Source organism: Novipirellula aureliae (assembly GCF_007860185.1).
GTDB classification, from domain to species: Bacteria; Planctomycetota; Planctomycetia; order Pirellulales; family Pirellulaceae; genus Novipirellula_A; species Novipirellula_A aureliae.
Map to the genome: position 1 here is coordinate 173014 of NZ_SJPY01000002.1, position 115343 is coordinate 288356.

A 115343-nucleotide genomic window follows, 5' to 3' on the forward strand; every position below is an offset into this window, starting at 1 on the left:
AGACTTGTTCAGCTTCGAAGGTACCAGCGGTACGATGGTTTGGTTGGATATCGACCGAACCGAAGCGGGGCTCGATACGGTTTTAGAGCTACTTGACGGAAATGGTCGAGTCTTGGCATTGAGTCAAGATTCGCGAACCGAATCCAACCTAGGTCAGCTGACGTTCGTCAATAGCGCATTGATGCGAGATGGCCATGCATTGCCAATGCAATTGGACCACGACCCACTTGTCAACGCGACTTACGAGTATTTGGATCTATACAGCACCAATGACGGTGATGCAGGAATGCGTGTGGTTTTGCCAGGTGTTTCGGGAACGCGTAACACGTACTACGTCCGCGTGCGTAGCAGCAACTCGGCCGCCGACTACACGACCCTTGCTGCAATTGACAACAGCCGTTCGATGGGCGGTTCGACCACCGGCGGTTACGAACTAAGCATTCGGCTGAAGGAAGTCGCTGATTTTGCCGGCTCGGTCGTCCGCTATGCCGACCTTCGCTATGCGAACCAAGCCATTGTCGCGGTCGGGTTACCCGCTCATTCACCGTTGGCGGGCGAATTGTTCAACGCTGGCGGGACGCTTGACCTGGGCAGTTTAGGGAATCTCGACCGTGGGGCTATTTCGATCGCCGGGACTGCCGATGGAAGCCCTGACAACTACGACTTCAGCGTCATACGCGACTCGATCCAACAAATTCAAGGGTCGGCGGATGCAGTGAATGATTCGATGTCGTTCGTGTTCGATGTCGATTGGGCTGACGGCTTGACTCGCCCAAACACCAATCTCTACCTCTACGATGGCGATCAATTGATTGCGATCGGTACCGACAGCAATATCTTAGACGACCAGACAACTCCGTTTGTCCCTGGGCAAACGACATCGGAAACCGATCTTTCGCGTGGCTCACTTGGCAATCGTGATGCTTATATCGGACCATTGGAATTGAGTGTCGGCGGTGACTACCAAGTCGTGGTGGGAACGAACGGGCAAATGCCAAGTGACATGACCCAATTTACCGATATTGATTCTGCCAACCCGGGTGCTCGGCTTGAACCGCTCGATCCAACGATTCGCATTATTGATGACCGTTTTGACGGCGCTAGCGGCTCGACCGTTCCGTCGTTCTCGACAGGTCCGGTTGCGACCCAAGTCGGATTCGAGGATGACGGCAGCAACATCTTGCCGTGGCAATTCGGCGACGTTCCGCTGCTCGTTCTTGGCAACTCGCCTACGTCTGGGAACGCATCCGCTTTGTCAATTTACAATCCGTTCACCGGACGGCACGATGCGATTATCGAAGAGGCAACGAGTGCTCCCATCGGTGCAGCCGCTCAGTCTCTTCGCGGGGATGCGATCGCCATTCGCACCCAGAACTCAGGCGCTTTGAACGACGCAAACACGTCGACCACCTACAGCATCACCGCCGATGGCCAATTCGCCGCTCTGGGGTCAACTGGGATTGGAACGTATGAGTACTTCCGGACCGGTGGTGCTAACCCAGCCGATACCAATCGGCTTGATAACGAAGGCATGGAGTTCAGCGCCCTAGCGTTCTACAACGACACGAACTCGCAAACACGCTACTTGTACGGCCTAGCCAATCGCGGCGATTTTGAGGGCAGTACGGTCGCGGCTAACGCGAACAATGCCGATATCATCGGACCAAGTGCAGGTCCGCAAAACGCGAACAACCTGATCTACCGTCTCGACCCAGATACCGGCGCGGCGATCAGCCGCCGGAACCTCGACATGCCCGGCGGTTTCGAATCCGCCAACCCGCTTGATCCAAGAATCCAAAACAATTCGGGCGGTAGCTATCCCGAGGAAACTCCATGGGCCGGAACCAACGTCGTGGCCCAAATTCAAATTCCAACCGAATCACCCGCTACCGGTTTTAATACGGGTGATGTCGTGGAATTGGTTGCCGATATTGACGGTGGCACCTTCTTGTGGGCATTCACCGAGACGGGCGCGGTTTGGCAAGTGACTTTCAGCGAAGGCGGAAATAACAATTACGCGGCTGGTGACATTCGCGGCGAAGCAGTGCTTGTCGTTGACCCAACGGTTACCGCGGCGACCGCGGGTATCGATTTCATTACCGATGCCGATGGAAACCAGCTGGTCTTCGATCGAGTGACCACAGGCCCGGCGAATTTCCAAGATGTGAATGATACGATTGGTATCTCGCAGCTTTACTATGGCATCGGCCGGGTAACGACGCCAGGTGTGCCCGTGGCTCTAGACGCCCCGGCAAGGTTCTATGCGTTTGATATGGTCAATCGCACAGCAGAACCGATCTTCGCATTTGGTGGAGAATACGTTGCCGTCGACCAGAACTCGTCGGGAGGAACTTATACATCGCTGTTCTTTAGCCCACTCGATCAAACATTATGGCATTTAAGCGATACCCTGAATACCGAATCAGGCCACGGTTTCAATGCGCTCCAAGATCGTGCTGCCGTCAACGGCGGCGGATCGCTCCGGTTTGGTTTCGACCAACTCAATGATGATTACAGCCATTTGAGCGATGGTGTCTTCGACGGCAGTCCGGATGCAGCCGATCTACAGGACTTTAGCGGGTACAACTTCCTGGGCGGTGCCCACGGCAGCGTTCAAAGCAATACCCTCGACCTATCCGGCATGTCCGCCGCCGATTTGCCGATGTTGTATTTCACTTATCTACTCGATAGCGAAAATGTCAATGCGGACTCCAACGTGCAAGGCGGCTCCAATCGTGCCGGCCTAGACGATGTGATGCGTGATTCGCTGCGGGTGATGGTGGCCGGCGACGATGGCCAATGGCAATTGGTCGCTACAAATAACATGGATGATTCGATTGATGGACGCATTTGGGATGATGAACGCGGTGCGGTTCACGAATACGATCCGGAAGGTAGCCAAGGTTACACCAATGTCTTCGAGCAGAGATTCGTACAGGAGTTGTTCGATGATGACGAGTTCCGGCAAGCCCGAATCGACCTAGGACCTTGGGCAGGTCAAGAAAACGTGAGGATTCGCTTTGAATTCACGACGGCCGGGGAAGCGCGCCCAGACCAAAGCGAAATCCAGGCGATACGCGGTGATTTGATCGTCGACGGTCAAACCATCCAAGTGTCCGGAGCGATGCCAGATCGCTTGGCAACGAACCAGGGGGATGTGTTGCCAGTCCTCACAAAATCGTTCGAGTTCGATCACGGTTTGGTTTTGCAAATGCCGTCGGGCGCTCAGGTCACCAGCCAATTACCGCTTCGTCGCCCCGATGGCACGACGATTTTGACATTCGTACCTGGAATCGCAACAGGACCGGGTCAAGTTGGCGTCCAACCAACCGATACCCCTGCGGATGTCGCTCAAAATGTCGGTAATTACCTTGACTTCTTCGACGGTGATGTCACGACGTCGGCCGCACTGAGCGACAATCGGTTGGGATGGGTCGGATTTGTGGGTGAGACCCAAGTCGGTGACTACACGTTGGATGGCGCAGATCAATTGATCCTCAGCCAACCGGGCGTTGAGGACGACGCGATCCCGATTGACGTCGATATTTCGATGACCGATATCCAAGTCCGCGACGCAATTCAAGTCGCACTCGCTAGCGAAATCCATTACCTCGATGGGGCCCCAACCTTGGCGGCCTTCCCGGTGGTCGGACTCACGAACGCAGTACGTCTCTATGATTTGGCGATCGCCCAATCGGGAACCGGTACGATCAACGCGGTTGCCGGAAATGACTCGTTGGCAACGGCACAGAATCTTGACGGTGAGGAATGGTCACTCGGTTTTGACACCAATATTGACAATAGCACCGCACGTCCCCATCTATCGATTTCGGCCCTCGGAGACAATACGTTCGACTACTACTCGTTCACGGTCGATCAAGCCGGTGCAACGGCTGGCTTCGATATTGACGCCAGCAGTTTTGACACCGAGTTGTTCTTGTATGATTCGTCTGGGAACCTATTGGCTGCGAACGACGATGATTACAATGTCTCGCCCGGTGATAACGGCACGACCTCGATTCGTGATTCCTACATCGAGTACACGTTCGCTACCCCAGGCGTCTACACGATTGCGGTTGGCCAGTTTAGCTCCTACGACTTCCTTGGCGGCCTCGCGGGAAATCCCGTTCCTTTCGGCGGCGTCTACCAACTTAATATTTCACTCGATGGAAGGCCGGTAGAATCCGATTTGTCGCAAACGCCGCTGACGTTAATCAATGGTGAAAACACGGGCATCTCGAACATGCCAGGGTCGCAGTTCGGAGTCTATTCGGACAACTCGCTCGATGGCCTGATTCGTGCTGGCGAACGTTCGCGCGGCCTCGGAGGGGACAACGGAGTCTACATCGACGATATCGTGATCGGTCTTGCCGAACGAGGTGAAATGTTCTCCGGTACGACTGGCGGTAAAGACTTAGCGGACAACCCCTACCATGAAGCCTTGTACTACAATCCGCTTACCGGCTTGGTTGCTCCGGTCCAAGACGAGATTGTCTCGGGATCGTACCAACTAGAGATCCGTAGTGGCCAAGAATACTTGGGTGCTAACAATAGTGGAAAAGATAATCGCATCGGAATTAACGATCGGCTTGCCGATGCCTTCAACATCGTGGTCGTCAGTAGTGGCGATCAATTGGTTGACGGCGATACGTTTGAACTTTCCAACGGTAGTGAAACGATTCGATTCGAGTTCAATGACACCACCGATACGGCAACGAGCTCTCTTGACGACAATTCGAACTTCGAGATTTCCTATCGCCCGAGCGACACAGCCGGTCAAGTCGCTCAAACCATTCGTTCGGCGATCAATAACACATCCGTCCATTCAGTACTTGGTGCCGAGGCAACCAGCCTTGGTGGTCAATTGATTGACGCGACGGACACGACAATCGTGATTCACGGCTATCTAGCGGCTAACACGTTGGGCAGCACCGACTTTACTTCGCCACAAAGTGGCAACACCCACCTCTTCGGTACTCCGACCGGTCAAGACGTCGTGCTCGGATATGACAACGGTGATCAAAACCTGCACCGCGATCAAGGTCAATTCATTGTCGACTCCAATACGATTAGCTTCTCACAAGGCACAGCAATCGACATTATCGCCGGCACCTCGGAGCCTGACCCCAAGGTTCCCGATGAGGGCAACCGTCCGAAACCGGGTGCCGTGCAGAACCTCCCGGTTCTAAACAACCAACAACTCGTCCCCGGTGCTGTCGTTCAAAACAATCTGCTCATCAGTAACGGTAACGGCATCAACCTTGAAGGCGATGGAACGACCGATGGTGCAGCAAGTGCGTATAGCCGCATCGTCAACAACACCATCTACAATTCGGGATCCGCTATTCGAGTTGCCAATGGTGCATCACCTACGATCTTAAACAATGTGCTGATCGACAATAGCGTCGGCCTCGTCGGTGTGGACGAAGGTTTAACCGTCATCCGCAAGACCACATTATCTGGCAATGGTTCCACGGACAACGGGATTGGAACGGGAACCGAAGCGATCGTGAACCCTGGCGGTTCATTGTTCGTCAACCCCGACGATACGAACTTCGATCTCGGCGCTGGACGACCAAACTTCTACCCAGCTGCGGGCAGTGTGATTGTTGACAATAGCATCGCAAGCCAAGGTGACCGTGGATCGCTGGTCTCGGTGAAGAATGCAGTGGGGATTTCGCAAAGCCCAATCATCGTAACCGACCGTGACCTGTCGGGACAACTGCGAAAGAGCAGTTCCGGTTCCTCGGGCCAGGGCACCAACACAGCCATCGACATCGGTGCTTTGGATCGATCCGATTCAACGGGACCAAAGGCAACACTGATATCGCCGAGCGACAATGACACGCTCGGAATCGACGTCGATCCAACGACCACATCGCTGCAACTTAGCAGTGGAATTTATCACTTCTTTGAAATCCTGATCAGCGACACCAATGGTGTCGGCCCGGACAATTCAACGATCACGGCAGATCAAATCAGCTTGGTCGAAAACGGTGTCGAATTACTTCCTGGAACGGATTACACGATCGGGTTTAGCGCCGGCAATCGTACGCTACGGTTAACACCTGCGGGTGGCGTTTGGCGTCCCGATGCCGTCTACGAGATCTTGTTAAAGAACCAAGATGAGATTTTGGGCGATGGTTCGACCGTTCGCGGAATTTCGGACTTGGCTGACCAATTGCTCCAGCCTAACCGAGCGACGGGTGAAACTCGCTTTACCATCGTCATGCCTGAGGTCAAACTCGATTATGGCGATGCACCGGCTAGCTACGGAACCCTTCTAGACCATTCTGGAGCCCGTCACACGATCAGCACCTCCCGTCTGCCGAAACTGGGAAATTACGTCGATGTCGATTTAAACGGCAATCCATCACCCGGGTCCGACGACACACCTGCAAACCTAACCGTTACCGCAACCGGTGCGGCCTTGGTCGTCAACGCGATCGCTGGGACGCATTCGGTGGAAGTCTCGCTTTCGTCGATGCCGGTCGGCGGCGAGACGTTGGTAGTGACGGTCGATGGTCAAGCGACGACGCTCGAACTACTGACCGACGATCAAGTTCGCAGTTCAAATAATATCGCGGTGCCGTTCTTGCCGAGTGATACGCTTGAACAAATCACAGCTCAGATTGCCACGACGATTCACACTCGTGTCTCCGCATCAGGCGATTCGATCGTCGTCGCCGTCGATCCACTCGATGCGACCAAGCTCACGCTGCTCGCGATCGATGACGAAGATGGCTTGTCCGTTGGAACGTTTGCCGGAACCTCAGGCGATTTGTTTGTCTTCACCCAACCCGGCGAAGGGCCTGGCGTTGTGACTGCCGACCAAGTGCTCGGTTACCTCAATCCGCTCGACCCCGCAGGCACCAATGTTGCGATTAGCGTTGGTGGCACCGGACGGCTCGATGGATGGATCGATTTCGACGGTAGCGGAACGTTTGAACTAGGCGAAAAGGTCTTCGATAGCACGCCTGTTACCAACGGCATCAATATGCTGAACATCTCTGTTCCGGCAACCGCGACAGCAGGTAACACGTGGATGCGTCTGAGAATTAGCGAGGAAGGCAACTTGACTCCGACCGGAATTGCCGTTGGCGGTGAAGTCGAAGATTACCAAGTTAGCATCTTGCCAATTGCCTTGCCCGTTCCTAACGACGACACATTCACGGTCGCCGAAGACGACATACTTTCAGCCGTCACCGGAAGCGTTCAAGGGACCCTGTTCGACAATGATATTCTCGGCACACAAGAATTCCCCGTTCGTTACATCGTTGGCGATTCACCGCTGCACGGATCGTTGACGGTTATCGATGCCACCACCGGCGAGTTTAGCTACGAGCCGAACGAGGATTTCTATGGCGAAGATACATTCACCTACCGTTTGAGCACGCAAGACAACACGCTAGGCACCGCCACGCAGTTCGCAACCGTTACCATTAACGTAACGCCCGTGAACGATGCCCCTGGTGCCGTCGATCAATCGTTTACGATGATCGAAGATGCTGCGGATGTGCTGCGGATCCCGGCCTCCGCACTACTTACCGGTGCGACCGGCCACGCGACGCCAGTGATCACGACAGCTCCGCAAGACGAATCCGATCAAGTGCTTCGGGTCATCTCGATCACGGGCGGCAGCACGACGGGCGATACCACAACCGGTACCACAATCCATGCTGGCAACGCGGCGACGACCGCGATCACGGTGGAAGGCGGGACCTTAACGGCTACCTTCGACGGAAGTGGCACATTGACCGAAGTCCAATACCGTCCCAAATTGGACTTCAACAGCGACAACTTAAGACTTGCCGACGACTCGCTCCGTTTAGACAGTTTCCTCTTCACGGTCGAAGACGACGGCGTTTTGATCTTGGATGATGGGTCCGTTGACCCCGCACCCAAGACGCCTTTGACGGCGTTCGCAACCGCGACCATCCAAGTCACACCGCAAAATGATGCTCCCGTGGGCGTCAGCGACGTAGTCAATGCTATTGAAGATCAACCGATCACGATTTTTGCTAGCGATTTGTTAGCGAACGATTTGCGTGGTCCCGCTTCCGCCGCGGACGAAAACAACGCGGTGAATGGGAACGATGGCGTGAATACGCTGATCGAACCCATCGCTCTGGTCGATCCGACGCTTGGCACAATCTCGTTGACCGCAACCGGCGACATCTTGTTTACTCCCGCTGCCGATGTGTACGGAAACGTTTCGTTTACCTACACGATTGTTGACCAAGGGGTAGATGAGGCCGTCGATGGTACGCGGACCAGCAATCCACTGACAACATTGGTCACGTCGACGATCTATGTCGAACCGGTCAACGACGCTCCGGTTGCACACGATCGGACGCTGACGTTTAAGGAAGCGGCTGAACCAGCCGGCCCATCGCGTTTGACATTCTTCCCCGCTGACATTCTCGCGGCGAAAGATGGGCAAACCCCCAATACCGGCAGCAATTCAACAGCAATCGCTCCGTATGACGAATCGAACCAATCACTGCGACTCGTTGCCTTCACAGCGGCATCTGGGACACTTGATGTGAACGATATTGTTGGCGGCACAGGTAGCGGAACCCTGACGACGGCAGAAGGGGGAACCCTTGAATTCTTCTTTGAAGATGGTTTATTCATCCGTGGAACCTATCAACCGGCCGCGGATTACAATGAGCGAGCTCCATTCGCCGCAAACGATTTCTTTGCCTACACCATTGCAGACGACGGACAAACCGTCTTCCCCGATGGCTCGCCATCGATTGACCTGCCCGATGAACGTTCGGTCGATTCGGGGATCGTCACGATAACGGTTACCGAGACCAATGATGCACCGGTATTCGAAACGATGCCATCGCTAGATATTCTTGAACGTGACGATTCGCTACCCACAACCGTTCCCAATTTCATCCTCTCGCAATCACCGGGTCCCGTTACGGCTGAGGATGAGACGGAGTTTCAACAGTTGACGTTTGTTATCCTTGAAGACCAATCAACCGTTCCTGCAGGATTGATGCTCGAAGTGCCAAAGGTTCTTGCCGACGGCAGCTTGGAAGTCTCACCCGCACCCGATCAATTTGGGACCGCGACCTATGTGCTTCGCGCAACGGATAGCGAACCGGGCAATCCGAACTTTAACGATCCCCGTTTCACTGAGCGGACTTTTACGATCAACGTCCGACCGGTCAATGATGCTCCTCGTTTTAACGATTCGCTGCTTGGCACTGGTGACCAGGTCGACCCGGTGGCCCCGAATACGATCGTCGACGACGCCTACTCGGTTGGAGCCGATGGGAACATCACCTACACGCTTCGCGAAGACAACACGCAAGCACTCGGCGATACTTCCGTTCCCTTCTATATTCCGATCAATGCGTCAACAACTAGCTCGGGTTACAACCGAATTGGTTTGATGGACGTGTTCCTACCAGGACCAAGTAACGAGACAGCAGCGACGCTTGGTGGTTCGCAGGTCTTGGAAATCTTTAGCATTCCACAAACCACACGTCTCGGCGGAACCTTGACAAGCGTCTTGGACAACGGTGTCTTGGTGGGCGTGAATTATGTTCCACCGGTGAACTACAACCGCGACATCGGTGCGGCCGATTCCTTTGAATACATCGTTCGTGACGATAGTACGACGGGTGGAGAAACATGGTCGATCGACAATGATGGACTCGTTCCTGACCTATTGACGAGCACGAACGAGGTTCGGTTCTTGCTCAATGCGGTAAACGACCGACCCGAATTCGGAACTTCGACAAACAACATCGAGATTGCCGAAGACAGCAATCGGGTGACACTCAGCAACTTTGCGATTGGAATCAATGCGGGACCACCGGCAACGGCGACCGATGAATACAATCAATTGTCAACCTTTCGTGTGACATCGCTCGACTTCGCACCGGAGGACGCAGCAACGTACTTTAGCGAGTTCCCGACGATTTCCTCTGATGGAACATTGCGTTTCAAACCAGCCGCAAATGCGTTCGGTTCGTTTGATTTCGAAATCATCTTAACCGACGAAGGACCCGACAATGCGACTCGAGGCGATTTGACGTCTTCCCTGCCAACGACTTTGACGATCGATGTGCAGCCAAAGAACGATCCACCGCAAATTGACCCGTCGGTGGATCCACTCGAATTCATGATGCTCGAAGACGGCTCCGTTGTGATTCCTGTTAACGGTGATAGCACCAACCCAGGACTACTCGATGTCTTCTTGGTTGGACCTGGAAATGAGGGAGATGACGTCACCCCAGGCGGCAATCAAACCCTAGAATTGGCGACACCGATTCCGGCAACGTCGGCATCGGGCGGTACCATCACCGCAATCCGAGACACCAGCGGCAATATCACTGCACTCAGGTACCAACCCAAAATTGACTTCGTCGGCGATGACTCGTTCATCTATACCGTCGTTGATGACGGTGTGACCGTGAATGTTGGCACCGGTGGCTCGGTCATCGATGACCCTCGCGTCAACGCGAACACCGTCTCCTTTAGAGTGCTTCCCGTCAACGACGCTCCGATCTTCAGTGGTGGCACAGACGTGATCTCCGACGAAGATGCCGATTCTGGTTTGGGCCGTGGTGTTGTACGTATTCCTGATTGGGCAACCAACGTTCAAGCGGGCCCCAGCACCGCCGTTGACGAAATCGATGGCCTCGGTTCGGTCACGGCGCAAAATCCTCGTTTCGAAATCGTGCAGACGAGTGGCGATACGAATCTGTTCACGACCGCCCCAACCGCACCCGTTAGCGGTTCGTCGGCAACGCTGTCATATGTGTTGGCACCCGATGCGAACGGAACCGCAACATTCACAGCAACGTTGATCGATGACGGACCGAACGATGCGTCGAACGGTGACGAGTCGGTAGGTGAAACGAAAACGTTCACGATTACCGTTCGTGCCGTCAACGATCCCCCAACGTTCATCGCCGGTGGCGATGTATTGGTCGACGAAGACAGCGGACCTTACAATGCTCCGTGGGCAACACAGATTTCACCCGGCCCTGTGGACGAGCAAGACCAGACGGTCTCCTTCTCGGTCCTCCTCCCAGCTGGATCGGAAACGTTGTTTGCCTCAGCCCCCACCATTAATGAGCAAGGACAACTGCAATTCACGCCTGCTCCCGATGCGGCCGGCTCGGTCAACTTGACCGTCGTCGCCACCGATTCGATAGGTGCCTCTTCAGGTCAGTCTCCGCTACAGATCACGATACGGCAAGTCAACGACGCACCGACCCCGGTTGAGGATGTGCTCGATCCATCCGATGAAGACTCGACCATTACGATCCCAGTTAGCCAGCTACTTGCGAACGATTTTGATCCCGATAGTGCTACGAATCCGAACGAGAAGATTACCCTGGTCATGGATCCACAGTCCTTCTCGACTCGTGGAGCCGAAGTGCTATTTGACGAAGTAAATCAAACGATTTCGTACAATCCGACCATGGCCGATCAGCTCCAAGTTTTGGCGCCGGGTGAGACTCTGACCGATCGATTCTTCTATTCGATCCGCGATGAGTCAGGAGTCGAAAGTGCCCAGGTCCCCGTCAGTATCCTGATCTCGGGCGTCAACGACGCACCTCGACTTGTCGAGGACAATCCGACACTCAATTCGAGTGGTGATACGGTTATCGCACCGCTCAATAATGATACCGATATCGATGGCGATATCATTCCTTCGACATTGCGAATTGAGCTGCAACCTGCCTTCGGTAGTATCAACGTCAGTGCCGATGGAGTCATTACGTACACGCCATTCCCAAGCTTTAGCGGTCAAGATTCGTTCTCCTATACCGTAGCGGATAACCTCGGACTGCGAAGCGAACCCGCCTTGGTGATTATCGACGCCAACGCCAAGCCGGTCGCTCGAGATGATTCGGCAGGCACCTTCCGCGATACAGCAATCGACATCGATGCCGCGATAAACGATTCGGATTCTGAAAACGATTTGAACTTGAACAGTATTCAAATCGTCGACGGGCCAAGTCGTGGCCAAGCGGTTGCACTCGCCGATGGTTTCGTGCGTTACATTCCGTCGACCGGATTTGTGGGAACCGATTCGTTTACCTATACCATCTCGGATAACAATGGCCGTGTAAGTGACCCAGCAACGGTCCAGGTTCGAGTCGTATCGAGCGAACTCCAGAATCCGAACCGATTCGCGGATGTCGATAACGATGGCAATGTTTCGGCTATCGATGCTTTGTTAATTATCAATCTGCTAACGGAACCGGGTACGTCAGCCAGTATCCCGGTTGAGCCGAATGATCGTGGCCCCAACTTCTACGACACCAACGGTGACCGAGTCATCACGGCGAGTGATGCGTTGTTTGTCATCAATGAGCTAAACGCTCGTGGAACCACACCGCTCGGTGAACAAATCCAAGGCGAGTCGATTGAAAATCAAGCTTCTGCGGTCGTGCAAAGTGACGTGATTGGCTACACGACAACGGAAACGGTGGCCGTGATCGCTGATCCTCATTCAGATTTTGCTTTAGCACCGCGAGCGGATAAACTGGTATCCGATGCAAACGACGATGCATCGGCGATGTTTGCCGAAACAATCGATTGGTCAGACGACGACATCATCGACTTGGTCGCTTCCGAGCGAACGGAAAGCGAGTCATCCGATCCAACCTTGTCCGCCATCGACTTGGCCTTGAGCGACTTCGAGGAGTTGAACGAAGGCTGATCCGCCGATTTGTCGCAATGGCTGGAGGATTGATCTTTGCATGGCCCGTGCGTCCAAAGTGCAAAGGTCGCCTCTGGCAGTAGGATGTTGCCCGCCTCGCCTTGGTCGAGCCTTGAGACTTGAGACTTGAGACTTGAGACTTGAGACTTGAGACTTGAGACTTGAGACTTGAGACTTGAGACTTGAGACTTGAGACTTGAGACTTGAGCCTGTTTCGGGCCGAATGGTTGTCGGGGCGGGGAACAAGGCTAACACCGTTAACCCAAAATTCCCACAGCCCGTCAACGTTAGTCAAGTAGAAATAACCATGTCTAGCCCGGATGATTCATTAGCCGTTTTGGCGATAGCGGCCTGCTGATTTAATCGGTTTGACTCGACTTATTGTTTAACGCCAAACCATAGGCGATCGCTTATGGAAAAGCTGACGCCTTCGGCTAAGCGTTAAACGATTAAATCAGCAGGCCGATAGCCACGGCTGCGTGATTTGTCGTGTGAACCGTGGCTAACGGCCTGCTGATTTAATCGGTTTGACTCGACTTATTGTTTAACGCCAAGCCATAGGCGACCGCTTATGGAAAAGCTGACGCCTTCGGCTAAGCGTTAAACGATTAAATCAGCAGCCCGCTATCGCCAAAACGGCTAATACGCAGACTGTTTTTCGAGCAATGAACGTAAACGCTTGAAGGCGTAGACTTAGCAAAACAATTTCCAAGCCCATGAATCATCCGGGCTAGCGATTAGCCCCGGATCGCGGGAGCGCATCCGGGGGTCTGAGGAAGCAAATCAACCTTTCGCCGTCCGTAGTCCGACGGTGCTCGCTCCGCTCGACCGTCGGCTAATGGCCGAAATCCCTCCGGGGTGTTTATCGTCTGCCGTTGTTGCGATTTCAGCCAAGCTGGTCGATTCGGGGAAATTGTACTTGTCAGACACCGGTCGGACTCTTGCATCGGCTTGAAATAGTAGCGATCATCTAGGTAGTTATCGATGCTTACCGTGAAACCGCTCGATCACGATCGAGTCGGTATCCCCGCGAATGACCAACTAGGAGTGATGAACATGAAACCTGCAACCGAGGTGCTAGCCCGTTTGGTTTGCTTACCTGGGCTTTTGTGCAGTGTCCTGTTGCCCGCCTCGTTCGGGTACTGTCAAGATGCGCTTGCCACAGCAAATCGTAACGAGCTATCCGCTTCGCTACGTCAAGACCGAAGCGAGACGTATTTTCAATATTCCATTTGGGGCGCCTTCGTCAACAAGGTGTTTGAAGGCGATTTGTCGGTCGCCGAGATGAAAAAACGCGGCGATGTCGGACTCGGTTCCTACACGCTGCTCGAAGGCGAATTGGTCATGCTAGACGGTATTCCCTACCGCATCGAAGAAACGGGAGTGGTCAGCGTTCCAAAGGACGAAGACAAAATCGTCTATGCAAATGCGGCATTCTTTGATGAGGATGCGAGCTTCGAGATTCCAGAAATCAATAACTACGAGATGTTGCGGCAAATCATTCGCGACCGCTTACCATCTCTCAACTATTTTTATGCCTTCAAAATCACGGGCACCTTCGAGTCAATGAAGTGTGGTGGGCTCTCAAGACAAGAACCTCCTTTTAAAGATGGACTTGATATCCTAATTCCCAACCGCCCTGTTTTTGAACGTCAGAATTTCAAGGGCACGCTGATCGGTTTCTATTGCCCTGGTTTCATCGGAGACATCAATGTCGAGGGCTTTCATTTTCACTTCATTTCCGACGACAAGCAATTTGGCGGACATGCGATGGAATTTAAAGCCAAAGACCTTCATGTCGCGATCGATAAAATGAAGCAGTATACCTTCGTTCTGCCGGAATCCGAGAAGTTTGAAGCGGTCGAATTCGACAAACAATTCCAATACCAGCAGAAGTAAAGTGTCATCGCTGGGCGGTTAAAGAGAAACGTTTGGATGCATCATGTGACGAGGCTCTATTAACGCTCTATTAACGGCGCCGCATCATTATTTAACAATCGTCTTTCGCGATCGCCTTCTAAACAAGCATAACGCGGTCGCTCCCGTCATGGCAGCTAGGCTGCTCGGTTCGGGAACGGCGGAAACCGATCCGACCACAAACCGGAACGTGCCAGTGTCGGTCACGCTTCCGCCGCCAGCGTCTGCGGTTAGATTTCCCACAGCCGTGAGCTCGAGATCGTAAACGCCTTGCGCAGTAAATCCAAAGTTATAGTGATCGTGACCTCCAACTCCCATCGCCAATACATCGGAAGAATCAATTCCACCATACGTCTGCCAGTAGATCGATGGCTGCCCCAAGTTCCCACTCTGCCACAGTGCAAATTCACCAGGGCCGTTGAAGGAGCTTAAGCTCAAGGAAAGGGTAGAAAAGTCGGCGCTGTCGAGTTCCTCTGAAGCGAGGCCTAGGAAAGGCAACCCTGCAGCATTGGCGACGGTGCCGCTTTGCGGCAATATCCAAACGGGATCACCAGTCGTCGTTCCGAGAAAAGAAACGTCGGCAGTCGTGGTACTGTGGGCATTCATACCAACATTAATGTAGGCTTCATCCGGCGCGTATTCGACCTCATCGGCCAACGGCATTCCGTCCAATATCGCACCCGATCCAAAGTGATAATGCAGTTCGAGTTCGCCCTCTTCGTAGGCGAGTCCAATATCGGCGTGACCGCTGACATACTCGACGACCGCTGCTCGTGCAACGGCGGGTAAGAACAGGAAAGCCACCGAGGCGATTAGGCTTTGAGTCATCTTTTTCATTGTAAAATCTCCAAAAGGTTTGAAAGGTAAAAAGGGGTTTATCGTTTAACCGCGTGGGCAACGCCTCACGTGGTTTGTGGTCGCATACGCGTGGCCCGATAGGCACGCGGTTTTGCGTTTCAAGAACAATCAAGGCAGCTCGACGGTCTCGCTGCCACGACTACTCGCGAGCGCCCAATACAACTCACGATCGATCGAATCCGTTAGAAAGCGAACACTTCCATCGGCCATCGAAACGTGAATACCGCCCAGGTGATGGCTGCTCGGTGTGACCAAGTTCATGCCGTCATCTTCGCCGCCATAGACATGACAATTGCGTCCATTGATCGGTATCACGGGCATGATGTGATTGGCCATAAAGGTCCAACCACTCATCCAAGCGTGACCGTGACTACGACTGTAGCGAACCTCCGATGCCGATACGCTGCCACAATACCGCACCCAACGATCAAGCGGTCGTCCCGTCGCTCCGCCACCGCAAAACGATTGCATCGACAATGGAGTTGACGGCGAGACGTACTCACCACCGAACGCATCGGAAGTCTCGAAAACCTGGGCGATCACCCGCTCCCCCACTGCGATCGTGTTCGAAAGACCATCGCGAATATCGGCAAAACGAATCTGAGGTTGTTGCCAAGTGTCCGAAGAACTTGGGTTGTATAAACCAATCACCCCGTTTTGCTTTTTCAGTGGGATCAGATTTCTCGGACCGGTTGACGACTTAGGCCAACCGATGTTCCCGGCATAGCTGCCAGGAGCCGTTTGGATACCAAGCGTGTCCTGGATCTCCGCGTTCGGATCACTAGGGCACAAGAAGGTAGGCACGATCGCAGCCAAAACGGTTGCATCCGCTAGCGATGGTGAAAGCGTGTACTCGCCATACTCCGAATCAAATTGATAGTCGATTTTGTCCGACAAGGGGCGATCGAAATGAATTTGCTCATAAAGAGCCGCCTGTTCGATCTGAGGCAAAATCCGCGACAACCAACTGTGAAAACCACTTCCCGCACCACCGTCGTATTGGTCGGCCCCAGTCATGCTGACAGGCATACTCTGGTGCATCCCATGGTAATTATGAAGTGCAAGCGTGATTTGCTTCAGATGGTTCTGGCATTGCAAGCGTCGTGCCGCTTCGCGTGCCGATTGAACCGCAGGAAGCAGAATCGCCACCAGCACGCCAATAATTGCGATCACGACAAGCAACTCCACCAAGGTGAAGGCGGTGCGTCGAGGCTGTCTAAACAAGTCCGCTTTCATAGCGTTTCCTGTAGTCAAAAGGGAATTCTTCCGTCTGCGGATGCGAAGCCTAGAAAGTCCCACTGCGCGAACACAATCGATCGGTTTTGGTCGGACCTAAGAATCGAGTGCATCACGCGCAGCAGGATCTATCGACTTGCGCCTGCGAACGATACGGCGATCCGCATCGCTGACATTTTCCGAAGTGAATCGATCTCAAAAGGGGCGTAAAAAGAGATGGCCGTACGGCAGCACCGATGCAGGAACCAAGAGGCTACGGCAGCGATGCAAATGCGAACGAACCTAGCGAATGGCCGGAGGACCACGAGGATGAGCCGATGCACTCAGTCGAGGTAGAAACGGCTCCTGATGCCTTGCTAAAACAAAATGACAGACCGCTTGTGAGACGGACATCACATCAAGCTGCCAAGGCACACCACACGAACTGGCAAGCGAGTGACATATCGCACACGCTTCCGAATCGTGTCCATGCCCATGTTCGTGAGCAGGTGATGATGAGACCGATACGATTGCTACCGGTTGGTCACCATCGTGCGAAGCCACCCCGCCATTTTCCGTAGGGGCATTTTCCGTAGGGCCACTTTCCACATGGCCATTTTCCACATGGCCGCAGCAATGCGAGCAATGATCGTGACGGGTCGAACCAGGGGAAGTGGCGAGTGAAACCGCTGCGTCAACGTGCGTACAACCACAAGTCGCGACATGCAGCCAAGCAGGTGAATGCCCAAGCGCAATCACACAGCAAAGCAGGCTGGCCAATAAAGGTCGGACGGGTGAAGTCATGATTGACGTTAGAAAGAAGTAATGTGCAAAACGGTCCGACCAAAGACAATTGCTAAGCCTTACGATGACTCACACGAACCGGTTCGTCAAGACCGAACCATTTTTTTGTGAAAGAAGCTCTTGTCCCCTCAAGAGTTGAGCGACATTGCGGCCAAGCCGCTATCAGGATTTCAACGCCTACTGCGAATGGTAAGCCGAGGTCGAACCTTCGATCACTTTCGCAATCTCCCCGCCTTCTCCCCGCCTTCTCCCCGCCTTCTCCCCGCCTTCTCCCCGCCTTCTCCGCTCTCTACCATTTTAGAGTCCCCTATCGATAGGTTAACCTTAGCGCATGACAATACAGCCCAGTCGACGCCGATTTGATACTTACCGCGAAAAAGTCCGCCAGCGTAATGCGGGCTCGATTCCTCGCGATACCCGTTCGTACCATTCCTCCCGCGGCCCAAGTGCCAAGAAACTGGGGACCCGTGAGCGTGGTTTCTGGGAACTTTTTCGCGCATTCTTTCGATTAACGTCAAATTTCCGGAGGACGCTCCTTACCTCCATGGTCCTCTTGACACTTGGTATCGGGCTACGACTGATCCCCCCCGTCGGCACGAAGTTGGCAATCGACTCGGCATTGAGTGACCCACCCAAGCCACTGCCAAGCTGGTTGACCGGTCTAGGACTGCCGAGCGAACCGTTTTCGCTGCTGATCGCCATCGCCATCGGGGTCACGGTTGTCACATTGGCTGGGACGATGATCAGTTTGACGAGCCGATGGCTGGCGACCAAAACGGTCAATCGAGCTCAGGTGGGAATCCGTCGCCGAGTGTTCGAGCATGCCGTTAGGCTTCCTCTACAAAACGTTTACGACATGAAGAGTGGCGGAGTCGCCAGTTTGATCCGCGAGGATGCTGGCGGTGTCGCCGATTTGATCTTTAGCATGATTTACAATCCGTGGCGGGCGATTGTTCAGTTCGTCGGCAGCCTCGTGATCCTCATGCTAGTCGATTGGCGTTTGATGGTCGGCGGTCTATTGCTGATGCCGGTCGTCTGGGCAACGCATCGGACCTGGATCAATCGAATTCGCCCTCTGTACAAAGATATCCGCAATCAACGCCAGCGAATTGATGCGGGAGCCACCGAAACCTTTAGCGGGATTCGCGTTGTTCGAACCTTCGCGCGTAGCCGCAGCGAATCGTCGCGGTTTGTTCGCGAGGGCAGCTACCTCGTCCGTCAACAACTCTTTACATGGTGGTGGACGCGAATTATCGAAACCATTTGGGAGGTGCTGATCCCATTGGCGTCAACCGTACTCCTGCTGTACGGCGGCTACCAGATTATCCACGAGCAATTGACTCTGGGGGATCTGATGATGTTTCTGGTCTACCTGACGATGCTACTCGATCCGTTGGCAACCCTAGCGGGCAGCGCCGTTGGATTTCAAAACAACTTAGCAGGTCTCGACCGCGTGCTCGACGTTTTAGAGGTCGACGAAGAGTTGCCGAGTCGGTCAGGTGCGGTAACACTCAACCGATCCAAGGTTGCCGGGTCGATGTCAATCGAGAATGTCTCGTTTTCCTACCCCAGTTCCGACACGTTGGTGCTACAAAACATCAACCTGGAAATCAACGCGGGTGAAACCATCGCGTTGGTTGGCCGCAGCGGTGCTGGCAAAACGACGCTGACTAATTTAGTCGCTCGCTTTTACGACCCCGACAGTGGCTCGATTCGCATCGACGGACGTGATCTACGCGATATCAAACTGCAAAGTTACCGCAAATTGCTCGGGATCGTCGAACAGGACGTGTTCATGTTTGACGGCAGCATCCGAGACAACATCGCCTATGCGCGGCGAAACGCAACCGAGGACCAAGTGGTTGCGGCTGCGGAAGCGGCTGCGGCACACGAATTCATCACGAAACTTCCCGATGGCTATGATTCGATCATCGGTGAACGCGGCGTCAAATTGTCAGGCGGGCAACGGCAACGGTTGGCAATCGCTCGCGCTATCTTAGCCGACCCACGAATACTGATTCTCGATGAAGCCACCAGCAACCTCGATAGTGAAAGCGAACGGCTAATCCAAAACTCGTTGGCCGAACTACTCAAAGATCGCACGGCCTTCGTCATCGCTCATCGGCTTAGCACGATCATCGGGGCTGACAAGATCGTGGTTCTCGAAGATGGTCAAATCCGTGAAGTGGGAACGCATGAAGAGTTGCTTGACCGAGGTGGCCACTATCGCGACATGATCCACCTGCAAATGCACGAAACCGCCAGCCGACAAACCCACACTGCGTCCTAGCACCAGGACGAATGGGAATACTCGAAGTTCAAAAAGAACAAGTTGACGTCGCTGCCGCGACCTGACCCAGCCTGGGGTGCTCAAAATCTGGGGTTGATGCGATCGTAGCTTGCGTGGTTTTTATACCTCTCCCAGCGAAGCCGGGGGAGGTCGAGTGACGCCCTTAAGGCGTTCGCGAGGGAGGGGGGCCGGTGCGGCACTTGTACAAAGCACATCGCGTAAGCCCCCTCCCGAACGAGGCTTACGGGCTGTCGATTTAATCGGCTTGACTCGACTTATTGTTTAACGCCAAGCCATAGGCGACCGCTTACGGAAAAGCTGACGCCTTCGGCTAAGCGTTAAACGACTAAATCGACAGCCCGCTTACGCCCGTTCGACCTCCCCCAAGCTTCGCTTGAGGGAGGTTGTAGGTTGTTCGCCATGTTGCCCTGAAAAGCGGCACGACCTCTGCGCTTCGGAGAGGTCGTTAATCTGTTCAGCTAAACGGAAAAGTTGCACGAATCCTAAATCAGGGGGAGAGCTAACAGTGGAACAAAAAGGATGCTCACGGCGACCGTGTCAAATCCGATTTTGAGCAGCTCAGACCATGCCTACGTCGGTTACCACGCCTCTACTTCGTCAGCGCATCAAGCTCTTTGCCGAGTTCTTCGACGCGAATGTTGTGACGAACGACGCGGCCTTTTTGGTCGACCAACATCATGGTTGGTAGGGTTTGAACCCCAAATGCCTTCGCCAATTCGCTCGACTCCAAACCGCCTTCATCAAACAACTGAATCCACGGTAGCGACGTCTGAAGCAAGAATTGAACCGCCATTTCTCGCGTTCCATCGACGTTGATGCCGACTAACTGCAGCCCAGCTTTGCTGTAACGTGCTTGCAAACTGCGGAGCAACTTCATGTCCTGCTTGCAAGGTTCACACCAAGTGGCCCAGTAGTGAATGACAACCGGACGACCTCGGTATTGAGACAATCGAAATGGTCTCCCTTCGATGGACAGGCCTTGGAAATCGATCACTTCGCCAACGGATTCTAAACGGCGAATTGCACCAATCGCCTTTTCCGATGCATCCGTTCCACGAAAATCTTTGGCGATCTTCTTGTAATAGCCCAGCGCTTCCTTCTCCTTGTCTTCAAACTCTTTGCTCAACGCAAGTTGCAGCATCGCTTGTGAAGCTTCGGGCATCGTTGGATGGCGATCGACAAAATCGGTGAGCGAATCGAGGTACCATTCTTGTACTTTCGCGAAATCCGCGTCAGGCGTTTGACGAATCGCATATTCGGTCCCAATCAAAACATAATCGGCATAAGAGCGTAACGATTCGTTTTCATCACCAAGCGAGCGAGTGATGGCCGATAGCCGTTTGAGTCCCTCTGGGTAGGCTCCGGTTTGCGAAGCAGCACTGACGGTATCGATCAATTGACGCGTCCACGCATCCCGTTCCGTCGGCGTTTCCGTCGCTTTGATTAGCCTGGCAACGACTTGAGCACGAGCTTCATGCAGGGGACCGGATTCTCTAGGATCGCTGGCCGAGCTGAGTTTGCGGTCAATCTCCTCCAATTCCGTAACAAGTTGTTGGGTCTGAGGAGCCATACCGCCACCCGATATGGTTTCACCTGAAATACCGCCAGGAGTGAAAAAGTTGCCTGCCGATTGTGCTACCGCTTCGCCTTCACCTGCAGCACTGGGCAGATCAACCAATTTCCACGAATCGTCAACCTTGATAATCGTTCCGACCAACAATTGGCCGTTGCTGCCATCGTCGTCAAACATCGCAACCGCGTTCTCGTAGACGGTCACATCTTGAGTCACACCGTCGATTCCCGCTGGAACGACACCTGGCGTCGCAGCCGCAAACTGAACCCATTTTGCCGACGGACCGACGGCCTTTTGACGCCGTGCAAAACTAGCAAAATCGTCCGCAGCCCGTTTTGATTTGGTCGCTAATCGACGAACAATGTCCTCACTCAATCCGAGCGATTCGAGTTCCGATTCGGTGATCAGCAATCGTGCAAAACGATCGGCATCCGCTTCACGCATCGCCGAAACCACTTCCGCGGTGACCTCTTCTGGCGAGATTTGGATCCAGCTGTCGATTCTTCCATCCTCGTTTTTGTCCAAACCCCAACGGGTTCCGGCAGTGCCCAGCCAACGATGTTGGTCAGCTTTGCCATTGAAGTCTTTGTCGACGTCTCGATACACCTCGATACCATAGTTAAAGTAGCACCACAGATCGATTTTGTTATCGCCATTGGTGTCGGCAAATCGACGGAGCATCGTTCCATCCGAGGAAAAGACTTCCCATCCCGACCACTTTGGATGATCAATGTCGGAAACTTTGCAATTTGCGACGGATGCCGGACCCACCAATTCATATTCGACACCCGCCTGAACGGGTTTAAGCCCGAGGGCGTCCTTTGCCGATGGTGTCGCTGCGAAAACAGGCGTCGCAAACGAGAATGCAAGCAACAGGAAAGCCGGGAACGAAGTCGCTGTGGAAAACAGCCTCCGTTTGGAGCGCAAGCGGGTACGGCGCGAGAGGATTGTGGAAGGAGTTAAATCCGTCATGCCAATCAATTCCATAGGATGGGGTGGTACGTGAAATGTTCCTACTATCTTTCACCACTTTGGGCACCCAACGCAAGACCGGTTTTTTTCGCTCGATCCACCTCCTTTGACCCGGGCTCCCGAGCTGGGCAAACCCAATTTGCGCCCGCTTAATCGGCATCGCCCCGTCCACTATGATAGTGCCGCAGTTCCGCTTCGTCCTCCAAATCACTATTTCACTCGATGCCTCGACAACCCTCTTCATCCGCTACCCCGTCATCCAAAACGTCGACGGTTGAAGTCGTTCCCGGCGGCAAAGTCGTCGGAAGGATTACGCCGCCAGGAAGCAAAAGCTTGACCAATCGAGCGCTCGTTTGTGCCGCGTTCGCATCGGGGCATTCGACGCTAACCGGTGCGCTTGAGAGCGAAGATACGGAGGTAATGATCGATTCACTAAGCCAAATCGGTTTAAAAATCACTGTCGAAAACGGTGGGCAAACAATCCATATCGATAATTCACAAGTGCCGCCCGATTCGTCACCGCTTGGTTCGCGGCCGGGCGAAGCAACAAGACTTTTTATCGCCAATAGTGGGACCACCATTCGTTTTTTGACCGCGGCTTTATCCGCCGCCGGTGGGCATTACGAACTACGCGGTGTCGACCGGATGCACCAGCGTCCGATCGGCGATCTTGTCGAGGCTATTCGTCCGATTCTAGACGGAAAGATTGAAGCGTTAAGCAAAGATGGATGCCCTCCGGTGCATTTGAACTGCCACGGCTGGAAGGATGGGAATGTGCACGTGGGAGGATCGGTCAGTAGCCAATATTTGAGTGGTCTGATGATGGCGGCTCCGATTCAATCGTTTGCGGCGAAATCGAGCCAGGCCACTCGGTCGATTCGGATCATTGTCGATGGTGAATTGGTATCACGGCCCTATGTCGACATGACGGCAAAGGTGATTGAATCGTTTGGAGGCCGCGTGGATTGTGTTCCTTCACAAGACGGCAAAGAGGATTCGCTTGCTTTTGAGATTTCGGCGGCAGCAAAAAATGGCTCGTTCGGATATCGCGGCTGCGACTACCAAATCGAACCCGATGCGTCGGCCGCCAGTTACTTTTTGGCTGCGGCCGCGATCACGGGTGGACAGGTTACCGTGAACGGATTGAGCCGCGATGCGATGCAAGGCGATGTTGGTTTTGCTGACGTGCTTGAACAAATGGGCTGCGACGTTGATTACCAATCGGATTCCATTACCGTGACGGGTGCACCCTTAAAGGGGATCGATATCGACATGAATGCAATTAGCGATACCGTACAAACGTTGGCCGTCGTCGCCTTGTTCGCCAAAGGACCGACGCGAGTGCGTGGGGTCGCACACAATCGATTCAAGGAAACCGATCGGATCGGCGACTTGGCCTGCGAGCTTCGCAAGTTGGGGGCGGACGCCCAAGAGCACGACGATGGTTTGACAATCACGCCTCCGCCAAATGTTGACATGCTTCACGGTGCAACCCTAGCCACCTATCACGACCACCGGATGGCGATGAGTTTGTGCCTAGCAGGCTTGAAGATGGAGGGTGTGCAAATCGAAAACCCGTCGTGTACTTCCAAAACCTATCCCGAATTCTTTCAAGACTTAGAAAAACTGATCCGAAGGCCGCATCGGTGGACGCAGTAAACGAAAAAACGGCGTTAAGTGTCTACGCACAGGTGCCAGCAATCGCTCTGATCCTGGGGGGATACTAATCTCATCACTGATAATTTGGTTGACGATTATGCAAGGGATTTTTCAGATCAAAGCCAACGACGATCGTTATCATTTGACCGGCATGGGCCATTCCGATGTGGAACTCGGACAGCTACACAGTTTTGCTGTTCAGCTTCGTTTGACGTTAGCCAATCAAACACGCGATTTACGACTTCTTTGATTTGGTTACCGGATTGCGTTCAACACCGGTTGGCGCTAACGGATCAATCACAATCATCGACGACGAAGGATAGCAGGTTAAAATCTGTGCTCAACGCCGGTTGGCGTTAACGGATCAATCACGAGATTGACTTCCACGGTGCCGCTGAGACGGCGAAGTGCTCAACGCCGGTTGGCGTTAACGGATCAATCACGCGTCGGGCTACAAGCCGAAAGAAAATGAATTGGTGTGCTCAACGCCGGTTGGCGTTAACGGATCAATCACATGCAGATGGTCTACGACGAAATAGACGAATCGCTGTGCTCAACGCCGGTTGGCGTTAACGGATCAATCACTTCGACCACCACTCGAAAACGGATACGAATTTCAGTGCTCAACGCCGGTTGGCGTTAACGGATCAATCACCCGAATTATTTCAAGAATAGTTACGGTGGTATGCTGTGCTCAACGCCGGTTGGCGTTAACGGATCAATCACTCAATCGCGATCTTGCCGGTGATGTTTGCGGCATGTGCTCAACGCCGGTTGGCGTTAACGGATCAATCACGCGTGTCGAATGGGTCAGTGATCTTGTATAGAATTAGTGCTCAACGCCGGTTGGCGTTAACGGATCAATCACCAGCGTGCCGCGTTCGCGAATCGTGATTTGCGAGATGTGCTCAACGCCGGTTGGCGTTAACGGATCAATCACTCCATACCATCAATTAGTGATACATGTGCGATCTCGTGCTCAACGCCGGTTGGCGTTAACGGATCAATCACAATGTACCCACTGGCATTTGACAATTTCATACTTCGTGCTCAACGCCGGTTGGCGTTAACGGATCAATCACTATTGTGAATCTTTCTTGATGATGCGAACCAAGTGTGCTCAACGCCGGTTGGCGTTAACGGATCAATCACAATCACGAGCCAGCAATCGCACTCGGCAATCGCATGTGCTCAACGCCGGTTGGCGTTAACGGATCAATCACACTGATCGATTCGGTGACATTAAATTCGATGATATGTGCTCAACGCCGGTTGGCGTTAACGGATCAATCACGCGGATGTGCCAAGTTTCAAGAACAGTTCTTGCATTCGTGCTCAACGCCGGTTGGCGTTAACGGATCAATCACGCAATCGAAGTCTCGACTACAAAATCGTCGTAAATCGTGCTCAACGCCGGTTGGCGTTAACGGATCAATCACATACTCACGAACCAAGGAACGGAGCGAATCATTGAAGTGCTCAACGCCGGTTGGCGTTAACGGATCAATCACGAGAAATCGTCGTCGATCGCTTCGCCTGGCTTCCGTGCTCAACGCCGGTTGGCGTTAACGGATCAATCACGATGCGTTCACCTCGCGAAGTTCCCAGCCGAGTAGTGCTCAACGCCGGTTGGCGTTAACGGATCAATCACCAAATGAACCACTTTCGTTTTCGACCAAGTCGCCTTCGTGCTCAACGCCGGTTGGCGTTAACGGATCAATCACGAGGTCATACAAACCAATCGCTGTAACTTGATCTTCGTGCTCAACGCCGGTTGGCGTTAACGGATCAATCACTTCCTCTTTATGAATCCCGAAAGCGGAAACAAGCAGTGCTCAACGCCGGTTGGCGTTAACGGATCAATCACCAACGGGGGCGGAACGTCTGTCCCGCGCACAACGGTGCTCAACGCCGGTTGGCGTTAACGGATCAATCACATTACCGTTTCGCTCTGGAACGCACACTATGCGACTGTGCTCAACGCCGGTTGGCGTTAACGGATCAATCACAGTGCAAGCCAGTTTGTACGTCACTTGTGAATAATGTGCTCAACGCCGGTTGGCGTTAACGGATCAATCACAGTGAAATAATAACGTTCACCGGCGACCCCGGCAAAGTGCTCAACGCCGGTTGGCGTTAACGGATCAATCACATTGACTCGCTTTCATTTGGGCAACGATGTCTTGGTGCTCAACGCCGGTTGGCGTTAACGGATCAATCACAGCCTGAGCCGACGGTAGATGACTATCTGAGAGGTGTGCTCAACGCCGGTTGGCGTTAACGGATCAATCACTGCGACCCTCCCGAATCCACTCGCTGCCTCGTTCAACGTGCTCAACGCCGGTTGGCGTTAACGGATCAATCACGTAGTCTGCGAACAGGATACTATCGTGTTCCTTCCGTGCTCAACGCCGGTTGGCGTTAACGGATCAATCACGACAATCCTCATGAATAACCACCAACTTATAAAAAGTGCTCAACGCCGGTTGGCGTTAACGGATCAATCACGCCATCGAAAAAACAAAGCTGAGTCGATTGTGAGTGTGCTCAACGCCGGTTGGCGTTAACGGATCAATCACCATTTGATCGGCGTAAAGTGAGACGTGCGTATAGATGTGCTCAACGCCGGTTGGCGTTAACGGATCAATCACCCGCTCGTCGTCGTTGCGTTGTTCCATGTCCGATCGTGCTCAACGCCGGTTGGCGTTAACGGATCAATCACCAGCGTCAACAGTCTATCGTCGTCGCTTTGTTGCGTGTGCTCAACGCCGGTTGGCGTTAACGGATCAATCACCATCGCGGTCGATAAACGGAATCAAACGTGAGTTAGTGCTCAACGCCGGTTGGCGTTAACGGATCAATCACAAGCTAAAGCGTTCGTCGTGAATTCGTTTGTCAAGGTGCTCAACGCCGGTTGGCGTTAACGGATCAATCACGCATAGGCGTAGCGACATCGTAAGTCGTTTTGTTGTGCTCAACGCCGGTTGGCGTTAACGGATCAATCACGGTATGACCGTCCTTCGGTCATGCTGTGCCTATTTCGTGCTCAACGCCGGTTGGCGTTAACGGATCAATCACTCGGATTGGATCGGTTCGGCATATTTCCAGCACGTGTGCTCAACGCCGGTTGGCGTTAACGGATCAATCACACTTTATTGATCGTCTTGCCTGCCATCTCCTCAAAGTGCTCAACGCCGGTTGGCGTTAACGGATCAATCACAACGAAATTGCAAGCCCAACCGGCGACCCCGGCAAAGTGCTCAACGCCGGTTGGCGTTAACGGATCAATCACTGTGATATTGTCTTGCGTGATGATTATCACGTTTTGTGCTCAACGCCGGTTGGCGTTAACGGATCAATCACCGAAATACCGTTGCAGACTTCCAGTCATTGATTAGTGCTCAACGCCGGTTGGCGTTAACGGATCAATCACCAGCACTGGACCACGACTCCGCAGCAATCCGATCGAGTGCTCAACGCCGGTTGGCGTTAACGGATCAATCACTGGTAATTCAGCGTCTACCGTGCCACCCCGGTAAAGTGCTCAACGCCGGTTGGCGTTAACGGATCAATCACACGGTTGCGACGTGCCGACGGCGAGTTCACCGCGAAAGTGCTCAACGCCGGTTGGCGTTAACGGATCAATCACTTCAACGCCATCGACAACTACAACTTTTTCTTTTGTGTGCTCAACGCCGGTTGGCGTTAACGGATCAATCACTCACGGTCGTACCGATTCCATGATACTGATTGCTCGTGCTCAACGCCGGTTGGCGTTAACGGATCAATCACCTATTGTGAATCTTTCTCAATAATCCGAATCAAGTGTGCTCAACGCCGGTTGGCGTTAACGGATCAATCACTGCCAAACCGAAAACATGCGGTTGCCAATGTCCAGTGCTCAACGCCGGTTGGCGTTAACGGATCAATCACGTTCCCTGCCGCGATCACCACCCAAATGCCTTTGTCGTGCTCAACGCCGGTTGGCGTTAACGGATCAATCACTCCACTTCGAGCACCAAACGCAATCACTGCGAGTGTGCTCAACGCCGGTTGGCGTTAACGGATCAATCACTAGAAATTAAAACTCTACCGGCGACCCCGGCAAAGTGCTCAACGCCGGTTGGCGTTAACGGATCAATCACTAGAAATTAAAACTCTACCGGCGACCCCGGCAAAGTGCTCAACGCCGGTTGGCGTTAACGGATCAATCACTCTGGTCGGCGTAAAGTGAGACGTGCGTATAGATGTGCTCAACGCCGGTTGGCGTTAACGGATCAATCACTCGATGACCCACGAACCACCCAAGCAAGATCCCGTGCTCAACGCCGGTTGGCGTTAACGGATCAATCACTTCCAGCGGCATCTTACAAACTTGTTTATACAAAAAGTGCTCAACGCCGGTTGGCGTTAACGGATCAATCACTAACAATCGGCTGGCAGTGCTTTGAATATTGATTCGTGCTCAACGCCGGTTGGCGTTAACGGATCAATCACACTTGATTGCCACGTGATTCAGGGTTCCAGTTTGAGTGCTCAACGCCGGTTGGCGTTAACGGATCAATCACAAACAATCCTCAGCCAACTTGGCGGTCACAAGTTGTGCTCAACGCCGGTTGGCGTTAACGGATCAATCACGCCTCAGTTGCGTTCTCACATTGCCGCAGGTATTGTGCTCAACGCCGGTTGGCGTTAACGGATCAATCACTCACTATTGCAACTGCGATATACGCCATACCTCGTTGTGCTCAACGCCGGTTGGCGTTAACGGATCAATCACCCTACGATGGCGCAACGGAATGCACGGACTTTTAGAGTGCTCAACGCCGGTTGGCGTTAACGGATCAATCACACGCAGTGGATAACGTCCTGCTGCGACGTGAAAAGTGCTCAACGCCGGTTGGCGTTAACGGATCAATCACGGTGATCTCTCTGGTTGATCCCGCATTTCCCAGTTGTGCTCAACGCCGGTTGGCGTTAACGGATCAATCACCGTTTCTTCGACGATAACCACCCATGCACCCGGTAGTGCTCAACGCCGGTTGGCGTTAACGGATCAATCACCTTTCGCGGCGTGGTGCTGAGAAGGCGAAGCGAGAGTGCTCAACGCCGGTTGGCGTTAACGGATCAATCACGCGGCGTAGGTAAGAATCGGTTTCAGCGTAGATTGGTGCTCAACGCCGGTTGGCGTTAACGGATCAATCACACAATGGTCCGTCATCAACTGATGCAACTCGTTAATGTGCTCAACGCCGGTTGGCGTTAACGGATCAATCACAATGCTCAAATGCGGCTGGCTGTCGAGAATGGCACGGTGCTCAACGCCGGTTGGCGTTAACGGATCAATCACACTCGCGTGATGCACGTTGCCCCGTACGGTTCGCGTGCTCAACGCCGGTTGGCGTTAACGGATCAATCACACCGCTTCGATCTCGATTGGCTTTTTTCTAAATTTGTGCTCAACGCCGGTTGGCGTTAACGGATCAATCACATCACAACCGGCTCGCTAAGCAAAACAGACTGAACGTGCTCAACGCCGGTTGGCGTTAACGGATCAATCACTGAACAACTTTGGGATTGCAGTCCTAACGAGCACGGTGCTCAACGCCGGTTGGCGTTAACGGATCAATCACTGGTGACTTCATGGTACTTGCTCAAGTGTGGCACGGTGCTCAACGCCGGTTGGCGTTAACGGATCAATCACGACTGCATCGGAGGTACTATCGACAGTGTCTAAGTGCTCAACGCCGGTTGGCGTTAACGGATCAATCACCTCGCTGTTGTCTTCGCTATGTCCAAATGCACGTTGTGCTCAACGCCGGTTGGCGTTAACGGATCAATCACCGGTCAATGATCCTTCGGCCTCGATCGAACCACTTCGTGCTCAACGCCGGTTGGCGTTAACGGATCAATCACATTGATTGACTGGCACCCAGACTTGTCACGTCCAGTGCTCAACGCCGGTTGGCGTTAACGGATCAATCACATCCCAGCCGTCAGGAATGATCCAATCATCCAAAAGTGCTCAACGCCGGTTGGCGTTAACGGATCAATCACACGCAGCAGGAGGAACCGCAATCAAATACGACTGTGCTCAACGCCGGTTGGCGTTAACGGATCAATCACGCAATACGTCCGCGTCAGCCCCGTCGTTCGATACGTGCTCAACGCCGGTTGGCGTTAACGGATCAATCACTCGGGCCAGGACGAAACCGGATCATTGATTGATCCGTGCTCAACGCCGGTTGGCGTTAACGGATCAATCACTCTGGTCGGCGTAAAGTGAGACGTGCGTATAGATGTGCTCAACGCCGGTTGGCGTTAACGGATCAATCACGGTGTTCGTCGAAGGTTACCAAGGCGGGATACCTAAGTGCTCAACGCCGGTTGGCGTTAACGGATCAATCACATCCACAGCGAGGTCTGTTCCGGCTCCGTCAATCGGTGCTCAACGCCGGTTGGCGTTAACGGATCAATCACAACTTTTCGCTGAAGCCATCTTTTCGCGAGTCGGTGTGCTCAACGCCGGTTGGCGTTAACGGATCAATCACTTTCGATCAACGCAGTGCCGAACCAGTCACCTTCGTGCTCAACGCCGGTTGGCGTTAACGGATCAATCACCTTGTGATCGCTGTATCTACCGGCCTTCGCCAGAGTGCTCAACGCCGGTTGGCGTTAACGGATCAATCACCGCCGCTAGTTGCACGGCTCTCAACCGTGCCAAGTTGTGCTCAACGCCGGTTGGCGTTAACGGATCAATCACACCGTTGAGTACGTAGCCGTGCTCCGTAGTCACTACGTGCTCAACGCCGGTTGGCGTTAACGGATCAATCACGAAGTGGGCACACGTTCCACACGTAGAGCGTTCAAGTGCTCAACGCCGGTTGGCGTTAACGGATCAATCACAGGATTTCCAGTTCCTCTTTGAACGTTCGAGGTTGTGCTCAACGCCGGTTGGCGTTAACGGATCAATCACCGAAAGTAAGTAATTGATTTGGTCCGTGATGATTGTGCTCAACGCCGGTTGGCGTTAACGGATCAATCACACGTCCGGCTTGTCATTACGGTTGGGACGCGAGACTGTGCTCAACGCCGGTTGGCGTTAACGGATCAATCACACGGCCGGCCAAGTTTGCACCTAACCGACCGTTTTGTGCTCAACGCCGGTTGGCGTTAACGGATCAATCACGGCACTGGACCACGACTCCGCAGCAATCCGATCGAGTGCTCAACGCCGGTTGGCGTTAACGGATCAATCACTGCACTTCACGTAAATGTCGGCGGAAGAACGACTTATCAAATGCGTTTTCATGGATGTCGTCAACCACGACACCCAAAGTGATGCACAGTGGCATTTGCAATCTTTCGAATTCGCTTAAGTAGTTTCCCGTTATCGACTTATAATCCGCTCATGGATCACGCTACGTGTACGGTGATCGAAAAAGGACCGAAACAACCAAATTACCAAAAATCAATGCCGCTGGCGACTGGGCACAGGCTCGCCAGACTCCGATGCTGGAATCGTTACAGGATCTCAAAGCTGGCCGGCGGCTCGCTCCAATCGCTGCGGTCGCCACGTGAGTGATCGTCGACTTTCGCTGCACAGCGGTCGCACAACGGAATGACCAGCAAATCGTCCTCAGCGGCCATTAACTCAGAAAGCTCCCAACGCAACTTTTCCAGTCGCTCGGCGGTCGCGCGAACTCTGAATAGACTGTATTGCACGCGTTCGCCATAGCCTTCGAGCAACTTCGCTACCCGACGCAATCGTTTGGGTTCACGCACATCATACGATACCAAGTTCCATTTTTGTTCGCTTGTCATTTGCATGTACCTCGTCTATTGAACGGGGGCCTATCGAATGCGAAGTTGACCAAATCCGCCACTGGCACCACTCCACTCTTTCTCTAGTAGTCGCAGTTCCAATTCCACCATCCGACCATACTCCAGTGATTGCTCGGTGTGAGGGTGGCGGTAGGATTCGGTTAATCGCATTTCAAACAGCTTGATCGCTTTCTTGCGACCTTCATCGGACAGCCAAACGTGCCCCGGACAGATCTCAAAATCGGCGGTTTCATCCCACTGGCCACGATTCAAACTGCCCACTAACGGCATCTCCCACAACAGCGTCCGAAACAACTCCATCACATCCATCACCAGCGGTGGAGCCGTTGATCTCGGTTGATGAAAGTATCCAAACGAAGGTTCGAGCCCGATGGTCAATATCGTTCGCTGGACCAGCCCAAAGATCATTGAGTAGCCAAACGACAACAAGCAGTTCAGTCGATCACGGGGTGGATGCTTCGTGCGACCGTTCATCCGCAGCGACTCCGCAACACGATCGGTCAACAAGTGATTGAACGACGCGAAGTAATGTCGAGCTGCGATGCCTTCTTCGCCTCGCAGCGAATCGATCGACTCCGATTTTTCCGCTCGCGAGACCGCGCGGCGAATCATTTCGATGTCCGGCTGTACGGCAGCGCGCGCGTTTTCGTTGCCGCGGGTGCCTCGCAGTAAATACTGGAGTTGGAACTGAATTTTCGCAACCACCGTTACGCGAGCCAACTGCAAGCAAACATCGGGGCTCGTCAGCGCAGTGAACTGGCGGATTCGTTGGCGGACTCGGCCGGGAGTTTCCACCATCCCGGTGACCCGTCCGCCAGCGGTCACCCACTGCACGGCGATTTTTTCATAAACACAACCCGCGATCGCTTGGGAGGTGATTTGGGCACCGCCATACAGCACCACGGCGTCAACCTGTTCCATCGGTACTTTTTTTGTGCTCTCTTCCGTTTCGATGTGCAGCTGTCGGGCCGATCGCTTGACGGTCGCTGGGACGGTTGTGACATGCAGCGTTCGGCGATCACGTCGAGAGGGAAACAAGGTGGCACGATCCCGTTCACCCTCGGGCTGAGTCGTGATGCGTTCTTCCTCCGGCAGACAGACCACCCGCAGACTGCAACGCCGACAGAGTTTTTCATTATCGGTCACTGGCGGTCGATCGTCGGAGCGCCGAAGCTGACGCATCATCTCGACAGCAGCGTGGACTTCGGCGCGAATCGCATCATCAATCGGCACGCAAACGGTCACGTTGTCTTGGTGGTAGCGAATGCGACCTTCGGTTACGCTTTGGCCGAGTTGTTCCTCGAGCAGCATCGCATAGGCGGCGACTTGCATCCGGTCGCTAGGCCAAGCCATCGGTGTTTTGTCGCTACTGCTTGCTCGTTTGCAACGACCTTTTTTGTGTTCGTAGGCGACCCAACCACCATCACGAATACGCGCAGCATCGACTTTGCCGAACAACCCGATCGAGTCCGACGAGACTTCAAAGGAGCGAAGCTCTCGCGAGTCATCATCGAGCTTCGGCACTCGTTCTTCGTGCAGCCTTCGACCTGCATAGACACGGTCATCCGCTTCGTACAACCCTTCGACTTCTTCTAGGTAGAACAACCTCGGGCAATATAGCAGCGCATGCAGTGCCATCACCCGAATCGGCGGCTCTTCGGAGGTGGTGAAATCATTTGCAGTTTCAGAGGCATCGGTCATTTCGTCATGAGTACCTTTGAATCTTGGATTTTGGGTAATCGACTGACATCGGGTGGTTCAAAGCCAACCTCGATCAAACGCCCTAGTGCGTTTCGAGTGCCTGACGAACCGACGTGATCGACCCAAACGGGAAGTGTAAAATTTCCGCTTTTGTCAAGCAGGAACATTCTAACCGACTCGTCAGCCAATTCGGGAGCACGCTGGATCGGCAAGACCTCGTCGACCATATGAGTACTCTCTCCCAAACTCAATCCACCAAATCGCGAGATACGACTTCGGCCATCGGTTGTCAGTGACGCAGCCACGCGTTGCTGCAGAGTCCCTTCGCTCTCCGTCACTTCTTCGCTGGAGTCTAACCAGATCACCAAACGAACATCGGTCAATAATTCTTGGTAATCAGGTCGCACATTAGAACCGTTGCCTAAGCCGAGCTTCTTGTCCTTAATCCGCCAGAGCTTTCGCAGCACGGTGCTTTCGTCGGGATGGCCGATCACACCAGCGGTACACCGCGCACCGATGTGACAAGTGCGATCGACTTCGCCAACCATTGATAATAGGAAACCATAGACTGTCGAGGGTGAGGGCAGTGGCAGCGTTTCCCAATACTCTCGAGCTGCACCGCGACGAAACGAAGCGATCGGCACGGTGACGTACAGCCCAATCATGCCGACACCTTCGCGATCCGATCACAAACAGCTTGCGTTGCGGCCTTGATTCCGTCTTTTACGTCAGCCCCCAGTTCGGCCAAGGCTTTGCCGGAATCTGTTGTCGCCAACTCACCACCAACAATCAGCTCGCTTGCGTTGATGTCGCCCGACTTCACACGGCGGACGAGTTCATCCGCTGAAAGGGTATGGCCAGCATCGGGTGTTCCGAAGCAATACAGCAAACGGGGTGCGGGATCTTCGGTCACACGAAACACAATTGCGGCTGGAGAGAAATCGAACAGGAACCGACCGTGATTTCCAGCGACCGTTCGCAGGTTAGCGATCGCTTGTAGAGCCTTTGCGGCACGGTCACTTTGTCGCAGGCGATCCGGTGTCATTGCGATCCCGTATTGATAGCGAGTGGCGTGAATCTCCGCTCCGTAGGGGACTGGGTTGTTACCTTTCTTTGCAGCGGATGGCGTTGCGCCGGGCGAAGCGGCGTTGAACGTCGTGTCACCTGGCCATGGCGTCAGGCTGACCGCTCGGGTGACTTCCAAAACGGCACGGCGTACCTTGGCCGAGCCTGCTTGCCCTTCTTCCTTTGCGGCTTCGGCAGACATGTAACCAAGCAAGTCATCGTCGATAAAAGTATCACCGTTCTCCTTTGCCCAGCCATCGAATCCCGGTTTCTGCCAATCATTGGTCCGTGTGTCTTCGTTCCAAGTTCGGTTGGTGCCGCCAGATTCCATCGACGCAAGATGCTTTCGTGTTTCAAATCGGATGGCTTCGGCACTGACGGTGGTATGCACCGCTCCTTTCCAAATCAGTTTCTGCAGGGTGGTCGTGTTGCCTTCGGTTTCACCACGGTTGTTTGCGGCGGTTCCATAATCGGTAACGATGTTGGCGAAGATGTGCATGGTCATTTTTGGTTCCTTGATGGGTTTAGAGTTGTTGCTTTACGTTGCTTATGCGCTTGCTGAATCTGCATCTTCGGATGCTTCCGCCGCTGCGGCGAGTTCTTTCGCCCCTTTGCCTTGATAACTTGCCAACGCCAGCAGTGCCAAGTCTCGAGCATGTTGCCAGCCGGATTCGTCTAACCACGGCAGGACTTCGGTCCAATTCGCTTGCAACTCCTTGTTGGCCGGCACGCGGCTGAACAAATCACAAATTGAGTGGCGAAACTGATCGGCGGTCTTGGCACCCGAAAAGGCCAGTCGCCAACGCTCGTATTCGCCACGAAACCGATTTTGCATCGCGGCTTTTTGATTCGCTGTCTCGCTGGCAATCTGTCCGTATCGCCCACGAAGCGCATGGTGTACGGCTCCAATGAGAGCCATCTGCCCAGGCTTGTCCCAAACGTCTGCTTTGATCATGGCAATCAATCCTGTTCGTTCAAAAGGTAAGCGATCACGAAAGGGTTTCCCGTTTGCTGGATCGCGGTCAACAAACAGTTTGGTAAATCCGGTGAACCAATCGCGACGATGAGCCAGATTGTCGGCGATCAGCGGACGCACGATACTATCGCTCCAAAAGAATTCCTCACGCTCGGTCGACTTGGCCGCTTTGCCTTTGCCGGTTTTCACGGTCACTTTTCGAGACGCTTTTCGCGGTGCAAAGTGGTCTTTGGCGTATCGAAAAATCTCCAGTCGCCGCTGGTCGAGCGGTTCAATCTTTTCCGCAGCGACTCGCGATTTCTGTTGACTGGCCCAAGCGGTTGGCCTGAATACAAACGCGGTCACTGAGGCGACGGCGAGTCGCTGTTTTGTGTCATCGCCTCGCAGCCGAGCGTAGAGTTGTAGCACCGCATCACCACTGCCACCGATCAGGCAATCGCGGTAGCTGCTAGGTGTGATCTTGCGTCGGTTGTCAGCGAACAACAGCAAATCCTGCACATCCGGCACCAACAGCACGGCAGAACCTCGATTGATCGGCAAGGCCAATGTTCCGATCGGTGCGAAGTACGCAGCCAGCAGTTGAGAAACGCTACCTTCGTATTTCGTTTGCCCTGCGAAACCATTGTGCCGGACAGCAGCACCTGGATAGAGCGTTCCAGGAAGTTCGGCGGATTTCTGCGACAACGTCCCCTTCTTTTTATCAATCAAATCTTGGTAGCCGTCTTGATGCTTGTACCAATCGAGGCATCGTGTGCTGAACTGGAACGATTTACCATCGATCTCGATGTTAAGCTCGGAGTCCTTCTTTTCTCCAGTACGTGTCTTCCCGTGTTGCAGAAACGTCAGCATCAAGCCTCGCTGCAGATTGACTCGTACCGATTGCTGTTGTTTGCCGAGGTAAGTCGTTTGCAAGTCGATCGTTCGCTCGCACAAACCGAACGCGGCCTGGAAAATCGGCTTGAAAACGTCCTCGACTTTTTCCGGATCTGCGAACCGGAACAGGATCTTGTCCGAACTCAGTTCCCACGGCACACCATCATCGATCCATGATTCGGGGAAATCATCCTCGTCGTACTGCTCGCTTTGAATCGAACGTTCGATCCATCGCAGTGTCGTTGCCAGTCCGCCGATTCCCGCCCGGAGCAAAAGGTCCATTTCAGGATCAAACAGACTGACTTCCAAGTGATCGGGAGGTGCTACCTTTGCTTTAGCTGTCTTGGCCATCATTGGTCTCCTGGCAAGGAACAAAAACGCCGCACCCCATGTGTCGCCGCCCGCCGATACCTTCGGCGAGTACTTTTAGCGACGATTCATCGTCGAGCTTGGACAACGTCGTTTCAAACCCGAGAATTTCATTTTGTTTAACGCGAATCGTCCGCTGTCGCCCCACGTTGATCTCGGCGTCCTTAATTTCGAGCTTGTCGAGTTGTCTCTGAACGGCTTCCGCGAACTCGTTTGGTTCAAAAAAACCTTTGATCGTCACAATGCGTGCTCGTAGTCGCGGTGCAGGTTCCAATTGTTGAACCGTAGGAACACCAAGAGTGATCGAGCGACCGACAAGCATGATTTGTTTGCCGGCAAGCGGCAAAAACTCGCCGACACGATCCGCTGACGTGCGAACAACTAGACGGCTGGTTCGAGTCAAAGCCATTTTTCGGTCACCGACTTGCCGCCCAGGAATGGGAGCCAATGCAAATCCGTTTCCGCCGTGAACGGCTGGAATCAATTGCGTGACCGCGCCTAGCAATGCGTAGCCATGATCCGCCGGAATGGGAGATCGTCCCATCACGGGAAACGCTAGTTCAATTGGTTGCACCATGTTCAATGATCCTTTCTTCGATCTTTCGCATAACTTGTTTCGATAGTTTGCTTACAGCGGATGGACAGACACTTAGTCGCTCGGCAATTTTCTTTTTCGAAAATCCCATTGCAAGACACTCCGCACAAATTCGTTCCCGACTGCTCAGTTCATCGTGAAGGCATTCTAAAGCATCCCAAACGACTTGACATGGATCTCGGTAATTACTTGTAAAGCCGTCGACAATGCCATTTGGCTGCAACACAAGGTCAATTTTGCGTTTACGATGGAAGTATCGACTACAGGCTCGTTGGGCGGACTTAGCGAGATATGCACGTGGATTTTCAAGAACCGCCAACCTTGGATCCGATATGAGAGGCTCGCAGCGTTCAAGTACATATTCAGCGCACGAATCACCGGCTACACCGCACCTCTGATCAGACTGGTCAATTACATGCAAACGCTTCGGAAATAGTGATTGTCTCATTTTTCATAACTTTTCTCCTCTACCCTTAAATAAAGCACATTTTGGGGAAAGCTTCACAACTTTTTACGAGACTTGACACACAAATTGTAGCATTGACTCTTTAAACCCAGAGTGTAGTATCTAAAGTTGCAGATCGCAAGCCTGCGTTGAGCACCTACAATTTGGCTGCCAAGTTTCAAATTGTGAAGCAGAGAATTCGTTAACGCCATCGGCGATCAGATAATCACAAACGTGCTCCAGACGGCACCGGTTTCGGAACAGTAGTCGATCGCGGTTTCGGATGCGACTGGGAAGCCTCCGTGCCGATAATTCCCCAGTTGCCAGTTGTCCGAAACGGGATAGTTCATCGGAAGGGTATAGGCGACCACTGAACGATCTCGCTTCGCGTTGGGTAAATCATTTTCGCGAATTACGGTGACTCCGTATCCAGCGGTGCGAATCGCGTCGACTGGTGTTTCAATGCCTCCCGTGAGCCAACCGCTTGTTTCAAGTTCAATCTTTTCAGATATGTCCATCGCCCTCCATGCCTCGACGAGTTGCTCTTGAGAGAGGGGTTCCGTTCCTAAACTGTCGAGCCAAGTTCGTGCAAGTTCAAGGTCACTTTCCCTATATGGTGCCGATGAAAATTCACCGTCATCACGTACCGGGTCAATCACGATGAAAGGTCGAACCGGACGCTCTTCTGCTGGCTGATCGGGGTGGATTGCTCGGTTGAGTCGACCGAGTCGTTGAATGAGTGCGGGTATCGGAGCGAGTTCAGTAACCAGCAAGGTCGCGTGCTTTAGATCCAACGACATTTCGGCGACTTGAGTGGTTGTGGCACAGCCTGCATCTGTTGAATCGAACATCGCGGTTACTTCGTTGTGCCGGTCAACCCGGTCCTTGTAGATAAACCGGCTGTGGTAAACACGGGCATTGCAATCAGCGAGTTCGAGGCCGAGCTTTCGGGTTCGCTCAACCGTGTTGCTGATCCAAAGCACGCGACCACCGGAATCAAACTCATCGCGAACAAGTTCCAACGCATCGTCGCGCGTCACCGACACGCCTAGCTTGTGACGAATGTATCGCGGAAGCTGCTCCAAGTCTTCTGGCCCCGCAACGCAGCAAAAACTCCGATTGCCCCCCTTGGCTGCCTTTTCAATTGCATTTCGCCGCGACGTCGGCAGGCTTGCCGTCATCACGAGCACTGGAATCCCTGGCAGTTCACGAAGAAACGTCAGCAGATTTCCGAACAACATGTCGTCGTACGAATGAACCTCATCAAAGACGATTGCAGACTGCGAAATCGCAGGCCATGAGTACAAACCGCGTCTTTGGTTCTGTAAAATTGAAAGTAATGAATCCACCGTACAGGCAACGGTTTTCGTGTCCCAGGCCTTGAGTGATTCGACGCGTACGGATGTATCATCCATCGTCTCGTCGGATTCTCGCGATCCTAGCATTTGTAGCATGTCGTATTGCTGGCGGCTATGAAACAGATCCGCTCCGTCGACAACCGATTGCTTGTTCGGATCGTTCGTTTCCGCTTCCAAAAGGTAGCCTTGAAATCCGGCCGTTGCGGTGCCGGTCGTCGGATAGCAAAACCAAAGTCGTCGTCCCGCATGTTGCTGGCCCGCCCACTGATAGGCTGCGACCGTTTTGCCGCTACCACAGCCCGCTTCCACGAGCGTGATACTGGCATCAGAGCCGGCGATCGCTAGCTGAAACTCTCGCAGCATGTTTCCATCGAGCCGATTTGTCACGATCGATTCAAGCTGCTCGGTTGAGGGGCGTCGATTTAAAGTTTCCGTGATCCAGTTCTGCCGGCTTGCCTGCGTGTCAAGATGTTCCCACAGTGCCGAGCCAGCGACGTCACTGGCGATGACACAAGCTTTCACGCACGCACAAAACCGCCGCCAGGGAGGATCTACAAAAATTTCGTCGGCGAAGAAGTCGGCAAGTTGTTGCACCATGGAACAGAATTGGCGTGGGCGCTGGTGGTCCTTTACACCTTCGTGCAATATCGTTGAAATCTGCGAAGGCGGTTCGCCAAGACCGAGCTGTGACTGAATCTGAAGCAAGCATGAACGAAAGCCAGCGTGTTCCGCAAAGACTTCGATAGCCTCGCTACCAAAACAATCTACCTGCGGTGAGCAATGGCTATGTTTCGGGTGATGCCCTGCAACGGCTGCCATCGCGATGTGCCAACATCGCTCGCAACGATCGACGGCTGGCAAGAGCCAAGCTTTGACAACCGGTTGTTCGGCCAACCAGACAGAAATCCATTCGTGGCGAATCGCCTGTGGTTTGGAATCCCCCGCGATCATCCGCTGAAAGTGATTGTTCGCTTTACCTAGGTCGTGAATCGCTGCTGACAAGAGTACCGTTTGACGAAAGCGATCATACCATTGGCTCGGCGAAAGACCGAACGCTGCTAACTGATCGCATCCGCTTGCGTCGACGACGCCGATCGCAGACTCGAAAACATCCGCTAGGTGCTGTCGTAACGTGGTATGTTGCGATGCGTCGGTTCCATCGACACTTTTGGCGAGCAACTGCTCTAGCATTAATCTGTACCTTGGGTGCGAGGTCCTGTAAATACTGTAAGTTTAGATCATATCCGCATTTTGTACCGGCTTTTAGTCCTCAGCGGTGACAGGCATTACAATAATAGCAATCTAGTACCTATAGTGTTTTCGTCGCTGGTTGATGGTAGGAATATAGCCCCACCCAAATCGCGGTGCAAACGGATGGAAGCGTTATAGTGCAATAGGAACCGGCCTGAATCAATGAGATTGCAGGACTCGTCGCCTCATTTGTTGCCGTAGGACTGATTGGGAATCAATCACTAGGTAGTGCCTTTGAAGATTGCTATAATTACGAAGACGAGAGCTGGGGCCTTCGTCGATCTTTGGCTGTCGACTTGTGGGAAATGCACACGAAGAACACAAAGAGTTCCGGATGAAACAAACAGTGCCGCAGCAACGGTTTGCCAGGCAAGCACGAATCCAAGGCTGGGCTGGCAATTTACTCGCCTTGGAATTGCATGTTTTCGTTACGCTCACACAGCGGTATCGTTGGCTGCTTTTACCGGTCGCCTTGCTGATGCTCAGCGCGGGCCGTGTGGTCGCTGCTCCTCCAATGCCAGACACTCGTCAGGCTGACAAGGGAACGTCGGCACCCGAAGCGGCAGAGGCAGACGGCGATCTCAAGACCACCAAACTGCTGGCAGCAATCTTAGAAGCGAACCGTTATTGGTTCGATGGGACGCCGCCAGGCGTACCGAGCTATCGTTATGCGTTCGTCCACCGCGACGGTAAGCGGCAAGAGTTCCGTATCGCCGATCCACAGACCGCCGGTGCGTCGATCAAGCGAGGGATCACCTACACGCCACTGGTTGCTGTACTGCTGCAATCGCTCGCTGATTCCACGTCAAACGCGGCGACGATGGAGGTGGTTGAATACTCGAACGATCAGATTCAAATTCGATTCCATAGCGATGGCTCTCTGGGAGCGAGGCTCGGAGGCGGCGTATCGGGACGCTGGGCGGGCTATCTGTACTACAAGCTGGGCAGCGGAGTTCTTCGGCTCGATGCGAAGACGCTGATGCCAATCGAATTGACGTCGACGTTTCGCGACGACGAACGTGACAAGGAAACGATCGTTACAGAAAAACTAAGCGAACCGCACCAGATCGATGCCGACCACGTGGTTCCACTCCACGTCGAGGCGATTCGTCAAGAAAGAGAATCCAAGAACGGCCACTTGAAGGAGGATACCACCAGCCGCTTCGATTGGGCGTTCCGTGTTTACGAGCCTGGCCTTTGGCTGTTCGATGCAGAACCGACCGCCGCGGGAACCGCCATTGGGTATCACCTGGAAAACGTGGTGATCGACTACAGTGAAGAACCCGTTCTTCAGGCGTCTAGCTCCGTCGTGGCTTCGATCCGAGAATTGAACAAACAGACTTCCGCTGTTGTCGACCAGTACGTCGAGGCGAACCGAGCATGGCTGTTGCCTGACTTGCAGCAACGGACGGGACTCATTTACGACTACACGCAAGAAGAGGGTTACCGCGAACGAGTTATCTTCGATTCGGCGGGCAACGTCCTGGTCCAACTCGCACGGGATCGGCAATCGGACAAGACTCCCTTGACGGGGAAACTGAATATGTTGACCGCTGATGGTCGCGAAGCGAACGGAATGGCCGACGAGCCGTTCGTGGCGGTTCGCTCCTTCTCTGACCGAAATACACTTGACAAGTTGGCGACCGGCTGGGGGTGGCAGTGTGCCTCGAAGCGGCTCGCCCATCGTGCCGATAATTTCGGCGTCAGCGTACAGGACATGACGGACCAGAAGACCAGAAAACTGACGCTACGTCCCGTCCGCAACCGGCCGACTCTCGATATCGGAACGATGCTGCGATTCATTTCCTGGGCCTACCTGCCTGGCAAGTCGTTCGAACGATGCGAGATCGAGATCAACGGTGAGAGCCAGTTGCCGACGGAGGAGAACTACTTCGTTGACGGCAATGCCAAGCCTTTTTGCACGATCCGATTCGAAGATTGGCTTGAGACGCCCGAGGGCAGGGCACCGGGGAAGATCGTCGGACGTGCAACGTATCCGAGCCGTGGCAAGCGGGATCCAGTAACACGTGAGTACGAAATGCTCAGCGAAGACTTCTACTTCACCGCTAAGTTCCGATTGACCGAAGGCGGGCTCTGGTTATTGGACGAGGTCGTCAGCACGTTCGAGAGCACCGGCAGCGGATCGACGGGGCGTGTGACGCTTGTCGAAGCAGGGGATGAAGACTACCAGCCGCTTCGAGATGTACGAAAGCGACTCGATGCAACGAGCGACTTTCTGGGCAACGTCGAGAAGGCCGCCTGTGGGCTCGAGCGTATCGTCCCCTGTCGCTGGGGCGAGACGACGCCCGTCTGGTTGAACGGCAAGTACGCGCACCAAGCCACTGGCCAAGGTGATGAAGGTCGAGAACCACCCTATGTCGTTTATCGAAAGAACTTGGGGATTCAGAATCTTCACCCTGAGGTCTTACCCGCCGACAAGATAAGGGTGACGGTTAACGCATACTCGACTCTCTACTTCACCGGCTATTCGTTCGATGTAACGCTCAGGCTGTTAGACAACGAAGGCCTTACCCTTGCTGAGCAGACGGCTGTCAAGTCGACCAAGACCATGGCTTACCCGGAGCAGAAACCGATTGTGTTCGAGTTTGACTCGGAAGTCGACCCAGCCAATGTCGCTTCGATCGCTGTGGCGCTGAGAATCAATCGGCAATCTGGAGGCATGGTGGGGAGCTTCTGGGGAAGTTTCGGAAGTTCCACGGCCGATACCGAAATAGCCTACCTCCCCGGAGGACGAGACTGGGGACCGGAGCAGGCAATCGGCGAACCGGCGAATCGCGGGATCGGTGGCGACTACAAGCACGCCTGGTCGCCATTGACTCAGGACGATCAAGCAGAATGGCTTGAAATCAGCTACCAGAACCGCGTTCAGGCGATCGGCGTCAACGTCTACGAGACTTGCAACCCGGGCGCCGTCCATAAGGTGACCTACTATGACGCAGCGGGGAATGAACAGACTGCCTGGGAGGGCGACGACCCGACGTCAATAGACGTGGGAACGGGGCAGGGCGTATCGAAGATCCGCTTCGAAGACGTGGTGGCTACCGATCGCGTCCGCATCTATCTCGACTCCGTAAACGTCAAAGGCTGGAATGAGATTGACGCCGTTGGACTCATCGAGGCGGAAACAAGCATCCAATGGGCTGAAAAGGCCACAGCGAGCAGCACTTATGCCCACTAGTGATTCAACCAGATAAATATTGGGGGTGAGCCGAACGCGCTAGCGTCGGGTTCCGTATGACACCCGCGGCTAGCGCCGTCGGCTCACATTCCCAACCCTAATTCTAAAACTGGCTGAAGCATTAGCCTCGGCGGCTCATCACGATCATGGGGCAATCGCTGCGACTGGCTAATGCCCTTGTGAAGGCTCCGAATAGTTTTTTTCGTCTGCCAACTCGTTGGACCCCTAAGATCAGCAAGTCGGATTTTCGACAACGTTCAGCAACGGTTGCAATTGCATTGCTACTGATGACGATATCGACTTTGGAATTGGGGCAGAGATCCCATGCCAACCGGCGTAGATCACGCATCGCCCGTTCGGTCTCCTCTGGCAGCGCCGTCACTGGCATGACTCGCAAAAAGGTTACCTCCAACGGCTCTTGGTCCGCTGACCGATGCCGCTGCATACTGCCTAGTAGTAGTGCGAGTAAGTGTTCGTGACCTCCGCGACCGGCGATCGGCACTAGCACTCGCGTAACACCTTCGAAAATCCAATCCTTCCTCGACCGCAAGATAACCACGTTGGCGTCAAGTTCGCCAAGCAGTGCCTCCAAGTGCAGAGCTTGGTTTTGTTCATCGATGTCGCTCAGTCCAAGCAGCACCGATTCGCAGCGGTGCAGTTTCGCCACTCGCGCAATCTCTTTCATCGGCTCGACCGAGATCGTCGTCAGCGACTCGGTGCGGATGCCGCTAATCGCGGACGCCCTGAGCAGTTCCTGCATCACTTGCTGTGATCGTCGAATCGGCTCATCATTCTCGATTGGATTCCAATCCCTTGATGGAACCACGATCGTTTGCGTTAGCACTCGGCCCACGTCGGCGGGGACCATGGCATCGGCCAATGAGATCATGGCGACGGCGTTTTGTGGGTTGGCGATCGGCACCAAGACCAGCGGCGAAAGCCCTCGAAGATTCAACAGTTCGGGATTGTTCGCAGTGTTAGAAGCATCCATCACGCTCGCTCGGGTGCGAAACAGTGCCACAAACATGATACCACCGATGGCGAGCCAGCCAATAGCGATACCACCCGCCGACGGGACGGTCATCCCTTGAAAGACGGCCAAGACGATGCAGGCGATTCCACCGAGAATCGGAACGAGCGGAAACCACGGGGTACGAAAAGGGGGTGGTCGGCGTTTGCTACGTTTTCGCAATAGGTACGCCAGCAAATGCCCGACGGCAAACGTGATCAAGAAAATCAAACTCGATGCGGCTCCCGCAGCACCGACATCGGGCAACAGAAGTAGCAATAGCGAGACGAGTGTTGATGTCACCAAAATTGCAGCCGTCGGTGCCGCCGTTTCTGGGTTCAGCTCACTCATACGGACCGGTAGTGTCCGGTCGACCGCCATCGCTCGAGCGATCCGTGAGGCTGCGAATAGGTTGGCGTGCAGTGCCGAGAACATTGACAAGACCGCTGCGACCATGACGAACCAATAGCCCACGGGCCCCAAAAAGTTTTCTGCCGCCAAGGCGATGATTCCTTCCGGGTCCTCAGCCGCCGCTTCGCCAATCGATTCGCCAGGCGGTGTGCCGACGGCAGTCAGCACCAACAACAGCGGCACGTAAATCAAAAGAGCGATCAACAGCGACAATATCATCGCTCGTGGGATCGTTTTGGCTGGCTCTCGAACCTCGCCGCCAACCGCCGCAATCAAGTCGAAACCTTGCAGAGCGATGAAGGTGTAACCCATTGCTTGAACCAGTCCCGTGAAACCGCTTGTAAAAAAAGGCGTGAATGCAGCAGAGGTGTCGACGGGAGATTGGCAAGTGATCGCGATCAATCCGGTCAATATTAACAAGCCAAAAACGACCACTTTACTGAAATTGACGAAGTGCCCACCGCCGCCGGTATTGCGAATCAGAGATAGCGACAGGAACCCGGTGGTCGCGATCGCAAGCCCCGTTTTCAGCATCGGCGAACCTGCCCAATCGGGGACATCGGATACGAAGACTCGCCATAGACCGGTTGCCATGACGGTAGCAAAGTGGGCGAAACCGATTGCATAGAGGACGGAGGCGACGACGGAGGCGAACCAGACGACCCATCCAACCGCAAACGCTGCTTCAACCGACAACGCCTTTTTGGCATAGGTATACGTGCCGCCTGACTGTGGGAATTTGGACGCCATTTCGGCTAAGCTCAGCGCGGTCAACAGCGCAATCACGCCATTGAATGCGAACGCCAATACCGCGGCTGGCCCCGTCGCGGCGAAGGCAACACCCGCCAACGCCAAAATACCGCCACCCACAATCGCTCCAACCCCGACGCCCGTTGCACCAAGTAGCGTTAAGTGGCGTGTTTGAGAATCCATGCTGGATAATGGCCCTTTGTAAATCGATCTTTCGCAGGATCCACGACAGGCATTTTCGCAAAATAGCGTTAACGGCGGCGATAACGAATGTGGAAGCAATCTTGGTCCATATGGCCGCGTGAATGGGAGTAGTTTATCATCATCGCCTAAACGATGGTACAGTCTGCGCGAACAAACACTACTTTCGCGGAATAAACTGCGGCAAACAACACAAGGGTTACGCAATGGTTTTATCAAGAACACTCGAACCAGAAAGTAGGAGCGCCATTGACGAAGCGGTTTTGTATTTGGAGATGAAACATGAGGCGGTCAACCAAGCCTTCGCCGACGATCTCGTCGCAGGCGGCCCCGTCGGCTCACGACTCATTGATCTGGGATGCGGGCCAGGTCTGATTCTTATCGAAATCGCCAAACATGACCCCGATGTACAAATCATGGGAGTGGATTCGTCAACCGAAATGCTTGACATGGCGAAACAGCAAATCGATTTCGCAGGCCTACTCGATCGCATTTCACTCCAGCAGGGTGATGCAACGACGATGAAAGAGTTCGCTGATGAGATGGCAGATACCGTTGTTTCCAACAGCCTGATTCACCATTTAGCCGATCCGATCACCGGACTTCGTTCGGCCCTGCGACTGGTGAAACCGGGGGGCCGTGTATTCATTCGCGATCTGTTTCGCCCTGAAAGTGAAACCGAAGTCGAGCGATTGGTTTCACTGTATGCGTCCGAGGAACCGGAAGCGGCCCAACAATTGCTCCGCCAAAGTTTGCACGCTGCCCTATCATTGCACGAGATCCGCGGTTTGATGGAAGCGGTTGGAATGGACGCAACAGCGGCCCGAGCGACGAGCGATCGACACTGGACGATTGACTGGAGAGCAGGGTAGGGCAGGATGAGTTAGGGCAGGGTGGTTTAGGGCAGGGTGGTTTAGGGCAGGGTGAGTTAGGGCAGGGCAGGGCGGTAGCAGAACGATCGAAGCCAATCCTTCCGCGAATACGTTAGCAAGTCGCAAAGCTGGCATTGCCGATAGCATTGCCGCTTGTAACTTCACCAAGGCTTGGTTAGCCCGGATGATTCATTAGCCGTTTGGGCGATAGCGGCCTGTCGATTTAATCGTTTAACGCTTAGCCGAAGGCGTCAGCTTTTCCATAATCGGTCGCCTACGGCTTGGCGTTAAACAATAAGTCGAGTCAAACCGATTAAATCGAGAGGCCGCTAACGCCAAAACGGCTAATACGCAGACTGTTTTTCGAGCAATGAACGTAAACGCTTGAAGGCGTAGACGTTAGCAAAACAATTTCCAAGCCCATGAATCATCCGGGATAGCGGTCCCGCTGCGAGCGGCAAAGGAGACGGTGTCACGAGGGTGTCACCGTTAACAACTTGGATCGACAGCGTGTCCGCTGGCACGGCCAAAGCAAGTCCCATCCGGTTGGTATTGGGGTTGCCCGTTTTTAGCCCACGAGCCGAAAGCGGAACGGAGGCAACGTTCCCCGGTGTTACGGTTTCTGTAACACTGATAAGACTGAAGAAGTGAACGATAATGCACAAGCCATTTGAAGGATACCTATAAACATGTCAGCTCAAGACCAAACGTTGGTTCAGTACCACGAACTGATGCAAATCAATGCCGTTTCCCATCTGCTGCGAACGGCTGGCCAGACGGGCATTTTGAGGGAGCTCCAATCGGGGCAAAAAACGATAGGGCAGCTTTGCGAGGCGTTGTCATTGTCGCCCGAGCCAACGGGCTTACTCTTGGATGCGTTGATTTCGATGGGATTCATCCAAAAGTACGGCGACGACCACGCCCTTTCGCCTGCTGCGGGGCTGCTTTGCAACTACGACGCGGATCTTGGCGATGGTCGCTGGGCCAGGCTCGCTGATGCTGTTGCGGGCCGGAGGGAACGCCAAGCAGCTGACCTCGAGTATCACTACGAGCATGTGGCAGCAACGCAGTGGATCCATACGCCAGCAGCGATCGAGGCAGCTGAGATTTTGAACTTGGGCGGCGAAGGAGAGCTCGAAGCTCCGCAGATCCTAGACCTTGGCTGCGGTGCTGGCGTTTGGAGTTGTGCGATGGTTCATCGAGTGGGCCAATTGGGAGCGGGGCAGGGCAGGGTGGTCGCGGTCGATTTGCCTGGCCCTCTCGCTGCGGCAAAGAGCATGGCGGCGTCGATCAATGTGACCGATCACTTTTCAACGATCGAAAGTGACCCGTTGGCATTGGACGACCTGGAACCCGAATATGACATCGTGTTGTTGGCCCAGCGACTGTTTGCTCTCGGCAGCGACGAGCAAGATCGGCTGCTAAAAAAAGCGGTATCGGCGGTTCGCGATGGAGGGCGGCTGGTCGTGATCGATCTGTTCCGTGGCCCAACCAAGCCAAATTTGACCGAAAGTGTCGAGGCCTTGAAACTGCAATTGGATACACCCGCCGGTGGGATGAAGACGCTTGAGCAGGCCCAGACCCAAATGCGGTCCGTCGGAATGGGGCAAATCCAGTTTTCGTACCTGCCCGCAAGCCGTGTCGGAATGGGAATGCTGGTTGGCTCGCGGGGAGGAGGTTGAATGGCACGCAACAAAATTTCTAAAATCCATGCCAACCGACCGAAAAATCCTCCGATTTTTCGAGAATCTTTCTCTGCCACGTTGACGAGATAGGTTGTTTGCTTCTACGATACGCGGCTCAAATCAATCTATCACCCCTCTCTATGGACCCCCAGAGATGGCCGTCCCCAAACGAAAACATTCCAACAGCCGAACCGGAAAACGCCGATCTCACGACCACGTCAAACGACGTCAAGTGAGCTATTGTCCTCAGTGCAGCGACGCCGTGCCGACCCATACCGTTTGCCCGAAATGCGGGTATTACCAGGGCCGAACCGTCGTCGAACAAGCGGACGATTAAATCAAGCATGAAATCAAGCGACGTGTGGTACGTCCGAGGAAAGACATCAAGGTTGGCGGTCGTGGATTTGGTCAAAGATCCTCTGCACGCCTGGATCTTTCGCAAGATTCGCGTCTGAACGTCGGACGCTGACAAAGTACCAAGCACGCCTGTGGACCAGACAGCCTGTTGACCAGACACCTGTTGACCAGACAAAGGAGCCTTCATGGCACTCGATGTGGAATCTGTCGGTATTTTGTTCCCCGGCCAAGGTGCCCAAGCGATTGGCATGGGGTCGTGGCTTTGCGAGCATTATCCCGAAGCGCGTCATCGGTTTGACGCTGCGTCGGAGGTGTTGGGCTATGACCTAGCGAAGCTCTGCGTCGAAGGGCCAGCCGAAAAGCTTAATGCAACGGAATTTTGCCAACCCGCACTCTTTGTGGTCGGCATGGCCGCCGCGGACGCCTTGGCGATCGAGCGGCCTGAATGGATCGACTCGATCAAGTCGACGGCCGGGCTTAGCCTAGGTGAATACACCTCGGTTTGCTTCGCTGGTGGCATGAGGTTTGAGGATGCCGTTGCCGTTGTCAAGCGGCGTGGCGAAGCGATGCAAGCAGCGTCGGATGTCGTCGAAAGCGGCATGGCTAGCGTCGTAGGGCTGGAGCTTGAAAAGCTACAGGCCGTCTGCGATGAAGCTCGGCAAGACGAGGAAGTGCTTCGCCCTGCGAATCTACTATGCCCTGGAAACATCGCAATTTCAGGTCATTTGTCCGCGATCGATCGCGCGGAACCGATCGCCGAAACGGCGGGTGCGATGAAGGTGATTCGCTTGACCGTTGCCGGAGCATTTCACACGTCCTTGATGCAATCGGCAGTCGAAAAATTGGCCGAAGCTCTCGATGCCGTCGAAATGGCGGATACGCGAATTCCGGTTTACAGCAACGTCGACGGAATGCCACATACCAAGGCGAGCGAGATCAAAGACCTGCTAAGCCGGCAAGTCGTCAACCCCGTCCTTTGGGAAGCTTCCATCCGCAAGATGATGGAGGATGGAATCAAGGGGTTCATGGAGGCAGGGACGGGGCGGATTTTGCAAGGAACGCTGAAGAGAATCCACCGAAAAACGCCGAGCGAAGGCTTCGGTGACGGGCCCTGACCTGTCGCTCTGTTAAGTAGTGGATCTTGATAAAGATCCTCACCGATGAAAGGATCTTTAAGTAGATCCGCTACACACGAAAGAATCAAATTCATGGAATTGTCTATTTCTGTTGACCTGAAGGGTCAGGTTGCCATTGTGACCGGAGCGTCGCAAGGGCTTGGTAAAGCCGTTGCCGTGGCGCTCGGGCAGAACGGCGCCCACGTCGTTTGCTGTGCCCGCAACGCCGAAAAGCTAGCCGCGACGGTGAGCGAGATCGAAGCCGCGGGCGGATCTGCCGAGGCCCTGTCGGTCGACGTGACCGACCGCCAAGCGGCTGCCGATGCGATCAAAGACACGCACAAGAAGCATGGTCGGCTCGATATCTTGGTAAACAACGCCGGGATCACTCGCGATAAGCTGATGCGCGGCATGTCGGACGAAGAATGGGACGATGTCATTGCCACCAACTTGACAAGCTGTTTCGTTTGCTGCCGTGCCGCCGCAGGCGTGATGCGAAAAGCCAAATATGGCCGGATCATCAACATGGCCAGCATTTCGGGTCTGATCGGCAACCCGGGACAAGCCAACTATTCGGCGAGCAAGGCGGGCATGATCGGCATGACGCGAACGATGAGCAAGGAGTTGGTCAACCGCGGGGTCACGGTCAACGCGGTCGCGCCTGGGTTTATCGCCAGCGAAATGACCCAAGAGCTCGGCGACGTTGTTTTGGAAGAAGTCAAAAAGCGGATTCCTGCGAAACGAGTGGGTGAACCAGAGGACGTCGCGGCGGCCGTGCTTTTCCTGGCGTCAAAGGACGCGGGCTATGTCTCCGGCCAAACGATCGTCGTCGATGGTGGAATGACGGGCTAAATACCGGTTTAGCCCCCTGAAAAGGCAATAACCGGGAAAAACAGACGACTTCCGTTACATAAATCGATTCGGTGTATTGACGGCATTTGTTGATTTGACCTATTCTTTTGCCGAGCGAAAGATGTCCCATCTTTACAGAACTATCCTTCACTTCCCTCTTACACATTTGCCTGAAATTCCCCGGAGATACCCATGGCTAGCGTCGAAGAACGCGTTATCGATATTGTGGCTGAACAGCTTGGCGTCGATAAAGACAAGATTACCCTCGAAACTTCGTTTGTGAACGATCTCGGTGCCGATTCGCTCGATACCGTCGAATTGGTCATGGAACTCGAAGAAGAGTTCGATATCAGCATTCCCGATGAGGCAGCTGAAAAGATTCAAAAGGTCGGCGAGGCAGTCGACTTTATCGAAAGCTCAAAAGGCGAAGATGCCTAATCGGGCTGAACGTTCGAGCACAGGATAACCGAAACAGGACGACCGAACTTTACAGTGGTCTTGTTGACGCTTTTGCCGCCAGCGAATGTTGAATTGCGTGCCAACCGACTCCTTTTGGTTGCTGTGGTTCACCCTTCAAAGGGCGGCATTTATTTTATCTACCAACCACACTTTTGTTTTTCGTTTTCTTGAAGGCCGGTTTAGATGCAAACGCGATCGGAACGTCGTGTCGTTATTACAGGCATGGGGGTGGTAACGCCTCTCGGGCTAGACGTTACTACTTTTTGGAATCGGCTGACCGCGGGCGAGTCGGGTGTCCATGAACTAACGCTACTCGACACAAGTCAATACAAAATTCATTTCGGCGGCGATATTCCCGAGTTCAATCTCGATGGCATTGTCGAACATCGTGAAGTCAAACGACTCGACCGGTTCACCCAGTTCGCGGTCCACGCCGGACATCAAGCGGTCGGTGATTCTGGTTTGGACTTCTCGGGACTCGATCGCTTCCGATGCGGTGTCATCATCGGTAGTGGCGTTGGTGGATTGGGCGAAATCGAAGCTCAGATCGAACGGATGATCAAGAAAGGGCCTGATCGCGTCAGCCCGTTTACCGTTCCTAAAATGATGCTCAACGCCGCCGGCGGAAACATCTCGATCACTTACGGCCTGCGTGGCCCTAACTACGCCGTTGCGACCGCTTGTGCAAGTGCTACCAACGCGATGGGCGATGCGATGCGAAGTATTCGGCTGGGCGAAACCGATGTCATGGTCACCGGCGGTAGCGAGGCGGCAATCACCCCGATGGGTCTAGCTGCATTTCAAAATATGAAAGCACTCTCCACACGCAACGACGAACCGACGCTTGCCAGTCGTCCGTTTGACGCCGATCGCGATGGCTTTGTGATGGGCGAAGGTGCCGGAGTTCTGGTCTTTGAAGAACTCCAGCATGCACTTGCTCGCGGTGCAAAGATTCATGCCGAAGTACTCGGTTATGGAACCACCAGCGACGCGGGACACATCACGGCGCCCGATCCCAACGGATCCGGCGCATCGGCTGCGATGCAAGCAGCGATTGACGACGCAGGTATTGATCCGACGCAGGTCGATTATGTCAATGCTCACGGCACCAGCACTCCGCTAGGTGACAAGGCAGAATCGCAAGCCATTAAGAACGTTTTTGGTGAACACGCCTACAAACTGTCGGTGAGTAGCACCAAGAGTTCGCTTGGCCATTCTCTCGGTGCAAGTGGTGGGATCGAAGCGGTTGTCGTTTGCAAAACGCTGCAGGAATCGTTGATTCCACCTACGATCAACCTGACCAATCCCGACCCGAATTGCGATCTCGATTACACGCCGATCGAAGCCAAGCGGCGTGAGGTTCGAATTGCGATTAGTAATAGTTTCGGTTTCGGCGGGCACAACGCCTGTGTCGTCCTCAAAAAGTATGAGTAGACTCGATGACCAATGCCGCAAATGCCGCTTCGCTAGATCGGGCTGAATTTGTCGAGCAGGGGTATCTGTTTCAATTGCTACGAGAACGCATCGGTGAGCAGATGCCGATGCAGGATCTTCTCGAGCAACTTCGTTTTGAACTATTGGCAACGACCAAGTTGCCGATGGCGATCGATTTTCTGCTGACCGAACTGAAGCATTCCGGCGTGATGGCTCCGGCAATGCAGCGGCTAAGCCACTACTTCACTAGTTTTCAAACCTACTTGATGCAGGAATCCGAGAGCGATACGGGGCGTTTCGACACTTCAACCGCCTTGATGGTTTTAGAAGCCGACGCAAAATACCGGGCCGCTGGCGCGACTCCCGCCGGAATGTTCCTCTATCAATTCGAAGCCCTCTGTCGAAACCGCTTGAATTACGACAAAGGCTTAACGGCGATGAGCTTCGATCCAATCTACGATTCGGTTTGGGCGAAATGGATCCTGATGCTAAGGGCTCAAATTGGACTGATTGAGCTTGCGGATTTATTGTTCTTGGCGAGCGACGAATACAAACGCCGTTTGATCGAGGCGAATCAGCCAACCGAAGAGAAAGAGCCGTTTTTGTTTGGCGAGCGAGAGGGGCGAATCGCCTTCGGAAACCGGCGTAAAGAGCCACTGTATCTATTTGCCGCGATGCAGCGACACCTGGGCTATCCAGCCGTCCCACGACCTGCCCCTCCCAACAAAGAGAATGAGCTCATCCCGCAAATGGCCCGCCGGATCGAACGACTTGAAGCTCGCATCAAACTGCTCGAAGAAGAACAGCGATCGGGAGTCGATATCACCAAGTTCTACGAAGCGAACAAAAACAAAATCAAGTTGCCGGATTAGTGACTTGCCCTGGAGGAGCATCGCGGTTGCCGGTAGTGGATCTTGTTAAAGATCCCCACGTGCCGAGGATCCTTGACAAGATCCACCACGCAAGGCGTCCTACTCATCTCGACTTCGCGTCAAATGACCGCTCCGATTGATCGCAATCAACAACCACATCATAACGGCAATACTGCCCACGATGCCAATCGCTCCGAGCAAGCTCAACCGCTCAATACCAAGGTAGGTTGCCTCTTGAAACAAGACCGGTGGCACGTTCATCGCCAACAGAACCGAAGAACCGAGGAACACGGCACTGGCCATCAGTCCGAGGACCATTCGGTTCACCGTCGGTCCGATGCGCTGATGCTCTAGAACCAACTTCATCTCGCCCCGGCGTGCTTGCTGGAGCAGCGTTAGCACTTCATCGGGCGCAACCTCAAAAAAATTCTCTGCTTCGAGATAGATCCTTCTTGCTTGTCGAATGCGGCGACGTGGACTCAAGCTACTAAGCATCGATTTCCGGACAAAGTCACGAACGATTTGCATGGAATCGAAACTCGCCCCCAACTCTCGTAGCGTCCCTTCGATCGAAATCAGCATCTTCAACAAAAGTGCCGATTGGTTGGGCAATTTAATGGCATGACGATGCAGAATCCCCGACAATTCATTGAGCGCATCGGTCAGATTGAAATCGCCCAGACTTTGGCGGCCAAACGTTCCCACGAATTCGGAAACGTCCACCGATAGGGCCGATTCGTTAAGCGTCGCGGGAGCTTCTCCGATGCGGCGAATCAAACGCGTCAAGCGATTCTGGTCTCCTTTTCCGACACAAATCATCATCTCTTCGATTGTCTCTCGAAGGTTTTCGTCGATCCGCCCGACCATCCCAAAATCCAAAATCCCCAATCGACCATCGCTAAGCAGTAGTAGGTTTCCGAGGTGTGGGTCCGCATGAAACAATCCCTCGTCGAAGATCATCGTCAAATAAACACTGGCAATCGTTTCCGATAACCTGGCGCAAATCGATGGGTCGGCATGCTTGTGAAGAAACACAGAGAGGGTCTCGCCGACCAGTTCGTCCATCACCAAAACCCGTTTGGTGCATAAGCCGTTTACCGGCTTAGGGATCACGACTTCGTCATTGCGGTGGGCAAGCATCTCAGCAAAGAACTCAAGGTTTTGACGCTCGCGGCCAAAGTCGAGTTCGCGGCGAAGCATCGTCGACAATTGGTTCGCCATCTGGCATGGCCCCCATGCGGCAAAGGCTTCGACATGTTCTGCCAACTGCGCGACGCCCGCCAAAACCTCCGTATCTTGCCGCATCGTTTTCTCGATATCCGCACGCATGACTTTTATGACCACTTGCCGCCCATCATTGAGCGTCGCCCGGTGGACTTGTCCGATCGAGGCAGTCGCTAATGCTGTGGGGTCGATAAACTGAAAGTGTTCAAGGTAATCGTCGCCCAGTTCATGGGCCAATGTCGCACGAACCTTCTCAATCGGATCGGGGGCGACGTTTGCCCGTAGTTGCTTTAGCTCTTGCCCCAATTCGGGACCGACCAAATCAGGACGTGCAGCCAGGATTTGGCCAAATTTGATGAAAGTCGGCCCGAGATCCGTCAGCGCCATGCGGATGCGTTGCTCACGCGAATACTGAGAAAGCGGTATCCCTCGCGCGTCCTTGATGCGGTCTCGAAACGGCAGCTTCTGAAATTGACTCATCCAATCCGCCAATCCGTACCGCCGCAGCACCGCGAGAATCTCTCGCCAGCGTTTCAGGTTTCGGTACAGTTGAGGAATCGCCGTGATCTTCATAAGCCGATTGTAGTTGGGAGTTGGGAGTTGGGAGTTGGGAGTTGGGAGTTGGGAGCTGGGAGCTGGGAGCTGGGAGCAGCGGACTACGGACTACGGACTACGGACTACGGACTACGGACTACGGACTATCTACCCAAACGTCGTCGAGCAATCGTTGCTGGGGCTTGAAACGCGCCTTGTAGTTCAAGTGTGGATTTACAGCGACATACATACCCAAATAGACGAACTGGCGTCCGCTTTTCCGAGCCCACTCCACCTGCTTTAAAACGGCATAGGTGCCCAGACTAAATCGGCTCTCCGATGGATCAAAATGGGTGTAGACCGCTGACGTGCTCTCGCGGCCCACATCGAAAACAGAGATCGCAACCAAATTGCCGTCTCGATAGATCGAAAGTTCGAGGGTATCACAGCAGGTATCGCATAGAAACGAAAGATATTCGGATGCATCGATCGGTTCGTCTCGCTGCCCTAAGCCTCTTTGAAGTCGATGCTCATTGAACATTTTGAGGCGTTGTTCATCCCCACTGGGAGCGTTCAGGCAACACACCAAATCTCGATCTCCACGCTGCATTACCCGGCGCAGCGACTTCGTCAAACGAAAATCGGCTACTTTCAATCGAGTCGGTTTGCACTCGTTACAGGACGGACACTCCGTGCGGTAAACAAAATTACCACTTCGCCGGAAACCCAACGCCAGCATTCGATCGGTGATCTCGGGAGTCACGTTGCCGATCGGCAAACGTAGCGGTGTCCGAGCGGTCTCATCCGGTATGTAGGGACAGGTTTGAAGCTGATCTTGGATCACCACCAAACGACATGTGTCATCGGGTAATCGCAACTCGTTGGGGCGACTCATCGCGTTTACCGTACGAGGTACTTGAAATGGATGCCCGTATTATACCGATGTCGATGCGGATTTAGGGTAGTGGATCTTGTTAAAGATCCAAGCACATAGGATCTTTAACAAGATCCACTACCTTAACCCAAACTTATAAATTCAGCAGACCCTAGTCCCACCACCATTGGCCATCTTTCAGATGCGTTGGTCCTGCTTCGGACTTTGTTTGAACGACTTTCCCATCGGTATCCTTGTTGACATGCTCGTCTTTTAGAGCCAAGCGAGGCTGCATGTGGACGCCCCCACCGAGTGGTGTCATCAACGTATTTCCTCTCCAAATCGCGTTCACAGCGGTTTCCACCTGTTCGGGTGCTGTGTAGGTTTGGACCGGCACTTTCGATTCATCTAACAAAACCGGCATCGCCCACTCTGCCTGACCATAAAAATCCTGCTCTTGGATGTAGGCTGCTGCGACGGCGACATCGATCAATTGAGCGAGCTCTGCGTAAATCCGAACCCTTTCAGCAACCTTCGAATAGGACTTCGTAAAGTCGTTACAAAACGCCGCGCTCGCGTAGTTCGGTTTCCCAACGGCTCGCGTGCGAACACCGTTGACCACCCGCTCGTTTTCACCGACGAGTTCGACGCCACGCTCATTAATCTTCATTGCCAATCCATCTTCGCTGACCGAAATCGCATCATAGTTGGGCTGGAAATACCAACGCGTTAGAGCACTCGCAGCGATCGTGTGGGGGTTTGCTCGCTCAACATAGCTGCGGACACCCGGGACTTGTTCGAGCCCGATGCCGACCAGCTTCATTCGATAATCCGCCTCGACCAATACACGAGCGAAGTGGGTCGAGTTGGGGACGCCTTGAATCGTTACCGTTTGCAGCCCGAGATTATTCTTGAGTCCCATCGCAACGCGTTGTGTGTCACCTCGTTGAGCTTGACCGCCAAAGGAGGCCAAGTACTGCTGCATCCGCTGCAGTCCCTCAGGCGTCGGATCAATCGAAACGCTAATGATCGGCGTCGGTTTTGAATTCGGTGCATAGGCACGAAGGGCTGTCACCATGTCTTCGAGTAGTAGGCTCGGGCGACCGCTGCGAATGCCAACATAGCGGTCCGTTGGATCGGCGAAGAATCCTTCAGCCGGCCCTGCGATCACAATGTCTTTGGTATCAGGGTAGTAGAAGATGTAGTCGATCGAGGTCAAACCAGCCATAGCCTTCATCTCTTCGGGAATGGTGTTTCCCGCATCAAGCTGCTCGGCAAGTGCCGCTTCGAGCCGATTGAGCGAGACTTTTCGCAGCTTACTCGGCTGCATGATTTCGCTATCTGCTCGCATTCTCGCCTCGGCGAATCGCTGTTGGGCCAGTCGAGGATCGAATTGCCGAACCTTCAAGACACCTTGTGCGTCGACGTCAACACCCGCAATTGGCTGGCCAAACGTTTGGGCCGACGCTGTGCGAACCGTCACGGTCATCACAAGGAACAGAGAGAACAGGAGTAGAAAACGAGTCGTTTTTTTCATCAGTCGGCCCATGGGCTTCGTTGGCGATTGAGGGAAATCGTGGCGGGAGCGTCGCTGCCGCTTTATTACAGAGAATAATCACCCACAAAGCGTTCATCAACAAACGAAACGAGCAAAGCGAGAGAAAGTGGGTGTTTTAGGACGCCAATCACGATTTTGTCGAAGGAAACGACAATAGTAGCCGAGTCTCTCCGAGACTCGTTCACCAATAATCAAACATTTTCACCGAAAGAAGCACACCAGTAGCCGAGTCTCTCCGAGACTCGTTCACCAACAAACAAACATTTTCACCGAAAGAAGCACACCAGTAGCCGAGTCTCTCCGAGACTCGTTCACCAACAAACAAACATTTTCACCGAAAAAAGCACACCAGTAGCCGAGTCTCTCCGAGACTCGTTCACCAATAAACAAACATTTTCACCGAAAAAAGCTCACCAGTAGCCGAGTCTCTCCGAGACTCGTTCACCAATAAACAAACATTTTCGCCGAAAAAAGCACACCAGTAGCCGAGTCTCTCCGAGACTCGTTCACCACTAAACAAACATTTTCACCGAAAGAAGCACACCAGTAGCCGAGTCTCTCCGAGACTCGTTCACCAACAAACAAACATTTTCGCCGAAAGAAGCACACCAGTAGCCGAGTCTCTCCGAGACTCGTTCACCAATAAACAAACATTTTCGCGGAGTGTACCGATCCGGACGCAGGGGCAGCTGGAGTCGCAGCCTTGTTTTCAGGCTCCACCGCAGAATGAGTGGGTTCGGCTCGTGCCAGGTAAGGTTTTGAAAGCATGGCAGGGCAAAAAGAATATTCATCTAGAAATTTCAACCCATTGGGTCGTTAGAAAGGATACGATCTAGTTGCCCAGCCAAACGGAGGTGGTCTCGAATAGCGTGGACTCAAGAAAAACGGAGAGAGTTTCACAGGGGTGTTTTTCCTGCTTCCGTCCGGCATATCTGGGCGGAGCAAGAGGTGGCAGCTACCATGAACGCAAAATCCCACGCTCGCCCCATCCCAAGAGGGGCATGGAACGGACCGTTATTGATTCAGCTGGAGTCAAAAGAACGCAGGCCACTTCTTTGAGGAGCTTGAATTGCGGCTTGGCAAAACCGCCTTAAGTCTCATTGCACTCGGGTTTACTAGACATCCGGCGTTGTGTCGATTGCTTGACAATCCGGCGTTTTTCCAACTCACTCGCGCTCGACCAGCGACCAATTTCACGACCGCTGCGGTAGCATCCAGTACAAATCTGGTTGGCATTCAACGCGCACTCGCCTACACAAGGCGACGGCGTTGCTTCTGTTTTCGGATCCGCTTCTCGCAAAATCGTTTCAGCCTTGGTTATTGGACTCAAAATACGCTCTCCAAGTTCTCCGCTGGAGGCACCGTTATACGGAGCAATACCCTTGCAGGGCAGGGGAACAGGCCAGACAATCGGCGTTCTTGGTGAAACGGCCAACCATTCGACTTGCCCAGATCGCAACCCAATATGAACAATCGCTGCATGATCGTGATCCCCGCGCGTTTGGGATCGACTCGATTTTCAGAAAAACTGCTGCGTCGGGCAGGAAACAAATCCGTTTTGCAGTATACGTTTGAAGCGGCAAAATTGGCGAAAGCGGCCGAACAGGTTGTGATTGCCGTCGATGATGCAAAACTATTTGAAGAAGCGAGTCGGTTTGGTGGGCATGCGGTAATGACGAGCGTGGACTGCCCAAGTGGCACCGACCGGATCGCCGAAGTCGCCAACACTTTCCCCGACATCGGCATCTTCGTCAACGTTCAAGGTGACGAACCCGAGATTGATCCAGCGACCATCGATTTGGTTACCCGCACTCTGATCCACAATCCCTGGGCCGACATCGCCACCGTTGCCGCCCCGATTCGCGAAGCAGATCGGCTCGACGATCCAAATTGTGTAAAAGTCGTCGTCGCGGGCGTTCCAAAATCAGCGGACCAAGCCGATGAGCTGAGACCCGCCGACGCGATAGCGAACGGGACAGGGCAGGGCAGGGCGGTTTACTTTAGTCGCTCGTCGGTGCCTCATCTTCGAGGCGGTGTGACCGAGCAAGCCCTTACGTCGGAGCCTCCATTGTTTTGGCATCACCTCGGCCTCTATGCCTACCGGCGGGAATTTTTGCAGTGGTTCTCCAATCAACCACCGAGTGTCCTTGAGCAAACCGAACGACTCGAACAACTACGCGCGATCGAAGCTGGGAAACAAATCGTTATCGCGCGAGTCGAATCCGCTGTCGCCGGAATCGATACGCAAGAAGATTTCGAAGCTTTCAAAAAACGAGTTCGAGCCTGAACTTCTCGGCAAGTTAGGCGTTAACCAGTTTAGAGATAGGCAAAAGATGACCGGCAAAAGAAAAGAATGGTGTAGTGTCCTTGTTTCGCATTCATTAGCTTGATGAGCGGATAAACCATTCATCTCCTTTTTTGCCTTACATCGATTGCCTGAACACCTGGGTCGACATCGATGCTATTGTTTTACCTCTCTTGAAACTGGATTTTTCGGTCGCGACAGTGATTCATCACCAAGTCCTTTCGTAAACGCAGGGCCCCTATTCGTTGCACTGGGGATTTATCGCATCCAGAGCCAATCCCGAATGGCAGGCCCTCTGTTGATGTAACACATACGGGGATAGATTAAAGCCCCACCACACCAGGGGGTATGCCGTCGTCCGCTACATTGTCTCTTTCGAAAGATGTTGCATAAGCGAAGAGGTGAAATGAGATCACAAAAACCGAGGGAGATTCTGCATTCCAAACGCGGGAACCTTCAGTACCTGGAGCATTGCCGTGTGCTCGTCAAGGAAGGGCGTGTGCTATTCTTGCAGGAAGAACGAGCACGGCTGCAATTCTGGTTCGATGAAACCAAGCGATTGCAGGTCGCGAAGTTCTTTCAGTCAAAACGAATCGAATTCCTGCGGATGGTTTGGAGTAAGGATCGCCGCTTGATCGAATTCGGTTTTGACATTGAGGAGATGAGACTCAGTCGATCCATCGATGCACATGCCGAGTGGCCGGTGTTTCGGGAAGCTCGACATGCTGAACAACATGAAAATTTCCCGTCGGGGTGAGCCCCAGACGCAGGATCTCCGAAGCAATGATTTCATAGTCGAAGGTTTCGTCAACACGATCAGGCGGCAGCGGTTCTCTAAGTTGTTGCTGATGTCCGGGCTGAGCACCTTTTCGTGGCTTCCTTGGTCGTCCAGGCTTCTTTTTAGGTTTTGGCTTAGCGATGTCACTCGAAGGAGGTTTGGAAGAGGTCGAGGAATCTTTGTTTGCTTTGGCCAAGGCAAGCTCAAGCTCGGTAACCCGCTTTATGAGCGTAGCAACGAGTTCTTCGAGTTCCTTGATTCGCGCGTCCTTTTTGTCCATGCACAGACAATACAAAATTCACTCAGCGGAATCACGATCCATTCTTGCGTCCAATGCAAACAAATGCCCGAATCTTGCCAACGAATGGATTAAGATTATGAGTAAGGTTAGGATTAAGAATGCTCGTTCAGGGCCGAAGGCCGTGAACGGCTACGAAAAAACAGGGGCATCAGCCTAAACCGAGTTGGAGAAGCCAATTGGATGATTTGTGGACCGATCGGTCAGACAACCTTCGCCGCCACTTCGGAATCATTGCAGGCTGTCCGTCAACTGGGCTTGGCAATTCAGGGTATCGGCACCAAAGGTCTTTTGCGGTCGCTGGGAACAAGTCAGCGTAGTCTGAAAATGCAGGGCAATAGAGCGTTGCTTGGTTTTCTTCCGCAGCAGCTATCAAGTGCGAAATCAACCGCAACCGATTGCCAAGTTGGCCATATTTCTGAGTCAATACGATCATGGGAGCTATAGGTGACGAAGGGAATTGTTCGATTACCAAAGCACTTCTACAACATCTACTGGATTTGGGAAAAAAGAGATTGAGTCGAAAACATTATGAAATATGAAACCTGTGAATCGCATTTCCGGTTCGCGTGATGGTCCTCTTCAATTTCAAGGCCATTTTACCGTTGTTTAATGTGGAATTTGGTCATCTTCGTCGTGCGAGGCTCGCGTTCCCATCTCGCCCCAAACACCGTACGGGCTCTTGCTGCCGGGGGCGAGTCGACCGTGCATTCCTAGCCGAACGCTGCCACTATACATGTCACCACTTTCAATCGCGTCGGACACGAATCGGGTGGAGCCATCGGCCATCAATACATACACGCCCCCTGGGTGACCACTGCTCGGCGGAGCGATCGCGGCACCATCGACCGAATCGCCTTCTACGAGGAGTGACCAGTTCGGCGGCGCAATTGTAGTAAAGCCGGTGAAGACGGTGTGCCCATCTGCCCAACGCAAACCGCGATGTTCGTCGGCTTTGGTTGGCATGATCGGCGGGCCATCGGTGATCTCAACACCTTGACGAGAATCACTTGGGCAACGAAAAACCGCAAGGTCCGTGATCCACGGTGGATACTCCATCGCAACGGATTGCCAAAGTACGCGGTCGCGTGTCTCCGCCGACAACTGGCTCTTTCGTAACTGCGTCAAGACAACAAGCATATTGGGCGCCCCCATCGACTGGAGGTCAACGATGCCTGAGATCAAAACATGCTGTGTGATGACACCTATGATCTCGTTAATATCACCCGACGTGAGTTGCAGGTTATTATCCTACCGCTGAGACATCCGCCAGTCTACCAAGTTTGTTTGGGGTCGATGAATGTGGATCTGATGCAGCAGTTGGAGAAGGCGTCCAAATAGCAGAGCAGGGCAGGGCGGTGTTAAATAATCAACGGGGCGGACAAGTATCGGTTCATAAGGTAGACTGCCGACTTACTGAAATTTTAGATCGTCAGTGCTTCGCCAAACTCGTACCTTAGGGTAGTCGACCTCGTGAAAGATCCTTCCGCATGGGGATCTTTCACAAGATCCACGACCGAAACTCTTCTTTTTCCTGACGAAGCACTAGGCGGAAACGAGGAGTTGTATCTTGCGAGTTTGTCATATCATCACCCGAATGATTATCGGCGGTGCGCAGGAGAATACACTGCTGAATTGTCTCGATTTGATTCGCGACTATGGCGACGACGTCTTATTGGTGACTGGCCCCGAGGTCGGGCCGGAAGGTGACTTGTTGAGCCAGGGCAGGGCAGGGGAGTTGCCGATTACGAAGCTCGATAACCTGCGCCGATCGATTCATCCGATTCGGGATTACAAGGGTTACCAGGAGCTCCGCCGAACGATTCGCGACTTTCGACCGGATGTCGTGCACACGCATAGTGCCAAAGGTGGGATACTCGGACGCGCGGCGGCGTTTCGCGAACAGGTTCCCGTCATCGTCCATAGCGTCCATGGTGCTCCCTTTCATCCGTATCAATCCGCGCTGGTGCGACAAACCTATCGCCAGTGCGAAACGTGGGCCGCTCGGCGCTGTCATCATCTAATCAGCGTGGCCGACGCGATGACGGATTTGCTTGTTGACGCCGACGTTGCCCCTCGCGAAAAATTCACGACGATCTATAGCGGCATGGATGTGGAACCATTCTTAAAAGCCAACGACCATCGAACGGAAGTTCGCAACCGCTTCGGGTTGAAGGACGAGCACATTGTGATTGGAAAAATCGCTAGGCTGTTCCATTTAAAAGGTCACGATGATCTGATCTCGGCTGCGGCCCAAGTCGTCAAAGAGATTCCTGAAGTGCGGTTCTTGTTGGTTGGCGACGGCATCCTTCGAAAACAGCTCAGCGAGCGAATCGATGCTCTTGGAATGAAAGAACATTTCCTATTTTCGGGTCTCGTTCCGCCGAGTGAAGTGCCTACGATGATCGGTGCGATGGACGCTTTGGTTCATACTTCGTACCGCGAAGGCTTGGCACGAGCGTTACCGCAAGCCTTGATCGCGGGCCGTCCAATCATCAGCTACGATATCGACGGAGCCCGTGAAGTGGCGATATCGGGGGAGACGGGATTCTTGATTCCGCCAGGGGACATTGCGGAACTATCGACCGCCATGATCCGTTTAGCTGGCGATGAACCGTTGCGGCAAAAGATGGGCAGGGTAGGGCGGGAACGATTTACGGACCAGTTCCGGCATCAGACGATGACCCGCCGAATTCGGCAGCTTTATCATTCTTTGTCCGAAGTTTGAATGACCCGTTCGCGAGATGGTGCCGCAAGGAATGTTTTGCTTGAGGCGGCATGTTAAACTAATGGTTGCCGATCGCGACCGTAGCAATGACGACTTAAGAAACCTCTCATTCGGACAAAAAAGAGATGTTGAAGATCAATCGTTTCCCTCGAACGACAATCGGTGCCGTGCTGATTGGACTTATGTGTGTTCTGTGGGGCTGGTCAAAGAAGCGAACCGTGGCCGAGGATGATCTCCAGACGGCGAACACCCAACAATTGATGGTGTCCAGTCTGTTAACGCTGGGAGCCTCTGGCGATCCAAATGATGAAAAAATGCTCGCTGGCCTGCTGACTCTCCTTCGCGGCGCAATCGATGTCGAAGTCTATCCGCCAGTTCAGCCTAGGGAGACACAGCCGGTTGGGCTTATTGGCGGATGGGTTATGGCGTCGGTTCTTACCGTTGGCCACCAACAACCGCAAAGGCTAGACCGATGGATTGAAGCTTTGGAACAGTGGTCGCCTAAGTTTCCGCCCGACTACTCCCCCGGCTGGGAATTCAGCCATGTGTTATCGCAAGGCGAACGCAGCAAGATCGTCGCCAAACACAAGGCTTCGGTGTTAGACCAACTGCGGCGTATTCGACGCACCGCTTGTACTCCCGACGAAGCTAAGCTGGCAAACGAGATTAATAAATTGAAGCAGGAGCGTGAACAGACTTGGCAAGAACAGTCACTCGCAGAACGCTACAATGACGATCAAAAGGCTGCTCAGCTAGCGAGCCGAAAAAACGAATTGAATACATTACTCAAGCAACGACAGATGAAGTACGCGGATCTTCGCTTTCATCGTCTCAAATTCGCGCGCTGGCATGCCGCAGCAGAGCTTGACGCTCAAGAGTTCTTTGATGACCCGCTTGTCGTCCGACTCTGTCGAGCGATCGAAGCCGATGATATCGCTGCGATGACGAAGGCCATTGACGATGGGGCGAACATCAACGCCTTGGGGAAGTATGGTGTTACTCCGCTTTTCTGGTCACTACCTGACAATCGACTCAATCGGTTTGAACTTCTGATCCTTCATGGCGCAGATCCAACCATTCGTATCGACGTGAATTGGATGAAGGACTGGAAGCACTTGAACTCCGGCAGGACTCGAAAAATGCTTGCGCAGAGTAGACCGAAGTGGGCAGGGCAGGGCGGAAGCAATTTTAGAAACCAGTTCCGGCACCAAACGATGACCTGACGAATACGGGAGCGTTATCGTCGTTGAATGTCCTACCTTTCAACCTAACCGGTTTATCCAGTATGATAGGGAGGAACTGCGACTTTCCTCGCGACATGAATGCGCGACATGAATTCCACCGAAGCCCCGTGAATCCCTGATGACAAAAACTCGCGATTTCCTTGGTCCCTATCGATTGACCCGGCTCATTCGGGCGGGTAGTACCTGTGACGTCTGGGAAGCGATCGAAGAAAATGACCAGAAGCGGTTTGCTCTTAAACTCCTCAAGCCGAATTCTCGTGATAACAAAAATGAAATTGCGGCGTTGAAACACGAGTACGCAGTTGCGTCCGATTTGAACAGTCCACGAATCATCCGATTCTACGATTTCCGAATCGAGTCGGGCACTCCGTTTGTTGTCATGGAGTTGTTTAGCGAATTGAACATGAAGCAAGCGCTTCGTCGGGGTCCTGAATCGTTGGCCTACATGCTAGACAAGATCATCACCCAAGCGGCTGAGGGGTTGTACTTCATGCACACCAAGAATTGGTTGCACTTGGACGTCAAGCCGGACAACTTCTTGGTGAGTCGTGATGGGGAGGTAAAGCTAATTGACTTCAACATTGCCGAAAAGAAGAAGACGGGACTCACCAAGTTGTTCCACAGTTCAAAGATGGCAAAGGGGACACGTAGCTACATGTCGCCTGAACAGATCCGCCGCAAGGTCTGTGACGAACGCAGCGACATCTATTCGTTTGGCTGCGTGCTGTACGAAGTTTGCACGGGCAAGCCGCCATTCACTGGCAACACGCCCAATGATCTACTCAACCAACATTTGACAGCATCGATCCCCAGTCCAATTGTCCACAACAGCAATGTTAGTAAAGATTTCGCCGATCTCATCCGCAAGATGATGGCTAAGAAAGCGGATAGTCGTCCCGCATCGATGTGGGAGTTTTTGAAACAGATTCGCACGATCGAACTCTTTAAAAAACGCCCCCGCATGCCGGAGGTTAGCGTCTTTGACAACATGCCCGGAATTCGCGGAGCCGATGATTTGCTTCGCAAAGATGGCGGAGTGGATAACGAAAATGATGACGAGCCAACTTCGTAGTGGATCTTGTTAAAGATCCCATGCGGCAACCCAACCAAACGTCCTTAGAACCATCAACGGCAAAAGAAAAGAAACGAATGAGCGCTGGCCCAGGATTAGAATTCGAGTACGAGATTGCAGAACTAGAAAATAGTATCGCGAGCTTGGAACGACAGACGGAACGGACCGACGAAGTCGACAAAGAAATCCGTTCGCTGAAAAAGCAATGGCTCGACAAGGTTCGTGATGTCTACGGATCACTGAACGCTTGGCAAACCGTGCAAGTGGCTAGACACAAAAACCGGCCGTATACCCGTGACTATCTCAACTTGGCGTTTGACGAGTTCGTCGAACTTCACGGCGACAAGCATTTCGGTGACGACCGTGCAATGCTATCGGGCTTCGCCAAACTGGACCGTTTCAAAGTCATGGTCCTCGGTCACCAGAAAGGCCGCACCTTCAAAGAGCGCGCGGCTTGCCATTTTGGATGCGCTCATCCCGAAGGCTATCGCAAAGCGATGACAAAAATGCGATTGGCCGAAAAGTATAAAATGCCACTCATCTGTTTCATCGACACCCCTGGAGCCTATCCAGGAATCGGAGCCGAAGAACGCGGTCAAGCGCAGGTGATTGCCGAAAGTATGTTTATGATGAGTCGTCTGAAGACGCCGGTCGTGTGCATTGTGATTGGCGAAGGCGGCTCGGGTGGCGCGCTCGGGATTGGCCTGGGCGACCGTGTGGCGGTCTTGCAACACGCTTACTACAGCGTCATCAGTCCCGAGGGCTGTGCGGGGATTCTATGGAAGAGTCACGAACACGCTCCCAAAGCGGCTGCCGCGCTAAGGTTCACAAGCGTTGACCTGAAACGCTTCGGCGTTGTCGACGATGTGATCGAAGAACCCCTTGGCGGAGCCCACCGCGATCATCACCAGATGGCATCGCGGATCAAGAGTTATCTGTCACGAACGTTGTCCGATCTAGAGACACTACCGGTCGACGAATTGGTCAACCAACGCTACGAGAAGTTCCGTCGCATCGGCGTCTTCTTGGACACCGCTGCAGTCGGCTGAGTTTCGCTCCGTGCTCCGTGCAGATGGCGAATGGTGCAGATGGCGAACCGAGGCCTTCCACAACAAGCAACAACAAACGGAAATCGCCTCAAACAGGGTGGAAATCGACCGCCCCGCAACGTCCGATAATGCCTCTTATGTTGTATTAAGTCTATCGTTTTCCCCGTATAACAGCGTTTTCCACATTTGGCGGTCGCTCTGCCCTCCGAGCGATCACTCCAAGCTCTGCTCTCCGAGCGATCACTCCAACAAGATGCGTCGAGCGAGATGCGTCGAGCGGCAAAAGCCTGGACTCTAGCTTTATGGTTCGCTGCGAAAGCCGACTCGGGCGGAGGGCTCGGAGGGCTCGCTCCAAAACGAATCGGGCAGAAACTCGCCAGCTCGTTCTTGGACGAATTGGCCGCCGATCTGTTCGACTTGCTCCAACGGGCTTTCCGAGCCACCTTGATTGCCCGAATTGAATTTGTCTTCGAATCGATCCAAATACGGCTGGACGATCTCTTGAATCTCGGGCGGAATCATCGATTCGGTGCGAGCTAGCGTATTGGCGATATAATTGCCACTTTTGCTCTCGACGATCTTTTCGCGAGCGGTATTGCCCATCAAGGTGACCGCAAACAACGTGATCAAAATACAGTACAAAGCCCCCTTGGCCAAACCAAACAGAGCACCGATTTGACGATCGAACTCGCGTAATCGCAATCGATCGATCGATCCGCTCACCATCCGAAAAGCGACCCAAATCACAAGCGACGTGCCGACATACAGAATGAGCATCGCCAAAAACCGATTCCAGGGCGGCTCCGCTTGAATCGATTGACTGAACGGTTCACGAAAATGATAGGCGACCAGATAGCTAACCACGATCGACGCGATCGATGCCAATTGCCAGGCGAAGCCTTTGATAGCACCAAACAGCATCGCGCCGACGAGTACGACCAACATGACAATATCGTAAATTTCCACTGATCAGCTTCCATGCAAAACGAGGGAACGGGAGAGGGCGGTTTTCGTGGAGTGTAGCGAAACGGGCTTGTGGAGCGAAGACCATTTTAGGCCACAAAATCAACGTGGCGATGAATGCCAAAAATTGCGTACAAGTAAGCATTCTGGTCCAATTTTCCACATGCAATCCCCTGCCCTTCGGCCAACTTTGGCCGACCCATTTTCGTGGCTGACTTCAAAACACACATTACCGGCAGCACGATCGTGGGCGTCGTCTACGGATATTGGGGTGCGTCTACGCAGGGCATGTCGATCGAAAGTGCGATCCTGGCAGGCGGGCTTTGTAGCGTTAGTGGGATGTTGCCGGATCTCGATTCCGACTCGGGAATCCCGCTTCGTGAAACCAGTATGTTTTGCGCGGCAGTCGTCCCGATGTTGATGCTCCATCGATTTCGTGATCTCGAGTTGTCACATGAAGCGATGGCGTTAGCGGCCATGATGATCTACATCGGCATCCGCTTCGTCCTTGTCGAATTTTTCAAACGCTACACGGTTCACCGCGGGATGTGGCACAGCATCCCCGCAGCAGCCATCGCAGGCTTGCTGGCGTATCTGGCCATGCCCAGTCAAAGCGAAGCGGTTCGCGTCTACAAGAGCCTGGCCGTCGTCGTCGGATTCATCGTCCATCTGTCGCTCGATGAAATCTGGAGCCTTGATTTCAAGGGAGGTCGATTTCGGTTGAAGAAGAGCTTTGGAACGGCACTCAAGTTTTTCGGCAACAAGCCGCTGGCGAACATCTCCGTCTATGCCAAGTTGGCTTTGCTCATCTACTTGGCATCGGGCGATCACGATATCGGACATCGAATTCGTCAGCGAGCTAGGTTAGACGAGCCGTACATCGCCGCTCCGAGAGGCGAACCTTTGCCGTGGGACAAATGGTTGCCTTGGAGATAGGCAACGGTTGGAACCCAGCGTTTTGTCAATCTTTAATTTTAGAGTAGTGGACGAGGTAACGAGTCCTTTTGGACCGCTGTGCAGTAAGGGACTCGTAACCTCGTCCACTACGACACACTCCAAACTTTGTAGCTTGCGATCGAACCGACGCCATTAGCTTGGCACTCGATCGATCACCAAGGTTACGGGACCGTCATTGGTTAATCGGACTTGCATATCGGCAGCAAAAATGCCTTGTTCAACACGCACACCTAAATCTCGCAGGCATTGCATGTAGTCTTCATACCGTTCACTAGCGATCTGCGGTTCTGCCGCATCGGTAAACCCAGGCCGCCGGCCTTTGCGACAATCCCCCAACAGCGTGAATTGGCTAATGGCTAGAACCGATCCACCGATATCCAATAGCGATCGGTTCATCTTGCCATCGTCATCGGGAAAGATACGTAGGCTCGCCGTCTTCTCCGCCAACCACTTTACTTCGGCGAGCGTGTCGCCATGGCCGACTCCGACAAGCACCATCAGACCTCGATCAATTTCCCCAACCGCCCTGCCCTGCACTTCCACCTTGGCCTGAGAAACTCGTTGGATCACAATTCGCATCGGCTAATCTCGGATAGAAGTTGTTAGGAGTATGGACAAAAAATGGTGAGACAAAAAGTTTGTGTCTTAGGCTAATATGTCATTAGGACCGAGCCAAGAGTGTAGCGAAATGGAATCCGGTTTCCCACGCAACCATTTTTGTCTAAGCATTTTTTTCGTCTGCCCTGCCCTGCCTTGTTCGCTGTCACTCGAATTCGGTGCATGAATGCTGAGCTATCGAATCAGGAAATTGATGACCAACGGCGAATGCGTTTTCCAAGAAACGGAATTTCATTCGTCCAAAATCCCGAAAATCGGTTCTTGAGTTATGGTAGACTGGACTTAAAGAGAACCTCAATAATAAGGCATTGATGTGACAGACAAGTACAGCGAAATCCTTCAATCGAACAATCGCCGAAGCTTCCTACGTGTCATTGGAGGGATCGGCTTTACCTCCGTTTTGGCTCCTGGTTATGCCATGCCGAAAAGCCGAGAGTACTCATCGGGAATTCTAGTAGAAGCAAATGCGTTCAAAAATCTTGGCGGCTGGAAACTTGACACTCAGCATTACCAACAAATGGGCGGCTGTTATTTGTTGGCCCACGGAATGGGCGTTCCGGTCGCCAATGCGTCGACCGATGTCACAATCAATGAGCCGGGAACTTGGCATGTGTGGGTGAGGACGAGGGATTGGTGTCCTGGCGATTGGGAATCGCCGGGTCGATTCAAAGTGCATGTTGACGGTCGGCCGCTGGAACCGACTTTCGGAACGCACAGCAAGTCTTGGTCATGGCAATCTGGTGGTTCTGTCGAGATTGCAAATGCCGGTAGTATCACGATTCGTTTGGAAGATTTAACTGGATTCGATGGCAGGTGTGACGCGATATTCTTATCAAAAGTGGCTGATCCCTCGCTCCCCAATGATGATCTCGTCGATTTGGCTTACTGGAAAGACGAACTGTCAGGTCGAATGAAGACGAAGATCAAGGAAGACTCGTTTGACGTCGTTATCGTCGGGGGCGGCATGTCGGGTTGCGCAGCGGCGTTGGCAGCGAGGTCTCGTGGATTGAAGGTCGCTTTAATTCAAGACCGTCCCATTTTTGGAGGGAACGCCAGCGAAGAAATTCGCGTGCATACCTTGGGTCTTCACGGCCCCAGTTCGGACATTTTGAAAGGGATCGACACCGAGCATTATCCAAACGGAGATGCGTTGGCGATCAAAGATCAGAGCAAGCGAGAGCGTACGATGGCCGCATCGGGCGTCGACTTGTTTGCCGGCTACATCGCTTGCGGGTTATCGAAAGAGGACGATCGAATTGAAAGTGTCGAAGCCAGAAGCATTCAAACGGGTATGATCCGGCGTTTCTCAGCTCCGGTTTTTATCGATGCGACGGGCGATGGTTGGTTGGGCTATTGGGCAGGAGCCGATTATCGCGAAGGTCGCGAAGCGTACTCGGAGTTTGATGAAGAGTGGCCTAAACATGGTGATCTTTGGAGTCCTGGTAAGGCTGACAAACGGGTGATGGGCACCTCCGTTCTTTGGAACGCAGAGCGAACGGATCAGCGTCAAGAGTTTCCCGAAGTTCCTTGGGCGATGCCGGTTGCCAAAGACCATGTGGCGACCGCAGGCGAGTGGTATTGGGAATATTCAGACAATCATCTCGATCAAGTTAAGGATGCCGAACAAATTCGCGATCATGTGCTGCGGGCCATTTACGGTTCCTTTTCCAACGCAAAGAGGCACCCCAAGCATGTCACTTGGAAATTGAAGTGGGTTTCTTACGTTGGAGGCAAAAGAGAATCGCGGCGGTTGATGGGTGATTACATCTACACGATGAAAGACGCTAGCGAACGCCGGCAATTTGCGGATGCTGTCGTCGTTGAAAAACGATCGATCGATAGTCACTATCAACGTAAATTAACGGGATCACCGGTCGACTTTCTATCGGAAGCATTGTTCTACAATCCAGGTGGAAATTACTTCGTTCCGTTTCGTTGCCTCTATTCCAGGGATATTGCGAACCTGATGATGGCGGGGCGATGTTTTAGCTGCTCTCACATCGGTTTGGCTGGCCCACGTGTCATGAACACTTGCGCTCAAATGGGGGTTGCCACTGGCTTCGCCGCCAGTTTATGCAAGGAACACGGTGCGACGCCGCGAGAAATCGGAGCCGATCATATCGCCGAACTGCGAGCCTTGATAGGTTTTGGAAATTCATCTACCTGATGCGTCATTTCGTCAACATCGGGCTGCTCCTCGCATTCATCACATTGGTTGCGACTGGTGTGATGGCATTTTTCTTGCCGTTTTCGATCGTGACCACGCGGACTCATGTGGTATCGGGCTTACTCGTATTCGTGTTGGTTGCGATGCACGTGGCGACAAGAATCCCTTACTTCCAAACGGCACTGCGTTTGAAAATACGAGGCTTCTCTTGGCAGCACTTGGTGATCTTGGTTTCTTTGTGGGGAGCGGTGACTGGATTGTCTGTTTTGGGATGGTCGCCTGCTACTTGGTTGATGGAGAACAGCTACGAGGCTCGCTACCGCAAACAGATCTTTCGGGCGTCATCGCTGGCGGGCTTCGGTCAGCCATCTCCACATAGCCTAGTGATTGCGAGAAATTCGAAGCAGGCGAATGATGGTGAATTGTCCGTTCTACTATCTTTCGTGGAATCGTTGGATGAAATTCCATCCCTAGCTGTCTGGGCGGAATCGACCGCGGGTACGATGATCGAAACTCTCTTTTTGCAAGACAAGCTAGCCTACCGTGAAGAGTTGGATTGGCATGGAAAGCTGGTGCGTCGCAACCACATTTTGCCAATTTGGCGGCATCGTTACACGGTTGTATCCGGAGTTTCGCCCGATGGTGAAGTCGACGGAACTAGTGGTGCGACCGACACACACGCTTTCGCTCTGGATAAATACCTAGTGTCAAATCAAGGCAACCGTTTCGTGATCTGCGTCGAATTAAACATGCCTTCGGATTCAAACGAGGACTGGCCAGACCCTGAACTTGGTCAGCCTTCGCTGCTGTATACAGCTCTCGTGGACGTGGATCGCGATAGTCCTCACGCGATCATCGAGTTGACCGGGCATGGCGGCGACGCCGAGCAGGACGGTCATGTCCGCTATGATCTCGACCGTGTTACCACTGCGAAAGACGTGGTCGATCTATTTATCGTAAAGTTGCAGAAAATTCCATGAGCTTTTTGCTCTATCTAGAGGCATGATCGGCGAGAAGCTTTCGCAGTTCATCGAGAGTAGCTATCGGTTCACCCGACAATTGCTGAAGCAACTGAAATATCGGTCCAACGCTTCTTTCCAGGGACTGTCGTATTCAGTCATATCATCCTCGCTTACAATCGAGTTGTGACTACTGCTACCTTAGCACAAATCGCCACAAGTTGCGGTGAATCCGCCATCGGGTAGGATATTGGCAGTTCTTCCGTGCGACATTCCTTTTAGCATTTTCTTCCCCAATGCCATACCTCTTCACTTGTCCTCATTGCCAGACAAAAACGCAGGTCGAAGACCGATACAGTGGTCTTCGCGGTGAATGTGTGACTTGCGGTGAACCCATCGAAATTCCCGCTTTCGCAAAACAACCGACGAATTCGCCTCCAGCGAACCCGCAAACAAAGCAACTCGGCACATTGGCAGTCGCAGGCGTCGTTCTTGTACTGCTATTATGCTTTCTCTATGCTGTCGTCCGGCAAGGCAGTCAAACCGTTAGCCAATTGCAAACCAATCGAATGCGAGCGGCCTCGATAAGAAATCTGGAAAAGATTGCGGAAGCGTTAAACGCATACGCAGCCGACCATGGGACCTACCCGCCTGCCTACACGAAAAACAATGCTGGCCAACCGCTGCAATCTTGGCGAGTTTTGATTCTACCCTACCTGGGCGAAGAAGAAATCTACGAATCGATCAACCAAAACCTTGCTTGGGATGAACCCGATAACATTACGGCAGCCTACAATACGATCCCGTCCGTTTATCGGCATCCAGGAAATGGGACCGGCCAAACCTTTAGCGAGAGTGCCTATTTCCTGGTTACTGGTCCAGGCACATTGTTTCCAAACACGGGGCCATTGGCACTAAGCAATATTACGGACGACTTGACAAAGACGCTGCTGGTCGTCGAAGGTGCTCCGCGTATGATGAACAATCTTTGGACCGAGCCGGTGGACATTGACATGACCTTGCTACAAGGAGTCGGTGGAACAAAGAATGACATCGGAGGACTGCTCGAAGGAGGAGCAGCGGTCGCGACAGTGGATGGACGTGGTCATTTCATCGACGAAAATATACCTCTGCCGACCCTGCGGGCGTTAATTTCACCACGAGGCGGCGAACCGCTCGCGGATGACACCCTCGATTGATAAAAGTGGCGTAAGCTTCTAGCTTGCGTTTCATCCCTCACAAATCAGGGTTTGGGTTTTATCGAATCGCGATCTCGAAGCTTGCCCCACCCTGCCCTGCCCTTACCTAACGCATTCATTCCCGACTTGCGTACGCGTCGCTAACGCGACACTAAAGATCCCCCACTTGTCGATTCGCAGTTCTTGACGTTCCAAACCTGCCTCTCGAACGAGTGCGTCCATCTCAAATTGGCTGCGGCATCGCATCACCCATGGATCTCCGTCTCGGTTCGGTAAGACCCTGGCAATCATTTCCTGTTGAGGGTGCCAAGGCTGATCCGTATACAGCAGGAATCCTTCGTCGGCGAGTACACTGGCAATCCCCGCCAACGATTGCTCAATCGGTGCATTCTCTGGAAACAGTTCATACAGTCCGCTGACAATCGCGATATTGACTACTGAATCCCCTGCCGCTCGTTTGATCGCTTCGGGATCGAACGCATCACTTTGTTTGAACTCGATTCGATCGCTGAGTCCTAAGCTTTTCGCCAACGCTTTTCCTTCCTCTAAACCGCCGCGATCACGGTCGCATAAAATCGCTCGAATGGGCAGCGACTTGTTTCGCCCGATCGTCTCGATCACATAGCGACCGGGGCCAGCGGCAATGTCCAAGATCGTGATTTCTCCCTCGCGTTCGGCCACTTGAGCGATCGCTTTGTCGAGCAATTCTTCCATGTGAACCTTGCGTCCACGAATACCCCGCCAGCCAATCGAGTTGAGATAGTTTCGGTCGACCCATCGTCCCAGCGGCGTCGTGCCTTCCGCTCGATTTCGATAAACATGATCGAGTGATTGCCCGGAATCAAACCCGCTTTCCCAACCAATCTTCACCCCCCGACTCAAACGTCCAGCGGTGGTCAAGCCAATCCGTTGAGCAGCGAAGAGAACACGTCGAACAAGGGATGCCGGCTGTTGAAGCGAAGCGTATTTCGCCTTCGATCCTTGCGACAATTCATTGCTACCCAGCTTCGGATTCGTCGATTCAAAGCGTTCGTTCAGAAATGCTGCGGTACGTTGGATGATCGGTGCACGATCTTTTTCCCAGAACGTACTGTGGTAGAACTTCGGCAACGTCTCAATATGTTTCTCCGTCGATGACAATCGATCGAAGAACCGATGTTGTACATCTTGGCGAACCACATAGTCACGCCCGGAAACAAACATCAGCGTCGGAGTTGAAATTGCAGCTGCATCATCGACAAGCCGTGTTGAAGTATCGTGGAGATCCAACAAGATATTCACGGCGATCTGTGGCGAGATGAGCGGATCGTTCGCATACGCATCCGCTTGACGCTCATCATGGGTCAACATACTGGGACGAACATAGCTTTGAATAAAGCTCTTTGGGCGTACTTTTTTCAAAACCCGAAGTGCGGGAATCGCAAGTGGAACATACAATTTAATACGGAATGCGGGAGTCGCCAAAACCATGGCTCGGATAGGCGGTGCATAGTCGTGGATCCATGCTGCGGCCAAGACGGCACCGACACTTTGACCAACGACGGCGATGTTGGCCAAGTCAAGTTCATATAAACGGCAAAGGTATTTGGCAAACTCATCCGCATCGCGGACGATTCGCGAAAAGCTTTCCGCCGCCCCACGCTCACCTGCCGTTCGCCCGTGCCCTCTGCAGTCCCATGCAAAGAACCAGCAGTCTTCCATTTTGCTCGTATCGACGAAGTCTTGCCAACGCCCGGAATGCTCGTGGCCTCGATGAAACAGAATTACCGCATTTTTCGATTGCGTTTTCGGATGCCAAGCTCGAAAAAAAATGGTTTGCCCATCGCTGGTGACAAACGATGACTCGATTGATTCACGCGAACTTGGCCGAGAAGGAATGGGGAGTGCGGGTTGTGCTTGATCGGTTTCTGTCATGGCATCGTCTTTAGTGAGGGTCATCAGTTCTCGTTTCCAGTTCGAGGTTCGTTGTGGCGGATGGATGAGAAACTAGAGACCGCCAAGCTCGGTTAATGACGGTCCAACCAGCCAAAAAGATGAGAGCACTCAAGTAAAAGCTTGTTACAGGTGGGCGAATCCACTGGAATGCCAACAGCACTGCGAGCAAGCCAACCCAAAACGCTCGATCGCTTTTCCCCATCGGCCCTGCGTATTGGCGAGGCCGATCGATTTGAATGGCGACCACACCCACAAACTCGACCACAATCGAACTGATAACAAAAATCACGATCGCGGTGGCGTTTACCGAAGGCACTAAGGCGAGCGGCAGGTACAAGGTGATGTCGCTTAGGACGTCGCCGAGCTCGTTGAGCACGGCCCCCAGGCGGCTTTTCTGGTTGAACTCACGAGCCAACATTCCATCGATCGCATTGAGGGCCATCCGCACTAGCAGAGCAATCGGTATCAGCAGCAACGGCCACGGTTTCGACGGCCAAACTCCGATGCAAACACCGGTAGCGACCGACAACAATAGAGCCGCGATTGTTACCTGGTTCGCGGTCGTTCCTGCAGCCGCCAACCTCCTAACCATTGGACGAAGCAGGTCTTGGAACTTCGGTTTCAGATCGTAGACGCTAGCCATCAGTATTCCCTATTTGTTGCAAACCAGTGATCGAGTGCTAGTCGGATTTCAGGACGGATGACAATCGGAGGCCGAGCGATGCGAAGTTTTCTTATCGCATCATCGACAGATGTCGCGTGCCCGCAATGTAGCATCCACGCGGCAACGATGCATGCGCTTCGCGAATATCCGGCTTTACAATGAACCAGTACTTGGCCGTCTCGGCGATGTTCATCAATGAATGCAATCGCCGCAGCTATTTGTTCCTCGTTCGGTGCCGTTAGGTCGAGCACAGGGAGCGACAAGTAGTTCAATTTCGCGAATGCATCAGGCTGGCTGAACGCATTGCACAAACCGACGACCGCCGTGACTCCCGACGCCGCCAACAGCTTCGCCTCGGTATTCGTCGCGTGCCGGCCAATCAAAACATTGCCGCCAACCGAATCGGTGATGTTGGATTGATGCGAATAGTATTTCCACGAAAGCCATTGACCCCACAAAACAGGGGCGAGCACGGTGCGAGCGGACCAAGTGAGCATACCGTGACGGCGACGGTAGACGGCGGGGCCGAAAAAGGCATAGCCGCTAGCGACCAACCCCGTGGAAACCGCTGGCCAAACCGTAATCCAACCAAGTTTAGGAAGCCAAAACACCGGGAGTACCAACGCGATGCTGATAGAGGCGTAAAGCATTGCCAAACGGCGTCCGTCCGTCTTCGGAAGCCGCCAAGGTAGACCGTCAATCGCATACATGACCAACACCGCCAAAACAAAGCCGCCCACGACATCAATGAAATGGTGTTGATACAAGAGCAATGTTGAGCAGCCAATCAGGAAGAACCAGAAATTCATTGCCCAACGCAAATAGGATCGACAATGTTTGCCGTAGTGAGCCGCCAGAACGGTACGCAGCGCAATGTGCATCGACGGGCACAGATTGTAAGGACGATCCATCGAAACGAACCCATTGTAGATCGTTCCAAAGAATCCTTCGGCATGGGGTCTTTCCACGGCAAGTTGTAAAGGAAAGATTACAAAACAAACCGCGGCAATCATCACAATTGCAGACAACCGCCATGCTAGACGCTGAAGCTCACTCTTGGTGTGACACAAAAACGGCGCCGCAAAGAAGAACAAGTCGATCGACATGTAGGGAATGATCATGATGGGAACGAACGGAATGTATCGTTCCCAGTCGTATCGCCATGTGCCGACGTCGGTTCGCAAACTGCTAAAATAGCCCGCTCCCCCATAAAAGACAAAAAACAAAACCGAAGTGAAGATGGCGACAATGGCGGCTTGTCGAGGTGAAACGCGTGTCGGTGATACACACTGAGCGAGCGATGAGGGTTTAGTGGTTCGACTCAAGGTTCTAAGCCAATCGGTTACGTTTAACCGCGTGCCCAGCGGGGCAAGCGTAAAAAAGATGACGCCGTCGAGTCAAAAGAGCCCACAGGTCCCCCCCGCGTCACGCGGAAAATGGACACTTCTCAGGAAACGCCACCGCCGATTGCTGCCAAGCATCCCAAAAAGACGGCAATCTCGTACTCGTACTCGTACTCAGCCTTCGGCGGTGCTCGTACTCGTGCTCGAAGTGTCGTGAGCGTCCGAGTAGGATTACGAGTAGGATTACGAGTACGATTACGAGTAGGAGTACGAGCACGAGTAGGAGTACGAGCACGAGTAGGAGTACGAGCACGAGTACGAGCACGAGCACGAGCACGAGCACGAGCACGAGTAGGAGTAGGAGTAGGAGTAGGAGTAGGAGTAGGAGTAGGAGTAGGAGTAGGAGTACGAGTACGAGTACGAGTACGAGCACGAGCACGAGCACGAGCACGAGCACGAGTACGAGCACGAGTACGAGCACGAGCACGAGCACGAGTACGAGCACCATTTCAATGAGTCGAAGGACGAGTACGACTTTTTTTACTCGTCTTGGTGGCGATTAGCGAGAAGTGTCGAAAAAGGTCCTAAAGAAAACGGATCGCAGTTCCGCACGCCCGCCAGGCTCTTGGTAAACTGATCCAAGCTTTCGACTCCTTCTAGCTCATTCGATCCTAGCGGAAGTCGCCAAGTCGTTCGGATTTTCGGAGGACCACAAGTCGGCACGAAACTCTTGACGCTTTTCCGCTACAAACTCACAGTGATTCGCCATGCTACTGAGTCCAGAAGTCCGCTATACCATTCTATGCGTTTTCGCTGCGTTGGGCGTTGCCAGCGTTGTGTCGATTGTCGCTGGTCGAGTCTACCGGGACCGTGATTTCACCGAACTTCGCAACCGGATCCGTACGTGGTGGACAATCGTCGGCTTGTTTTCCTTCGCATTGTTTTGGTCACAAGCGGCGGCGATCCTTTTTTTTGCATTCGTCAGTTTTTTGGCTCTCAAAGAGTTTTTGTCGATGGTACCGACCCGGCGTGCCGATCGGCGAGTTCTGTTCTATGCCTATATGGCGGTAATAGTGCAGTACTACTTTGCCGTGCATGCGTGGTACGGAATGTTCATCACCTTCATCCCAGTTCTCATGTTCGTTTGGTTACCAACCCGGATGTTAATGATTGGGCAAACGGATGGATTCTTGCGAGCTGCAGGTACGCTCCATTGGGCACTGATGATCACCGTCTTTAGTCTGTCGCATGCGGCTTACCTGCTTGTCTTCGAGGCTGGTCCCGCTCCACGAGTTGATGGTAGTTATCCTTCGGAGTTGGGAGCGAGTTATCCAGGTGCCGGGTTACTGCTATTCCTGATTCTGATAACGGAGCTCAACGACATTTTTCAATACATGTGGGGAAAAACACTTGGCCGTCACAAAGTGGCTCCCAACATCAGCCCAGGAAAAACCTACGAAGGCTTGCTTGGTGGTGTGGGAACGACGATCTTATTTGCCAGTTTGCTGGGCCCACGCTTAACCCTGATGGATGTTAGCCACTCACTTGTCGCGGGGCTGATCATTGCCGTCGCCGGTTTTGCAGGTGACTTGAGCATGTCGGCATTGAAACGCGACTTGAAAATCAAGGATTTCGGTGCCACCTTGCCTGGTCATGGCGGTGTTTTGGATCGCGTGGATTCTCTTGTGTTTACCGCGCCACTTTTCTTCCATTTCATTTACTACACTTATGGTTAGGCTTTGCCTGAAAAGGGGTCGTGCCTGAAAAGGGGTCGGACCCTCTCCAGACGAGCCGAAAACAACAAAAAAAGAGTGTCCTCCAAAGGGTCAGCCCCCTTTTTCAGACAAAGCCTAATCGAGGCGATTGACCAATGAACTCAGTTCTACGCCCCCTGTTTTTTGCAATTGTCGTTCGTCCATTGATGATCATCCTCTTAGGAACGAACGTTCGTCGGCATGAGTTACTACCTGATCATGGCCCCGCTTTGATTGTCGCGAATCACAACAGTCATTTGGACGTGTTTGCGCTCATGAACATTTTGGGATTAAGACGCTTGTCATCGGTGCGTCCGGTTGCAGCAGCGGACTATTTTATGACGCGTCCTCTCCGGCGTTGGTTTGCGACACGCATCGTTGGTATCATTCCAATTGATCGCAACAATGTTCGGCGTGATCGAAACAGCAAGCATCCGCTCGAACCGATTTCCGAAGTCCTGCGGCAAGGAGGCATTGTCTTGCTTTTCCCCGAAGGAACACGCGGAGAGCCAGAGCGATTGGAGGCATTTCAAGCTGGCGTCGCCCACCTTGCCCGACGGCATCCCGAGGTTCCCATCACCCCCGTTTTTATGCATGGACTCGGAAAAGCGTTGCCCAAAGGCGAGGCGATTCTCGTACCATTTTTCTGTGACGTATTCATCGGCCAACCGCTCGATTCTAGCTTGCCCAAAAAAGCGTTCATGGAACAATTGTGTGATCGGTTTGATCGTTTATCGAAGGAGCAACCGCCGAAAGAATGGATCTAGAGCATTTTGATTTTTGACGTGGCTGGGGCTTCCAGCCCCAGTTGAGAAGAACGCTGCGACTGGAAGCCACAGCCACTAAATATGACGTGGCTGGGGCTTCCAGCCCCAGTTGAGAAGAACGCTGCGACTGGAAGCCACAGCCACTAAATATGACGTGGCTGGGGCTTCCAGCCCCAGTTGAGAAGAACGCTGCGGCTGGAAGCCACAGCCACTAAATAAGCAGCCTACGGCTTTTTGCAAAATGCTCTAGGCTGATTCGTTGGAGTCCAGCCTTGAGGCGATTCTTTTCAGGTAATTGGCTAAAGCCTAAACTCCAACTCACCTGCCCTTGATTACAACCACCAGCCCTTGCCTTGTCGGACGGCGTAATTCCCAGGGCCGATCAATGCGATTACGAGGGAACCCAACAGGTAAAGCATCGGCAACTCGATCGCCCAGCCACCGTGAGGTCCGATGCTAAGGATGTCCGCCGAGTGGGCAAGCAAGATGGCGACCAGCATATTGAAGGCAAACACCAAAGAGGAAATTCTTGTAAAAACGCCCGCCAGCATGAGCAGTGGCACGACAAGCTCCCCCACATAGACTCCATACGCCAACAACGTCGGCACCCCCTTGGCGGCCAACATTCCCTCGATGCCGCCAACCCCACCAATCATCTTGGCGATTCCATGAAAGAGCATCAAGCCAGCGATCGTGACTCTCAGCAGAAGCTTTCCGTAATCTTCAAGCTTCGCTTGCGAAGCGTTTTTCCAAGTGAGCATGCGATCGATTCTCGATAGAGCGTAGAGAGGAATTAGTAAGTTCTTGGTCGAACCGACGCCTGGACGCGGCTTGGTAGGCCTTGGATTCGCAGGAACCCTTCCGCATCGTCTTGGTTGTAGGAACCGCCTCCTTCCATCGTGGCAATTTCGGCATCATACAAACTGTTCGGGCTCGTCCGCGATTCGACGCTAATGTTCCCTTTGTATAGTTTCAACGTGACTTCGCCCGTTACCGGTTTTTGAGCCTCTTGAATAAACGCCATCAAGGCATCCATCTTGGGCGTATACCAGAATCCGTAGTACACCATCTCGGCGACTTCGGGTGCCAAGCGATCACGCAAGTGCATCAAGTCACGGTCCATCGTCAGTTGCTCTACATACATGACGGCATCGTACAGTACCGTCATGCCTGGTGACTCATAAACGCCCCGGCTCTTCATACCGACAAAGCGGTTTTCGACCATGTCGATGCGTCCGATACCGTTGCGGCCAGCGATCTCGTTGAGCGATTCGACCATCTCCAGTGCATTGACCGACTTGCCGTTAAGCTTGACCGGCACGCCAGACTCGATACCGATCGTAACCGATTCGGATTTATCCGGTGCTTCTTGTGGACTGACGCCCATTCCGAAATCAACGAGTTCAACCCCGTTAACGTCTAGCTCCTCGAGCTGGCCCGCTTCATAGCTGATGTGCAACACATTTTCGTCGCTACTGTAGGGTTTTGACGTGGATGCTTTAACGGGGATGTTTTTCTCAGCACAGTAGGCGATCAATTCGGTCCGTCCAGGAAATGCGTCACGAAATTCCTTGATCCGCCAAGGAGCAATCGTTTCGACGCTCGGGTCGAGGGCTTCGGCGGCGAGTTGGAATCGGCATTGGTCGTTTCCTTTACCCGTTGCTCCGTGAGCGTAAGCGGTCGCTCCGACTTCACGAGCGACTTCGAGGCAAACCTTGCTGATCAGCGGGCGGGCAATCGAGGTGCCGAGCAGGTAGATTTGCTCGTACTTGGCCTGCCAAGCCAAAACGGGGAAAGCAAAGTCGCGGCACAGTTCTTCGCGAACGTCGATGAGACGAGCGGATTTCGCTCCGCAGTCGCGAGCCTTTTTCATAGTCGCTTCGCGATCTTCGCCCGGTTGCCCGAGATCGACGTAGACCGCATGCACCTCATAACCCTTGTCTTGAAGCCATCCAAGAATGACCGAAGTATCCAATCCACCCGAATAGGCAAGTACACAGCTTTTCATAACGACGCCAACTACCAACAATAAGAGGTTGAAACAAGATTCACTGCCCAATTTGAATTTCGAAACCCTCTTCGTGCAACCGCCCATGCCCAGTCAGCCACCCGATGCGAGAGAAATAATTGCCCAGGTCGCTACGGGAGCAATATCGATTGACGACGCCCTAGCACGTCTCGGAATCGCTACCGCAGCATCGACAGGGCTTGAAAATCTGCCCAAGAATCGAGCGGAAATGCAATCGATCGGCGGTGCGACCGTCGATTTGGGGCGTCGAGAACGTTGTGGATTCAGCGAAGTAATCTACGGTGAGGGAAAAAACGTATCCCTTATCGCCGATATCATTGAAACGCAGCAGCGGGCTGGGCAGAGTTCTTTGGCTACTCGGCTTGCCCCATCGGCCGCCGAATGGCTACAACAAAAATTCCCTTCGGGCCACTACAATTCATTGGCCAGAACGTTTCGCACCACAGCCAAAAATCCTCAGCCCCCCTGCCCTGCTGAGCAAAAATCTTTCTCTGCTACCTATCATGCCGCCGTCGTCACCGCGGGAAGCACCGATACTCCGGTCGCCGAAGAAGCGATCGAAACCCTCATCTGGATGGAGATTCCCTACCAGCGTTTCGATGACATCGGTGTCGCCGGGCCGCAAAGATTACTTGCGGCCGTGCCCCAGCTTCGCCAGGCATCGGCGGTCGTGGTGATTGCGGGCATGGAAGGCGCGCTGCCAGCGGCCATCGCAGGCCATTTGTCGGCCCCCATTTTCGCAGTCCCGACCAGCGTTGGCTACGGCGCAACACTGGGCGGCTTGACTCCACTTCTGGGCATGTTGAGTAGTTGTGCTTCGAATGTCGCCACCGTCAACATCGACGCCGGTTTCAAAGGCGGATATTTAGCAGGAATCGTGGTCCAGCAATTGCTCGCTAGTCATTCGCCATTTGGAAAGATAAAGTAGCCTCCCGTTGGCCGCCCCCAGCCTACCCGAATCACAAAGGACCACGGACGAATGACAAATCCTCCCCTGCCCTTCCCTTCGCGAAAGACGGACGCTCACAAAGGCGATGTGGGGAGGGTTTTGCTTGTCGGTGGTTCGCGTGGGATGGCTGGATCGATCTCGCTATCATCCATGGCGGCATTGCACACTGGATCGGGGCTCGTCAGTGCGGCGGTTCCCGATCGCTGTCTCGAAACGGTGGCCTCGTTTCATCCGTGTTTGATGACCATCCCGCTGGCGGATGATGCAGCAGGCCATTTTGCGAGCGCTGCGGTAACGGAGATTGCTCAGCAAGTGGACGCCTACGATGCAATCGGTTGTGGACCTGGGATGGGGACAAGTGATGCTGCGATCGAGCTGGTCGAGTTGCTACTGCAAAAGAGCGATATCGCACGCGTCTTGGATGCGGATGCCTTGAACGCTTTGTCGAAAACCAATTGGGGCCATCGTCAATCTTCCAAATCGGGGCCACTGATCTTGACTCCGCACCCTGGCGAATTACAACGGCTGTCAGGGGTTCGTTCTTCGGACCGCGAACAGCAAATCAAAGCGGCCCATCGATTGGCGGCTCTTCATGATGTCGTGGTTGTCGTCAAAGGGGGCCCGACGGTGGTCGTCGATGCCGAGCGAAAATGGACCAATACGACCGGTAATCCTGGCATGGCTACGGGCGGAAGCGGCGATGTCTTGACGGGAGTCGTCACATCGCTGCTCGGACAAGGCATGACGCCATGGGACGCCTCTCGACTCGGTGTTTGGCTGCATGGTGCCGCAGGCGATCGGGCTGCCGTGAAGCATGGTCAAGCAGGCATGACCGCACGGGAGCTGCTCGACGAGATCCCTGGCGTAATGGCAGCCTATGAAAATCGCTGCATTTGATGTTGTTTCGTGGTGTTTTCAACCTAGTCTACGCTTACCGCCCGGGTTTTATTGTGTCCCCCAAGCTAGAAGCCTGGGCCACGTTCTCGGGGCCAAGCGGCCTTTACAAATTTTGTCCGGTACCAGGTCTACGAAAATGGAACGTTTTGAGTCATACTGTTCCCCCCTGCCCTGCCCCGCTTTTCTGAACTCGACTTTTATACGTGACGAAACTACTACGCTTAAGCGAAATTACCGATGCGGTTCGTTATGGCGTGATCAGTATCGGCAACTTTGACGGAGTTCACCGCGGGCACGCGGTCTTGATCGGCGCGGCTCGTCGATTGGCGGATCGTCTCCACGGGCCTGTCGTCGCGGTCGCCTTTGATCCTCATCCTGCCGAAATCCTACGTCCCGACCGAGCTCCCGCGCAATTGACTTGGTTGGAAAGGCGAGCCGAACTGCTGGGGGAACAGGGGGCGGATTTCCTAGTCATCATCCCCATCGGTCAAGCCTTCCTAAATTTGTCGGCAACCGAGTTCTTTGTCTCCTTGGTCCGTGACCAATTCGCTAGTAAAGGAATCGTCGAAGGTCCGAATTTCTTTTTCGGCCGCTCGCGACAAGGAAATATCGAAACGCTCCGATCGCTTTGTGAACAACACAGCATCGAATTGTCCGTCGCCGAATCCTCGAAGGACGCCGAGTCGATGATCAGTAGCACGCGGGTTCGCGATTTCATTCGAAGTGGCGACATCGACGCCGCCAATGGGCTGATGGGGCATCCACATCGGCTGCGTGGAACCGTTGGGCATGGGGCCGGTCGGGGGAAAAGCATTGGATTTCCCACGGCGAACCTCACCGACATTGATGTCCTAGTCCCTGGTGTCGGTGTCTACGGCGGGCATGCGATCGTGGACGGCAACCGACACACGGCTGCGATTCATATCGGGCCGAATCCAACCTTCGACGATTCTGAAAAACGGAAGGTCGAAGTACACCTGCTCGATTACAATGGCGATTTGTACCAGCGTCCGATGATGGTTGACGTCGACACTCGAGTGCGTGACATTGTTCGCTTTGATTCGCCTGAAAAACTTGTCGAGCAGCTCAACAAAGATATCTCATCGATCCGCGAGAATCAGTGAGGGACGTCGACTTGAAGACCATGGTAGCGAAAAAGCGTTTAGGGATTCGTCCATGCTTGTTGAAATTGCTTTATGTTATCGTCGCGAAGCGATGATAGGCGAAGGCCTCAGACACAAGTCTGGGGGGCACAAGCCTGGAGGCTTGCCGCAAACGACGATCGGAGAGTCCCGTCGGGACTTCCGATTCCAATGAAAACCGAAACCATAGACGAACGTCCGTGGCGATAACCTGCCGTGCCTTCGGCACTCAAAAACGCAACGTTAATTCTTGCGCTTCGGGTTATGATGAAATGCTAAGTGGCATTGTCCTATAACGTATGAACAAATTTATTTCTCCTTCGAAAGCGAAAAGCCTAATGGGTGTCAATTGGAAAGCCTTTGTCGATCAAATCAGCCACTATGAATCGTTTGTTCTCGTCAGCCACATTCGGCCCGACTGTGATGCGCTCGGCAGCGAGCTAGGAATGGCGGAGGTGCTGCGGTCGGTTGGCAAGAAGGTACGAATCATCAATTCACATCGCACACCCACCGCCTTGCAGTTTCTCGATCCGGCTGGCAATATCGAAGTTCTCGGCGACCATGTCGAGGCGGAAGATATCACGGCGGATTGCATCATGATCCTAGACACATCTGCATGGGCCCAACTTGGTGACATGGGCGACTTTATCCGAGCGTCGCGGATCGATAAGATCATTGTCGATCATCATGTCGGCGAAGATGACATCGGCGCAACGTTGTACAAAGACTACCAGGCCGAAGCGACGGGACACTTGGTCGTACAAGCAGCCGATGCGCTCGGCGTACCGCTAACGCGAACCATGGCGGCTCCGCTGTTTGCTGCCATCGCTACCGACACCGGATGGTTCCGGTTCGGCAGTGTCACACCAGAAACCTACCGCGTGGTAGCCCGGTTAGTTGACGCCGGTGTCGTCCCAAGTGAAATCTATAGTGATCTGTACGAGCGAGATACTCTCGGGCGACTTAAACTGCGAGGCCTGATTCTGTCGCGAACCGAATCGGAAGTCGACGGGGCTTTAATGCATACCTACGTCGAGAAAGAAGACTTTGCCAAAGTCGGTGCCGAAGCGAGTGACACCGAAGATGCAATCAACTTGACGTTGGCGGTGCAAGGCACCAAGGCGGCGGTCATTTTTGTTGGTCAACTTCGCGGCGGATTCAAGTTGAGTTTTCGCAGTCGGTGTGCAATGGATTGCAATGAGATCGCACAGCAATTTGGGGGCGGCGGTCACAAAGCCGCGGCTGGAGCTTTTCAAGAAGGAACCCTCGACGACGTGAAAGCCAAAGTGTTGCCCGTCGTTATCGACGCAGTCCGAAAAGCGATCGAGACTTAATCGAGACTTCGTCGCTACCTAGCCTCGGCTTCATGACCTGCGTGTGCCCTGCCCTGCCCTGCCCTGCCCTCGCTGTTCTACCCAATCGCTACCCAGCCGGTAGGGTTGGACCAAGCAATCGGATGGACCGTTGGGCTGAAATCGTTGCATGCGCCGCGTGGAAAACAACCGGGGCTCTTCCCCCCAAGGCTGGGAGCCTCGGCATCACTCCTTCCAGACTGGAAGCCGAGCCGCGGGCAAGATCCCAAGATCCGCTGTCAACCGAGTCACGTTGTGCCGGTTATACAGGTTGGCTTTGTCTGAACTCGTTTTCCTCGGCCAGATGGTCGAATCCTTACAACTAGAACGAGTGTTTTTGCACTCGTTTCGTTAGCGAAACGGATTATAGCGATCAACCTTCGGAGAAGCGTAGCATGGATGCGGCTAAACGAAACCAACGATTTACTCTGAGTTGCGAACCGCAAACGGTACGTCCCGCTCTGTGGGTGTTTACGATTGCCACTGCCGTATGCTGCGTTTCGGCAGCCAAGGCCGCTGGCGGTATCGAGCTTGTTGCGAGTGACTCACGGAAATCTGAAGTGCTGATCGAAGGACCGGTGCGAATTTCCCCGGCCTCCTTTCCCCATTCCTTGTCTTCTATCAACAAGTCTCACTTCGTCGTGTCGCTGAATGAAGAAGCCCAAGAGGAGTTAGGCTTTGATTCGTTGCCAAAAGACCCGAGCGAAACGGATGACGAGGAATTCCGCGATCATCTGAAGAGCCGCGAACAGCGCAACTTGATGGACCAAGATGAATCTCAAGGCCGCCAACCTGAAGTTGTCAGTGGACGATTCATTTTGCCCGATTTGTCGGCTGCGACAACAAACACTACCGATATCGGCAATGGTAAAACGCCGGACGGTTTCCGTGGTGACTCACCTGCTCCACTCGAACCGCTACCGGAATCCGGCGTCGATCGCCCCGGCAGTTGGACATGGTCGATGCGGACCTGGGCCGCCCCCAACACGTTTTCTTACCCGCGATATTTCGAAGACCGAATGCTGGAGCGACATGGACATGAACGATGTCCCCATTGGACCCCACTGCTCGCCGGTGCTCGTTTCTTTGGAACCGTCCCGTTGTTGCCCTATCTAGCCACGGTACAACATCCGTGCGAATGCGAGTATACGCTAGGGTATTACCGAAGCGGCAACTGCGTACCTGCATACCTGCAACGTCCGCCGTATGAGCGAAAAGCGGTCATTGCGGAAGCTGCCGCCATCACCGCGGGTGTGCTGATCATTCCGTGATAGAAAGGTCGTTGGGGTCCAAGCTTTAACCGATTTCGTACTCCGGATCATTTTCCCTGTTGAAAATCGCCGAAAGGCTAGACTCCAACGGTATCGGTATTGACGACTAGGCAATCAACCGGTCATTCTTTCTTTCTTGTGCTCATGCCTCCGTATCGCATGGGCTTCAGAAACCTCCGCAACTTGAGCGAATTTTGTCATGTCGACTGCATCGTCTGCCTCCCCGTCCCTACCGAGTCAAATTCAAATCCAGCTTCCTGACGGAACGATCGCCAAACATCCTGGCGATACCACGGCGATGGACATCGCCAAAGGGATCAGCGAGGGGTTAGCCCGCAGCGTGATGGCAGCCGAGGTTTCGGGAAAGATTGTCGACGCCAATCGCCCACTCGGTGAATTGGCTCAGGATGATTCGCCCATGCCACTTCGGCTACTGACCAACCGAGACAGCGAATCACTCGATGTGCTCCGTCACTCCGCCGCCCACGTGATGGCTCGTGCCGTGATGCGTCTTTACAAAGGTGTTTCGCTAGCATTCGGACCGACCACATCTGGCGGTTTCTACTATGATTTCGACATCCCCGAGAAGATTAGCGAAGACGATTTCCCGAAGATCGAAGCCGAAATCAAAAAAATCATCAAAGAGAAAGAACCATTCGAGCGGTTTATTCTCGACCGTGACGAAGCAAGAAAGTTGTGCAACGATCTTGAGCAAGATTTGAAGGTCGAGCATATCGAAACCGGACTCGGCGACCAGCCGACGGTCAGTTTTTATCGCCAAGGCGAATTCGTCGATTTGTGCCGCGGTCCTCATATCCCCGATGCGGGAAAGATCAAAGCGATCAAATTGATGAGTATCGCGGGTGCGTATTGGAAGGGCGACGCTTCGGGCCGACAACTGCAACGACTTTATGGAACCGCTTTCTTCGACAAAAAGGAATTGGCGGCCTATTTAGAGCGACTCGAAGAAGCACGCCGACGCGACCATCGTGTGCTCGGTAAACAACACGGCCTGTTCGCGATCAACCCCGAAGTGGGTCAAGGTCTATGCCTGTGGCTACCCAAGGGCGCTAGGGTACGTAGTACGCTCGAGGATTTCCTACGAAAAGAATTGCTGTCGCGAGGCTACGACCCTGTCTATAGCCCTCATATCGGGCGAGTGGAATTGTATGAAACCAGCGGCCACTTTCCGTACTATCGCGACAGCCAATTCTCGCCATTGTTCGGTAGTGAAGCAGGTGGCATGATCGACGCCTGGACCCAGCGACTCGAAGCTGGCACGCTCGGCAAAGATGACGAAGAAAAGTTGATGGAAGCGGCCAAAGTGCTCGGAGCCGATATCCCCGATTACAAACCATCGGCATCGAACGAAGAGAAACGAGCGGTGCTGCATCGTTGGCAATCTGTTCATGAACGGTACTTGGTTAAACCGATGAATTGCCCGCATCATTGCCACATGTTCAAGGCTCAACCGCGATCGTATCGCCAATTGCCACTCCGGTTATTCGAGTTTGGAACGGTCTACCGTCACGAGCAAACGGGGGAACTGAACGGCATGCTACGTGTTCGCGGTTTGACTCAAGACGATGCCCATATCTTCTGCACTGCTGAACAAGTGGAAGCGGAATTCAAAGCGACAATCGATTTGACCAAGTTTGTCTTGGAAGCGGTGGGACTACGCGACTATCGAGTTCAATTGTCGCTGCGTGATCCCAAGAGCGATAAGTATGTCGGCAGCGAAGAGAATTGGACCCATGCCGAAAATGCGCTGCGAGAAGTGATGCAACATTCGGGGCTTCAATTCAACGAGGAACAAGGCGAGGCGGCCTTCTATGGACCGAAGGCCGACTTCATGGTCCGCGATTGTATCGGTCGATCTTGGCAGCTTGGTACCGTCCAACTCGACTACAATTTGCCTGAGCGTTTCAAACTCGAATACACAGGCACGGACAACGCGACGCACCGTCCCGTCATGATTCACCGTGCCCCGTTCGGTTCAATGGAACGGTTCACGGGAATGTTGATCGAGCACTTTGCCGGTGCATTCCCAATGTGGCTATCGCCCGAGCAAGTTCGCGTATTACCGCTTAGTGACAAGTCGATTGACTATGCCGTCGCGGTCGCAAAGCAGTTTGATGAAGCCGGGCTAAAGGTCACGATCGATAACAACGATGGCAAAGTCCAAGCCAAGATTCGCAATGCCCAGCTCGACCTCGTCAACTACATGGCCGTCGTCGGACCCAAGGAAGCGGAAGCGGGTCACGTTGCCCTGCGAGACCGGATTGAAGGCGATTTGGGATCGATGCCAATCGCCGAGGCGATTGCAAAATTGACGAAGGAAACCGACGAGCGAATCGTCCGCCAAGCGGTTCAAGGAACAGTCGACGGCGCCGCCGCCGTCGACTCCGGTGCCACCGGTCACGAGTACTAAACACTCCAACCCCTAGTGCCCCAAGCTTTAGCCTCTACACGAGTGTTCAGAGGACCGGAAGGCTTGCGCCCGGTCGTTAATTTGTTAGCGGAACGGCGCAAGCGGACTGTCGAGTCAATCGTTTAACGCTTAGCCGAAGGCGCCAGCTTTCCCATAAGCGGTCGCCTTTGGCTTGGCGTTAAACAATAAGTCGAGTCAATCGTTTAACGCTTAGCCGAAGGCGCCAGCTTTCCCATAAGCGGTCGCCTTTGGCTTGGCGTTAAACAATAAGTCGAGTCAATCGTTTAACGCTTAGCCGAAGGCGCCAGCTTTCCCATAAGCGGTCGCCTTTGGCTTGGCGTTAAACAATAAGTCGAGTCAATCGTTTAACGCTTAGCCGAAGGCGCCAGCTTTCCCATAAGCGGTCGCCTTTGGCTTGGCGTTAAACAATAAGTCGAGTCAATCGTTTAACGCTTAGCCGAAGGCGCCAGCTTTCCCATAAGCGGTCGCCTTTGGCTTGGCGTTAAACAATAAGTCGAGTCAAACCGATTAAATCAACAGCCTGCAAGCCGTCCGGTTTCACCGTAATGTTCAACCTGGACCAAGCACTAGGATTGAGCAAACAATGTTGCCAAGGCTCGGCTGGCATTTTCGATCGAGTGTTTTTCGTGTACTGATCTGTGCCCGTTTTTGCTCAGTTCTTTTCGCAGTAACGGATCGTTCTTTAATCGCAGGATCGCCTCGGCTAATGCGTGATGGTCGTTCGGTGGCACGAGGATGCCGCCGCCTGTCGATGCGATGAGCTCCGAAAACCCACCGTGGTCTGGCAACACGACGGGAACCCCCGACGCCATGGCTTCAAGTGCAAACAATCCCTTTGGGTCTTCGTACTCGGTTGGCACGGACAACAAATCAAGAGACTGTAAAAACGCAACCTTCTCGGCCAATTCAGGGCTGCCGTGATACGTGAAACGGTCTTCCAAACCGGCTTCACGGACTCGCGTTTGGATCGTCTTCAAATAGGGACGATTGACTTCGCCGAGCCAACCAGCGACCTCGAGTGTGACGTCGTGATGCTCGTTTGCAAGGTGCAGAAACGCGTCAACCAGACGATGCAGTCCCTTTTCGGGTGATATTCTGGCCAAGTATCCAATGCGAAAGGTTTTGGTTTTGCCGTGCGATCGATCGGGCACGGATGTTAGAGACGCGGAGTAGGCGGCAGCATCGATCGACAAAGGCGTTTGAAAGAGTTTCTCCGGGGGGATGTTCAAAAGCGTGCCCATTCTATCAGCGTAAAAACGGCTGTTAACGACAAATCGATCGACCGAACTGACCAGTTTGCTGCACAAGGCGATCGCTTCAGCACGGGCTTCGGTCGGAAGGTGGTCGAGAAAGATATCATCGCCTTGCAACATCACAATAACCTGAGTCTCTGGAAGCCGACGATGGACGAGCGGAAGCGAACCACCAATGAGCAGATTGCTCAAAATAAGTACGTCGGGTTGAATTTTGTTCTCTAACCAATCAACCAGCCGGATAACTTCTTCGGACTGCCGCCCGTCGGTTCCTTGGAGCATCGAGATTGCCAAGTCGCCGAGTTTCGCGGGATCGGTCGATGCGGCTTTACGAGTTGCCACTCGGATCAACGGCGGCCAATCGAGAAATCGGCGTGCGGATTGAGGGACAAACCGCAGCCACGGCATCTGTTGGAGCAAATAAACGTGAATGCCGCCAAAGAAGATTTTCTCACTCGCAACGCTGATCGAATCGGTCCGAATCGGCGTATAGATTGGTTGCAGCAAACAATCGTAGCCATCAGCGATGAGCGTTCGAGCCAACGCGTTGTCGTGCATGCAACTGCCGCAGTACATGCCAGCAGCACCGGCGGTCAAGAAGACAACTTTCATGTTTGTTTTCAGCGATCGGATGGTTGATTGTGGTTGTTCCATGCGGATTCTATACTCTCGGTACGGTTGTCCGACGACCGCACCGCCGCATTTCCCCCACACACCTTAATGCCTTCAAAGCCAGGAGGCAATTCGCCCCCTTATAACGCCGCGAGCGGTGTCCTGGACAGCAGAACACCCAATCGTCGCACTTAGGCGAGAATAAGAGATGTCGAAATTCGCTTTTCGAGTATCCTCACAAGAAACAATATGTCAGCAAATAATACAGCATCAAACATCCGCAATTTTGCCATCATTGCCCATATCGACCACGGCAAGAGCACGTTGGCCGACCGATTGTTGGAATTTACCGAGACGGTGACCCTGCGGCAAATGAAAGAGCAATTGCTCGACGATTTAGAACTTGAACGGTCGCGAGGGATCACGATCAAGGCCCACGCGGTTTCCATGCGATTTAACCGCAAGGGCAAGGATTACGAGCTAAATCTAATCGACACGCCCGGACACGTTGACTTTCATTACGAGGTTTCCCGATCGTTAGCATGTTGCGAAGGCGTGCTACTGCTCGTTGATGCGTTTCAAGGTGTCGAAGCACAAACGGTCGCCAATGCGTATGCCGCGATGGAGCACGATCTGAAAATCATTCCGGTCATCAACAAAATTGACTTGACTCACGCCCGGCCAGATGAAGTTGCCGAAGAGATGATGAATTCACTCGGCACCGACCCGGATGAATGCGTCCGGGTCAGTGCGAAGACAGGCGAAGGGGTTCCCGATCTACTCGACGCGATCATCGAACACATACCCGCGCCAACGGGTGACGCCCAAGCGACGTTGCAAGCGATGGTGTTCGATTCGAATTATGACGATTTCCGAGGTGCGATCACCTATGTGCGGATCATGAACGGAACCGTCCGCAAAGGTCAAAAAATCCGTTTTTTGAGAGCGGGTTCTGTCCATGAAGTGGTCGAACTAGGGCGATTCTCTCCACAACGCGTTGCTTGCAACGAACTAAAGGCGGGACAAGTCGGCTATTTGATTTGTAACATCAAAAGTCTCAGTGACGTTCACATTGGCGACACGATTAGTATCCCAGGTGATAAACCGGCACCAGCGTTGCCTGGCTACTCACTGCCCAAACGAATGGTTTACTGTGGTTTGTTCCCAAGCGATGGCCAAGATTTTTCGGAATTGCGTGATGCACTCGAGCGATTGTCGATCAATGACCCAAGCTTCGAATTCGAACCGGAAACCAGCGACGCATTGGGCTTCGGTTTCCGCTGTGGTTTCCTAGGGCTTTTGCACATGGAGATCATCCAACAGCGATTGGAGAATGAATCCGACATTGACTTGGTTCAAACCGCCCCGAATGTGACCTACGAGATTGTGACGAAACGCAATCAGCTTCTAACGATTCACAAGCCGCAAGACGTCCCCGATCCAGGTGATATCGAAGAGTTCCGCCAACCGATCGTCAGGTGTAGCATCGTTGTTCCTGACGAATACATCGGATCGGTGATCCAATTGTGCCAAGAACGTCGAGGGATTCTCAAAACGCAAGAGTACATTGGCGCTGGGCGAGCGATGTTGGTTTATAACATTCCATTAGCGGAAGTCGTTTACGATTTGCATGATAAAATAAAGAGCTGCACGCGAGGCTACGGGACGCTCGATTACGAGATGGTGGGCTACGAGCCAGCGGACTTGTGCCGATTGGACATTATGGTCAATGGGAATCGAGTCGATGCATTGAGTATCGTTTGCAACAAAGCGGATGCCGATCGCCGCGGCCGAGCGGTCGCAAAGAAATTAAAAGCGGAAATTGATCGGCACATGTTTGAAGTTGCCGTTCAGGCCGCGATCGGCAGTCGGGTGATCGCCCGAGAAACGGTTCCCGCAATGCGAAAAAACGTGACGGCGAAGTGTTACGGAGGCGATATCACTCGCAAACGCAAGTTACTACAAAAGCAGAAGGAAGGAAAAAAACGCATGAAGGCGATTGGCAACGTCGAGATCAGCCAAAAAGCATTCATGGCCGTGCTAAGCGATGGTGAAGGCTAAGGCTGTTCCGCGATTTTCGAGAAACACTGCAAAACCGCCTTCTGGGCCATCACGAACAAACTACAACGTCAATCCTAACTGAGAACGCGTTTTTTCGGGTACGACTCGGTCGAAAATGATGGCGGCACTGGAGTTGGTTTTATGCAATTCTTTGTAGGCGGCTTGCAGTTGAGCTTGAGTCTCCTGCAATAGCTCGGGGCGGTCCAACTGTTTGAGCCCCTCGCAGCGACTCACCAAGGCTAAAGTCCGATAGAGCCGATCAATTTTTGGATCTGCGGACAATCGCCGCAGCACTTCCTCGGCCGCGCGCCATTGATTATCACTTTGCATTTGCCGCGCCATTTGCAATTGGCTCTTTGCATAGTAACGGATATGGAGGGATTGGTTTTCAACGGGTGGGAAGTAGTCCGATACCGCGGACCACCCTGCTTCGTCGTTGCGAACGACAGCGATCAGGTATTGCTCTTCAACGCTTGTTGCCTGCGGAACTTGGTCAGGACGAAGTATTTGCGTGACACTTTTTGGTGGCCTCGACAGCATCGCGGCGCAAGTCCCGATGATTCCGATCATGACCGCCGCGACAGCCCCGGTCCATTTCAAAGCCTTGCGTCGGTTTCGCTGGCGGGACTCATCTACGATTCGTTGCAGCCGGACCGTCGCGGCAGCGGTTCCAATCGTTACAGCCGAAGTGCCACCGGAGATGGTTTGAGCATGAATCGCCGCGAGCACTTCGCTAGGTGATTGAAAACGATCTTCGGGTCGTTTGCGAATCAATTTCGCCACGATCGCGATCAGCCATTCGGGAACATCGCTTGATCCACGCGCCAAATCCAAGGGAGCTGGAATCTCGTGTAGATGCATGACCGCCAAGGCCAGCGGATCTTCCGCTTCGAACGGTGGACGGCCTGCGATCAAATGGTACATCGAAATGCCGAGCGAATACAAATCGCTGCGAACATCGACAACATGCCCTTGAATCTGTTCGGGGCTCATGTACCGCGGCGTGCCGAGTGTCAACCCAACTTGCGTCAGGTCGCTTCGAGTGGCATCGACGGAGTCGGTTGCCACTCGAGCCAATCCAAAGTCGGCAACTTTAATGATCCCGCGACTCGAACGCATGATGTTTTCGGGTTTGATATCCCGGTGCGTAATCCTTGCCTCGGCCGCAACTTCCAAAGCCGAACCGACTGCCATCAAAACCTCAATCGCTTCGTCCGCACTGACAGCCCCGGACCGAGTGATCACCTGCCGTAAATTGTCGCCATCGACCAATTCTTGAGCAATGTAGTGAAAGGAATCGACGTTTCCAACTTCGTAAATTTGAATAATATTGGGGTGGTTTAACTTTGCGGCCGCCTTGGCTTCTCGGCGAAATCGATTGACGTACGTTTCATCACTGGCAAAATCGCTTCGCAGTACTTTGATCGCGACTTCACGTCCTAGAATCAGATCGCGTGCGGCATAGACATCCGCCATTCCGCCCCGGCCAAGTTTCCGTAAGATTTGATAGTTGCCTAACCGCGATCCCATCAACTGAGACGAGGACACGATACCTTTTCGTTCCGAAACCGAATCCATTGCTTCGCCCATTGCTTCGGTACGCTCAGCCAACGGATCGCTTAGATCAGAGTCGTCGTGAATCAACGCGCGGTTCCCGTAGAAGTGGAGGTGGATGGACGAGTGAGATCGAAACCGACCAATACTTGGTTCAAGCTTCCTGATCGCAAACCTTCGACATCAACGGTAACAAACTGAAACCCAAGTGAGCGGAAGAATTGGTTCATCCGCTCCGCCAATCGGTTTTCACGGAGGCGATCTTGCTCGCTAGGTAGCAATTCCACACGAGCCAATTCGTCAGCGTGGAGGCGAACGCGAAGGTCACTAAAACCTTGACCTCGCAGCCAAGCTTCCGCTCGTTCGATGCGGTCAAGACGGTCTGGGGTGACCGCCACTCCGTAAGAAATTCGACTGGCCAAGCAAGGGGATGCGGGCAATTCGGCATTGTCAAGCTTGAAATGGCGTGCCAGTTCCCGAACGTCCTGTTTCCCCAACCCTAAATCGGCGAGCGGTGTTTTGACCGAAGCAAGGTTTCCTGCTTCGATGCCAGGACGGTAATCGCCAAGATCGTCCGCATTGGTGCCACTGAGGATCACCGCTCCATCGTACCGGACGGCCAACGTTGCCAACGTTTGATAGAGCGTTTGTTTGCAGTAAAAGCACCGCTTCGAATCGTTGCGCACATAGGAAGCACGTTCGCCCTCGCGAGTGTCAACGATTTGGTGGTCGATTCCAATTTGGCTAGCAATCCGCTTCGCCCAATCAATTTGCCACTCAGGGACACTGGCCGAATGCCCCGTTACCGCGATCGCCGAATCGAGACCAGCGAGGGCAGCAGCGGCAGCAACGACGCTACTATCGACGCCGCCCGAAAATGCGATCACGACCCGACCGAGTGGACGGAGGTGATCGATCAGCAAATTTGCATTTTCAGAAACGGAAGACATAAGTACTTGCGATTATAGCAAAAAAACGGGTTATAACGTCAACCAGTGCGTTGCAGGCGTACATTGTAAGCGAAAGCGGTGATTCATGCTGCGAGGCCTTCATTGAAAAAGCTAGGTTTCAAAGCCACAGTCTGAAAACGTAGCGAACATTGATGGTTTTCAGGCAGAGCCTCGTGCCTTTCTCGTGCCTTTACCGTAATTTTTTGCATTTTTACAATACAGCGACCTACTGGACTATCTATGTTTTCCATTGAACGAACGGATCATTTGGCGACAATCGTTTCGGGGGCTGATTCGTCACGCGAACTTTGGAATTCGCTCGCCGATGGCGTCCCGTTTCGCGAACCGAGTTGGTTGGAATCTTGGTGGGAATCGTTTTCAAATGGACAAGAACCCTACATTCTAATCGCACGCGACGCGTCGCGGCAAATTTGTGGCCTGTTGCCACTCTATCGAAAATCGGGTTCGCCCCGAGTATTGTGCTCCTTTGGCAATAATAATGTCTGCAGCGACTTCGTGTCCGTCATCGCCAAGCCTGAGAATGCAAAGGAAATCGCAAAGGCAATGGCAAATTTCCTAATCGATCAAATGAACGATTCGAACGATAGTTGGGATCTGATTGAAATGGATGGAATCAGTGAAAACGATGAAGTCATGAAAACCTTTGCCGCAGAACTGGGAAAACGTAGTGCGATCGTTCACGCTCAGTCTCGGATGCACACTTGGCTGTTCGAATGTCAAGCAACATGGGACGATTGGCTGCAAAAACTAAGTCGCCGAACTCGCCGAAAACACCATTTATTGGAATCTCGGGTCGAGGATACCGACGGCATGGAACTCGTCGTTGCATCAAATCACGACGAAGTAACCGCGCTCATCGACGGCTTGATCGATCTACATCAACGCCGCTGGAACGCGGTCGGGGAACCCGGCAGCTATGCGGATCCGAAAATGCGAAGCTTTATCCAACAAGTCGCCAAGCATTGGCACGACCGAAACCGACTGCACCTCGTTGCGATTCTGATGGATGGAAAAACGATCGGTAATGCGCTAAATTACCGAAGTGACGATGGATGCCTCTACGTCTATAGCACTGGCTATGACATCGAGGCGTCAAAACTCGAGCCAGGCCGAGTTTTGACGACCAAGACGTTGAAATATGCTCACGAGCAGAAGATGAAAGGCGTTGAGTTTTTGCGTGGTGACGAAGCCTACAAAAAGATGCTCGGAGCCGTTCCAACGCGATTGTTGGAATACCGAATCGTCGCACCTCGACTCTGGGCAAAGCTCAGTCATGCCGCCTGGGCTACCCAGTTCGAGCTAAAACAATGGGTACGTCGGCGCACAGGCCGCGAAACCCTCGAGGTCGTCGATATCGCCAGTAGCAGCGTCTCTCCGAGACGCTGAACACACCAAATCTCGGAGTGAATCGGCAACATACGTAGCAGCGTCTCTCCGAGACGCTGAACGCACCGAATCTCGAAGTGAATCGGCAACATACGTAGCAGCGTCTCTCCGAGACGCTAAACACACCAAATCTCGGAGTGAATCGTCAACATCTTGCCAAAAACGATTTTTCGCGATATCGTCCTACGATCCGTCGTCTAACCGTTCTTTCAATGTCGATTTGCCTTTTATCTACCTATGATCACTATCGTTGATTACCAAATGGGGAATCTCCGCAGCGTCCAGAAAGGGATCGAGCGGATTGGCGGTTCGGCAACCATTAGCTCGGATCCGAAGGAAATCGCAAAGGCTTCCCAGTTGATCTTGCCGGGCGTTGGTGCATTTGGTGATGCGATGGCTGAAATCAATCGCCGCGATCTGGCGAAACCTATTCTCGATTTCATCGCATCAGGACGCCCCTTTTTGGGGATTTGTCTCGGCCTGCAATTGCTGTTTGAACGAGGATTTGAGCACGGCGAACATGAGGGACTCGGGGTGCTTGCCGGTGATGTGGTTCGCTTTGACCTGCCAAACAACTACAAAGTTCCGCACATGGGATGGAACACCGTTTCCACCCGGAAACCCTGCCGAATCGTTAATAAACTCAATGACGAAACACACTTTTACTTCGTGCATTCCTATTTTGTTCGTCCAACCGACCCATCCGTGATTGCACTGGAGTGTGATTATGGCGGTCCGTTTTGTGCAATGGTCAGCCGTGACAACCTATTTGCGACTCAATTTCATCCCGAAAAGAGTCAAGAAGTAGGGCTAAAACTATTGGCCGAATTCTCGAAGTTAGGCGACGCAAACGGAGTCGATGAGTGATCACCTCGCCTCCTGATTTGAATCTTGCTTCGCAGGATGGATCGATTCAAGTTTGCTTCCGATGGCACCAAGACCGATACCAACACCACTTTGGCACGGCAGCGGAAATGCCGCTAATGACAAGCATCGAAGACAACGGCGGTCTCGCTTGGCCCTGCTCACCGCCAATCCAACAATTGTCGCTCGAGGCGATTCCCCTGGGGGACGCGTTACTCGGCGTTGGTGGTGCGGGGACGAGTCATTGGAGCATCAGTGTTCACCACGTCGCCTCGGCCAACCAACCAACATTACAATTCGAATTGGCTTGTCGCTATAAGATAGCACCCGGCTTTTTGGGGAGTCGTTACGACCACCATCCGGATCTGATCGTCACAGCGGGTGATGACGCGACGCTCGATCTTGACGGGGATGTTTTGACCGTCAAACCGAAGAGGATTGCCAATCAGGGCACGAGCCGATGGAGTTATCAGGTTTCTAAGCCACTGGGGCGATAGCCTCGGTCTGAAAACGAGAACTCCAGCCTAGGACCGCAACAAACCCCAGGCCGTCGCGTTAATAATGAACTTGGCTTGTTGATAATTCACATCTCAACAGTCATAATCTATTTTGCTTCCCCATACCCAATCCCCACGTTCTTCACCTTCGGAGTGTTAACCATGCTACGTCTTTCGCTTGCTATGCTGATTGGTTCATTTGTTACCCATTTAATCGCCGATGACGTATGGCAACCATCCGCTGCGGATTCGACCGAATGGAAATCTTTGTTCAATGGCGAAAACTTGGATGGCTGGGACGGTGACTCTCGACTTTGGTCGGTCGTCGATGGAGTCATCCATGGTGAAACAACCACCGAAAATCCAGCGAAAGGTAACACCTTCCTGATTTGGAAAGGTGGCAATGTCAATGACTTTGAAATGAGCCTTTCGTTCCGTTGCAATGCAGTGAACAATTCGGGGATCATGTATCGATCTGAACAGATCACGAATCAAAACCCATGGTCGATGAAAGGTTATCAACACGAAATTCGAAACGAAGAGATTTTCCCAAACGTATCGAGCTTTATCTACGAAGAGAAAGGCAAACGAGGCCGCATTTGTCTGGTCGGCGAAAAAGCGGTTTGGACGGCAGATGGAAAAAAGGTGCTCGACGATTCATTGATCAGCGAACCAGCCTTCAAGGAATTGATGAAGGTCGATGATTGGAATCATGTGACGATTATTGCCAAGGGAAACCGCATCCAACACTACCTGAACGGCAAATTGGTTGTCGACTTTACTGACGAACACCCTGAATTGGCTCGTTCGGAAGGCAAAGTCGGACTGCAACTTCACGCCGGAAAACCAATGTGGGCCGAGTTCAAAGACATACGCCTGCGTGAATTGAACAGCGAAGAGTAGTACTTTTTTAAAGTAGTGGATCTTGTTAAAGATCCTACGCACGGGATCTTTAACAAGATCCACTACCGCCAACCCTCGTTCTTATCCAGGCCGTCGTCCCAGGCTACTGCCCTGCCCTGCGGCCTACGGACGGCCGAGGCAAACGCCGGTGAGTTCGGCGGTTCGGACCCAGGGGTGATCCTCCGTCACCAGCTTTTTTTTGCCGGCGATATCCGCTAGCGGTAGCGCTTCGAATCCGTCACCGCGAGCTGCGACCATGACACCATAGGTCTGGTTGTGCAGCAGTTCTGCACAGGATGCACCGAGCCGAGTCGCCAGAATGCGGTCGGTAGCCGATGGCGTGCCGCCACGTTGCAAGTGACCGAGAATGGTCAAGCGTGATTCGATTCCTGTCAACTCTTCCAATTTCTTCGTTAACTTGAGCGTATTACCAACATGGTTTTCATGGAATTCGGCCAGTTCTTCTGACGCTTGCTTGCGTTCTTTCTTTGAATCGGCTTCTTTTTTCTGGCGAGCTAATTCTTCGATCTTTTCCGATTCGATCGCCGTCATTGCTCCTTCGGCAACGGCCACGATGCTGAATCGACGTCCGCGCCGAGCACGTTCTCTGATCGCGCCTGCGACCGATTCGATCGAGTAAGGGATTTCAGGGATCAGAATCGCATCGGCTCCACCCGCGATCCCAGCTCCAAGGGCCAACCATCCGGCGCGATGCCCCATTGTTTCGACCACGATGATGCGATGATGGCTCGTTGCGGTCGAATGCAATCGATCGATGGCTTCGGTGACAATTTCCAATGCGGTATCAAAACCGAACGAAACATCGGTACCAAAGATGTCGTTATCAATCGTCTTGGGGAGGGTGATCACATTGAGCCCCGCGTCGGCCATACGTAGCGCATTTTTCTGAGTACCGCCGCCCCCGATGCAAACGACGGCATCGAGCCCATGTTTACGGTAGGTATCGACGGCGGCCTGAGTCATATCCTCGGTTCGATCACCGATCGGCATTTTGTGCGGTTTATCGCGACTCGTTCCGAGTATGGTGCCTCCATCGGTCAGGATCCCAGCGAGTTGTTCCCCATCGATACGTAAAATCCGATCTTGGGTCAGCCCTCGAAAACCGTCGCGAAAACCGATGACGGCCATGTCAAATTCATCCATCGCCGCCTTGCCGACTCCTCGAATCGCTGCATTAAGGCCAGGACAATCACCGCCGCTCGTTAAAATTCCAATTGATCTTCTCACGTATTAGATTCCTGCTGTTGAAGAGTTAAAGTTCATGCGATTCGTTCATGCGATTCAAGGTTGAAGTGAATAGTTTACCACACGACAAGCTTCCTTCGAAATCACCGCAATTTTTGCCTCCTGGCGAATTCTGCGTTAAGCTCGGGGAATCCCCCCGAGCACAATTTTGACACGATCGGTCGATTGATACCGAGACGGGTATTGTTTGCGAGTCAGCGATGTGGGGATGCGGAACAAACCGTGGCCATCCCCAAAACCGCTCAGCGTCTGCGGCGTCCCTGCTTTGCTTTGCGTTTGATCATTGCTTTGCGTTTTCGGACCCATTCGGGTTGCACGCTGGCAAGATCAATTCCAGCAGCGAGGAGTGCCTTGTCCCAGTCGCCATAGAATTTTTCAGCCGTCAATATCAGAGCACTATCGCGAATATCATCGTCGCCATGCGAAACCGCTCGATGGTTGAGTGGTATCCCCTCCTTGTGCCGACGTTGTAACTCCGCGATGACTTCGTCGCGGCTTTCATAGGTGCGATAAGTACGCTTCTTCATCGCTTCGTAGTCTTGCTGCTTGTGAACCACCGAATCGTACTCGATTCCAGCGGCTTCGATCGCCGCTTGCCAACTGCCAAACAATTTACGAGCACTGTAGAGCAGTGGCTGATCGGTGGCATCGCCGTGGGTAAGGCCACGTACGTTAATCGGCTGGTCCTTCTTTTGCCGTTTGCGAATTTCGTCGACGACTTGCTTTTCCGTAACGTATTTCCGAATCGGTTCGAGGTTGAATTGATGGTAAGCTTTCGGATCTTGTCCCGACGCCCTGACGGCAGCCTGCCAGGTGCCAAAGAAACCGCTAGCCATACAATAAAGTTGCTTGTCGATCTCGTTTTGGCAAAGTTGCTCTCTTGCCAACGACCGACCGCCGCGGTTCCGTTTCTTCAGCTCAGCGGTCACTTTTGCAGTCGTTGAAAATGGGGTTTGACTGGCCTCGCGAATTTGTCGCGAATTGCCACCCGCCTTTTTGACGGCGTTTCGCCAACTGCCGAAGAGCTCGAACGCTTTCTTCCATAACCGCAAATCAGAGCGAGAACCGTAGTAGAGATCGAGAGGTGCTAGGCTATACTGATGATCCAATCGATAGCGGATCGCTTCAAGCACATCCTGTTCGGTTTCATAGTTCACACGTCGGACACGCAACTTTTGCGGAACCCGAGCGGCATCGAGACAGGCGGTCCAATTACCAAAAAAACGAGCTGCTGCGTCGGTTAGCTGCGTGCCATTCGGCCACAAACTTACTGCCGTATGAGACAAATCCGCCTTTTCTCGGCTCTTTCGCCGCACCTCCTTTAACACCGATTCCTTCGTCAGATAGTGATGACCTCCAAAAACGGCTTTGCCAAAATCAACCTTCGCTGCTTCTAACGCGGCGGTCCAGTTGCCGTAACGGCGCATCGCCCAAACAAATTGCCGCGGTCGCCGATGCCACGTGTCATACTCTCCGAGTAACGTGACTTGCGTGCAATCGACTCCTCGACTTTCACGGTCCTCAAGCCATTGCTTGAAATCGGCGAGCGTAAAGTCACTGTCTCGCGTGAACCCTCGATACTCCACAGGGTCAATATCGATTCGCCGCAGCACATCATCCCAGCTCATCGGATCGAGGAAGATTTTGAACACACCAACCAAGGAGCAATCGATCGTCGTCATCGTTTCATAGTCCATCCAAAAGCCCCGCATGGCATATTCGTTGATACGGTCCAATATGTATTCGGCGGTGTAAATGGGTTCCCAATGTGGAATGAACTCGGGATGAGGGGGGCGTTTTGAATTGCCTGTCAATTTTTCGCGTAAACGCTCGCTGACGAGTTCCGCATCGGGATACTCCTCGCGATAATCTTCGGTCGACATCTCGTGAGCCGACCGCAGATGTACCGTCAAATTCTGAAAACGACGGCCACAAACACGACACTCCGTCGTTTCACGCACATAAATGCGGATTTTATCATACGTCAAACCGGCATCCGCCAGGGCCGCTTTCCATCCCCAATACGGAGTTTCCGCATAGACAGCCGAAACCAATTCCGGATGGTCTCGTTTGACAGCAGAAAGGTTCAACGGTTCACATCGCCGATGTAGACGGCGAATGGTTTGGATTACTTGTTTACGGTTCATCAGAATGCTGGCAGAAAGTGATTGGCGATCGACAATTCATTTTACCAGAATCGACGCCTCACTGCGGCCTCCGCTAGCCAAGTGTTCGAGCCTGCCTATTGCTTTGTCACCGCTTGATTTTTAGGCTTGGCAAAAGTCTCGCCCCAGAAAACGGCGGCTAGAAGCCACAGCCACGAAAGAGGCTTCATTTTCGATCCGCTCACGTTTCCAATCTTGGCCTGTACAGCACATTGCCATGCAAAAAAGGTGTATTGAAATCCTTTAGGGAGAGTCGGACATGCCGGAAACGAAGCATGACGCACGATTGAATGTTCGAATCAACAGCGTATGGAAGAAAACCATAGAAGACGCCGCTGCTCAAACACTTCACATCGCTTAACTCGTTGGAATTCGAGCGGTAGAAGTTGACGCTATCGATAATGCGGCTCAACCATTCTATCTCATGTTTGGATTCGGAAAATCGCTCAAATTGAACTGGTTGACGCCGCGTAGTGGGGAGCTTGGCAAAATCATATAAACCCATCTTTTCACCGCTTATCCTCGAACCTTATCCGGGCTAGCTCGGATGATTCATGGGCTTGCAAATTGTTTTGCTAACGTCTACGCCTTCAAGCGTTTACGTTCTTTGCTCGAAAAACAGTCTGCGTATCATCCGGGCTAGCTGGTTTTAGGTTTGACCGTCAATATCGCCGACGATTTTGTTTTTCCGAAAGCTGGGGAGAAGCGGCGAAAGCCTGGACTCCAACGAGTGGTTATCGATCCGGTGGGGGGGTGCGTGGTTCGAACGATGCCTCGGCTTCGTCGTACTGTTGGAGCATTTTTTCGAGTTGTTTTTTCAGACCTTCTAGGTCGCGGCTGTTGTCTAAGGATTCATTCAATAGCGGACGAAGCCATTCTTGCATTAAATGAAATTGGCCTTTGACTAATTCGGCAATCTCTCGAGGCACGCGGTACTGGACCACCACCTTTTGCTCGGGCGGCGACAGTGCTTGCTGGGTGCTGATCTGTTCCAGATTCTTACTCGTTGCCGTTAACGTATCGGATAACTGTGATGCGGATGTCGATAGACTTTGCCGCAGCAGATCGAGCCGTGTGTCCATCCGCTCTTCCGCTCCTTCGCGGCCGATCGCGATGGCTTTGGAGATAACTTGCCGAATCGATTCGAGTCCATCTCGCATCGATGCTAATTGTCGCATCAACTGGCCCGCCTGATCTTCACTATCCATTCCCTGCATCCGTACACTTTCGACATAAGCGTACTTGATCGCATCCCAACGCTCTTTCTCTTCCGCCGTCAAAATCCCCATAATCTCTTTGAACTTTAAAACGTTCGCTTCGTTGTCGGTCGTCAGTGTTTGTGCATCCTGCTCGTACGTACTGACGATCAAGGTTTGCAACTCTCGCTCGTTCATCACGCCCGCCACCCGCTCGGCGATGCGGTTCATGTTTCGGTAACTACCCTGCAATTTGAACGCTGGCTCCGTTCGATAGGCATCCGCTTGCGCCGCACTTCGGATGTAGGCACGATTGACCTTCAACACGACGTCGCGAACCCGCAGCAGTTTACGGATAACTTCGAACATTTCGCGAACTTGATCGACCGATAGATTACTTTCAAGCTCAATCCCCTCGAGTGAATCTCGCCCTGCGGCGCGGATAATCGCTCTCGCATCCTCGGGCGGTGCGGTCGCCAACGGCGAGAGCGTACGATTGCTGGTCAAGCAATTCTCTAGATAGCTCATTTCGAATGCGTCAGCCGAATCGCCGATGATTTCACCGAGGTTATAGACATCGGCACGGTTGCTGAGCATATCGGGAACTTGGAATCGCTCACCACTTTCGGTATACGGATTACCCGCCATGACGACGGCGACACGGCGTCCTCGCAAATCGTACGTCCGCGTTTTCCCATTGCGCACCCCTTCGATCTTGCGAGTCGCATCGCAGAGCGAAATAAACTTTTGCAGTAACTCGGGATGGGTGTGTTGGATGTCATCCAAGTACAGCATCACGTTGTCACCCATTTCCAAAGCCAAGTTCAAACGCTCGACCTCTTCGCGGGCCGCCGCGTTGGGTGCTTCAGCTGGATCGAGTGACGTGACGCCATGACCGATCGCAGGTCCGTTGATCTTCATGAACACCACGCCGAGACGGTTTGCAATATACTCCATCAACGTGGTTTTCCCGTAACCAGGCGGTGAAATCAACAGTAGCAACCCCATGCGATCGGTCCGTTTGTCCGCGCCGGCGACTCCCATTTGTTTTGCCAAGTTATCGCCGATCAGCGGCAGATAGACTTCATCGAGCAGTTGGTTGCGTACGAAACTGGTTAGCACTCGCGGCTTGAACTCCTCTAACCGCATCGAGTCGCGTGCGTCGTCCACCAACCGACTTTTCGTTTCATGAAGCTTTCGATAGCGTGGAACAACGTCCGAGCGATAGTGTCGGACTCGGTCAAGAATTTCATGGTAGTTCAAACTCATCACGCCGCGAGTAATCCGCGAATGGCTACCCGCCATCGACTCCAGCTTCTTGGCAACCGCCGCCTTGACGACCTTCATCGAAGTAGGTCCTGCGTTATAGATTAGCCATGCCAATTCATCGAGATAGGAGGCCGCAGGGTCAAGATCATCGCTGTCACTGTGCTTACTTAAAAACGCATCGGCCCAATTGCGTGACAAGATGAATGCGGATGTAGGTGACGACTCGTTCGCTTTGATCGAAGCGGCAACCAGCTTTTCGCGAGTCTCTTCGGGAAGTGATTCAGCGAACGAGTGATGTAGATCGGCTGCTCGACTGCTGACGACTCCACGCCGTGGCGATTCGACGAATTGTTCGAACAAGTAGTCTGCCATCAGCTCGGGGGTAACGTTTTGCGAAAAGATTGGTTTCCACAACAATCCATCCGCTTCGGCAAGCTCGCTCAAACGGTGACGAAACTCCACGGCAGGTTTTGCCTCCGGAAATGCTTTTGCCAATTTCGCGAATCCCGCGATCCAATCGGTCATCGCTTTGCGTTGTTTCGAGTCGAGTAACTTATTAAACCACAGCAGCGACGCGGTGCGAACCGACGGAGAATGTCGGAGCAGCCCAATCGATCGGCTAAATTCTAGAAGCGACTTCAAGATCTGCATCGCGTCGAGATCGTGAACCCCTTTGGAATAACCTTCACGAAACCGGTCTTGCAATTGTGAATTCATCCAGGCGGGTGTGACCGCTTCCGAATCGGTAAACACAGACGACTCAAATAAATCGACGGCCAGAAATTCGCTCCGATAGACGTCTCCGTTTTCACTGATCAGCTCTTGGTCCCACAAGTCCTTTGCGTTCGAGAGGTCCTCGTTTTGCAGCGGTTCGAAAAACTGGGTGCCAGTCAGATGCAAACAAATCTCACCATCTCGCAGCACCGTTGTTAAATCGAGTGTTTGAGTGTTTACTGCGAAGCGGTGCCGTCCGAGGCGGATCACATCGCCACCGTCTTCGTAGAGGTCTTGTCGATCCTTTAGCTGCCGCGACGCGTCTTCTCGAATCGTCTTGAGGCGGCTTTCCAGGTCACCGACACGAACCGCATCCCCAAGTTCGCCTAGTTGGCGGATGATGTCGCGGACCTTTTCGACCATCAAATCGCCAGCGAAATAGGCAGCGATTTCTTCGCTCGACTCCATCGCTCGCGCACGTGAATCGATCCCCTTGATGATTCGACTGGCGGCCGATGCCAACGATTCAGCTCGGCGGTTTTGCTTTTCAATCAGCTGAACCTTACAAGACTCGAAGGCCGCATAAACCTCTTCACGTCGCTCAGCCAATTGGACGACGAATTGATCAAACTCGGCAAACCGGCCTTCCAACTCTTCTAGCTGGACCATGATTTTGGTCAGATACTCTTCGCATTTCGCTGGCGTATCCGAAACATCAAGATAACCAGCCGTGGTTTGCTGAAGCAACTTGAGCTGCGACGCGAATTCTGCTTTTCCTTCGACGCTTACCAGTTCGCTGACTCGTGCCTTGAGCGAACTGCGTACTCGATTGAGTGATGCGAAAACGGTCCCGATCGCGTCAATAATCTCCGTTCGTTTCGTGGCGTCATCAATGCGAAGATTACTGACCGTTTCGGTTAGTAGTTCCAACTGGGAAGCACTTTCGTCGATCGATTCGCCTAATTTTTTCGCTTCGGTAACCGACTCAACCGCCGTGACGTTTTCGCCCGCTTCCTCCACACGTGTTTGGTAGAGATCGAGCGAACCAGGGGTCAGTAGAAAATCGACACAACGTCGACTGATCCGCTCGGCTTTTTCAGCAGCATCCTTTTCCAGGCTATCGACAATCGCCTCGTCAACATAGCGAAGGTCTTTGAGAGCCAAGGCTGCGCCCCGTACATGCCGTAGTTTCGCTAGTGCGTCGACAAAATCATCGATCGAAGTGAATCGTCCCCGCTCGATCGTCTTCATCAAATCGGCGACGTCTTGCTGTACCTTCTTGGTTGCCGACTCCGTTTCGCGGCGAACGCGAACCACTTTTTCGAATTCGTCGACCGCTGCCGAAGCCGCATCGCGAATCTTACCGATCGGCTCAGCAAGATGCTCGGTTTCAGCCTTGTCGATCCAAAAATAGTTATCCAGAATACTGGCCGAATTCTTGACCAAATCGACGTAAAGTCCATCGTAGTTGTCATCCTTGTCGATCAGGTTCAATAGCTCGCTGCATTCGGCCATGCCGCGAACGATTTCCTTATTGCCGATTTTGTAGAGCATCGAGTCGGTTTGATTGTCCGACACAAAATCAGCGGTCGTAAACGGTGTCTGCCAAACTTGAATCGCATGATGCTTTTGCGGTTCATTGTTCGTCTTGAAGCAAACCATCTCTCCTGCTTCGAAAAACGTTTGTCCGTTGCAAATCATCGGTGTTTCCACCGTTTGGCGAATCAGGTTATAGGCGAGTTGGACGTAGGTTCCCGATTCTGGGTTGTAGAACAGGTACAAGAAATCCTCGCCGTTGCTTGATGCGATCGTGCGTTGGTATTGCATATCGCTCAGCCCGTGATCAAACCGCTTGCATTGGCCTGTTTGTAGGTAATAGCCGCCTGGGAAGATCAGTCCTTGATCGCTCGGCAGCATCACGCAGGCGTGTGCAATTTCATCCAGTCGAATGGCGCTTTGGATCTTTCCGTTGTAGACCAAATAGCGGGTCGTCGTCTCTTGATAGGGACGGACCTTCATCAGAATCAAATTGCCAACGATCGCATAGTGGATCTCAGCATCGTCAAGTTTTTGGTCGGCGTGGTCGACGGGTTCGGCGTAAATCCCTTCGCCCGAGTCCGTATTGTTTTCGATCTTGACCGTCAAATCGCCACCAACCGTTTCGATGAATACTCGGTCGTCGATCGAAATATGCGGATGTGTTCCGTAGTGATGTTGATCGCGAGTCGTCCGTTCCCAGCGAAACTCGTGCTGCGGCGGCACCTTCACTTCTTGTTCACTGCGGTTATCGATGTACTCGATCGAATCGGCTGTCATCCGCCATTTGAAACTCTTGATGTCTCGCGATGTTTTGCCGACGCGGAATACCATGTGTAACATCGGGCCGGCACGAAAGAAGCGGGCGAACTTCGTGTCTTTATAAAACCGATACAGCTCGTGGAAATCGTTTCGAAAACGCTTGTCCCCGATCAGATCGAGCGGTTGTTCGTGAAATCGATTCTCACTGAATTGATAAACGGAAAAGACATCCTGCAGTTCAATCTCGTTTTTCAATCCAAATTGGACGTTGTAGCCAAAGATAAATCGATCACCGATCGAAATCAGATCGCGAGGAATGCAATTGTGCTCCGTTGTCACCCGTTCGGTTGTGAGCAAACGTGTATCGATATTTCCAAAGACCGAGGCACGTTGCTCATTGAGCCTCTTCAATCGTCCGCGCAAATCGGTTGCCGCCTCGCGCAGACGATTGCGAAGGACCTCATAGGTGCCAGCCGCTAAAGGGGTATCCGGCATGTTGGACTACCCTTTCTTGCCATTTGACTTCGCCACTTTGGCCTCCAACATCGTACTGGCCTTCCGGTCGGCAATCGCAGCCGTTCCGGCCACGCCGAGCAAGCTAGTCAATTGGCTACGGACATCCTCGCTCTTAGCCATGCCCATCATCTTGGCAATCAGGGCGGCGATCGAGAGGTCTTTGACGCCGTCTGTATCCAGGTTAAAACTGGAAACCATCTCGTTCAGCTGGCCACGGAAATAGTCGGCATTTCCATCAAAGAAGGTGTCCTTGATATCGGTTGCCACTCGGCTGTTGTAAACGAAGCGGTCGATTGCCTTTCCACCTTTGACCGCAGAAGTGATTTGGTCGAAGAATTCGCCATCGCCACCAACGATATCGATTCTTGCCGCACGCAGTGCTTCACCAACGACACCCGCTTGGCTTTCGGCAATCCCGCGTTGAGCATCGATCGCCGCGATTTCGACGGCTTTTTCTTTGTCGAGTTTGAGTTTGAACTCTTCGTGTTCTTTGCCGACACCGTCGAGTTGTTTCATCGCTTCGGCCTTCTCGGTAATTCCGATTGCTTCGCTGCGATACTTCTCCAGGTCGACGTTCGCTTCGGCCAGCCCTTGTTTCTGGTTCGCCGCGGCGCGAGCTTCGATCCCCTTTGCTTCGGCCATCGCTTTCTTCTCTAAAATGCTTGCTTCGGCGGTCCCTTCCTTTTCCAAACTGACCGATTTGGCTTCTTGCACTTTCGCTTCGGCCAATCCAGCGGCAGCGGCCCTTGCAGCTTCCGCTTCGGCGAGCATTTTGGTAGCGGCCGTTTCTTTTTCCGCCGCGTCGCGTTTTGCTTCCGCTTCGATGCGGACTTTTTCGGCCAACAAGGTACTCGCATCCTTTTCGGATTGAGCTTGTTTGGTGACGCGAATCAGTTCCTCTTCCGCTCGCATCTCTGCTGCGGTCACTTGTACCTTCTTCAGCCGGTCGGCTGCCGCGTGTTCCTGCGTGTCTTTGATCCGTTCTTGTTCTTCGACGACCGCCCGTTCGACGGCGACTCGTTCGCGGATCACTTCTTGGATGTTACGTTTTTCGACCTCGATCGCCTTTTCTTTTTCGACTTCGGCAACGCCGACGACTCGTAGTCGTTCGGTCATTTCTAAGTCGCGATCGCGGTTGACTCGTTCTAATTCGACGGCGTCGGTCTTTTCCTTGTTTCGCTGTGCGACCAAGACTTGTCGAGCTTTGTTTTCTTCGGCAATCCCCAATTCCTCTTCGGTCGCAATCCGTGCTCGCTCAGCTTCGAGCCGTTGTTCTTCACGAACCTTTGCAGCGGACGCTTGTTCGCGTGACGTGATCTCGGCGATTTCTCGTGTTTGTTTCTCGACCGCTTCGACACGTTGGCGTTCGAGTTCGAGGATGGTTTCTTCCGCTTCGACGTCTTGCTTTTTAAGTATCTTCTCTTTATCGCGAGTGAATTGGTTTTCCTTGACCTTTTCGCCAGCCGTCAATTCGGTAATCTTCTTGATACCTTCAGCATCGAGAATGTTGTTCGGGCTGAGTTTTTCGATCGGCGTTTGTTCCAAGTAGTCGATCGCCGCATCATCCAATTGGTAACCGTTCAAATCGGTACCGATAACCTTCAAAATCTCTTCTTTGAACTTGTCTCGCTGGTCGTAAAGATCGACGAAGTCAAATTGTTTTCCGACCGTCTTGAGTGCTTCACTGAATTTTGCATCAAACAATTCGCGAAGCGTGTCGATCTCGCTACATCGTTTCGCGCCGATCGACTGGGCAACCTCTTTGATTTGTTCGTTCGAACTGTCGACGCGGATAAAGAAGGCGACCTTGATGTCCGCTCGGATGTTGTCTTTACAAATCAAGCCCTCACTGCCTTGCCGGGCGATCTCGAAGCTCTTCAGCGTCAAGTCCATGAACTCGTAGCGGTGCAACAGCGGGATGATGAATGCCCCATTATTCGTCGAGACATTCAAGCCGCCAGCACCCGATTTGACGATCGCACGGTCGGGCCCGACGATGACAAAACATTTCTTAAAGGTAATCATCGCCGCAAAGATCGCGACAACACCAATCACCACGACCACAATCCAAAATTGTGTCCAGCTTATCTCGGCAAGAAAAAACAGTGAGTTCACGATGATTGCTCCGAAGGTTGAAGAGAGACTTTGTAGATGCGTTTCCGTTTGTCAAATCCGATGATCCAAACCTCGGTCCCCTTGGGGATCGTCGGACCATCAGTACGAATGTTTAAAAGTAGTGGTGCGGCCTCGGCGCGAAACTTCGCTTGGCCGAATTCAGGGGTTGCTTCCGTGGTCGTCACCTCACACGTGGCACCCATTAAATGGTTCTCGTCGTATGCTGGACCTTTGGCAAATGTTCCGACAAGCGGCCCGGTGGCTAATTTCGTTCCCGCAACCGCAATCACGACGTTGCGAATGGAAAGCAGGACACTGGCCCCTACCGCCGGCTCATAGCGATTTGAATCGAAGCCATGCCACAACAGGAAAGACACCGACCAAAATATCGTTGCAAAGATGCCGCCCCAAACGATAACCGGAACGCGGCCAAAGTTGGTCCAGCGAGCTGAAACCGCTCCGATACCGTGCCAAAAATCCCATTCGACCACCGAATCAAGATCCAAACCAGGATCCAAACCAGGATCGAGATCGACCTCGGGGACATCAAACCCGAAATCCAACAAACCTATCATCGCCAATGCGGTGTAGGCGATCAACAAGCACACCAAGATCGATGCGGGCCAAATCGGACCGACGAACATGTTGTTGACCGGATCGGTAATCGAATCCGCGAAGTTCATGGATGCATTGACAAATGAATGGAAAACGAGCCCCGCCACGCAGAGGGGTGTACTCAGCATAATAGCAAGGCCTGCAGAGAACCAATCCAGGGCGCAAAAGCGGTATGGATTTTGAAGAATAGTGTGGGGGTCAGTGCGCGCAGGCTGATTCCATTAGTTTTTACGACGCCGAACCGCCCTAAGTTACTCCAACACGGCTAAAGAGATCGCTCGACGACCGGTAACAAAGGCAGCCGTTCGAATCAATCCTCGGCATCGATCGTTCCATCGAATAGCAAATCGAATAGCAAACGGTCCGCCGTCATCGTCGATGGCTGCGGAGGATTGGAAGGCCGATAGGGATTGATGGGCGAGTCCCGATTCACTTTAGCGGTTTCATGCCCTGATGATCGCGGAGGCGATTGAGCCATGCGAATGCGGCAGGGACCGAACGGACAAAGTTAACGAGTGATGTCGTGCTCGTCCCCCACTCTTTTGCCACGAAACGGGTCTGTCCGCCCGCAGTATACAAGTCGTTTAACAACAATGCTAAAACCGCGGGTTTGTCCTCGTTGTTATCATTCATTCGTTTCAGAATTTGACGATACCGATCGCGGAGACTAGCCTCGATCGGATCAGTCGGCGTATCCAATTTTGGCTGACTGCGAATTTCGATTGCCAGTCGGAAACGAAGCCGCTTTAACGCGATGCGACGATTGTCCGCTTGACTACGTCGCTCGGTCGCCTCGCCAACGATTTGCGAGGGACGGTGTATCAAAAACACGCCAGAGCTGGTTTTGTTTCGATGTTGCCCGCCTGGTCCGCTACGCCGCTGAGTTCTCAGTTCACACTGCTCAAGTAAATCCTTTGGCGATTGTACCGCCGGATGCACGCCAGCTATCGTGAGAACGTCCATTGGCAACGTCTTCTTCGGTTCGCTCGATTCGCTATCCACCACTCACAAACTCGCTTAGCATATTCACGAAATCGGCTGCCAAACTGCGTGAAGGCAATTTCACCACTCCAACGCAAGAACGCCCGATCGAATCGAGCAATGGTTCATGCGGAAGAGTTGGCAGCGGACATATCACTCGATAGACGGCATCGCGAGTGACGCTCGTTCGATCCTCGCTCATTTGGGAAACCGATTCGATTTTCGTATCGACCCATTCACGTTGACCGTAATCGATTCTCACTCGAATCGCGGTACCGCGCGTCACCCAGCGTTGGTCTTTGGCATCGAGCCAAAACATCGCTTGACGCTCTTCGTTCGTTGCGATTCGGCAAAACGGTTGGCGTGAATCATAGACCGTACCTGCGAAACTGGCCAACCATACGCTCTGATTCGGTTCGTCAACCGGTGTGGTTGCTTGAGGCGGTATGACGACTCCAGATACCGGCGAATGCACCTGAGTTTCTGCCAATCGTTTTTTCGCTTTGTCGAGTAACGCCCCGACGGACTCTTCGGCAGCTTGTAGTGTCTTCCACTGTTCGGCGACCTTGGGCCGATCGAGTGCATCGCGACGTGCCAGCTCGCCCCGCATATTCGCCAATCGCAATTCGCCCTCGAGTCGAGTAATCTCGATTCGCGACGTTTCATCGGTTAGTAGCGCCAATCGGTCTCCGGCGGCTACATGGTCACCGTATTCCGCTTTGATTTTTGAAATTTGGCTTGAGGGTGGTAAAAAGACGCTCGAGGAGTTTGCCGCATCAATGATTCCTGCTACTTCGCGATAACGCGGTAATGGTAGAAACAAAATCAACAATAGCAAAACGGCGGGGGTCGATACGATCGCAAAACGGCGCCACTTCGATACACCCATCCAACTCCCCTTTCCTTGCAAGACACTAATAGAAGCCTTTGTTTTTGCCGCCATCAACCGTACCGCTACGATACAAACCAAGCCGATTCCTAATACGCTCAAATGAAGCAAATTGGCGACATGAACGATCAACGCGGCAATAGCGAATAGAACGGTCGTTCGATAGATCGTCGATGCGATGTGATAGCTCGACAACCCAATCGCTATTTTATCTGAGCGGCGGATTTTCTGGTACTGTTTTCCCGCAATCCTCGCAATGATCGTCGACTCGAACGCTTCACGCGCTTCGCGACGCAAATTCGTACTACCGACGGCATCCAACAACACATAGTAACCGTCATATCGCATGAGCGGATTGGCATTGAACAGCACGGTGCTGATGCCACAAACCAAGATTAGATTCATCGCATACATTCGTGCCGCCGGATCATCC

78 protein-coding genes and 1 CRISPR repeat array (2 of these 79 only partly in view) are annotated in these 115343 nt (G+C 53.2%); of the genes, 37 read left to right on the top strand and 41 right to left on the bottom strand.

Annotated features, from left to right (window positions below; all coding sequences use genetic code 11):
- Positions 1 to 12700, top strand: the 3' portion of a protein-coding gene (locus Q31b_RS06585) for a DVUA0089 family protein (protein WP_197171064.1). It extends 6044 nt beyond the left edge of the window; only the last 12700 of its 18744 coding nucleotides appear in the window; its start codon lies off the left edge, out of view; its stop codon occupies positions 12698 to 12700.
- A gap of 783 nt (positions 12701 to 13483) precedes the next feature.
- On the opposite strand, the gene Q31b_RS27970 is transcribed toward Q31b_RS06585, so the two are convergent.
- A complete protein-coding gene (locus tag Q31b_RS27970; RefSeq protein ID WP_197171066.1) occupies positions 13484 to 13630 on the bottom strand; it encodes a hypothetical protein in 147 nt (48 codons plus the stop codon).
- Between the two features lie 54 nt (positions 13631 to 13684).
- Between Q31b_RS27970 and budA the strand changes: the two genes are divergently transcribed.
- The gene (gene budA / locus Q31b_RS06595) at positions 13685 to 14599 is read left to right on the top strand and encodes an acetolactate decarboxylase (protein WP_146598907.1); all 915 of its coding nucleotides are present in this window, start codon (positions 13685 to 13687) and stop codon (positions 14597 to 14599) included.
- 87 nt (positions 14600 to 14686) lie between these two features.
- Here budA and Q31b_RS06600 read toward each other — a convergent pair whose 3' ends face one another.
- The 3 genes from Q31b_RS06600 to Q31b_RS06610 form a co-directional block, all read right to left on the bottom strand.
- On the bottom strand, positions 14687 to 15454 hold the full coding sequence (locus Q31b_RS06600) for a choice-of-anchor M domain-containing protein (protein WP_146599388.1): 768 nt from the start codon (positions 15452 to 15454) through the stop codon (positions 14687 to 14689).
- Between the two features lie 129 nt (positions 15455 to 15583).
- Entirely contained in the window at positions 15584 to 16711 is a 1128-nt protein-coding gene (locus Q31b_RS06605) for a DUF1559 domain-containing protein (protein ID WP_146598908.1), read from the bottom strand.
- Between the two features lie 282 nt (positions 16712 to 16993).
- The gene (locus Q31b_RS06610; RefSeq protein WP_146598909.1) at positions 16994 to 17494 is read right to left on the bottom strand and encodes a hypothetical protein; all 501 of its coding nucleotides are present in this window, start codon (positions 17492 to 17494) and stop codon (positions 16994 to 16996) included.
- Positions 17495 to 17825: 331 nt separating this feature from the next.
- Between Q31b_RS06610 and Q31b_RS06615 the strand changes: the two genes are divergently transcribed.
- Positions 17826 to 19784, top strand: a complete 1959-nt coding sequence (locus tag Q31b_RS06615; protein ID WP_146598910.1) for an ABC transporter ATP-binding protein — start codon at positions 17826 to 17828, stop codon at positions 19782 to 19784.
- A 610-nt stretch (positions 19785 to 20394) separates the two neighbouring features.
- On the opposite strand, the gene Q31b_RS06620 is transcribed toward Q31b_RS06615, so the two are convergent.
- On the bottom strand, positions 20395 to 22350 hold the full coding sequence (locus Q31b_RS06620) for a redoxin domain-containing protein (protein WP_146598911.1): 1956 nt from the start codon (positions 22348 to 22350) through the stop codon (positions 20395 to 20397).
- A 222-nt stretch (positions 22351 to 22572) separates the two neighbouring features.
- On the opposite strand from Q31b_RS06620, the gene aroA reads away from it, so the two are divergent.
- Positions 22573 to 24009 (top strand): 3-phosphoshikimate 1-carboxyvinyltransferase, encoded by a 1437-nt coding sequence (gene aroA, locus Q31b_RS06625; RefSeq protein ID WP_146598912.1) that lies wholly within the window; start codon positions 22573 to 22575, stop codon positions 24007 to 24009.
- A gap of 265 nt (positions 24010 to 24274) precedes the next feature.
- Positions 24275 to 31269: a CRISPR direct-repeat array (repeat unit 36 nt; unit sequence GTGCTCAACGCCGGTTGGCGTTAACGGATCAATCAC).
- Positions 31270 to 31533: 264 nt separating this feature from the next.
- Here the strand turns inward: aroA and cas2 are convergent.
- The 8 genes from cas2 to cas3 form a co-directional block, all read right to left on the bottom strand.
- Positions 31534 to 31833, bottom strand: coding sequence for a CRISPR-associated endonuclease Cas2 (gene cas2 / locus Q31b_RS06630; RefSeq protein WP_146598913.1), 300 nt, complete (start codon positions 31831 to 31833; stop codon positions 31534 to 31536).
- A 30-nt stretch (positions 31834 to 31863) separates the two neighbouring features.
- Positions 31864 to 33555 (bottom strand): type I-MYXAN CRISPR-associated endonuclease Cas4/Cas1, encoded by a 1692-nt coding sequence (locus Q31b_RS06635; RefSeq protein WP_146598914.1) that lies wholly within the window; start codon positions 33553 to 33555, stop codon positions 31864 to 31866.
- Positions 33552 to 34220: a type I-MYXAN CRISPR-associated protein Cas5/Cmx5/DevS gene (gene cas5 / locus Q31b_RS06640; RefSeq protein ID WP_146598915.1), complete on the bottom strand. Its 669-nt coding sequence runs from the start codon at positions 34218 to 34220 to the stop codon at positions 33552 to 33554. The genes Q31b_RS06635 and cas5 overlap by 4 nt, the downstream gene beginning before the upstream one ends.
- The gene (gene cas7i / locus Q31b_RS06645; RefSeq protein WP_146598916.1) at positions 34217 to 35125 is read right to left on the bottom strand and encodes a type I-B CRISPR-associated protein Cas7/Cst2/DevR; all 909 of its coding nucleotides are present in this window, start codon (positions 35123 to 35125) and stop codon (positions 34217 to 34219) included. The genes cas5 and cas7i overlap by 4 nt, the downstream gene beginning before the upstream one ends.
- Before the next feature lie 42 nt (positions 35126 to 35167).
- Positions 35168 to 36820, bottom strand: coding sequence for a type I-MYXAN CRISPR-associated Cas8a1/Cmx1 (gene cas8a1 / locus Q31b_RS06650; RefSeq protein ID WP_197171070.1), 1653 nt, complete (start codon positions 36818 to 36820; stop codon positions 35168 to 35170).
- Positions 36804 to 37415 (bottom strand): type I-MYXAN CRISPR-associated protein Cas6/Cmx6, encoded by a 612-nt coding sequence (gene cas6 / locus Q31b_RS06655; RefSeq protein ID WP_146598918.1) that lies wholly within the window; start codon positions 37413 to 37415, stop codon positions 36804 to 36806. The genes cas8a1 and cas6 overlap by 17 nt, the downstream gene beginning before the upstream one ends.
- Positions 37399 to 37881, bottom strand: a complete 483-nt coding sequence (locus Q31b_RS29605) for a helix-turn-helix transcriptional regulator (protein WP_146598919.1) — start codon at positions 37879 to 37881, stop codon at positions 37399 to 37401. The genes cas6 and Q31b_RS29605 overlap by 17 nt, the downstream gene beginning before the upstream one ends.
- 215 nt (positions 37882 to 38096) lie before the next feature.
- Complete coding sequence (cas3, locus tag Q31b_RS06665; RefSeq protein ID WP_146598920.1) at positions 38097 to 40427, bottom strand: CRISPR-associated helicase Cas3'; 2331 nt, start codon at positions 40425 to 40427, stop codon at positions 38097 to 38099.
- A 394-nt stretch (positions 40428 to 40821) separates the two neighbouring features.
- Between cas3 and Q31b_RS06670 the strand changes: the two genes are divergently transcribed.
- Positions 40822 to 43686, top strand: a complete 2865-nt coding sequence (locus Q31b_RS06670; protein WP_146598921.1) for a hypothetical protein — start codon at positions 40822 to 40824, stop codon at positions 43684 to 43686.
- A 121-nt stretch (positions 43687 to 43807) separates the two neighbouring features.
- Here Q31b_RS06670 and Q31b_RS06675 read toward each other — a convergent pair whose 3' ends face one another.
- Positions 43808 to 46039: an amino acid permease gene (locus Q31b_RS06675; protein ID WP_146598922.1), complete on the bottom strand. Its 2232-nt coding sequence runs from the start codon at positions 46037 to 46039 to the stop codon at positions 43808 to 43810.
- A 224-nt stretch (positions 46040 to 46263) separates the two neighbouring features.
- Here Q31b_RS06675 and Q31b_RS06680 point away from each other — a divergent pair, with 224 nt between their 5' ends.
- Positions 46264 to 46929 carry a class I SAM-dependent methyltransferase gene (locus Q31b_RS06680; RefSeq protein ID WP_197171075.1) on the top strand — a complete coding sequence of 222 codons (666 nt, stop codon included), beginning with the start codon at positions 46264 to 46266 and terminating at the stop codon, positions 46927 to 46929.
- Between the two features lie 344 nt (positions 46930 to 47273).
- Here the strand turns inward: Q31b_RS06680 and Q31b_RS27980 are convergent, their stop codons facing one another.
- Positions 47274 to 47471, bottom strand: a complete 198-nt coding sequence (locus Q31b_RS27980; protein ID WP_197171078.1) for a hypothetical protein — start codon at positions 47469 to 47471, stop codon at positions 47274 to 47276.
- A 147-nt stretch (positions 47472 to 47618) separates the two neighbouring features.
- Between Q31b_RS27980 and Q31b_RS06690 the strand changes: the two genes are divergently transcribed.
- The 7 genes from Q31b_RS06690 (at position 47619) to Q31b_RS06720 (ending at position 53703) form a co-directional block, all read left to right on the top strand.
- Positions 47619 to 48611 carry a class I SAM-dependent methyltransferase gene (locus tag Q31b_RS06690; RefSeq protein ID WP_146598925.1) on the top strand — a complete coding sequence of 331 codons (993 nt, stop codon included), beginning with the start codon at positions 47619 to 47621 and terminating at the stop codon, positions 48609 to 48611.
- 157 nt (positions 48612 to 48768) lie between these two features.
- The gene (gene rpmF, locus Q31b_RS06695; RefSeq protein ID WP_146598926.1) at positions 48769 to 48951 is read left to right on the top strand and encodes a 50S ribosomal protein L32; all 183 of its coding nucleotides are present in this window, start codon (positions 48769 to 48771) and stop codon (positions 48949 to 48951) included.
- Between the two features lie 205 nt (positions 48952 to 49156).
- Positions 49157 to 50086, top strand: coding sequence for an ACP S-malonyltransferase (gene fabD / locus Q31b_RS06700; protein ID WP_146598927.1), 930 nt, complete (start codon positions 49157 to 49159; stop codon positions 50084 to 50086).
- Between the two features lie 93 nt (positions 50087 to 50179).
- Entirely contained in the window at positions 50180 to 50938 is a 759-nt protein-coding gene (gene fabG, locus Q31b_RS06705; RefSeq protein WP_146598928.1) for a 3-oxoacyl-[acyl-carrier-protein] reductase, read from the top strand.
- A gap of 192 nt (positions 50939 to 51130) precedes the next feature.
- On the top strand, positions 51131 to 51376 hold the full coding sequence (acpP, locus tag Q31b_RS06710) for an acyl carrier protein (protein ID WP_146598929.1): 246 nt from the start codon (positions 51131 to 51133) through the stop codon (positions 51374 to 51376).
- A 204-nt stretch (positions 51377 to 51580) separates the two neighbouring features.
- Entirely contained in the window at positions 51581 to 52831 is a 1251-nt protein-coding gene (gene fabF, locus Q31b_RS06715) for a beta-ketoacyl-ACP synthase II (protein WP_146598930.1), read from the top strand.
- A 5-nt stretch (positions 52832 to 52836) separates the two neighbouring features.
- A complete protein-coding gene (locus Q31b_RS06720; protein WP_146598931.1) occupies positions 52837 to 53703 on the top strand; it encodes a hypothetical protein in 867 nt (288 codons plus the stop codon).
- Positions 53704 to 53802: 99 nt separating this feature from the next.
- Here the strand turns inward: Q31b_RS06720 and Q31b_RS06725 are convergent, their stop codons facing one another.
- The 4 genes from Q31b_RS06725 to Q31b_RS29480 form a co-directional block, all read right to left on the bottom strand.
- Complete coding sequence (locus tag Q31b_RS06725) at positions 53803 to 55500, bottom strand: ABC1 kinase family protein (protein ID WP_146598932.1); 1698 nt, start codon at positions 55498 to 55500, stop codon at positions 53803 to 53805.
- A gap of 118 nt (positions 55501 to 55618) precedes the next feature.
- A complete protein-coding gene (locus Q31b_RS06730; protein WP_146598933.1) occupies positions 55619 to 56356 on the bottom strand; it encodes an arginyltransferase in 738 nt (245 codons plus the stop codon).
- A gap of 151 nt (positions 56357 to 56507) precedes the next feature.
- Positions 56508 to 57824, bottom strand: a complete 1317-nt coding sequence (locus tag Q31b_RS06735) for a DUF1598 domain-containing protein (protein WP_315860385.1) — start codon at positions 57822 to 57824, stop codon at positions 56508 to 56510.
- A gap of 1159 nt (positions 57825 to 58983) precedes the next feature.
- On the bottom strand, positions 58984 to 59352 hold the full coding sequence (locus Q31b_RS29480) for a DUF1289 domain-containing protein (protein WP_315860382.1): 369 nt from the start codon (positions 59350 to 59352) through the stop codon (positions 58984 to 58986).
- Positions 59353 to 59358: 6 nt separating this feature from the next.
- Between Q31b_RS29480 and Q31b_RS06745 the strand changes: the two genes are divergently transcribed.
- Together Q31b_RS06745 and Q31b_RS06750 are read left to right on the top strand one after the other, a co-directional pair.
- Positions 59359 to 60180, top strand: coding sequence for a 3-deoxy-manno-octulosonate cytidylyltransferase (locus tag Q31b_RS06745; protein ID WP_231617363.1), 822 nt, complete (start codon positions 59359 to 59361; stop codon positions 60178 to 60180).
- 424 nt (positions 60181 to 60604) lie between these two features.
- On the top strand, positions 60605 to 60955 hold the full coding sequence (locus Q31b_RS06750; RefSeq protein WP_146598935.1) for a hypothetical protein: 351 nt from the start codon (positions 60605 to 60607) through the stop codon (positions 60953 to 60955).
- On the opposite strand, the gene Q31b_RS29610 is transcribed toward Q31b_RS06750, so the two are convergent.
- The 3 genes from Q31b_RS29610 to Q31b_RS06760 all read right to left on the bottom strand — a co-directional run bounded on the left by Q31b_RS29610 (position 60867) and on the right by Q31b_RS06760 (position 62414).
- A complete protein-coding gene (locus Q31b_RS29610; protein ID WP_390622310.1) occupies positions 60867 to 61256 on the bottom strand; it encodes a DUF6444 domain-containing protein in 390 nt (129 codons plus the stop codon). The two genes, Q31b_RS06750 and Q31b_RS29610, sit on opposite strands and share 89 nt — an antisense overlap.
- A gap of 169 nt (positions 61257 to 61425) precedes the next feature.
- Positions 61426 to 61710 (bottom strand): hypothetical protein, encoded by a 285-nt coding sequence (locus tag Q31b_RS06755; RefSeq protein WP_146598936.1) that lies wholly within the window; start codon positions 61708 to 61710, stop codon positions 61426 to 61428.
- A gap of 173 nt (positions 61711 to 61883) precedes the next feature.
- Entirely contained in the window at positions 61884 to 62414 is a 531-nt protein-coding gene (locus tag Q31b_RS06760; protein WP_197171080.1) for a DUF1559 family PulG-like putative transporter, read from the bottom strand.
- Positions 62415 to 62462: 48 nt separating this feature from the next.
- Here Q31b_RS06760 and Q31b_RS27985 point away from each other — a divergent pair, with 48 nt between their 5' ends.
- From Q31b_RS27985 to Q31b_RS06780, 5 genes are all read left to right on the top strand, one after another.
- Positions 62463 to 62615, top strand: coding sequence for a hypothetical protein (locus Q31b_RS27985; protein ID WP_197171082.1), 153 nt, complete (start codon positions 62463 to 62465; stop codon positions 62613 to 62615).
- Between the two features lie 229 nt (positions 62616 to 62844).
- Positions 62845 to 64002 carry a glycosyltransferase family 4 protein gene (locus Q31b_RS06765; protein ID WP_146598938.1) on the top strand — a complete coding sequence of 386 codons (1158 nt, stop codon included), beginning with the start codon at positions 62845 to 62847 and terminating at the stop codon, positions 64000 to 64002.
- 125 nt (positions 64003 to 64127) lie between these two features.
- On the top strand, positions 64128 to 65225 hold the full coding sequence (locus Q31b_RS06770; RefSeq protein WP_146598939.1) for a hypothetical protein: 1098 nt from the start codon (positions 64128 to 64130) through the stop codon (positions 65223 to 65225).
- Between the two features lie 139 nt (positions 65226 to 65364).
- Entirely contained in the window at positions 65365 to 66318 is a 954-nt protein-coding gene (locus Q31b_RS06775; protein WP_146598940.1) for a serine/threonine-protein kinase, read from the top strand.
- A 77-nt stretch (positions 66319 to 66395) separates the two neighbouring features.
- Positions 66396 to 67367 carry an acetyl-CoA carboxylase carboxyltransferase subunit alpha gene (locus Q31b_RS06780; protein WP_146598941.1) on the top strand — a complete coding sequence of 324 codons (972 nt, stop codon included), beginning with the start codon at positions 66396 to 66398 and terminating at the stop codon, positions 67365 to 67367.
- Between the two features lie 300 nt (positions 67368 to 67667).
- Here Q31b_RS06780 and Q31b_RS06785 read toward each other — a convergent pair whose 3' ends face one another.
- The gene (locus tag Q31b_RS06785) at positions 67668 to 68333 is read right to left on the bottom strand and encodes a CvpA family protein (protein WP_146598942.1); all 666 of its coding nucleotides are present in this window, start codon (positions 68331 to 68333) and stop codon (positions 67668 to 67670) included.
- A gap of 204 nt (positions 68334 to 68537) precedes the next feature.
- Between Q31b_RS06785 and Q31b_RS06790 the strand changes: the two genes are divergently transcribed.
- A complete protein-coding gene (locus Q31b_RS06790) occupies positions 68538 to 69266 on the top strand; it encodes a metal-dependent hydrolase (protein ID WP_197171084.1) in 729 nt (242 codons plus the stop codon).
- A gap of 153 nt (positions 69267 to 69419) precedes the next feature.
- Here the strand turns inward: Q31b_RS06790 and dtd are convergent, their stop codons facing one another.
- Positions 69420 to 69866, bottom strand: coding sequence for a D-aminoacyl-tRNA deacylase (gene dtd / locus Q31b_RS06795; RefSeq protein ID WP_146598944.1), 447 nt, complete (start codon positions 69864 to 69866; stop codon positions 69420 to 69422).
- Positions 69867 to 70218: 352 nt separating this feature from the next.
- Here dtd and Q31b_RS06800 point away from each other — a divergent pair, with 352 nt between their 5' ends.
- The 3 genes from Q31b_RS06800 (at position 70219) to Q31b_RS06810 (ending at position 74230) form a co-directional block, all read left to right on the top strand.
- Positions 70219 to 72072 carry an FAD-dependent oxidoreductase gene (locus tag Q31b_RS06800; RefSeq protein WP_231617364.1) on the top strand — a complete coding sequence of 618 codons (1854 nt, stop codon included), beginning with the start codon at positions 70219 to 70221 and terminating at the stop codon, positions 72070 to 72072.
- Positions 72072 to 73052: a hypothetical protein gene (locus Q31b_RS06805; protein WP_146598945.1), complete on the top strand. Its 981-nt coding sequence runs from the start codon at positions 72072 to 72074 to the stop codon at positions 73050 to 73052. Before Q31b_RS06800 ends, Q31b_RS06805 begins: the two co-directional genes overlap by 1 nt.
- Positions 73053 to 73327: 275 nt before the next feature.
- A complete protein-coding gene (locus Q31b_RS06810; protein WP_146598946.1) occupies positions 73328 to 74230 on the top strand; it encodes a DUF1559 family PulG-like putative transporter in 903 nt (300 codons plus the stop codon).
- A 102-nt stretch (positions 74231 to 74332) separates the two neighbouring features.
- Here the strand turns inward: Q31b_RS06810 and Q31b_RS06815 are convergent, their stop codons facing one another.
- The 4 genes from Q31b_RS06815 to Q31b_RS27990 all read right to left on the bottom strand — a co-directional run bounded on the left by Q31b_RS06815 (position 74333) and on the right by Q31b_RS27990 (position 78680).
- Positions 74333 to 76168 carry a bifunctional alpha/beta hydrolase/class I SAM-dependent methyltransferase gene (locus Q31b_RS06815; protein ID WP_197171086.1) on the bottom strand — a complete coding sequence of 612 codons (1836 nt, stop codon included), beginning with the start codon at positions 76166 to 76168 and terminating at the stop codon, positions 74333 to 74335.
- Positions 76155 to 76808 carry a CDP-alcohol phosphatidyltransferase family protein gene (locus Q31b_RS06820; RefSeq protein WP_146598947.1) on the bottom strand — a complete coding sequence of 218 codons (654 nt, stop codon included), beginning with the start codon at positions 76806 to 76808 and terminating at the stop codon, positions 76155 to 76157. Before Q31b_RS06820 ends, Q31b_RS06815 begins: the two co-directional genes overlap by 14 nt.
- The gene (locus Q31b_RS06825) at positions 76808 to 78154 is read right to left on the bottom strand and encodes a phosphatase PAP2/dual specificity phosphatase family protein (RefSeq protein ID WP_146598948.1); all 1347 of its coding nucleotides are present in this window, start codon (positions 78152 to 78154) and stop codon (positions 76808 to 76810) included. Before Q31b_RS06825 ends, Q31b_RS06820 begins: the two co-directional genes overlap by 1 nt.
- 100 nt (positions 78155 to 78254) lie before the next feature.
- Positions 78255 to 78680: a hypothetical protein gene (locus Q31b_RS27990; protein WP_197171088.1), complete on the bottom strand. Its 426-nt coding sequence runs from the start codon at positions 78678 to 78680 to the stop codon at positions 78255 to 78257.
- A gap of 259 nt (positions 78681 to 78939) precedes the next feature.
- Between Q31b_RS27990 and Q31b_RS06835 the strand changes: the two genes are divergently transcribed.
- Both Q31b_RS06835 and Q31b_RS06840 read left to right on the top strand, forming a co-directional pair.
- Positions 78940 to 79908, top strand: coding sequence for a phosphatidate cytidylyltransferase (locus tag Q31b_RS06835; RefSeq protein ID WP_146598949.1), 969 nt, complete (start codon positions 78940 to 78942; stop codon positions 79906 to 79908).
- Positions 79909 to 80042: 134 nt separating this feature from the next.
- Complete coding sequence (locus Q31b_RS06840) at positions 80043 to 80693, top strand: lysophospholipid acyltransferase family protein (protein WP_146598950.1); 651 nt, start codon at positions 80043 to 80045, stop codon at positions 80691 to 80693.
- 332 nt (positions 80694 to 81025) lie between these two features.
- Here Q31b_RS06840 and Q31b_RS06845 read toward each other — a convergent pair whose 3' ends face one another.
- Both Q31b_RS06845 and Q31b_RS06850 read right to left on the bottom strand, forming a co-directional pair.
- Positions 81026 to 81454, bottom strand: coding sequence for a DoxX family protein (locus Q31b_RS06845; protein WP_146598951.1), 429 nt, complete (start codon positions 81452 to 81454; stop codon positions 81026 to 81028).
- 32 nt (positions 81455 to 81486) lie between these two features.
- A complete protein-coding gene (locus tag Q31b_RS06850) occupies positions 81487 to 82701 on the bottom strand; it encodes an argininosuccinate synthase (protein WP_146598952.1) in 1215 nt (404 codons plus the stop codon).
- 85 nt (positions 82702 to 82786) lie between these two features.
- Between Q31b_RS06850 and larB the strand changes: the two genes are divergently transcribed.
- The 6 genes from larB to thrS all read left to right on the top strand — a co-directional run bounded on the left by larB (position 82787) and on the right by thrS (position 90764).
- On the top strand, positions 82787 to 83650 hold the full coding sequence (gene larB, locus Q31b_RS06855; RefSeq protein ID WP_146599393.1) for a nickel pincer cofactor biosynthesis protein LarB: 864 nt from the start codon (positions 82787 to 82789) through the stop codon (positions 83648 to 83650).
- A gap of 51 nt (positions 83651 to 83701) precedes the next feature.
- The gene (locus Q31b_RS06860) at positions 83702 to 84568 is read left to right on the top strand and encodes an NAD(P)H-hydrate dehydratase (RefSeq protein WP_146598953.1); all 867 of its coding nucleotides are present in this window, start codon (positions 83702 to 83704) and stop codon (positions 84566 to 84568) included.
- 203 nt (positions 84569 to 84771) lie between these two features.
- The gene (ribF, locus tag Q31b_RS06865; RefSeq protein ID WP_146598954.1) at positions 84772 to 85692 is read left to right on the top strand and encodes a riboflavin biosynthesis protein RibF; all 921 of its coding nucleotides are present in this window, start codon (positions 84772 to 84774) and stop codon (positions 85690 to 85692) included.
- 356 nt (positions 85693 to 86048) lie between these two features.
- On the top strand, positions 86049 to 87044 hold the full coding sequence (locus Q31b_RS06870; RefSeq protein ID WP_146599394.1) for a DHH family phosphoesterase: 996 nt from the start codon (positions 86049 to 86051) through the stop codon (positions 87042 to 87044).
- Between the two features lie 413 nt (positions 87045 to 87457).
- Positions 87458 to 88333, top strand: coding sequence for a hypothetical protein (locus Q31b_RS06875; protein ID WP_146598955.1), 876 nt, complete (start codon positions 87458 to 87460; stop codon positions 88331 to 88333).
- A gap of 199 nt (positions 88334 to 88532) precedes the next feature.
- Positions 88533 to 90764 carry a threonine--tRNA ligase gene (gene thrS, locus Q31b_RS06880; protein WP_146598956.1) on the top strand — a complete coding sequence of 744 codons (2232 nt, stop codon included), beginning with the start codon at positions 88533 to 88535 and terminating at the stop codon, positions 90762 to 90764.
- A 587-nt stretch (positions 90765 to 91351) separates the two neighbouring features.
- Here the strand turns inward: thrS and Q31b_RS06885 are convergent.
- Positions 91352 to 92692: a glycosyltransferase family 4 protein gene (locus tag Q31b_RS06885; RefSeq protein ID WP_231617365.1), complete on the bottom strand. Its 1341-nt coding sequence runs from the start codon at positions 92690 to 92692 to the stop codon at positions 91352 to 91354.
- Positions 92693 to 92899: 207 nt separating this feature from the next.
- Between Q31b_RS06885 and lepA the strand changes: the two genes are divergently transcribed.
- Positions 92900 to 94711, top strand: coding sequence for a translation elongation factor 4 (lepA, locus tag Q31b_RS06890; protein ID WP_146598957.1), 1812 nt, complete (start codon positions 92900 to 92902; stop codon positions 94709 to 94711).
- 60 nt (positions 94712 to 94771) lie between these two features.
- On the opposite strand, the gene Q31b_RS06895 is transcribed toward lepA, so the two are convergent.
- Together Q31b_RS06895 and larE are read right to left on the bottom strand one after the other, a co-directional pair.
- Positions 94772 to 96355, bottom strand: coding sequence for a protein kinase domain-containing protein (locus Q31b_RS06895; RefSeq protein WP_231617366.1), 1584 nt, complete (start codon positions 96353 to 96355; stop codon positions 94772 to 94774).
- Positions 96352 to 97215, bottom strand: a complete 864-nt coding sequence (gene larE, locus Q31b_RS06900; RefSeq protein ID WP_146598958.1) for an ATP-dependent sacrificial sulfur transferase LarE — start codon at positions 97213 to 97215, stop codon at positions 96352 to 96354. Before larE ends, Q31b_RS06895 begins: the two co-directional genes overlap by 4 nt.
- Before the next feature lie 240 nt (positions 97216 to 97455).
- On the opposite strand from larE, the gene Q31b_RS06905 reads away from it, so the two are divergent.
- The 4 genes from Q31b_RS06905 to Q31b_RS06920 all read left to right on the top strand — a co-directional run bounded on the left by Q31b_RS06905 (position 97456) and on the right by Q31b_RS06920 (position 100886).
- On the top strand, positions 97456 to 98622 hold the full coding sequence (locus Q31b_RS06905) for a GNAT family N-acetyltransferase (protein WP_146598959.1): 1167 nt from the start codon (positions 97456 to 97458) through the stop codon (positions 98620 to 98622).
- A 237-nt stretch (positions 98623 to 98859) separates the two neighbouring features.
- Entirely contained in the window at positions 98860 to 99489 is a 630-nt protein-coding gene (gene hisH / locus Q31b_RS06910) for an imidazole glycerol phosphate synthase subunit HisH (RefSeq protein WP_146598960.1), read from the top strand.
- On the top strand, positions 99486 to 99983 hold the full coding sequence (locus Q31b_RS06915) for a hypothetical protein (protein ID WP_146598961.1): 498 nt from the start codon (positions 99486 to 99488) through the stop codon (positions 99981 to 99983). Before hisH ends, Q31b_RS06915 begins: the two co-directional genes overlap by 4 nt.
- Positions 99984 to 100145: 162 nt before the next feature.
- Positions 100146 to 100886, top strand: coding sequence for a 3-keto-disaccharide hydrolase (locus Q31b_RS06920; protein ID WP_146598962.1), 741 nt, complete (start codon positions 100146 to 100148; stop codon positions 100884 to 100886).
- A 123-nt stretch (positions 100887 to 101009) separates the two neighbouring features.
- Here Q31b_RS06920 and Q31b_RS06925 read toward each other — a convergent pair whose 3' ends face one another.
- The 8 genes from Q31b_RS06925 to Q31b_RS06955 form a co-directional block, all read right to left on the bottom strand.
- A complete protein-coding gene (locus Q31b_RS06925; RefSeq protein ID WP_146598963.1) occupies positions 101010 to 102134 on the bottom strand; it encodes a 6-phosphofructokinase in 1125 nt (374 codons plus the stop codon).
- A gap of 260 nt (positions 102135 to 102394) precedes the next feature.
- The gene (locus Q31b_RS06930; RefSeq protein ID WP_146598964.1) at positions 102395 to 104299 is read right to left on the bottom strand and encodes a hypothetical protein; all 1905 of its coding nucleotides are present in this window, start codon (positions 104297 to 104299) and stop codon (positions 102395 to 102397) included.
- Positions 104300 to 105051: 752 nt separating this feature from the next.
- Positions 105052 to 110289: a DNA repair ATPase gene (locus Q31b_RS06935; protein ID WP_146598965.1), complete on the bottom strand. Its 5238-nt coding sequence runs from the start codon at positions 110287 to 110289 to the stop codon at positions 105052 to 105054.
- Positions 110290 to 110295: 6 nt separating this feature from the next.
- Complete coding sequence (locus tag Q31b_RS06940; RefSeq protein ID WP_315860386.1) at positions 110296 to 112335, bottom strand: flotillin family protein; 2040 nt, start codon at positions 112333 to 112335, stop codon at positions 110296 to 110298.
- Between the two features lie 86 nt (positions 112336 to 112421).
- Positions 112422 to 113168: an OB-fold-containig protein gene (locus tag Q31b_RS06945; protein ID WP_146598967.1), complete on the bottom strand. Its 747-nt coding sequence runs from the start codon at positions 113166 to 113168 to the stop codon at positions 112422 to 112424.
- Positions 113169 to 113350: 182 nt separating this feature from the next.
- Positions 113351 to 113473 (bottom strand): hypothetical protein, encoded by a 123-nt coding sequence (locus Q31b_RS29325; RefSeq protein ID WP_261343842.1) that lies wholly within the window; start codon positions 113471 to 113473, stop codon positions 113351 to 113353.
- Positions 113470 to 114042, bottom strand: coding sequence for a peptide chain release factor family protein (locus tag Q31b_RS06950; protein ID WP_231617367.1), 573 nt, complete (start codon positions 114040 to 114042; stop codon positions 113470 to 113472). The genes Q31b_RS29325 and Q31b_RS06950 overlap by 4 nt, the downstream gene beginning before the upstream one ends.
- Positions 114035 to 115343, bottom strand: partial view of a site-2 protease family protein gene (locus tag Q31b_RS06955; protein WP_146598968.1) — the 3' portion only. Its footprint extends 725 nt past the window's final position; 1309 of the gene's 2034 nt are visible here — the last part of the coding sequence; the start codon falls outside the window, past its right edge — the gene reads right to left on this strand; the stop codon is at positions 114035 to 114037. Before Q31b_RS06955 ends, Q31b_RS06950 begins: the two co-directional genes overlap by 8 nt.

What these genes read in the sequence shown, in the direction of transcription:
- dtd (WP_146598944.1), bottom strand. Translation starts at nt 69,866, where the DNA reads ATGCGAATTGTGATCCAACGAGTTTCTCAGGCCAAGGTGGAAGTGCAG.
- fabF (WP_146598930.1), top strand. Translation starts at nt 51,581, where the DNA reads ATGCAAACGCGATCGGAACGTCGTGTCGTTATTACAGGCATGGGGGTG.
- larE (WP_146598958.1), bottom strand. Translation starts at nt 97,215, where the DNA reads ATGTCTTCCGTTTCTGAAAATGCAAATTTGCTGATCGATCACCTCCGT.
- Q31b_RS06670 (WP_146598921.1), top strand. Translation starts at nt 40,822, where the DNA reads ATGAAACAAACAGTGCCGCAGCAACGGTTTGCCAGGCAAGCACGAATC.
- larB (WP_146599393.1), top strand. Translation starts at nt 82,787, where the DNA reads ATGCCCAGTCAGCCACCCGATGCGAGAGAAATAATTGCCCAGGTCGCT.
- cas6 (WP_146598918.1), bottom strand. Translation starts at nt 37,415, where the DNA reads ATGGTGCAACCAATTGAACTAGCGTTTCCCGTGATGGGACGATCTCCC.
- cas3 (WP_146598920.1), bottom strand. Translation starts at nt 40,427, where the DNA reads ATGCTAGAGCAGTTGCTCGCCAAAAGTGTCGATGGAACCGACGCATCG.
- Q31b_RS06860 (WP_146598953.1), top strand. Translation starts at nt 83,702, where the DNA reads ATGACAAATCCTCCCCTGCCCTTCCCTTCGCGAAAGACGGACGCTCAC.
- Q31b_RS06840 (WP_146598950.1), top strand. Translation starts at nt 80,043, where the DNA reads ATGAACTCAGTTCTACGCCCCCTGTTTTTTGCAATTGTCGTTCGTCCA.
- Q31b_RS06850 (WP_146598952.1), bottom strand. Translation starts at nt 82,701, where the DNA reads ATGAAAAGCTGTGTACTTGCCTATTCGGGTGGATTGGATACTTCGGTC.
- lepA (WP_146598957.1), top strand. Translation starts at nt 92,900, where the DNA reads ATGTCAGCAAATAATACAGCATCAAACATCCGCAATTTTGCCATCATT.
- Q31b_RS06820 (WP_146598947.1), bottom strand. Translation starts at nt 76,808, where the DNA reads ATGGCTAGCGTCTACGATCTGAAACCGAAGTTCCAAGACCTGCTTCGT.
- Q31b_RS29610 (WP_390622310.1), bottom strand. Translation starts at nt 61,256, where the DNA reads ATGGACAAAAAGGACGCGCGAATCAAGGAACTCGAAGAACTCGTTGCT.
- Q31b_RS06755 (WP_146598936.1), bottom strand. Translation starts at nt 61,710, where the DNA reads ATGATCGTATTGACTCAGAAATATGGCCAACTTGGCAATCGGTTGCGG.
- Q31b_RS06815 (WP_197171086.1), bottom strand. Translation starts at nt 76,168, where the DNA reads ATGACCCTCACTAAAGACGATGCCATGACAGAAACCGATCAAGCACAA.
- Q31b_RS06920 (WP_146598962.1), top strand. Translation starts at nt 100,146, where the DNA reads ATGCTACGTCTTTCGCTTGCTATGCTGATTGGTTCATTTGTTACCCAT.
- acpP (WP_146598929.1), top strand. Translation starts at nt 51,131, where the DNA reads ATGGCTAGCGTCGAAGAACGCGTTATCGATATTGTGGCTGAACAGCTT.
- Q31b_RS06620 (WP_146598911.1), bottom strand. Translation starts at nt 22,350, where the DNA reads ATGACGGATTTAACTCCTTCCACAATCCTCTCGCGCCGTACCCGCTTG.
- Q31b_RS06930 (WP_146598964.1), bottom strand. Translation starts at nt 104,299, where the DNA reads ATGAACCGTAAACAAGTAATCCAAACCATTCGCCGTCTACATCGGCGA.
- Q31b_RS06870 (WP_146599394.1), top strand. Translation starts at nt 86,049, where the DNA reads ATGGGTGTCAATTGGAAAGCCTTTGTCGATCAAATCAGCCACTATGAA.
- Q31b_RS06935 (WP_146598965.1), bottom strand. Translation starts at nt 110,289, where the DNA reads ATGCCGGATACCCCTTTAGCGGCTGGCACCTATGAGGTCCTTCGCAAT.
- Q31b_RS06805 (WP_146598945.1), top strand. Translation starts at nt 72,072, where the DNA reads ATGCGTCATTTCGTCAACATCGGGCTGCTCCTCGCATTCATCACATTG.
- Q31b_RS06720 (WP_146598931.1), top strand. Translation starts at nt 52,837, where the DNA reads ATGACCAATGCCGCAAATGCCGCTTCGCTAGATCGGGCTGAATTTGTC.
- Q31b_RS06780 (WP_146598941.1), top strand. Translation starts at nt 66,396, where the DNA reads ATGAGCGCTGGCCCAGGATTAGAATTCGAGTACGAGATTGCAGAACTA.
- Q31b_RS06810 (WP_146598946.1), top strand. Translation starts at nt 73,328, where the DNA reads ATGCCATACCTCTTCACTTGTCCTCATTGCCAGACAAAAACGCAGGTC.
- Q31b_RS06735 (WP_315860385.1), bottom strand. Translation starts at nt 57,824, where the DNA reads ATGACCGTGACGGTTCGCACAGCGTCGGCCCAAACGTTTGGCCAGCCA.
- Q31b_RS27985 (WP_197171082.1), top strand. Translation starts at nt 62,463, where the DNA reads ATGCTGTGTGATGACACCTATGATCTCGTTAATATCACCCGACGTGAG.
- fabD (WP_146598927.1), top strand. Translation starts at nt 49,157, where the DNA reads ATGGCACTCGATGTGGAATCTGTCGGTATTTTGTTCCCCGGCCAAGGT.
- Q31b_RS06750 (WP_146598935.1), top strand. Translation starts at nt 60,605, where the DNA reads ATGAGATCACAAAAACCGAGGGAGATTCTGCATTCCAAACGCGGGAAC.
- Q31b_RS06610 (WP_146598909.1), bottom strand. Translation starts at nt 17,494, where the DNA reads ATGACTTCACCCGTCCGACCTTTATTGGCCAGCCTGCTTTGCTGTGTG.
- budA (WP_146598907.1), top strand. Translation starts at nt 13,685, where the DNA reads ATGCTTACCGTGAAACCGCTCGATCACGATCGAGTCGGTATCCCCGCG.
- Q31b_RS06745 (WP_231617363.1), top strand. Translation starts at nt 59,359, where the DNA reads ATGAACAATCGCTGCATGATCGTGATCCCCGCGCGTTTGGGATCGACT.
- cas5 (WP_146598915.1), bottom strand. Translation starts at nt 34,220, where the DNA reads ATGATTGGGCTGTACGTCACCGTGCCGATCGCTTCGTTTCGTCGCGGT.
- Q31b_RS06690 (WP_146598925.1), top strand. Translation starts at nt 47,619, where the DNA reads ATGTCAGCTCAAGACCAAACGTTGGTTCAGTACCACGAACTGATGCAA.
- cas2 (WP_146598913.1), bottom strand. Translation starts at nt 31,833, where the DNA reads ATGACAAGCGAACAAAAATGGAACTTGGTATCGTATGATGTGCGTGAA.
- Q31b_RS06945 (WP_146598967.1), bottom strand. Translation starts at nt 113,168, where the DNA reads ATGCTGAGTACACCCCTCTGCGTGGCGGGGCTCGTTTTCCATTCATTT.
- thrS (WP_146598956.1), top strand. Translation starts at nt 88,533, where the DNA reads ATGTCGACTGCATCGTCTGCCTCCCCGTCCCTACCGAGTCAAATTCAA.
- Q31b_RS06770 (WP_146598939.1), top strand. Translation starts at nt 64,128, where the DNA reads ATGTTGAAGATCAATCGTTTCCCTCGAACGACAATCGGTGCCGTGCTG.
- Q31b_RS06680 (WP_197171075.1), top strand. Translation starts at nt 46,264, where the DNA reads ATGGTTTTATCAAGAACACTCGAACCAGAAAGTAGGAGCGCCATTGAC.
- Q31b_RS06905 (WP_146598959.1), top strand. Translation starts at nt 97,456, where the DNA reads ATGTTTTCCATTGAACGAACGGATCATTTGGCGACAATCGTTTCGGGG.
- Q31b_RS06875 (WP_146598955.1), top strand. Translation starts at nt 87,458, where the DNA reads ATGGATGCGGCTAAACGAAACCAACGATTTACTCTGAGTTGCGAACCG.
- rpmF (WP_146598926.1), top strand. Translation starts at nt 48,769, where the DNA reads ATGGCCGTCCCCAAACGAAAACATTCCAACAGCCGAACCGGAAAACGC.
- Q31b_RS06615 (WP_146598910.1), top strand. Translation starts at nt 17,826, where the DNA reads ATGACAATACAGCCCAGTCGACGCCGATTTGATACTTACCGCGAAAAA.
- Q31b_RS27980 (WP_197171078.1), bottom strand. Translation starts at nt 47,471, where the DNA reads ATGGGACTTGCTTTGGCCGTGCCAGCGGACACGCTGTCGATCCAAGTT.
- Q31b_RS06760 (WP_197171080.1), bottom strand. Translation starts at nt 62,414, where the DNA reads ATGCTTGTTGTCTTGACGCAGTTACGAAAGAGCCAGTTGTCGGCGGAG.
- Q31b_RS06635 (WP_146598914.1), bottom strand. Translation starts at nt 33,555, where the DNA reads ATGACCGATGCCTCTGAAACTGCAAATGATTTCACCACCTCCGAAGAG.
- Q31b_RS06600 (WP_146599388.1), bottom strand. Translation starts at nt 15,454, where the DNA reads ATGAAAAAGATGACTCAAAGCCTAATCGCCTCGGTGGCTTTCCTGTTC.
- Q31b_RS27990 (WP_197171088.1), bottom strand. Translation starts at nt 78,680, where the DNA reads ATGGTGCTCGTACTCGTGCTCGTGCTCGTGCTCGTACTCGTGCTCGTA.
- Q31b_RS06835 (WP_146598949.1), top strand. Translation starts at nt 78,940, where the DNA reads ATGCTACTGAGTCCAGAAGTCCGCTATACCATTCTATGCGTTTTCGCT.
- Q31b_RS06605 (WP_146598908.1), bottom strand. Translation starts at nt 16,711, where the DNA reads ATGAAAGCGGACTTGTTTAGACAGCCTCGACGCACCGCCTTCACCTTG.
- fabG (WP_146598928.1), top strand. Translation starts at nt 50,180, where the DNA reads ATGGAATTGTCTATTTCTGTTGACCTGAAGGGTCAGGTTGCCATTGTG.
- Q31b_RS06725 (WP_146598932.1), bottom strand. Translation starts at nt 55,500, where the DNA reads ATGAAGATCACGGCGATTCCTCAACTGTACCGAAACCTGAAACGCTGG.
- Q31b_RS06940 (WP_315860386.1), bottom strand. Translation starts at nt 112,335, where the DNA reads ATGATTACCTTTAAGAAATGTTTTGTCATCGTCGGGCCCGACCGTGCG.
- Q31b_RS29605 (WP_146598919.1), bottom strand. Translation starts at nt 37,881, where the DNA reads ATGAGACAATCACTATTTCCGAAGCGTTTGCATGTAATTGACCAGTCT.
- Q31b_RS06730 (WP_146598933.1), bottom strand. Translation starts at nt 56,356, where the DNA reads ATGAGTCGCCCCAACGAGTTGCGATTACCCGATGACACATGTCGTTTG.
- hisH (WP_146598960.1), top strand. Translation starts at nt 98,860, where the DNA reads ATGATCACTATCGTTGATTACCAAATGGGGAATCTCCGCAGCGTCCAG.
- cas7i (WP_146598916.1), bottom strand. Translation starts at nt 35,125, where the DNA reads ATGACCATGCACATCTTCGCCAACATCGTTACCGATTATGGAACCGCC.
- Q31b_RS06845 (WP_146598951.1), bottom strand. Translation starts at nt 81,454, where the DNA reads ATGCTCACTTGGAAAAACGCTTCGCAAGCGAAGCTTGAAGATTACGGA.
- aroA (WP_146598912.1), top strand. Translation starts at nt 22,573, where the DNA reads ATGCCTCGACAACCCTCTTCATCCGCTACCCCGTCATCCAAAACGTCG.
- Q31b_RS06775 (WP_146598940.1), top strand. Translation starts at nt 65,365, where the DNA reads ATGACAAAAACTCGCGATTTCCTTGGTCCCTATCGATTGACCCGGCTC.
- Q31b_RS06885 (WP_231617365.1), bottom strand. Translation starts at nt 92,692, where the DNA reads ATGGAACAACCACAATCAACCATCCGATCGCTGAAAACAAACATGAAA.
- Q31b_RS06675 (WP_146598922.1), bottom strand. Translation starts at nt 46,039, where the DNA reads ATGGATTCTCAAACACGCCACTTAACGCTACTTGGTGCAACGGGCGTC.
- cas8a1 (WP_197171070.1), bottom strand. Translation starts at nt 36,820, where the DNA reads ATGGCCAAGACAGCTAAAGCAAAGGTAGCACCTCCCGATCACTTGGAA.